The following is an 86,257-nucleotide window of genomic DNA, read 5'->3' as shown; positions in this document are numbered from 1 at the left end:
GGTGACTCACCCCCCGCCCCCGCCGATTCATGCTTGTGCCGGAAAACCGGGCTGTTAGACGTCAGCGCCTTCAGCAGGTTCCGTGGTGTGGGCGCGCTCGGTCTCAGCCGCGCCTTCTTCCTCGGCTACCACCGGGGCGAGCGAGAGCTTTCCGCGGTCGTCGATCTTGGTGATTTCCACCTGGACCTTCTGGCCGACGGAGACCACGTCGTCCACGTTGTCCACGCGCTTGCCGTTGGCCAGCTTGCGCAGTTCGGAGATGTGCAGGAGGCCGTCCTTGCCCGGGGTCAGCGACACGAAGGCACCGAAGGTGGTGGTCTTGACGACCGTACCCAGGTAGCGCTCGCCGATTTCCGGGACCTGCGGGTTCGCGATGGCGTTGATGGCGGAGCGTGCTGCGTCTGCAGACGGGCCGTCGGTGGCGCCAATGTAGACCGTGCCGTCGTCCTCGATGGAGATGTCGGCGCCGGTGTCTTCCTGGATCTGGTTGATCATCTTGCCCTTGGGGCCAATGACCTCGCCGATCTTGTCCACGGGGATCTTCACGGCGATGACGCGCGGTGCGAACTCGGAGAGCTCATCCGGGGTGTCGATGGCCGAGTCCATGACCTCGAGGATGTGCAGGCGTGCTTCGCGGGCCTGCTTCAGGGCTGCTGCCAGCACCGAAGCGGGGATGCCGTCGAGCTTGGTGTCCAGCTGGATGGCCGTGACGAACTCGGAGGTGCCGGCAACCTTGAAGTCCATGTCGCCGAAGGCGTCTTCGGCGCCAAGGATGTCAGTCAGTGCTGCGTAGCGGGTCTGGCCGTCCACCTGGTCGGAGACCAGGCCCATGGCAATACCGGCGACGGCGGCCTTCAGGGGCACACCGGCGTTCAGCATGGACAGGGTGGAGGCGCAGACAGAACCCATCGACGTCGAACCGTTGGAGCTGAGCGCCTCGGATACCTGGCGGATGGCGTACGGGAACTCCTCGCGGGACGGCAGGACCGGCACGAGGGCCCGCTCTGCCAGGGCACCGTGGCCGATTTCGCGGCGCTTGGGCGAGCCCACGCGGCCGGTCTCACCGGTGGAGTACGGCGGGAAGTTGTAGTTGTGCATGTAGCGCTTGGTCTTGACCGGCGACAGCGAGTCAATCTGCTGTTCCATCTTCAGCATGTTCAGCGTGGTGACACCCATGATCTGGGTTTCGCCGCGCTCGAAGATGGCGGAGCCGTGGACGCGGGGCAGGACCTCAACCTCGGCGGTGAGCTGGCGGATGTCCGTCAGGCCGCGGCCGTCGATGCGGACCTGGTCCTTGAGGATGCGCTGGCGCACTACGTGCTTGGTGACCGAGCGGAATGCTGCGGACACTTCCTTGTCACGGCCTTCGAACTGCTCGGCCAGGGCGGCGGAAACCTCGTCCTTCAGCGCGTCTGAAGCGTCATTGCGCTCCTGCTTGTCCGCGATCTGGAAGACAGCAGCCAGCTTTTCAGCGGCAGCTGACTCAACAGCGGCGTAGACGTCGTCCTCGTAGTCGAGGAAGACGGGGAACTCAACGGTGGGCTTGGCTGCACGGGCGGCCAGGTCGGCCTGCGCCTCGCACAGAGCCTTGATGAACGGCTTGGCAGCCTCGAGGCCCTCGGAGACAACCTCTTCGGTGGGGGCGGTGGCGCCCTGTTCCTTGATCAGGTTCCAGGAGTTGTCCGTCGCTTCAGCTTCGACCATCATGATGGCGACGTCGTCACCGGCGATGCGGCCGGCCACAACCATGTTGAAGACGGAGTTTTCCAGCTGGGAGTGCTTGGGGAAAGCAACCCACTGGGAGCCGTTTTCGTCAGCGACCAGGGCAACGCGGACGCCGCCGATGGGGCCGGAGAACGGCAGGCCGGACAGCTGGGTGGACATCGAGGAGGCGTTGATGGCCACCACGTCGTACAGCTCGTCCGGGTTGATCGCCAGGACGGTGACCACGATCTGGACCTCGTTGCGCAGGCCCTTGATGAAGGCAGGGCGCAGGGGGCGGTCCATGAGGCGGCAGGCCAGGATGGCTTCGGTGGACGGACGTCCTTCACGGCGGAAGAACGAGCCCGGGATGCGGCCGGCAGCGTACATGCGCTCTTCGACGTCGACCGTCAGCGGGAAGAAGTCGAAGCCTTCACGCGGGTGCTTGCCGGCGGTGGTGGCGGACAGCAGTGCGGTGTCTTCGTCGATGTACACCATGGCTGCGCCGGCTGCCTGCTTGGCGAGGCGGCCGGTTTCGAAGCGGATTACACGCTTGCCAAAGCGGCCATTGTCAATGACTGCTTCTGAGAACTGGATTTCGGGACCCTCCAAGAGAGTCACCTCCGTTTCTTTCTTACGGAGCCCAGCCGCATCAACCCAGCCAGCATCTGTCTACTGGCCCTGCACCCGGTCATCGATCGAGACCCACGGGCCGGGGCTTCAGTCAACGAAGCCTTCCCGGGGATCACTACCGAGGACCGCGAATGCGTGATGCGGTTGATCCTCCTGTTTAGTTTTTATTTGAAGAAGGCGGCCCGTTCCATGCCGGAAAGGGCCGCCCCCGAAGTGCGACTAGCGGCGCAGGCCGAGGCGCTCGATGAGCGAACGGTAGCGGGCGATGTCGGTCTTCTTGAGGTAGCTCAGCATGCGCTTGCGGCGACCAACCATGGCCAGCAGACCGCGCTGGGTGTGGTAGTCGTGCTTGTGCTCCTTCATGTGCTCAGTCAGATCCTTGATCCGCTGGGTCAGGACAGCAACCTGGACCTCGGGTGAACCCGTGTCGCCTTCGCCGGTTGCGTATTCCTTGATGATGGACTGCTTTACAGCGGCGTCAAGTGCCACAATAACTCCTAGTAAATGTGCCGTGAGGGCCCAGGTCAGAAAATCACTGCCGGGTCTGCCGCCGCGGCATAACCCCGGGAGAACAGGGATGCCGTACGCAACAGGAACCAGCCGCCACGGACTGCAGCCGGATCCATCGTCCAGTTTACCGGCCGCGGCCTAATGTTGTCGAAACAGGGCGCCGCCGGAGAGCCGCTGCGGGAAGACGGTGCCCCGGTCAGCCCTGGAGCCGGTCCCGGATGGCGGCCATCCCGTGCAGCACTTCCTGGAAACTGGTGCTGAGGGGCGACAGGCCAATTCGGATGCCGCGCGGAGACCGGAAATCGGGGATGACGTCGTCGTCCCACAGCGCTGCAACCGTTGCCTTCGTGAACCCGGGGTGGTCCACGGTGATGTGGCTGCCCCGCTCCCCCGGATCACGGGGCGTCGCCAGTTCAGCCCCCAGGGGTGCCAGCCATTCATCGAACACCTCGACGGCGAACCCCGTCAGTTGAACCGACTTCTTCCGGATGGCCGCCATGGACGCTTCCTCGATGAGGTCCAGGGTGCCGCGCATGGCCAGCATCCCGAAGATTGCGGGAGTGCCGCTCAGGAATCCCCTGATGCCCGCCGCAGGCTCATACCCGGCCGCCATCTCGAAGGCATCCTTCCGGCCCATCCAGCCCCAGATGGGCTGGTTGAGCGAGGTCAGGTGCCGCCGGTTGACGTAGGCGAACGCGGGCGAGCCCGGACCGCCGTTGAGGTACTTGTACGTGCAGCCGGCAGCAAAGTCCACGCCCGCGCCGTCCAGGTCGATCTCCACGGACCCCGCGGAATGGCAAAGGTCCCACACCACCAGCGCGCCGGCGTCATGCACGGCGGCAGTGATACCCGGAAGGTCCGCCAGGTGGCCGGAGCGGTAGGCGATCTGGCTCAGGAGTACGACGGCGGTGCGCGGCCCCGTTGCGTCGCGCACCTGGTCAACGGTCACCCCTGCGGCGGGATCTGTTTCGATCCAGCGGAGCGTCAGGCCCTCCTCCAGGGCTATGCCTTCGACAAGGTAGCGGTCCGTGGGAAAGTTCTCGGTGTCCAGGACCAGTTCGTTGCGGTCCGGGTCAGCCACCGCCGCCAGTGCCGCGCGGATCATCTTGTACAGGACCACGGTGGTGGAGTCGGCAATGATGGTCTGCCCCGGGGCGGCCCCCAGGACCGCCCGGCCCAGCTGGTCGCCGATGGCCTGCGGCAGCTCCAGCCACTCCTCGTCCCAGCCGCGGATCAGGCGCCCGCCCCAGCCGTCGCGGATAAACGCCCCGATGTCCTCGGGAGTCCGTTTCAGCGGACGTCCCAGGGAGTTGCCGTCCAGGTAGGACAGCGGCGTGTCCGTGCCGATGAAGTGGGCACGGAACCGGGCCAGCGGATCCTGCCGGTCGAGCTTTGCGGCACGCTGCTGCAGTGCAGTGCCTGTTGCCGGGGAGGGATGTGCCTGCTCAATGCTCATTGTCCGATTTCCGTCCTGACAGCGAATAATTCCGGGAAAAACGTAAGTTCCAGGGCCTTTTGCAGGAAGGCTGCGCCGCTGGAGCCGCCGGTTCCGGATTTCATGCCGATGGTCCGCTGGACCGTCCGCAGGTGGCGGAAGCGCCACAGCTGGAAGTTGTCCTCAAGGTCAACGAGCTCCTCACAGGCTTCGTAGGCGCCCCAGTTGTCCACGGCGTGCTCGTAGATGTGTTTGAAGAGCGGCACCAGTTCCGGGGTGAACTCGTGGGCCTTGGTGACGTCGCGTTCCAGGACGGCGGCGGGGACATCGAATCCCTGGCGTGCAAGGTAGGCGAGGACTTCGTCGTAGATGCTGGGCGCGGCGAGCAACTCCTCCAGCATGGCGTGCGCCTCGGGATCTGATTCGAAGACCGGCAGCATTTTGCGGTTCTTGTTGCCCAGCACGAATTCCACGGCACGGTACTGGCTGGACTGGAAACCGGACGAGTTGCCCAGGAAGCCGCGGAACTGTGAATACTCCGTGGGCGTCAGGGTAGCCAGCACGGACCACTGTTCCGTCAGTGTCTTCTGGATGTGCTTGACCCGAGCGATGCCCTTCAGCGCGGAGCCGAGATCGTCCGCGCGAAGCCAGGCGGCGGCGCTCCGCAGCTCATGCAGCACGAGCTTCAGCCACAGTTCGGTGGTCTGGTGCTGGATGATGAACAGGAGCTCGTCATGGTGTTCGGGCTTGCTGACGGGCTGTTGCGCGCTCAACAGGGTGGGCAGCTGAAGGTAGGAGGCGTAACTCATCCTCGAGCTGAAGTCACGGACGATGCCCTTGTCCAGCTTGCGGGTGTTCTTCTCGACGGACACGTACTGCCTTTCCTTGCTGACACCCCGGCAGGCCTGCCAAGGTGGCGTGGGTCTGAACCGGCGCCGTCCAGGTGGCAGGTCAGCGGCTCATCAGCGCCTGGTCAGCAGATCATGCGCCTGGACAACGTCCAGCTTCATCTGGTCAACCAGGGCCTCAGGCCCACGGTAGGCCACCATGCCGCGGAGCCGCTCCACAAATTCAACAATTACTGTCTGGCCGTACAGATCGAAGTCCTCAACGGCTTCCCTGGGCCGGTCGATGACGTGTGCTTCCACCTGCCGGCTGACGCCGTCGAACGTGGGGTTTGAGCCCACGGAAATGGCGGCGGGCCAGCGTTTGCCGGCCTGGTCAACAAGCCAGCCGGCGTAAATCCCGTCGGCGGGGATCAGCCCGCTCGAATCGGACGCGAGGTTGGCCGTGGGAAACCCCAGGGCGCGTCCCCGCGCGGCGCCGTGGACAACCTCGCCGCGCATCCGGTGCGGGCGGCCCAGCACGGCCGCGGCCGTGGTGACGTCGCCTTCCTGCAGGGCTTCCCTGACCCAGGTTGACGAACAGCGGCGGTCCTTGCCGTCGTCGTCATGCAGAGGGTAGCCCTCGGAGCCAAACTCGCTGATGACCTGCACCTCGAACCCGAACTTCTGGCCGAGCATCTTCATGGTGTCCAGGTCGCCGGAATTGCCGCGGCCGAAGCGGGCGTCGTGGCCGATCACCACATGGCTGGCGTGCAGGCAGTCCACCAGGTACTGCTCCACGAATTCCTCGGCCGTCAGGCTGGCCAGGTCCAGCGAATACTTCACCACGAGGACGGCGTCCAGGCCGAGTTCACCCAGGGCCTCGAGTTTGTCGTCCAGGCCCATGATCAGCTGCGGCGCGGCTTCGGGGCGGTGGACCAGCGCGGGATGCGGGTCAAAGGTGACGGCAACCGCCCTGGCATGGGTGAGCCGGGCTGAGCGGATCAGCTGGGACAGCACCTGCTGGTGCCCGCGGTGAACGCCGTCGAAGTTCCCAAAGGTGACAACAGATGGGCCGAAGTCCGCCGGGACTTCGGACGGATCGTTCCAGATGTAGACCATCACCCTCGCCTTTAACTGCCTGCAAGCATCAACAATCCGCAGCCATGCCGGCCGCGGAACTCTTCAAGGTTACCTGCATTCACAACGCGGTTTTCCCCTGCGATGGCCTGCGCCGGTAGAGCCACACCAATCCGAGAATCGGGAGCAGCAGGGGGATGAAGCCGTAGCCGCGGCCAAAGAGGGACCACACGGTTTCGTGCGGGAACGCCACGGAGTCGAACACGCTCAGGGCACCCACCACCAGTACGCCCACGAGTTCCACCAGCACTGCGGCGAGGGACACCTTGAACCAGGTGCTGCCTGCCTTGGCAAGGGACACCGTGGCCACGACGTAGACCAGGGCGGCGAAGGCGGAGAGCAGGTATGCCAGCGGAGCCTCGGAGAACTTGGTGAGGATCTGGTAGCCGGCGCGTGCCGAGGCCGAGATGGCGAAGACGGCGTACACCGCGATCAGCAGGCGCCCGGGACCGGTGTTGCGGGTATTCCGGGCGGGGGCGTCACCGATAGCGGCGCGGGGGTGCTGCTCTTTCACGTTGTGTGCTTCTTCCACTTCAGTACCAGATCTGGTTCATGCGGGCGGCCATCACCAGGGCGGTAACGCCGACGGCGGCCAGGACGAAATTGCTCCACCGCGTCCGTTCCAGGATGGACCAGTAGACGGCGGCCGGGGGCAGGAGCATGGCGGTGGCAAGGTAGCCCCAGAATTCCCAGGCTTCACCGGCGATGGGTTCACCGGCGATGACGCGGATGATGGAACCCACAAGGTAGACCACCAGGGCGACTTCGACGGCCGCCACCGACAGGATGGTGATGTCGTTGGGCGCCTTCTTAAGGATGCCCGCCGCCAGGCAGATCCCGGTGGACACCAGACCCACCACCAGGATGATGTAGAAATAGGCGTCCATCTAAGCTTCCCCGGCGTTGGTGACCGCTGGGCTGCCGTTGCCGGGTGCGAAGACCAGGACGGGTTTGGCGTAGCTTCCGGCGTCCGCCAGGAGGGCCACCAGGCTTCCGTCGGGCGCAAAGGCGGCGGCCGGATGGTCGGCGGTGGCTGCCGCTGGACTTCCCGGGGCTGCGCCGGCGGCAATGCGCCGGCCAAAGGAAATCTCCGTTGTTTCCTCGGGGGTGAGCTCGCGGTTGGGCATCAGCGCCCGGGCCGCCTGAGACATGTCCAGAACGTTGAGTTCCTCGGCAAGCTGTTCGAGGGTGCGGGCCTGCTCCAGCGAGTACGGGCCGACATGCGTACGGCGGAGCGCGGTGAGGTGGCCGCCCACGCCCAGGGCGTTGCCCAGGTCCCGGGCCAGGGCACGGATGTAGGTTCCGGAGGAGCATTCCACCGTGACATCAACGTCGACGAACCCGGCTGCTTCCTCCCGGCGGATGCCGTGCACCTCAAACCGGTGGATGATGACGGGACGGGCGGCGAGCTTAACATCCTCTCCGGACCGGACCCGCGCATAGGCGCGCTCGCCGTTGACCTTGATGGCGCTGACGCTGCTGGGCACCTGCTGGATGTCGCCTGTAAGGGCAGCGACGCCGTCGTGGATCGCCTGCTCTCCCACGGCGGCGGTGGGGGCCGTGGCAATCACTTCACCCTCGGCGTCGTCCGTCACCGTGGACTGGCCCAGGCGGATGGTGGCGGTGTAGGTCTTGGAGGTACCCACGATGTAGGTGAGCAGGCGGGTGGCCTTGTTGATGCCGACCACCAGCACTCCGGTCGCCATCGGATCCAGGGTCCCAGCGTGCCCCACTTTCCGGGTACCTGCGAGGCGCCGCATCCGGCCAACCACATCATGGCTGGTCCATCCCTGCGGCTTGTCCACTATCACCAGTCCAGAAAGCACGCCTCCCAGTATATCGGCTCTGGTGGGGCCGCCCGCGCACCCGCCGGTTAGGATGGCAGGCATGCCTGAGCTTGCCGCCCATGTCCGCGACGTGCCCGTCAACCAGATCCGCGAGATCACCGAGGCTGCGTGGCGGACCCCCGGTGCACTGGTCCTCAGCATCGGGGAGCCGGGGTTCCCGCTCCCCCGCCATGTCCTGGAGGCCGGCATGGCCTGCCTGGACAGGGACGAGACCAACTACACCCCCAACGCCGGCATCCCTGCCCTGCGCGAAGCCTTTGCCGCCAGGTTCCGCGAGGAGCAGGGATGCGATGTCGGCGCGGACCGGGTGTACGTGGTGGCCGGCGCGCAGCAGGGCCTGCACCTGGCCATGAGCCTGCTGCTCTCCCCCGGCGACGAGATCCTGATCCCCAACCCGGGCTATCCCACGTTCGCCATGACCGGCAGGCTCCTGAACGCCGTCCCCGTGGGCTACCCGCTGTACCCGGACAACGGCTTCCAGCCCAGGCCGGATGACCTTGAGGCACTCATCACGGACCGGACCAGGGTCCTGGTCCTGAACTCGCCGTCCAACCCGCTGGGCGCGGTCCTGGGCGGGGACCTGACCCGGGAGCTGATGGACCTGGCCCGGCGGCACGATCTGTGGGTGATTTCAGATGAATGCTACGAGGCCTTTACCTACGATGTGCCTCACATCAGCCCTGCAAGGTTCGACGGCGGGACGCCGGGTGCAGCGCGCGTCTTCACCTCCCTGACGCTGTCCAAGACCTACGGCCTCACCGGCCTGCGGATCGGCGCGCTGGTCTGCCCGCCCGGGCTGAAGCAGAAGATGGACAACGTGATGGAGTCGATCGTTTCCTGCGTGGCGGCGCCGTCGCAGTATGCCGCGCTCGCGGCCCTCACCGGCCCCCAGGACTATGTGCAGCACGCCTCCGGGCACTACAGGGAGAACCGGGACGCTGCCTCTGCCGTCCTCGATTCCCTGGGGATTCCGTACCTGCAGGCCCAGGGTGCGTTCTACCTGTGGGCTGACGTCTCCCACGTCAGCGGCGGCGATGTGCGGAGCTGGGTGCGCCGCTTCCTGGCGGACTCGGGTGTTGCGCTGGCGCCCGGTACCGCATTCGGATCCATCGGTGAAGGTTGGGTCCGGATTGCGCTGTGCGGCCGGAAAGAGGACCTGCTGGAGGGCCTGTCCCGGGTGCCGGTGCGGAAGCCCAACTAAAACCGGATCAGCGGGCGGCGCCGGAGAGTGCCCCGTCCAGCCAGGACCGCAGGACGTCGGCGGGCGCGGCTCCGGCCTGCCTCGCAGCGACCCTGCCTTCCACCAGCACCATCAGCGTGGGGATGGCCTGCACGTCGAAGCGGCGGGACAGGCCAGGTGCCTTGTCCACGTCCACCTTGACCAGCTTGATCCGGCCCGGCCGTTCGCGCGCCAGCTTGTCCAGGACGGGGCTCACCATGCGGCACGGACCGCACCAGTCAGCCCAAAAGTCCACAAGCACCGGAACTGGCGACCGTTCCGCCACCGCCCCGAAGTCCGCATCCCCGGCGTTCACGATCCACGGCAGCCCTGCCTTGCAGTTGCCGCAGCGCGGCTGGCCGGCCGCCTGCGCGGGAATCCTGTTGGTCTTTCCGCAGGCCGGGCAGGCGATGAGCGTTGGTTCCATTCCTAGTACTCCTTCCGGTGCTTGTGCTCACCCCACGCTTGGAAGGGAGCGTCCGACGCCGGAACATCACCCCGCGTGACCGGCATCAGTTCCGGGCGGGATCCGCTGAAGTACTCGTAGAAGAGGGCATCGTCGAAACCGGCTGCAGCGGCGCCGTGGCGGTCCGCGGCGAAGTAGACCCGGTCGATGCGCGCCCATAGGGCGGAGGCAAGGCACAGCGGGCAGGGCTCACAGCTCGTGTAAAGAACGGCGCCACGGAGATCGAACGTGCCGCGTGCCGCAGCGGCGGTGCGGATGGCCACCACCTCGGCGTGGGCCGTTGGATCGTTGTCGCGGGTCACCCTGTTGACGCCCTCATACACGCGGCCGTCCGGGGTGACCACCACTGCGCCGAAAGGTCCGCCGCCATCCCCCACGTTTCCGGTGGCCAGTTCCACGGCCTGCTTCAAGTAGCGGGCGGCGTCGTCGAAGTCTCTTGCCATGGTCATAGCTAGATCCTAGCCATGGGCTGGCTGTTAGGGGGTGAAATTAGGGGGCGCATTAGGGGGAAAGTCCCCACGACATTCTTGACCGGCAGGCATATTCTGGCGCCCGGGGGTTTCCGAATTTTTGCCTCTCGCGAGGCTCCTTATCCGGCCCGCCAGGGCGTCAACCCGGAGTACCCAATGAAGAGAAAGCTCACCCTGATCGCGTGTTTGGCAACCGCGGCTGTCATAGCCCCGGCAAGCGCCTCCGTGGCGTCCGACCGGGACCACCGCCACGAGCCGGAGGCCACGGAGCTCGCCGGCGGGCTCGTTTCACCGCTGCACCTCGCCGTAGGAACCAATAAGTCCGTGCTGGTGACCCAGGATTTTGCGGGGAAGCTCAGCCGCGTCAACAGGGACAAGACCGTTACCAATATCTACCAGGCTGCTGCCGGCTTTGGCGTGGCGGGGGTGGAAACCCGCGGCGCCACCACATTCTTCCTCGAAACTGCCGGTGCCGGCTCACCGAATCCTGCCGAGCTGAAGGGCTTTCTGAAAGCGATCAACCCCCGCGGAGACGTCCGGCAGATAGCTGACCTGGCCGAACATGAGAGGAAGAACAATCCGGATGCAGGCCAGGAGTATGGGTTCGGACGGGACGCCAGCACTAAGTGCCTCGACCAGGCGGCAGCGATTGCGGATGCTCCGCCGGCACGGTACAACGGCGCCCTGGACTCGAATGCCTACGCCACGGCTGTCCAAGGCAACACGGCTTATGTCGCCGACGCCGGAGCAAACGCTGTCCTGAAGGTCAACATCCACTCCGGCGCCGTCAGCACAGTGGCAGTCCTGCCTCCCCGACCGTCAGTCCTCACTGCAGAGGCCGCCGCCGCCTTAAAGGCACCGGATTGTGCAAACTTTAAGTATGCTTTCGAACCCGTTCCGACTGACGTGGAAATCGGCCCGGACGGCTGGCTGTACGTGACATCGCTTCCAGGTGGACCTGAAGTCCCTGGCCTGGGCGCACGCGGCGCGGTCTTCAAGATCAACCCGTGGACCGGGCATACGAGGCTCTGGGTGGATGGCATCCTCAGCCCCACAGGCCTGGCAGTGGCAAACACAGGTGACGTTTACGTGGCCTCGCTGTTCGGCAACGAGATCCTGAAGTTCAGCGCATGGAAGGGCCACCGGTCAGTGTTCCTGCCCGTCCCCGCGCCGGCCGATGTGGAGATCCACGGCCGAACTTTGTATGCGACCGTGGACGCATTCAACCCGACCGCCCCACCGCCTCCCCCTGCCGAAGGCCGGGTGATCAAGGCCGACACCCGGTAGCAGCGCACCACGTTTTCTGGGAAGCAGAAGGCCCGGACCAGTACTGCGGTCCGGGCCTTCTGCTGACGTTTTGGGTTACTTGTTGCCGTCTTCGTCGAATTCATCCTCGTTGGTGAGGTCAAGGTCCTCTTCGTCGAAGTCGTCCTCGTCGATGTCCACGTCGGCTGACGCGTCACTCTTGTAGGGATCGGCTTCGCCGGCGTGCTTGGCCTTGGCAGCCAGGGCGGCCACCTCGGCGTCGCGCTTCTTGGCTTCCCGAAGCAGTTCCTCCAGGTTCGAGGCGTTGACGGGAATCTGGTCCGCAACGAATTCAAGGGTGGGAGTCAGTCGGACGGTGACGTTCCGGCCAACCTCCTGCCGAAGCACCCCCTTGGCCTTCTCAAGTCCCTTGGCAGCATCAGCCTGGACAGCCTGGTCCCCGAAGACGGTGTAGTAAACGGTGGCATGCTGAAGATCATTGGTCACCCGCGCATCGGTAACAGTAATCCCCTCGAGCCGGGGATCCTTAACCTTCCGGCTCAGGGCCTCAGCAACAACAACCTTAATCCGCTGCGCCAACTTGGCAGCACGTGCCGGATCAGCCATGAACAACTCCTAAAAAATTTGGAACGTACGACGGCGTGTTGCAGCTGACGTACCCACGTTCGATTACTGCCACGCACTGGGCGCGAGTCGACGACGGACCCGCGTTGGATTTTTCCGGCGGCCTGGGAGTGGCATCGGGCCTGCCGAAGCTGGGTGGCCAACGTCGTAAGACGTTGGCCACCCAGCGAAGGGGCGGGGCCGCCGGAAAAATCCAACGACCCCGCACCGTTTTTAAGGCTGGAACAACCTAGACGCGCGGCTTCTCGCGCATCTCGAAGGTCTCGATGATGTCGCCTTCGGAGATGTCGTTGTACGAGCCAAGACCGATACCACACTCGAAGTCCGTGCGGACCTCGGTTGCGTCATCCTTGAAGCGCTTGAGCGTCTCAACGGTGAGGTTGTCACCGATGATCTTGCCGTCGCGGCTGATGCGGGCCTTGGTGTTACGGCGGATGATGCCGGAGCGGACGATCGAGCCTGCGATGTTTCCGAACTTGGAGGAGCGGAAGACTTCGCGGACCTCGGCGGTGCCCAGCTGGAATTCTTCGTATTCCGGCTTGAGCATGCCCTTGAGCGCCATCTCGATGTCATCGATTGCGGAGTAGATGACGGAGTAGAAGCGCATGTCCACGCCTTCGCGGTCTGCCAGTTCGGCAACCCGCTCGGCGGGCTTGACGTTGAAGCCGATGATGACGGCGCTGTCCACTGTTGCCAGGTTGACGTCGTTCTGCGTGATGGCACCAACACCGCGGTGGATGACGCGCAGCTGCACGCCTTCGCCGACGTCGATCTTGAGCAGGGCGTCTTCGAGGGCTTCCACGGCACCGGACACGTCACCCTTGAGGATGAGGTTGAGGGTGTCGATCTTGCCTTCGGCCACTGCCTGGTCGAAGTCTTCGAGGCTGATGCGCTTGCGGCGCTTGGCCAGGGCGGCGTTGCGGTCCGCTGCTTCACGCTTCTCGGCGATCTGGCGGGCGGTGCGCTCGTCAGCGGTCACGAAGAAGGTGTCGCCTGCACGCGGGACGTTGGACAGACCCAGCACCTGCACGGGGCGGGACGGGCCGGCCTCGGTCAGGGCGCTGCCGTCGTCGTCGAACATCGCACGGACGCGGCCGTGGGCCGTGCCTGCCACGATGGTGTCGCCGACGCGCAGCGTACCGGACTGCACCAGGACGGTGGCCACGGAACCGCGGCCCTTGTCCAGGTTGGCTTCGATCGCGATACCGCGGGCGTCCTTGTTCGGGTTGGCGCGCATGTCCAGGGCGGCGTCTGCGGTCAGCAGGACGGCCTCGAGCAGCTCGTCGATGTTGAGGTTCTGGCGGGCAGAGACCTCCACGAACATGGTGTCGCCACCGTATTCTTCCGGAACCAGGCCGTACTCGGTCAGCTGGCCGCGGACCTTGTCCGGGTTGGCGCCTTCCTTGTCGATCTTGTTCACAGCCACGACGATGGGCACGTTGGCCGCCTGTGCGTGGTTGAGGGCTTCAACGGTCTGGGGCATAACGCCGTCGTCCGCTGCGACCACCAGGATGGCGATGTCGGTGACCTTCGCACCACGGGCACGCATGGCGGTAAACGCCTCGTGGCCCGGGGTATCGATGAAGGTGATCTTCCGGTCGTCGCCTTCGTGGTTGTGCGTGACCTGGTAGGCACCGATGTGCTGCGTGATGCCGCCGTGCTCGCCCGCCATAACGTCGGACTTGCGGATGGCATCGAGCAGGCGGGTCTTACCGTGGTCCACGTGGCCCATGACGGTGACTACCGGAGGACGTGCCTCGAGGTCTTCGTCGCCTTCGGCTTCCAGTTCGGCTTCGAAGTCGATGTCGAAGCCGGAGAGCAGCTCGCGCTCTTCGTCCTCCGGCGAGACGACCTGGAGCTTGTAGCCAAGCTCCTCGCCGAGCAGCGCGAAGGTTTCCTCGTCCAGCGACTGGGTGGCAGTTGCCATTTCACCGAGGTGGAACAGCACGGTCACCAGCGCGGCGGGGTTCGCCTCGATCTTGTCGGCGAAGTCCGTGATGGATGATCCACGGCGCAGGCGGATGACGGTGTTGCCGTCGCCGCGGGGCACGCTCACGCCACCCAGCGACGGTGCGCTCATCTGCTCAAGTTCCTGGCGCTTTGCGCGCTTCGACTTGCGCTGCTTGCCACGACCGGCGCCGCCCTTGCCGAACGCACCCTGGGTGCCACCGCGGCCGCGGCCACCCTTGCCGAAGCCACCGCCTGCGGGAGCACCGCCGCCGGCACCGGGACCACCGGTGCCCGGGGCGCCACCGGGGCGTCCGGGGCCACGGCCGCCGCCACCGGGACGGCCTGCACCAGCGGGTGCGGGACGCTCAGTGCGGTTGGGCATCATGCCGGGCGTAGGACGGTTTCCGCCTGCACCACCGGGACGCGGTGCACCCGGGCGGGGTCCACCGGCACCGGCTGCGGGACGGGGTCCGCCTGCACCGGCAGCGGGACGGGGACCGCCCGGACGGGGGCCACCGGCACCGGCTGCGGGACGCGGACCACCGGGACGGTCGCCGTCGGTACGGCTGCCGCCCGGACGGGGCATGCCCTGGGAGGTGGCAAACGGGTTGTTGCCCGGACGCGGCGGACGTTCTCCGTCGCCGCCACGGCCACGGGGCATGCCCTGTGACGTGGCGAAGGGGTTGTTGCCCGGACGGGGGCCGCCGGGACGGGGTGCGGATGCACCGGATGCGGAACCACCCTGGCGGGCAGCGGGTGCAGCCGGGGTGTCAGCCTTGGGAGCCGGACGGGCGCCGGGCTTGGCGCCGGTGGACGGCGCAGCGGGTGCAGCCGGAGCGGCAGGTGCGCTGGCGGCAGGCGTGCTGGCAGCAGGTGCTGCCGGAGCAGCGGCCGGTGCCGGGGCTGCCGGAGCAGCGGCCGGTGCCGGGGCTGCCGGAGCGGCGGGGGCGGCGGGGGCGGGTGCCTGCACCTTGGGGGCCGGAGCCTTGGGTGCAGCCGGGCCGGGAGCCGGGGTTGAAGGACGTGATTCCGCCGCCGGGGCGGGCGCTTTGGGCGCGGCTGCCGGTGCTGTTGCCTTGGCAGCAGCGTCGGGGAAGGCGTTGCGCAGCTTGCGCACAACGGGGGCCTCAATGGTGGAAGAGGCGGAGCGAACGAATTCGCCCAGTTCCTGCAGTTTTGTCACTGCATCTTTGGAAGTAATACCGAGCTCTTTCGCAAGCTCGTGTACGCGGACCTTGGCCACATTTCTCCTGTCTCGGTCCGCACCGAGCCAGGCACGAACCGTCTACTTCTTACTGCGGGCCCCAGCCGCACATGCAGAAGGGCCCATTGCAGAGCGCAACAAAGTTGTCATCGTTACGCACTCATCGCTGGGAACTCATCGGGTTTCCATCAGATTTCTGACCCGCTTTCAGGTTGGACGGTTGGTGTCGCAGCCACCGGGGCGCCTGCGACGCTCGGGCCTGACTTGATCCGGTGTTCGACGGCGGCTGTTCCGGTTGCGCCCCGAAGGGCACGTCCGAACGCTCGCCGTTTTATCGCCAGAGCCAGGCACGATTCGCTGGGGTGCAGCCATGCACCCCGGCCAGCCATCCGGCGTCGTTCATCAACCAGGACAGCGGATGATCCGCTGCCTTCGGCGACGAGCCGGAGTAACTCAGACCGCGGCCCCTTCTTCCGGCATCCGATGCAGGTCCGTTCGGGTTGACTCCCGCTGGTAAGTACTTCTGCCACGGTCATCGTCCTGACGTTCATCTCTGCTGGCCGCAGGCAACCCTCCCATTGGCACGGAAAGGGCTCACCCATGGCGCACGACTGCCGGCCGTTAGGCGCGGTCCTATCTATTCTAGCCCCTTTGGGCCGTTCTGCCCGAAACCAGTTGCGGTTCCGGCGTGGCAGGGTCCGGCGGAAAGGCTGTCAGTTTTCCTTGGCCGTGGCGGCGTCGGAAACGATGTCGATCCGCCAGCCGGTGAGCTTTGCGGCCAGGCGGGCGTTCTGGCCCTCCTTGCCGATGGCCAGTGACAGCTGGTAGTCGGGAACCACAACACGCGCCGACCGGGTGGCCTCATCGGTAATGGTGACCGAATTCACGCGCGACGGCGAGAGGGCGCTGGCGATAAAGGTTGCCGGGTTCTCGCTGAAGTCGACGATGTCGATCTTCTCGTCATTGAGTTCCGTCATCACGGCGCGGACGCGGGACCCCATCTCACCGATGCAGGCACCCTTGGCGTTGATGCCGGGGGTGTTGGCCTTGACGGCGATCTTGGTGCGGTGGCCTGCTTCACGGGCGAGGGCAACGATTTCCACGGACCGGTCGGCAATCTCAGGCACTTCCAGTTCGAAAAGCTTCCGGACGAGCCCCGGGTGGGACCGTGACAGGGTGACGGACGGGCCCTTGGAGCCGCGGTGGACGTCGATGACCAGGGCACGGAGCCGGTTGCCGTGGATGTACTTCTCGCCGGGTACCTGCTCGGGCGGCGGAAGCAGTGCCTCCACGGAGCCCAGGTTGACTTGGATCATGTGGGGGTTGTTGCCCTGCTGGATGGTGCCGGACACCAGCTCGCCTTCGCGGCCCTTGAACTCGCCCAGGACGTTGTCGTCTTCAACATCGCGGAGCCGCTGCAGGATGATCTGGCGCGCGGTGCTGGCGGCGATGCGGCCAAACCCTTCCGGGGTGTGCTCGAACTCGCCGATGGGGGCGCCGTCGTCGTCAATCTCCACAGCCCAGATGGTCACGTGGCCGCTCTTGCGGTCCAGCTCGGCCCGGGCCTTTTCAAAGGCACCGGGGGACTTGTGGTAGGCCACCAGGAGCGCCTGCTCGATGGTGGGGATCAGGAGGTCCAGCGGGATTTCACGCTCACGCTCCAGAAGTCTCAGTGCGCTCATGTCAATATCCATCAGGCCTCCTCAGAAGGTCCATTGTGTTCAGGTTCCAGACCGCCCCCATTGAGGTGGCTGAATTCGATCTCGACTTTTCCGCTGCGGATCCTGTCGAAAGGAAGTTTTACGGGCTCGCCCTGCTTGGGCTTCATGCCCTTCTTGACCGCGATCTCCGGGACGAGGGTCACTCCCCCGTCATCCACGGACTGGATGCGGCCCGTGATGTTGTCGCCCTGGACGACGTTCACTTTGACCATCCGGCCCTTGGCCCGGTGCCAGTGGCGGGGTTCCGTCAGGGGACGTCCCACGCCGGGTGAGGAGACTTCGAGATCGTACGGGCGGCCGTCGTCGCCCGGATCGTTGTCCAGAACGTCGGACAGGACCTTGGAGATGTCCGCGATGACGTCCAGGTTGACGCCGCCGGTTTCCTCCTGGGGAAGGTCCACCACAACGTGGACTACCCGGTGCGAACCCGCTACGTTGATGGCGACGTCCTCAAGGTACAGGCGGTTGGCCAGGACCGAGGGTTCAAGGAGGGCCCGGAGCCGGGCTGCTTCCGGATTGTGTGCCGCTGCGGAGTCAGGCCGACCCGTTCCGGTGTGGTCTGATGAAGCCGTGGCTTCTGCATTGCTCACGATGCCGGCCGCCTCCCTATAGATGATGTGGTGTGTACTAGCGTAGCTATTTTACCGGCTCAGTGGTGCACGGCGATCCCCTTCCGGCGTGACACCATGGTCTGTTGTGAACGACGACCAGCAGGAAAACCGGCCCCGGATGCGCTACTTCCGGTACGCGGCTGTGTCGCTCGCAGCCCTCCTTGTCCTTAGCCTGGGATTCGCCCTCACGCCCGCCGAACCGCCGGACCCGCCCGCTCCGCCATTCTCCGAGCAGGCGCGCGCGGCAGCCTTTGAGGACGCCCTCGGGCTCCGCGCCGCGGGGCTGGAACTAGCAGCCGGAGCCGCCGACGGCGGTGCTGCCGCCGCCACCGGCCGCATTGTGACTTTGCTGACCATCCAAGCCCGCGCACTGCTCCTGCCGGAGGCCGCGCCGGTGTCACCCTCGGCCACAGCTGCCCCGCCATCCGCTGCCCCGGAGATGACTATGCCGGAACTTGCTGCGGCGTTGGCCGCCAGCGGTTCCGCACGGCTTGAGGACGCGAAGAGTGCCGACGGCGGCATGGCACGCCTGCTGGCCGGTGCCGGGACGGCGCAGCTTCTGGCAGCCCGGGATCTTGCAGCCGCCGCCGGCGTTCCGGACCCTGTGGCACCCGCTGCTGCAGCCGGACCGGCATCTTCACCCTCCGCCACCGCGCCTGATCCGGCGGCTGCGCCGTCCTCCTGCCCCACCGCCCCGCCTGCCGGGCCGGGCGCCGGTACTGCCCTGGCCGCCGCTTCCACCGCCGAACAGGAGGCGGTCTACGGATACCAGGCCGCACTGACGCGCCTGCCTCCGGCGGAGGCCGGACCGGCGTCGGAATTCCTTGCACGGCACCAGGACCTCGCGGCAGACGCTGAAGCCTGGGGCCGCCTCCACTGCGGCACAGTCCCTCCCCAGCAGCCAGGCTACGTCCTGGACGCCGGCTTCCTGGCCGCGCCGGCACCCGGCCTGGCGCAGCTGGAGGCCGCAACCCTGCCGGCATACGGGGACGTGGTGGCCCTGGCAGAGGGGCCTGCCCGCACTTGGGCGCTGCAGGCGCTCCAATCGGCCGCCGCCCGCACCCTGCACTGGGGCGGCGATCCTGGTCCGGTTCCGGGACTGGCGCTGGACGAGGCCCAACTCCCCCTCCTCCCGGGGTGAACGCACGGGCGTCAAACCCTTCCGGATTCCGCAGACCCTGCCACCCCTGTCCCTACCTGCGCCTAGGCTGGTGCTGATGAGCCAGCAAGCAGCAGTCCCCATTCCTCCCGACCTCACTGCACGGTACGGCCGAAGCAGTTCAGGACGGGCGTGGCTCGCGTCGCTTCCCGGCCTGATCCAGGGGCGTCTTGAGCACTGGCGCCTGAAGCCAGACCTGGCCGATGGCAGCATGCCGTGGAACGGCCATGGCGCTGTGGTGATTCCGGTGCTGCAGGCTGACGGCTCCCCTGCAGTCCTCAAGGTCGCCTTTCCGCACGATGAAGCAAGGGTTGAACGGCATGCCCTGGCACTGTGGCGCGGCCGCGGTGCGGTAGCCCTGCTCGAATCGGACGCGGGCACCTGCGCCATGCTCCTGGAGCGGCTGGAGGCAACACAGTCGCTCAACGGGGTGCCGTTGCGGGACGCGGTGGACGTGTGGGGCGGGCTGGTCCGGCAGCTGAGCCTAAGCCCGGATCAGCGGCCCCAGTGGCAGGAGTTCGAGCACATTGCGGCGCGCGCCGAACAGTGGAGCGATGACCTTCCGGCCGATTGGGAACAGCTGGGGCGGCCGTTCCCCCGCTGGCTGCTCGAAGCGGCACTCGAGGTTTGCCAAACCCGCGGGGCGGTGGGCCGACGCTCTGGCCGCGATGTGCTGGTCCACACAGACCTGCATTTCCTCAATGTCTTGGCCCGGCCCGGCGCGGCCGTGACGGATGGACGGCCGACGGCGGCAGGATACGCCGCGATCGACCCCCAGCCGATGATCGGCGAACCGGAGTTCGCGGTGGCGCCGCTGCTGTGGAACCGGATCAGGGACCTGCCGGCCAACCAGCCTGGGGAAGGCCTGCGGCGGCGGTGCGCCGAGTTCAGCGCAGCGGCCGGCCTTGATTCTGAAACCGCCCGACAGTGGGGTGTCGCCCGGGAAGTTGCCAATGCGCTGTGGTACGCCGGAAAGCCGGACCACCAGGGCGATATGGCACGCTCACTCTGGGTGGCCAGCACCCTGGCCGGACGGACGCTTGAAGGGCTGCCGCCTGCTCACGCCCTGCCCGAGCCGGGCCAGGCGCCCCGCTAGCGCACCGGCACCGGCAACGGTTAAGTTCAGCTGCCGCGCACGGCAGCCAGGGCGGACCGGACGGCGTCCACGGCCATGCCCACATCCTTTTCGGCCGTATGCCAGTTGCTGACCGACACGCGCAGGATGTCCCGGTCCCGCCAGCGCGATCCGGACATCCAGACCCTGCCGTCCTCGATGATGCGGGCTGTTACAGCACGGGTGGTGGCATCGTCACCGAAAGCCACGCACACCTGGGTGTAGTCGACGTCGTTCAGCACCTCCACGCCGTCCAGCCCGGCGAGTCCCGCGGCGATGTCCGAGGCAGCCGCGGCGAGTCCGCTGACTTGCGCTGCCACCCCATCACGGCCAAGGTTCTTGAGCGCGGCCCACACCGGCACGCCGCGTGCGCGCCTTGACAGTTCCGGTACTTTTTCGAACGGGTCCCCCGGCCCTTCCGCATCGTGCACTAAATAGCTCGTGTGCAAGCCCATCGCCGAGCGGAGCGCAGAGGCGTCACGGACAATGGCGATGCCGCAGTCGTAGGGCACGTTCAACGTTTTGTGGGCGTCGGTGGCCCATGAGTCCGCGTCTCCGCAGCCCCTTGTCAGGTGGCGCAGCTCCGGCGCCGCGGCGGCCCACAGGCCGAAGGCGCCGTCGATGTGGACCCACGCACCGTGGTTCCGGGCGACGGCTATCGCTTCGGAGAACGGATCGAAGGCGCCGGAGTGCAGGTTGCCGGCCTGCAGGCACACCAGGGCCGGCCCCGAACCTTCCTGCAGCGCGGCATCCAGTGCCGCCGGAATCAAGCGTCCCTGGCCATCCGCTTCCACCACCCGGGGTCCCCCCAGCCCGAGATACCGCAGGCCGAGATCGATGGTGTCGTGCCGCTCCCGGCCGACAAAACACTGGATCCGCGGTGCACCGGACAGCCCGTCGCGGTCCAGGTCCCACCCTGCGTCCGTGAGGAGCCGCCACCGCCCGGCGGCCATCCCGGTGAAATTGGCCATGGTGGCTCCGGTGACGAATCCCACGTCGGAACCGGCCGGAAGCGCGAGCAGTTCCAGGAGCCAGGTTCCGGCAGCTTCCTCGATGGCTGCCATTGCGGGGGTGGCATAGCGCAGACCGGCATTCTGGTCCCAGGCGCTCACCAGCCAGTCGGAGGCAAGTGCTGCCGGAAGGGTTCCGCCGATGACCCAGCCGAAAAAACGGCCGGAGGGCATCGCCATCAGACCGGGATCAGCGGTCCGGGCGAGGAAATCGACCACGTCCTCGGCCGGGATGCCCTGCGCAGGAAGTGGTCCGCCGAAGGCATCAGTCAGGTCATGGGCAGCGAGCCTGGGCCCCACTGGCCTGTCAGGAAGGCTGTGCAGCCAGTCCGTCGCATGGCGCAGTGCAGCTGACAGAGCCGGGGAATAGTCATCATCGCCCTGTGACATACCTGCATGCTACGCCTCGCCATGGACGGCAACGAGGCCGCGATGGTTCCGGCGTCAGGCGAAGTTTTCCTGCCAGATGTCATAGCCGAGTTTGATGATGAGGGCCGCGACCACCACCAGGAATACCACGCGGACGAAGCTGCTTCCCTGCTTCACTGCCGTCCTTGCTCCGAGGTAGCCGCCGGCCATGTTGGCGGCGCCCAGCAGCAGGCCCAGTCCCCACAGAATGGAGCCGTGCGGCAGGAAGAACATCAGTGCGCCCGCGTTGGTGGCCATGTTCACGATCTTTGCCTTGGCGCTGGCCTCCAGGAAGGCGTACCCCATGGCCGAGACCAGGGCAATGACCAGGAACGAGCCCGTGCCCGGGCCGATCAGCCCGTCGTAGAAACCGATAACGGCGCCAATGAGGCACGCCATCACGTAGTGCTTGTGGCCGTCGTGCCGCAGCGCCGTGATGTCCCCGACGTCGGGCTTGAGCGCCGTGAAAAGCGCGACGGCGACCAGCGCCGCGACGATGATGGGTTTGAAGACGTTGGCCGGCAGGGTGGCCGCCAGCACGGCACCGCCAAAACTGCCCGCCAACGCGATCACGGCCATGGGCAGCGCCGTTTTCAGGTCCGGTCCCACGCGCCGGTAATAGGTGGTGGCGCTGGTGGCAGTTCCGAAGATGGAGCCCAGCTTGTTGGTGGCCAGGGCCTGCACCGGAGTGATGCCGGGGACCAGCAGCAGGGCGGGGAGCTGGATCAGCCCGCCCCCGCCCACCACCGCGTCCACCCAGCCGGCAGCGAAGCCTGCCAGCACCAGCAGGAGGATTGTTGTCAGCTGGAGGGACTCAAGTCCTAAATCCACCGCTGGGGGTCAGCTGTTGCGGACGGCGTTGACCACGTAGTCAACCGCCTTATCAACCGCTACGTTCTCAGCTTCCCCCGTGCGGCGGTCCTTGATTTCCACGACGCCGTCCACCAGGCCGCGTCCGACGGCCAGGATGGTGGGGACGCCCACCAGTTCTGCGTCGCCGAACTTCACGCCGGGCGACACCTTGGGGCGGTCGTCGTAGATGACCTGCAGGCCGGCTGCCTCCAGGTCCAGGGACAGCTGCTCCGCGGCGGCGAAAATGTCCTCGCCCTTGCCCACGGCAACCACGTGGACGTCAGCCGGCGCCACGGCGCGTGGCCAGACGAGGCCGCGGTCATCGTGGTTGGCCTCGGCAAGGGCAGCGACGGCGCGGGTGACGCCCACACCGTAGGAGCCCATGGTGACCACTACCTGCTTGCCGTTCTGGTCCAGCACCTTCAGGTCCAGGGCTTCGGCGTACTTCCTGCCGAGCTGGAAGATGTGGCCCATCTCGATGCCGCGGGCAATTTCCAACGGACCGGAGCCGTCCGGGGACGGGTCGCCTTCGCGGACGTCGGTGCACTCGATGACGCCGTCCCAGGTGAAGTCGCGTCCGGCCACCAGGCCATAGACGTGCTTGCCGGCCTCGTTGGCGCCGGTGATCCAGGCGGTGCCGCGGACCACGCGGGGATCCACGAGGTAGAGGAGCTTGGTGGAGCTTTCGCTGCCCAGCAGGGGTTCGTCCAGGGTCAGGCCGGGGCCGAGGTAGCCCTTAACGATGAGGGGCTGCTTCTTGAGGTCGTCGTCGTTGGCTGCTTCCAGTCCGATTTCCCCTGCAATGGGCAGGAAGGAACCGATGTTGGCTTCCACGCGCTTGAGGTCAACGCCGCGGTCGCCCGGCAGGCCGATGACCACAAGCTGGCGTTCACCGGTGGGCAGGGTGACGGCGAGGACAACGTTCTTGAGGGTGTCCGCGGCAGTCCAGGCGCCGCCGTCGGCCTCGCTGCGGGGGGCCAGTTCGTTGGATGCCGCCACCAGCGTTTCGATGGTGGGGGTGTTCGGGGTGTCCAGTACCTGGGCGGCAGGCGCGTTGCTGAAGTCGATCTCCGCGGGGACCACGGTGGTGACGGCTTCCACGTTGGCGGCATAGCCTGCGGCCGACCGGACAAAGGTGTCCTCGCCGATCTCCGTGGGGAACAGGAATTCCTCGCTCTTGGACCCGCCCATGGCGCCGGCGGTGGCGGCAACCGGGACGACCTCCAGGCCCAGCCGGGCAAAGATCTTGAGGTAGGCGGAACGGTGCGCTGCGTAGCTGGCGTCCAGGCCGGCGTCGTCCACGTCGAAGGAGTAGGAGTCCTTCATGATGAATTCGCGGCCGCGGAGCAGGCCTGCCCGGGGACGGGCTTCATCGCGGTACTTGTTCTGGATCTGGTAGAGGCTCAGGGGCAGGTCCTTGTACGACGAGTACAGGTCCTTCACCAGCAACGTGAACATTTCCTCGTGCGTCGGGGCCAGGAGGTAATCCGCGCCCTTGCGGTCCTGGAGCCGGAATAGGCCCTCACCGTACTCGGTCCAGCGGTTAGTGGCCTCGTACGGTTCGCGCGGCAGCAGTGCCGGGAAGTGGACTTCCTGGGCGCCGATGGCGGCCATTTCCTCGCGGATGACCTCCTCGACTTTGCGGAGCACGCTCAGCCCCAGCGGAAGCCACGTGTAGATGCCGGGGGCTGCGCGGCGGATGTATCCGGCGCGGACCAGGAGCTTGTGGCTGGCGACCTCGGCGTCGACGGGATCTTCGCGCAAGGTGCGCAGGAAAAGCTGGGACAGTCTTAGAACCACGGGTGGTATCCGTTTCTGGGGAAGTGCTGGATCAGCAGGGGCCGGACAAATTCGTCTGGGTACTAATCTACCGGCACCCGGCGCCAGGCTTGGACTGCGGGCTGGACTGGTCCCTGGCTAAAAGTGGCGGACACAGTAGAGCCACGCCCGGAATTACAAAGCCCCTGGCCCCCCAGTGAGGCTGGTCATCGCATCCGGGCGTGGCTCGACGCCGTTATCGCCCAAGTACTGGTGAGGACTGGTGAGACCGCCCACGCCACTCCAGCGCAGCTAGACCGAACCTATGTGATCGCGCACACGTTTGGCAAGTAGCCTTCGTTTTTGGACCGTTGACCCCCCGCTGTGCGCGTCCTAGCTTTAATTCATCAGGTGATGAATTATCGGCGCACCACGTGCCGGAAACCCTCCTGTCCAGGGCGGAGGCGGCCATGTCCCATTCGGCAACAGCAGGAATCCAGGCCACCGGGACCGGCGGCGCGGTGGTGGCGCGTGGCCTGAATGTGGTGCGCGGGAAGGTTCCCGTCCTGAGCAGCCTGGACTTCGCCATCCCGGCCGGCCATATCACCGGCCTCCTGGGACCCTCCGGAAGCGGTAAAACCACCCTCATGCGGGCCATCGTCGGGGTCCAGCTCGTGTCGTCCGGAACGGTGGATGTCCTGGGCCTTGCCCCGGGGAGCCCGGCGCTGCGCCACCAGGTGGGTTACGTGACCCAGTCGCCCAGCGTCTACCCTGACCTCACGGTGGAGGCGAACGTACGGTACTTCGGCGCCATGCACCGCAAAAGGAAAACGGATGTGGATGAGGCGATTGCCGCCGTCGGGCTTGAACAGCAGGCACGCCGGAAAACCGCGGACCTGTCCGGCGGCCAGCTCAGCCGGGTTTCGCTGGCCTGCGCCCTGGTGGCCCGCCCCAGGCTGCTGGTGCTGGACGAGCCCACCGTTGGCCTGGATCCGGTGCTGCGGGCGGACCTTTGGAGCCGTTTCCGGTCCATGGCCGAGGACGGCATAACCCTGCTCATATCGAGCCACGTGATGGAGGAAGCCAGCCACTGCCAATCGCTGCTGCTCCTGCGGGAAGGCAGGCTGCTGGCCCAGCTGACCCCTGAAGAGCTCAGCAGGCGGGGGCACAGCAACGACCTCGAGAAAGCTTTCCTCACCATCATCCGGGAGTCGGAAAACAACGACGGCGGGAGCCCGGGAGGCCGCGACGCGGCCGCCGGTGCCGCCACGGACAGGAGCGGACGGTAATGGACATCTGGATGCTTCTTGCCACCACGCGCAGGGTCCTTGACCAGCTGCGCCATGACCACCGCAGCATCGCCCTGATCCTGGTGGTTCCGGCGCTCCTCCTCACCGCGGTCTACTTCCTCTACGAAAATGAGGTTCTTCCGCCGGGAACTCCACGTACCTTCGACCGGGTGGGGCTGATGATGCTGGCCATCTTCCCGTTCGTGGTCATGTTCCTGGTCACTTCCATCACCATGCTCCGCGAACGTACGTCCGGAACACTGGAACGGCTGCTCACCACCCCTGTGCATAAGGCGGACCTGCTCTTTGGCTACGGTCTGGCCTTTTCCATCATGGCCGCACTCCAGTCGCTGGTGGCAACGGCGGTGGCCTACTGGGTCTTTGGCCTTGATATTGAAGGTTCCCCGGGCCTTGTGGTGATGATTGCGGTCATCAACGCCGTCCTGGGTGTGGCGTTGGGCCTGCTGTGTTCGGCCTTTGCCAGGACGGAGTTCCAGGCAGTCCAGTTCATGCCCGTGGTGGTGGTTCCGCAGATTCTGTTGTGCGGCCTGTTCGTGGCACGCGACCGGATGAACGATGTCCTGGAATCGGTGTCCAACGTCCTTCCGCTGACGTTTTCCGTGGATGCGCTGCAGGAAATCGCGGCCAACTCCGAGGCCACCGAACAGCTCTGGCAGGACGCAGGCATCATGGCAGCCATCGTCCTGGGCGTGCTGGTGCTGGCATCGCTCACCCTCCGCAGGCGCAGCGCATGACCGCAGGCGGGCACGGTGCTGCAGGTGTCAGGCGGGGACGCCGGGGCGGCAGTGCCGCGTCGCGGGACCATATCCTCGAAACCGCGAGGCGCCAGTTTGCCGAACATGGCTTTGAGGGTACGAGCCTGCGTCAGGTGGCCCGGGTGGCGGGCGTTGACCCGGCCATGATCCACCACTTTTTCAAGGGCAAGGACGAGCTCTTCGCCCTCAGCGTGGAGCTTCCGGCGGACCCCGAGCAAGTGCTTTCCGGGGTAGCCGGCTCCGACCCCGGCCAGCGTGCGGAGCTGATTATCCGCGCCGTGCTGCGCCTGTGGGAAAGCCCCGCACAGCCAAGCCTGGTGGCGTTCCTCCGGGGAACACTGGGGTCAAAGGCGAAAACTGCTTTGCTCCGGGAAATGGTGAACCGGACCATTATCAGCCGCATCATGGCGGGCGTTCCGGGGACACCGGATGAGGTGGCCCTGCGCGGCGACCTCGTGGCAACGCAGATGGTCGGCCTGATGATGGTCCGCTACGTGGTCCGCCTGGAGCCGCTGGCATCGGCAGAACCGGAGGATATTGTCCGGCTCATCTCCCCCAACGTGCAGCGGTACCTGACCGGGAACCTCACTTAACCAGGCCACCGGGCGGAATTGGGACTTTCGCAGGCAGCTGCCGGCTAGAAGAGAACTGTAGCGAAGGTTCCCACCTGCCGGAAACCGACGCGTTCATAGGTGGAACGCGCCCTCACGTTGAAGCCGTTGACGTAAAGGCTGGTGACCGGCGCCACCTTTTGCGCCTGCTCCACGACGGCGGACATGTAGCCGGGGCTGAGCCCCTGGCCGCGGAAGAGCGGGTTCATCCATACGCCCTGGATCTGGGTGACCTCGGACGTGACAGCGCCCAGCTCCGCTTTGAACACCACTTCCCGGGCATCGTTGAGGTGGACAAGGGAGTGGCCCTGCCGGATGAGGCCTTCCACCCGGCGGCTGTAGAACTCCCGCCCGCCAAGGAAAGGCGAGTATCCGACTTCCTCCTCGAACATCGCGGCGCAGGCAGGGAGGATGCGGTCAAAATCCGCCAGGTTTCCAAGTTCGAGGCCGGGGTTGGGCTCGACGCAGGACGGCCCGTCGATAATCATCAGGGGCTGTTCGGCGCGCACTTCATGCGCACGGTGGCCCAGCTCCACGAGTTCAGCATGAAGGGCCAGCACAGCCTGCGCGGGCCCAAAGGCCGAGGCGTAACGCCGGCCGGACCTGTTGGCGGCCTCGGCCACCACTCCGGCAAGGGCGGGATCCAACTGGACCGGAACCAGGTTCGCGCCTGCCCAGCAGGCACCCACCAGGATGCCGTCGTCGAACACTCCAATGATGCCGGCGCCGCCGCTGGTAGGCGCGGCGGTGCCGGCAGCACGCAGGTGGGCGAGAATGAACACATTGGTGACCGGATCCTGCCGGGCAAGGAGCCTCAGCGCCTCGGTGTCCTGGCCGTCCAGCGTGCGGACCGAAATCCCCGCCAGATCGGTAACGTCCTTACGAGACGCTAACCACGGGGCTACCCTTGACAGCATCTTCGCCATCGGCCTCCCCCATCTCTTCCGCGATACGCATGGCCTCTTCGATCAGTGTCTCAACAATTTCGCTTTCGGGAACAGTCTTGATGACTTCGCCCTTCACAAAAATCTGGCCCTTGCCGTTACCGGAAGCAACGCCGAGGTCGGCTTCACGTGCCTCACCCGGTCCGTTCACCACGCAGCCCATGACGGCCACGCGCAGGGGAATCTCCATTCCCTCCAGCCCGGCGGTCACCTGCTCCGCCAGCGTGTACACGTCCACCTGGGCGCGGCCACAGGACGGGCAGGAGACAATTTCCAGCTTGCGGGGACGCAGGTTGAGGGACTGCAGGATCTGGTTTCCCACCTTGATCTCCTCCACCGGCGGGGCCGAGAGGGAAACGCGGATGGTGTCGCCGATACCCCTGGACAGGAGGGCGCCGAAGGCAGTGGCGGACTTGATGGTGCCCTGGAACGCGGGGCCGGCTTCGGTCACGCCGAGGTGGAGGGGCCAGTCACCCTTTTCGGCCAGCATTTCGTAGGCCGCCACCATGATGACGGGATCGTTGTGCTTGACCGAGATCTTGAAGTCGTGGAATCCGTGCTCTTCGAAGAGCGAAGCTTCCCACACTGCAGACTCCACCAGCGCCTCAGGGGTTGCCTTGCCGTACTTCTTGAGGATGCCCGGCTCCAGCGATCCGGCGTTGACGCCGATGCGGATGGAGGTGCCGTGGTCCCGCGCGGCAGCGGCGATTTCCTTGACCTGGTCGTCGAACTTGCGGATGTTTCCCGGGTTGACGCGCACGGCGGCGCATCCGGCCTCGATGGCGGCGAAGACGTACTTGGGCTGGAAGTGGATGTCCGCGATGACCGGGATCTGGGACTTCCGGGCAATGATGGGCAGCGCCTCGGCGTCGTCCGCGGAGGGGCAGGCAACACGCACGATGTCGCAGCCGGACGCCGTCAGCTCCGCGATCTGCTGCAGCGTGGCGTTGATGTCAGTGGTGGGCGTGGTGGTCATCGACTGCACGCTGATGGGGAAGTCTGAGCCCACCCCAACGGAACCGACTTTGATCTGGCGGGTCTTGCGGCGCGGGGCAAGGACGGGTGGCGGTGCTGACGGCATTCCCAGGCTGACCGAGGTCACGTGGACTCCTAGAGTTGAAAGGGTAAAGAAGAAGCGGCTACGCCGTGAGTCCGGCGAGGACGCCGATGATGGGTGACCATTCCGTGATGCGGGTCCCGGCGATGACTCCGGCGGCGGCGAAGGGGTCCTGCTTGAGGATCGAGTTGAGGGCGGCCTCGTCTGCTGTCTTGAAGATCAGGAGCGCTCCGGCGCCGTCACCGTACGGACCGCTGGCGAGGAGGACGCCGTCCTGCGCAAGGCCCGCAAGCCATTCGCGGTGCGCTGGCCGGGCCTCGTTGCGGGCTTCGGTGGAATCGGCGGCATAAACGTACTCAACGGCAAAAACTGTCATACCGCTACCCTATCGCCATGCCCGCCCTGCCACCCATCCGGGTGCTATCTCCGGCCGGGCAGACAACCGGTTTCAGCTGAGGAAGAGGACCTTGACGGCGGCTGCGGTACCGGCGGCCCAGAGCATGGACGTCAACGTTCCGATGATGAAACGCTCAGCCGCCACCGGCGTCTCCTTCAGCTCCGCGAAACGGCCCAGGCCTTTGATGGCCACGATGTAGGCGATGGCCACCGGCTGGCCGGTCAGGATGGCCAGGCACACGCCCAGCCGCTCCAGGATGCCGATGATGGCTCCGCCGCGCAGGATCCGCTGTGCCGATGCGGCCGGCTCCGCAGGTGCAGCGCCCGACGCCGGGTGCTCCGGTTCAGCCGTCAGCTCGCCGTCCACCTTTTGGCCGGTTTCGTCCGGATGGCTTCCGCGCACAGGGTCAACAGTGACGTCCGCGGACGGGTCCTCCGCAGCCCGCCGCGCCTGCTCCGCCGCCTTGGCGGCGTCCGCCCTGTCGTCAATGGTTCTGGCGAGTTTGAAAACGAGCGCCGTCACAGGCCAGCCCGCAAAACCAGCCGTGAGCAGTGCAACCGTGATCCACAGTGCGTTCATTGAGCTCCTTCACCATGGGAACGGGCAGTCGTTGAATGGGCAATCGTTGAATGTGCATGCTCCAGAAGCATTGCTGCCGCCGGCCTGGCTGCCCATTCTTCCTGCCAGCCGGACCGGAGTACGGTACGGCTCACCGATTGTTCGCTGATTCCAAGCTCCAGAGCCACCTGCTTTTGGCGTCCATGCCTGGTGGATTCCTGGCGGCGGAGGGCGTCCACCACCCGCCATTGGGCATCGGTGCGCTCCTGCACAACGCGGCCCAGCAGGCGCAGCACCGCTTCAGCGTTGGCACAGGCCCGCACCCCCTCAGCGTCCACGGCGCGGCTTTCCGCGTCTTTGCCCATAGTGCCCGGCACCACCGACAACGGAACCTGCGAGCCTGCTGCCTTGGCCCGGTCCACGGCATGGCGTGCGGCAACGAACGCTGCCCCTGTCCCCTCCCGCGGGCTGGCACCGCCAGGGAGCGATACCGCTCCGATGCCTATTCCCACATACCAGCGGCCGGCCCGCAGCGCATGCAGGGCAATGTCCACAACATCGGCGGGGTCGCCGACCACGCCCTGGAGCTCGTCGCCCACCGAGCGCTCAAAGGCAGCAGGTGTCAGTTCGGCAAGCTGGGAGATCAGGTCCGGAACCCGGTCCGTATCTCCTGTGCTGCCCCGCTGGTCAATCGTCATCACGAACATGGATCAACCATATGCGGCTGACTATCCGATCTCAATCAAAATTGACTGATTTCCGGGAATCAACCGGAGCTGTATTAGGAGTCAGCCGAAGAGATTCACCGGCTTGACGATGTCCGCGTAGATCAGCAGGGCGCTCATCCCCATCAGCAAGGCCGCCACCACGTACGTCACGGGGAGCAGTTTGGCGATGTCGAAGGCCCCCGGGTCCGGTTTGCCGAACAGCTTTGCCACCCTTCGCCGGGCGCCTTCGTACAGCGCACCGGCAACGTGGCCGCCGTCCAGGGGCAAAAGCGGAATCAGGTTGAAGACGGCCAAGGCGAAGTTCAGCCCTGCCAGCAGCCCGATCAGGGTGGCCACCCGGGACTGGACCGGGATTTCCTCCATGGCGGCGACTTCGCCGGCCACCCGGCCGACGCCCACCACGCTGATGGGACCGTTGGGATCGCGGGGCTCTTCACTGAAGGCGGCCTTCGCCACGCCCACCACGCGTGCGGGCAGGTTGAAGATGACGCCGGCAACCTGGCGGATGTTTTCCCCCGCCATGGGGAGGACGGTCGACGCCGGCTGGGGCACCAGTTCCGTGTGCGCACCGATTCCCAGGAAGCCGACGTCCTGGTACCGGAGGTTGCCGGCGTCGTCCGTCTCCTGCCGGCCGTCCACGCCGATGATGGGCCGGGCGGACAAAACGGGGGTCACCGTTGTGGAGAGGGGGGCGCCGTCGCGCTCCACGGTGATGGCTACCTCGCGGCCGGCGGAGGCGCGGATCCACTCGGTCAGCTGGTCCCAGCTGGTCACGTCCTTGCCGTCGAAGGACGTCACGGTGTCATTGGGCTGCAGTCCCGCGGCGGCTGCAGGCGTCAGCCGGCAGTCCGCGGAGTCGGGGTCCACCGTTTCGCCCGCCGCCACCTGGCACTTGGAAACGTCCGAGATGGTGGTGGTGGCCGTTGCCATTCCGAAGCCCATCAGCAGGACGGCCGTCAGGATGAGGCCGAGGACCATGTTCATGGCCGGTCCGCCGAGCATCACGATGATCTTTTTCCAGACCGGAAGCCGGTAGAAGACGCGGTTTTCGTCGCCCGGGCCAACTTCCTCATGCGCCATGGACCGGGCTTCGGTGGCCAGGGTCTGGAACATGCCCGTGCTGGAAGGGCGGACCGATCCGTCGTCCTTGTTGGGCGGGTACATGCCGATCATGGACACGTAGCCGCCCAACGGTATGGCCTTCACGCCGTACTCGGTTTCGCCCCTCCGCTTCGACCACAGGGTGGGGCCGAAACCGATCATGTACTTGGTCACACGCACCTTGAAGAGCTTGGCGGGCACCAGGTGGCCCACTTCGTGGAGCGCGATGGAGGCGGCGATGCCGATTGCCACAAAGACGACGCCGAGGATAAAAAGGAGAACGGGGGTCATGGAGGTGCTTGCTGCTTCCTAGAGACTGCTGACTGCTAAACGTTCGTGGGCGCGGGCGCGTGCCCAGCTCTCAGCATCAAGCACGGATTCCACCGTGAGCCGGGAAGAACCTGAATGTTCGCTGAGCACGGCGTCCACCGTGTCCACGATGTCGGTGAACCGGATGCGGCCGGCATGGAAGGCCGTCACGGCTTCCTCGTTGGCTGCGTTGAAGACTGCCGGGAAGGTGCTGCCCTGCCTTGCGGCATCCTTGGCGAGATCCACGGCGGGGAAAGCTGTCACGTCCAGCGGCTCGAAGGTCCAGGTGGCCGCCTTGGTCCAGTCGCAGGCTGCCGCGGCCTTGGGCACCCTGTCCGGCCAGCCCAGCCCCAGCGCAATGGGCAGGCGCATGTCCGGGGGTGAGGCCTGGGCAATGACGGAGCCGTCGATGAACTGGACCATGGAGTGCACCACGGACTGGGGGTGGACCACAACGTCTATCCGGTCCAGCGGAACATCGAAGAGCAGGTGCGCCTCGATCACTTCGAGGCCTTTGTTGACGAGCGTGGCTGAGTTGGTGGTGACCATAACGCCCATGTCCCAGGTGGGATGGGCCAGCGCTTCCTCCGGGGTGACACCGTGCAGTTCCTCGCGGCTCCTGCCCCGGAACGGGCCTCCGGACGCGGTGAGGATGAGTTTTTCCACTTCACCGGCCGTGCCGGACCGCAGGCATTGGGCAATCGCGGAGTGCTCGGAGTCCACGGGGACAATCAGGCCGTCCCGGGCCGCTGCCTTGACCAGCTCCCCGCCCACGATGAGGGATTCCTTGTTGGCCAGGGCCAGTGTGGCGCCGGACTTGAGCGCCGCCAGGGTGGGGGCCAGGCCAATTGATCCGGTGATGCCGTTGAGCACCACGTCCGCCTCGATTTCCGCGATGCGGGTGGAGGCGTCGGGGCCGGACACGATCTGGGGCCGGTAGCCGGACTTTCCCGCAGCGGCGGCCGCCTGGTCGATCAGGGTGGCCAGGCGGGCCGGATCGCCGCCGGCGATTCCGACGGCTGCAGCTCCCGTATGCACCGCCTGCCGGGCGAGGAGTTCCAGGTTGCCGCCGCCTGCGCTGAGTGCCACGACCTCGAAAAGGTGCGGGGCGCCGTCGACGACGTCAATCGCCTGGGTGCCGATGGAACCGGTGGATCCGAGGAGGACGACTCTGCGTGGCTGCATTGGTTAAGTATCCCGCACCTCCTTGACCGGCTGCGCCTTGACCTCGGCACGGCCCGGCGTAACGTGGATGCCGTGGACTGGCTGTCTTGGTTCGATGCGCCGGAATACGAGTTCGCCCGGCAAGTGCTGCAGCGGGGCATCGCTGCGCTCTACTTCGTCGCGTTCCTGTCCTCGCTGAATCAGTTCCCCGCGCTGCTGGGTGAGCGCGGACTTCTCCCGGCACCGGAATACCTGGGCGGCTTCAGCAGGCTGCGCCGGCCCACCCTCTTCCGATGGCGCTACTCCGACGGCCTGCTGCGGGCAGTCTGCGCGGCGGGGCTTGTGATATCGGCGCTGCTGGTGGCCGGACTCCCGCAAATGGGACCACCCTGGGTGCCGCTGATCGCGTTCCTGTCCCTCTGGCTGCTGTACATGTCCATCGTGAACGTGGGCCAGACGTTCTACGGGTTCGGCTGGGAGATGCTCCTCCTTGAAGCGGGCTTCACCGTGGCGTTCCTCGGTTCTGACCAGACGGACCCGCCCCGGACCATCCTGATCCTGATCGTGTGGCTGGTGTTCCGGCTGGAATTCGGCGCCGGGATGATCAAGATCCGCGGCGGCCGGGAGTGGCGCGACCTGACCGCGCTGTACTACCACCATGAGACGCAGCCAATGCCCGGTCCGCTCAGCCGGCAGGCGCATTTGCTGCCCAAGCCCCTCCACAAGGTGGAAGTGCTGGGCAACCATTTCGCCCAGCTGGTGGTCCCCTTCCTGCTGTTCGCTCCCCAGCCGGTGGCCAGCGTCGCGGCGGCGATCGTCATCGTGACACAGCTGTGGCTGGTGGCCACCGGCAACTTCGCCTGGCTGAACTGGATCGCCATCGTGCTGGCGTTCGCCGCCGTCAGCGATTCGGCGGCCCACGCCGTCCTGCCGGCCATCCCCGTGGACTGGCACGGGGCGGGCGTGGAGCGGGAGACTCCGCTCTGGTGGCTGGTCATCACGCTCGCTGCCACCCTGTTGCTGGTGGTGCTCAGTTACTGGCCGCTCCGGAACCTGTTCTCCCGCCGGCAGCTGATGAATGCGAGCTTCAACCGCTGGCAGCTGGTGAACACCTACGGGGCGTTCGGGAGTGTCACCAAGCAGCGCATCGAGATTGTGGTGGAGGGCACCCTGGACGACGACCCCGATGAGTCCTCCGACTGGCGTGAGTACGGCTTCAAGGGTAAGCCCGGGGATGTGCGCCGGATTCCCCGCCAGTATGCCCCCTATCACCTGCGGCTGGACTGGCTCATGTGGTTCCTGCCGCTGCGGACGGTGCACGAAGAGTGGTTTTACGCCTTCCTCGGCAAGCTGCTGGAGGCGGACCGGAAGACCCTGCGGCTTCTGCGCCATGACCCGTTCGACGGCGGGGCGCCCCGCTGGGTGCGCGTCCTCAGCTACCACTACCGTTTCGCCACCCGCGAGGAGTTCCGGGAGACGGGGAACCGGTGGGTGCGTACACGGCTCTACGAGGCCATCCCGCCGACTTCCCTCCGGCGGTCGCAAGGCCGGCGAAGGTGAGCGGCCGGCCAACGCGGAAACCGGTGCCGGACTCCAGGGCAGCCTTATCCCTGCAAGCTTTTAGGCGTGCTCCCCCGCCCGGCGGATGATGGCCTCGGCGTGCTTCAGGATGGGCCCGTCGATCATCTTTCCCTCGTGCTGGAAAACACCGGAACCGGCGGTCCGGGCAGCCTGCAGCAGGGCTGAGGCCGCGGCCACGTCCGCCTCGGAAGGAGCGTAGGCGCCCCGCACCACGGCGGCCTGGCTGGGGTGGATGCAGGCTTTGGAACTGAAGCCCGACGCAACGGCATCGGCCGCTTCCGCCGCCAAACCTGTGAGATCCGGGATGTTGACATACACGGCGTCCACCGCTTCCTTGCCGAAAGCGCGGGCAGCCAGAAGGACCGATGACCGGGCATGCAGCGCCACGGCCCGGTAGCCGCCGTCGTCCCCGCGGCTGGACGTACCGCCCAGGGTTGCCAACAGGTCCTCGGCTCCCCACATGAGCGCAACCACGTTGGGGGCGGCGGCTATGGCCGGCGCATTCAGGATGCCGAGGGCAGTCTCGCAGAGTGCGATGACCTGGTAGGCCTCAAGCGCTTTCAACTGCTCGGCACTTTCCGCCTTTGCCAGCATGACCGTGCGGTAGGGCGTGTGTGCCAGGGAGTGCAGATCCTTTTCGAATTCCTCCGTCCCGGCCGGGTTCACCCTGATGATGGTCCGGCTGGGATCCAGTTCCGGCACGTCGCCGGTGGCCCCCACCTGGGCAAGGATGGCACCCCGGGCGCGCTGCTTGTCGGCAGGGGCAACGGCGTCTTCGAGGTCCAGGATGACGGCATCGGCGCGGGTGGCGGCCTTCTGGTAGCGTTCCGGCCGGTCAGCAGGGCAAAAGAGCAGGGCAGGGCCCATCACAAAGGTCATACCGGCATTGTCTCCTGTTCGTTGCCGGGCTGCCGGGTATGTGCGTCCCGGGTCCACATCAGGCAGCTTCGGGTTGCGAGCGCCACCACGGCGCCGTCCTGGTTCCGGCCGGTGTGCTGCATGGTCACGACCCCCTGGCCCGGCCGTGATTGCGAGAGCCGCTTCCCGGCGATCACGGTCTCCGTATAGAGGGTGTCCCCGTGGTACAGCGGGTGCGGGAAGGACACGTCGGTCAGGCCCAGCTGGGCGATGATGGTCCCCTGCGTTAACTGGGTGACGGACTGGCCCACCACCGTGGAAAGCGTGAACATGGAATTGACCAGCCGCTGGCCAAACGGCTGGCCGGCGCTCCAGGCCGCGTCGAGGTGCAGGGCCTGCGTGTTCATGGTGAGGGTGGTGAACAGGACGTTGTCCGCCTCCGTGACCGTCCGGCCGGGACGGTGCGCGTAAACCACCCCTTCTTCCAGTTCATCGAAGTACAGCCCGCGCTGCTCGATGACGCGCGGGGCGCCGGAGGCAGAGCCCGTGGCAGGGCTCGTTGAAGCCTCGTTCCCGGTCATACCGTGAGTTCCTGGTCTTCTTCGAACAGCTCGGCGCCGGTGGCTGCGGCGACGTCCTCCGCGGAGACGTTGGGTGCCAGTTCGCGCAGCACCAGGCGCGATCCCGAGGTGTCCTTGACGACGTCGATGACGGCGAGGTCCGTGATGATCCGGTCCACGCACCCCTTGCCGGTCAGCGGGAGCGAGCACTCCTGGACGATTTTGGGCCTGCCGCTGCGGTCCACGTGCTCCATCATCACGATGACTTTCTTGGCGCCAAACACCAGGTCCATGGCCCCGCCCATGCCCTTGACCATCTTGCCCGGGATCATCCAGTTGGCCAGGTCTCCGTTTGCGGCCACCTCCATGGCTCCCAGGACGGCAACGTCCACGTGGCCGCCCCGGATCATCCCGAAGGACGATGCAGAGTCAAAGAATGCTGCGCCCTTGTTGACGGTGACGGTTTCCTTGCCGGCATTGATCAGGTCGGGGTCAACGGCATCCTCCGCCGGATAAGGGCCGACCCCGAGGATTCCGTTTTCGGAGTGCAGCACCACTTCCACACCGGCGGGAATGTAGTTGGGGATCAGCGTGGGCATCCCGATTCCGAGGTTCACGTACTGGCCGTTGCTGAGCTCCATGGCCACCCGGGCGGCCAGTTCGTTGCGCGTCCAGCCTTTGGTTTCGGCTTCGCCTGCCGCATCGCCGGTGGCGGCGTGCTGCTGGGAGGGTGCGCGGCGGTACTCGGGGCGGACGCCTTCGGGCCGCGGAGCGTAGGGGCTGTTCGGATCCATGGCTAAGCTCCTGCCTGCTGGTTGCTGCCGGCTCCTGGGACGGCACCTCCGCCGGACGGGGCTGCCAGCGCCACGGTCCGCTTCTCAATGCGTTTCTCGGCGTTGGAAGCCAGGACTACGCGCTGCACGAAAATGCCGGGGGTGTGGACGTGTTCCGGGTCCAGTTCTCCCGGCTCCACGAGTTCCTCCACCTCCGCGATGGTGATGCGGCCGGCCATGGCGCAGAGCGGGTTGAAGTTCATGGCCGTGGCGTGGAAGACGAGGTTGCCGTGCCGGTCGCCCTTCCAGGCGTGGACGAGCCCGAAGTCCGGCGTCAAGGCCTCCTCCAGCACGTAGTCAACCCCGGCGAAGGAGCGCACCTCCTTCGGTTCCGATGCCACCGCGATCCCGCCGTCGGCGTCGTACTTTTGCGGCAGGCCGCCGTCGGAAACCTGCGTGCCCACCCCCGCCTTGGTGAAGAAGGCAGGAATCCCGGCGCCGCCGGCGCGCAGCTTCTCCGCGAGGGTGCCCTGAGGCGTGAGGACCACTTCCAGCTCCCCGGCCAGGTATTGCCGGGCGAACTCTTTGTTCTCGCCCACGTAGGAGCTGATGGTGCGGCGGATGCGCCCGTCCCGGAGCAGGATGCCCAACCCCCAGTCGTCCACACCGCAGTTGTTGCTGACCGTTTCCAGTCCGGAGGTGCCGGCACGGTGCAGGGCGTCGATGAGGGTGACCGGAATTCCGCAGAGTCCGAACCCGCCCACGGCCAGGGAGGCGCCGTCAGGGATGTCCGCCACTGCTTCGTCGGCGCTGGCAACAACCTTGTTGATCATCGTTGGTCCTTTCAAGGGTCTCGACAGGCTCGACCACCGGGACAGGCTGGACCACCGGACGGCTCTACCGCCCAGCGGACCCGCTAAAGTCCCAGTTCGCGGGCGATCAGCATCAGCTGGACCTCCGTGGTGCCCTCCCCCACTTCAAGGATCTTGGAGTCGCGGTAGTGGCGTGCCACGGTGAACTCGTTGATGAAGCCATAGCCGCCGAATACCTGGGTGGCATCCCGCGCGTTGTCCATGGCCGCCTCGCCTGCGACCATCTTAGCGATGGCCGCCTGCGTCTTGAACGGCTTTCCGGCGAGCATCCGGGCGGCTGCATCGTAGTAGGCCAGGCGGGCGGTGTGGGCCCTGGCTTCCATGCGGGCGATCTTGAAGGAGATGGCCTGGTACTTGCCGATTTCCTGGCCGAAGGCCCTGCGCTCCTTGGCGTATTTGACGGACAGGTCCGCGCATCCCTGGGCGGCGCCGGTGGCGAGGGCTGCGATGGCGATGCGGCCCTCGTCCAAAATGGAAAGGAAGTTGGCGTAGCCGCGGCCCTCGGCACCCAGCAGGTTTGCTTCCGGGACGCGGACATCCTTCAGCGTCAGCGGGTGGGTGTCCGAGGCGTTCCAGCCCACTTTGTTGTAGGGCTTTTCCGCCTTGAAGCCGGGCGTGTCGGTGGGCACCAGGATGGTGGAGATCTCTTTCTGCAGGCTGCCGTCCGGACGCTCCTTCTGTCCCGTGACTGCGGTCACCGTGACCAGCCGGGTGATGTCCGTCCCGGAGTTGGTGATGAACTCCTTGTTGCCGTTGATCACCCATTGGCCACCCTCGCGCCGGGCGTGGGTCTTGGTGCCGCCGGCGTCTGACCCGGCTTCGGGTTCCGTCAGCCCGAAGCCCGCGAGCGCCTGGCCGGACGCCAGCATGGGGAGCCATTCCTCCTTCTGGGCGTCCGTGCCGAAGCGGTACACGGGCATGGCGCCCAGGGAGACGCCGGCTTCCAGGGTGATGGCGACGGACTGGTCCACCCGGCCCAACTGTTCCAGTACCAGGGCGAGGGCGAAGTAGTCCCCGCCCATTCCGCCGAACTCCTCCGGGAAGGGCAGGCCGAACAGGCCCATCTCCGCCATCTGCTTCACGACTTCGTAGGGGAAGCTGTGCTCCTCGTCGTGCTTGGCCGATACCGGGGCCACCACGGTGTCCGCGAAGTCGCGGACGGTGTCGCTGAGGTCCTGGTATTCCTCGCTGAGTTCAAAACCTGCCATGTCTAGGCTCCTTTGCCATTCGTCAAACTGTCTTGTGGCTGTTCCGGGGCGGCGGCTGGATGGATGGTGGCCAGGATCTGGTCCGCCTTCACCAGGTCGCCGGGCCGTGCGGTAAGGTGCACCGTCCCGGCCAGCGGCGCCAGCAGCTGGTGTTCCATCTTCATGGCCTCCACCGAAGCCAGGACCTGGCCGGCTTCCACGGGGTCGCCGTCGGCCACCGGGACGGACACGACGGTGCCGGGCATCGGTGAACGCACGGCCGGGTCCGCCGATCCTTCCTCCCGCTGGATCGCCGCCAGGACCCGTTCGAGCCGCGCCTCACGGCTCAGCACCTCCAGCCGGCAGGACCAGCCTTCGTTGCCGAGGAACAGCTCCAAGGGGGCGTCCGACGGCGGCGTCCCCGGCTCCCTTTCGCGGGGTTCCGCAGTGCCGTGTTCGGGAAAGGATGGCCCTGGGTGGACTGGCCCCGGGTAGACCGGAGCCAGCGCATACTCGTGGACGTCGCCGTCGAGGGCCAGCTCCGCGTGGCCTCGCCGTGAAAAGCGAAGAGAGGCAGTGCGGCCGGCCCCGCCGTCGACCGCCACGATGCTGTCTCCCGCGGCGGGACCGCCGCTGACCGCAACCGTGGCCACGCCGCCGTCGGGCGTTCCCAAGCTCACCCGCCGAGGAGCGGGAGCTCCCAGCCGCCAGCCATTACCCGCGTGCCAGGGACCGGCCGCCTGTGGTGCCCGGTCACCGGCTTGGACAACGAAGAGGGCCGCGGCCACCAGCTCGGCCTCATCGACGCGGCGGAAAGCAAAGCCAGGCAGCTTCCGCTCAATGAGGCCGGTGTCCAGGTGGCCGCTCTGGACATCGGGATCGTTGATCAGGAGCCGGAGGTACTCCACATTGGTGTCCAGGCCCAGCGCGGTGTAGCCGGCGAGCGCCCCGTCCAGGATGTCCAGTGCGGCTGCCCGGTCCGCACCCCAGGCGATGACCTTGCCCATCATCGGGTCGTAGCTCGATGACAGCTGCAGCCCTTCGACCAGTGACGAATCCACCCGGATCCGTCCCTCCCCTCCGTCCGGCACCTCGTCAAGCAGGTAAACCCGCCCGGTGGACGGCAGGAAGTTCTTTTCCGGTACTTCGGCGTACACACGCGCCTCCACGGCGTGGCCTTCCAATACGACGTCGGCCTGCCGGACGGTCAGTTCCTCCCCCGCGGCAATCCGAACCTGCCACTCAACGAGGTCCACGCCCGTGACCATCTCCGTAACGGGGTGCTCAACCTGCAGGCGGGTGTTCATTTCCATAAAGAAGAACTCGTCCGGGGCGTCATCGGAGACCAGGAACTCCACAGTTCCGGCGCCGCTGTAGTTCACGCTGCGGGCGGCGTTGCAGGCTGCCTCGCCGATGCGGGCCCGGACTTCCGGCCCGTTGGGCAGGCTTTCCAGCAAGGGCGACGGGGCTTCTTCGATCACTTTCTGGTGCCGCCGCTGCAGGGAGCATTCGCGCTCGCCAAGGTGGATGACGTTGCCGTGGTTGTCCGCCAATACCTGGACCTCAATATGCCGCGGGGTGGTCACCAGCCGTTCCAGGAACAGGGTGTCGTCACCGAACGCGCTGGCCGCCACCCGCCGGGCAGTCGCAAGGACTCCGGGAAGGTCCTCCGGGGTTTCCACCGCGTGCATGCCCTTGCCGCCGCCTCCCGCGGAGGGCTTGATCAGGAGCGGAAATCCGACGGCGGCGGCAGCCTCCACCAGGTCAGCGTCCGTCATGCCCGGGCGTGCCACGCCGGGAACCACCGGGACGCCGTAGCCCGCCACGTGGTTTTTGGAGCGGATCTTGTCCCCCATGATGTTCAGGGCTTCCACGCCAGGCCCGATGAACGTGATGCCGGCCTTTTCCAGGGCGCGGGCAAACTCCACGTTCTCGCTCAGGAAGCCGTAGCCCGGGTGCACAGCCTCGGCGCCGGTCTGCCGGCAGGCCCCGATGACCGCCTCGATGTTCAGGTAGCTCTCGGCGGCGGCCGCCGGGCCGATCCGCACGGCCGAGTCAGCTTCGCGGACGTGCCGGGCGCCGGCGTCGGCATCGCTGTACACGGCCACCGAGCGGATACCCAGGGCGCGGAGGGTCCTGATGACGCGGCACGCGATTTCGCCGCGGTTTGCCACCAGGACCGTGCCGAACAACGGTTGGCGGGCGGCGGCCGTGCCGGGTGCGGTGATGCTCGTCGTTGAGTGCAGGGTCATGGCAGGCTCACATCCGGAAGAGGCCGAAAGAGGTTTCCGGCAAGGGGGTGCGGGAGACGACGTCCAGTGCCAGGCCCAGGACGGTGCGGGTATCCGCGGGGTCGATGACGCCGTCGTCCCAGAGCCGGGCCGTGGAGTAGTACGGGCTGCCCTGGTCCTCGTATTGCCGGCGGATGGGGGCCTTGAACTCTTCCTCATCCCGGGCTGGCCATTCCTCGCCGGCCGCTTCGTACTGGTCCCGCTTCACAGTTGCCAGCACGCTTGCCGCCTGGTTGCCGCCCATCACCGAGATCCGTGCTGCCGGCCACATCCAGAGGAACCGCGGCGAATAGGCGCGGCCGCACATGGAGTAGTTGCCGGCGCCGAAGGAACCACCGATCACCACCGTCAACTTGGGGACCCTGGCGGTGGCCACGGCCGTGACCATTTTTGCCCCGTTCTTGGCGATGCCGCCCTGCTCCGCGTCCCTGCCCACCATGAAGCCCGAGATGTTCTGCAGGAACACCAGGGGGATGCCGCGCTGGTCGCAAAGCTCGATGAAGTGTGCGCCTTTGAGGGACGACTCGCTGAACAGCACGCCATTGTTGGCCACGATGCCCACCGGATGGCCGTGGAGGCGGGCGAAACCGGTGACCAGGGTGGTGCCGTAGTCCTTCTTGAACTCGTGGAACCTGCTGCCGTCAACCAGCCTGGCGATGACCTCATGGACGTCATAGGGGGCGTTGACGTCCGTGGGGACTGCCCCGTACAGCTCCTCCGTGTGTGCGGCAGGCCCGACGGCGGGTTCCACGTCCCACGCGGGGGCAGCCGGTCTGGGCAGCGTGGCCACGATGTCGCGGATGATCTGCAGGGCGTGGTGGTCGTTTTCCGCCAAATGGTCGGTCACCCCCGAGATCCGCGAATGCACGTCCCCGCCGCCGAGCTCCTCGGCCGTGACAATTTCGCCGATGGCGGCCTTCACCAGCGGCGGGCCGCCCAGGAAGATGGTGCCCTGGTTGCGCACGATGACGGTTTCATCGCTCATGGCCGGGACGTAGGCGCCGCCGGCAGTGCAGGAGCCCATCACCGCGGCGATCTGCGGGATTTTTGCCGCTGAGAGGCGCGCCTGGTTGTAGAAGATGCGGCCGAAGTGGTCTTTGTCCGGAAAAACCTCGTCCTGCTTGGGCAGGAATGCCCCGCCCGAATCAACCAGGTAGATGCACGGCAGCCGGTTCTCGAGTGCGACTTCCTGGGCCCGCAGGTGCTTCTTGACGGTCATCGGATAGTAGGTGCCGCCTTTGACCGTGGCGTCGTTGGAGATGACCAGGACATGGCGTCCGTGCACCAGGCCAATGCCGGCGATGACCCCCGCGCCGGGAGCTTCGTCGTTGTACATCCCGGTGGCGGCGAGGGGTGCAATTTCGAGGAAGGGGCTGCCGTCATCCAGCAGCTGGTCGATGCGCTCGCGGGGCAGGAGTTTTCCCCGCGCCACGTGGCGTTCCCGGGACTTCTGGGGACCCCCCAGGGCGGCGTCTGCCAACCGTTTCCGCAGGTCCTCCGCCAGCTGGAGCTGCGCTTCGCGGTTGGCACCGAACGCCTGGCTGCTGGTGTCCAGCAGGCTCACAAGGGTCTCCATCGACGGGTCCATTCCTGTGCAAACCAGGCCGGCAGGAGCCAACTCGGTTAGTGGCGAATAACTGAGATTCAGGTTAGTCTCTATTAACTGTGATGTCCAACACAGAGGCGTCTTGCTAGAATCTGCAGGTCCGAGGAGGAAATGTGCGCAGCACCGACGCAACGCAGACCAGCGAACGCACGCCGGCCCAGCAGAGCAGTACGACCCAGCACGGCAGTGAAACACAGCAGGGCAGTGAAACACAGCACGGCGGTGAAACACAGCACGGCGGTGCAACCCAACAGGGCAATGCAGCCCGGCGCAACAGTTCAACCCAGCGCAGCAAGGCGAAGGAGAACCGCCGCCAGGCGCTGCTGACGGCCGCCGCCTCCCTGTTTGCCGTGAACGGCTTCAACCGGGTGTCGCTGGAGGACCTTGGAGCAGCAGCAGGCGTCAGCGGCCCTGCCGTTTACCGTCACTTTCCCGGCAAGCAGGCGGTCCTGGCGGATCTGCTGGTGACGGTCAGCGAGGAGCTGCTGGACGGCGGCCGCAAAGTGGTGGAGGACAGCCCGGACCCCCTGACCGCCCTGCGGCAGCTGGTGGAGTTCCAGGTTGACTTTGCCTTGGGCAAGCCGGACGTGATCCGGGTCCAGGACCGGGATTTCAGCAACCTCTCCCAGCAGGACCAGGCCGCGGTGCGGGCCCTCCAGCGCAGCTATGTGGAGGTGTGGGTGGACGTGCTCGCCAGGCTGCACCCCGGGACCGATACCTCGGAGCTCCGGATGCGTGCGCATGCCACCTTTGGCCTCATCAATTCCACGCCGCATTCCGTGCGCAGCCACGGCCGCAGGATCGCGGCCGCGGCTGCCCGGCCGCTGCTTGAGGGGATGGCGCTGGCGGCCCTCACGGTAGATAACCCGGCGGCCGTGTAGCTGCTGGCCGGCGTCCCGTATTTAGACCATGGCCAGGACCATGCCGGGTTCGGCCAGGATGGCCCCGACGTCGGCCAGGAACCTCGATCCCTGTTCGCCGTCCACCAGCCGGTGGTCGAAGGACAGGCTGAGTGTCATGATCTGCCGCAGGGCCACCTCGCCACGGTATTCCCACGGCATGGTCCGCACGGTGCCGATGGCAAGGATGGCCGCTTCCCCCGGGTTGAGGATGGGTGTGCCGGCGTCGATGCCGAAGACGCCGATATTCGTGATCGAAACAGTTCCCCCGGAGAGGTCCGCCGGAGTGGTCTTTCCCGCACGGGCAGTTTCGGTGAGGGCCGTCAAAGCTTCAGCCAGCTGCGCAAGGGACATTGCATCGGCATCCTTGATGTTCGGCACCGTCAGTCCGCGCGGCGTGGCTGCCGCAATGCCCAGGTTCACGTAGTTGAAGGTGACGATCTCCTGGTTCGCTTCATCCCAGCGGGCATTCAGGGCGGGATTGCGCCGCAGGGCGATGAGCACTGCCTTCGCCGCGAGGGTCAGGGGCGTCAGCTTCAAGGCCGAGAATTCCCGGCTGCCCTTCAGCCTGGCAAGGAGCTCCATGCTCGGCGTGACGTCAACGGTGAGGAACTCCGTGACGTGCGGGGCGGTGAAGGCACTTTCCACCATCGCTGCGGCCGTAAATTTCCGGACACCCTTGATGGGGGTCCGGGTTTCGCGCTCCCCCGCTCCGGTTTCCCGGCTGTCCGGAACCGGCTGGTCGGCGCCCGGCGCTTCTGTCGGCGTGCCCTCAAGGTAGGACTGCACGTCCTCCCGGGTGATGAGACCGGACGGGCCAGTGCCGGTGACTGCCGCCAGGTCCACGCCGAGATCCTTGGCCAGCTTGCGCACCGGCGGCGTGGAGCGGGGCCGCTCACCCGGCGTCGTTTCGGCAAACTGGGTTTCGACAGGCTGGGTCTCGACAGGCTCAACCACCGGCCTGGTTTGGACAGGCTCAACCACCGGGGCGGCGAAGTTTCGGGGCCGGCGGGTGGGGCGTCCGGAGCTTTCGATGACGGCGCCGTACCCCACCAGGTTCGGTTGCCTCTTAGGCGCCTCCCCTTCCTCCGCCTCCCGCACCCCGGCGGCAGTGTCACCTGACGCGGAAGGTGGCGTGCCGGCGTCGTCCGCCACTTCAAACGACACGATCGGTTTGCCCACCTCGACGATGGTTCCGGGCTGTTCGTGGAGCTCCCTGATAACCCCGGCGAACGGTGACGGCAGTTCCACCACTGCCTTGGCGGTTTCGACCTCGGCGATCACCTGGTTAAGGGTGACAGTGTCGCCCACTCCCACCTTCCAGCTGAGGATCTCGGACTCGGTGAGTCCTTCGCCCAGGTCCGGGAGCCGGAATTCCTTGATCATGGTGACGCTCATCCTTCCAGCCCGCTGAGGGAGTTGGGCCTGCCGAGGGCCCGGTCCACTCCGTCGAGGATGCGGTCCAGGCCGGGCAGGTGGTGCATCTCCAGCTTCGAATAGGGGTACGGAATGTCGAAGCCGGTGACCCGGACCGGTGCAGCTTCCAGGTGGTAGAAGCAGCGCTCCGTGATGCTTGCCGCCACCTCTGCCCCGAGTCCGCCTGATTGACCGGCTTCGTGGGTGATGACCAGGCGGCCGGTGCGCCGGACCGAGCCGACAACCGTGTCGTAATCGACGGGAGCCAGCGAGCGCAGGTCGATGACCTGGATGGAGATTCCCTCGTCGGCGGCGGCGGCAGCGGCGTCGAGGGCAGTTTTGACCAGGGGCCCATAGGCGACAAGGGTGACGTCGGTGCCTTCGGTGAGGACCCGCGCCTGATCCATGGGTGCCGCGCTGCGGAAGTCAACGGCATCATCCACGTCCGCTTTGTCGTGGTAGCGGCGCTTGGGTTCGAAGTAGATGACGGGGTCATCGCAGGAGATGGCCTGCTGGATCACGGTGCAGGCGTCCTGCGGGTTGGACACGGTCACCACGCGCAGACCGGAGGTGTGCGTGAAGTACGCTTCCGGTGATTCGGAATGGTGCTCGGGTGAGCCGATGCCCCCGCCGAACGGGACCCTGATGGTGATGGGCATCTTCACCGCTCCCCGCGTACGGTAGTGCAGCTTGGCCACCTGGCTGACGATCTGGTCGAACGCCGGGTAGATAAAGCCGTCAAACTGGATTTCCACCACGGGCCGGTAACCCCGGTATGCGAGGCCGACGGCGGTCCCCACGATGGCGGATTCGGCGAGCGGGGTGTCCACCACGCGGTGTTTCCCGAAGTCTTTCTGCAGCCCGTCCGTCACCCGGAAGACACCCCCGAGGGTACCGATGTCCTCGCCGAGGAGGACCACCTTGGGATCGTTTTCAAGGGATTTGCGCAAGCCCGCGTTGATGGCACGGGCAAAGGTCATCTGGGTCATCAGCGTGCACCTTCTTCAGAAGTGGCCCCGGCGGGATCACCGAAGGAGGCCAGGTAACGGGCATAGTGCTCCTGCTGCCGGTCCAGCCAGGAGTTGGGTGTGCTGTACACGTGCTTGAAGACGTCCAGCGGCTGCGGGTCCGGCATGGTGATGCAGCCGTTGCGCATCTCGCGGGCCACGGTGTCGGCCTTGTCCTTAACCTGCTGCTGCAGCTCGTCGGTCAGCAGCCCCTTCCGGTCCAGCAGGGCCGCCACGCGGCTGATCGGATCCTTTGCCGCCCAGTCCTCAAGCTCGTTGGGGTCACGGTACCGGGTTGGGTCATCGGCCGTGGTGTGCGGTCCCATCCGGTAGCTGACAGCTTCAATGAACGTGGGACCGCCCCCGCGGCGTGCCCGGTCAAGGGCAACGCGGGTTGCGGCCATCACGGCCAGGACATCGTTGCCGTCCACGCGCATGCTGGGGATTCCGAAGCCGGTGGCCCTGTCCGCGAGCTGGATGTGTGACTGGAGCCGCACGGGCTCGGAAATGGCCCAATGGTTGTTCGTGCAGAAGAACACGACCGGAACCTGGAAGCTGGCGGCAAACACCATGGCCTCGTTGACGTCGCCCTCGCTGGTTGCGCCATCCCCGAAATAGGTGACGGCTACGGAGTCGGCGCCGTCGTTCTGGATGCCCATGGCATAGCCGGTGGCGTGCAGGGTCTGGGCGCCGATGATGATCTGCGGAGTGGCCATGTTGACCGCGTAGGGATCCCACCCGGCTGATGCGTTGCCGCGCCAGACGCGGACCAGGTCCGTCAGATCCACGCCCCGGCAGTACGCCACCCCGTTTTCCCGGTAGCTGGAGAACACGAAGTCGTCGGGGCGCAAGGACCGGCCCGAACCGATCTGCGCCGCCTCCTGGCCAAGCAGCGGGGGCCAGAGCGCGAGTTCACCCTGGCGCTGCAGGGCCGTGGCCTCGACGTCGATGCGCCGGATGACACTCATATCCTCGTACAGCGAGCACAGCTGTTCGTCCGTGATGTCCCTGACCCAGAAATCGAATTCCGGATGGCTGACCCGTTCCCCGGAAGGAGTGATCAGCTGGACCAGCCCATGGGCAGGTCCGTGGGTACCTTGGGCGCTGTTGTCGGCCTCTGTACTGCCCTGGCCCGTTCCGTCTGTAGACACGATAGCCCGCAACCTTCTCACGTCGTTGACCTGCGGCGTTGGAACTTGTGGTCCCCGGATCCGCTGGCCTCCCGGGCGCCGTTGCCCCGGATATTGTGACCCTACTCACAATGCTCAGGAGGTACAACCACTGCGGCGCCGACTGAGCACAATGCTCTGTTTGGCAGCGCAGTACCGTGCTAGCGTTGCGCATTATGCAAGCTCTGGATGGCACCGACACCCGCCTCCTTTCGGCCCTGGCACAGGACCCCCGCAGAACGGTGGTGGCACTCGCCCAGAAGCTTGGCCTTTCCCGGAACACGGTGCAGGCCCGGATGTCCCAGTTGGAGAAAAAGCACGTCTTCCTGTCCTTCGAACGGCGCATCAATCCAGCCTCCCTGGGTTATCCGCTGATGGCGTTCATCTCCGTGCACGTCCAGCAGCAGAAGCTCACCCGGCTGGCCACGGAACTGGCCGATATCCCGGAAATCCTGGAAGGCTACGGCCTCACCGGATCCGCCGACCTGCTGCTGCGGGTGGTGGCACTGGACGCCGAAGACCTGTTCCGTATCAACGGGAAAATCCTCGCGTGCAACGGCGTGGACCGGACAGACACCGCGCTGGCCATGGGTGAACTCATCCCCTTCCGGGTGCAGCCCCTCCTGGACCGGGGTTCAGAGCGCAGCTAGCGGTGGCATGAATTACGACGGCGGGCGGCTGGTTTGGAGTACGGCGCCGGCGGCCCGGGTTATAGGCTGGTCCAAGATATCCGCCGGGACCGGAACGAAGGCTCCGCAACCAGGCGGTGCATGCACCACTTCGGAAAGGCCCCACCTTGAGCAGTCCCCAGGAACCGTACCAGCCGGGCAGCACCGGCTCCGGGCCCCAGCCGCTGCCCCAACAGCCGCAGCAGCCCCCGGCCGGAAACCAGCCGGCGTACGGACAAGCACCGTACGGGCAGCCGCAGTATGGGCAACCGCAGTACGGGCAGCCGCAACCGGAGCAGCCGGGATCCGGCCCGTTCGGCCTCCCCGGGGAGCCCCCGGCGAAAAGCCGCCGGAAGCTGTGGATCATCCTGGCAAGCATTGGCGGCGTCCTGCTGCTGGTGATCCTCGGCGTCATCATCCTTGTGAATGTGGCAGGCAGTGCCACCAACCAGGCCAAAGGCCTGGCCGACGGCTTCACCAAGCTGGTGATCGCGGGCGACAGCTCCAAAGCCTACGACGACTACCTGGACCCGGCGCTGCAGGAGCAGCTGTCCAAGGAGTCCTTTATTGCCGGCGTCGAAAGCCTGGGAATGGACGATACCTGCGAACCGGCCTACAACGATCTCCAGGTGGCCACGGAAAACGGCGTTAAATCCGCGGACGTTGCCGGCCTCATCACCTGCGACGGCAAGAACGTGGACCTCGCGTACCGGTTCGAGGGCACCGATGAGCTGAAGATGACCAACATCAAGCTGAGGCCCGCCGCGTAACCGGCCGCGTGAGGAAGGGCGCTGATTTTTTACCCATCCACGCCCCTGCATGGTCCGAATTGCTTCCGAGGGTCCCGGCCAGGGACCTGCAGTCCGGCGGGGAACAAGCCACCCGCCTTACCGGAAGGATTCGGGCCATGCGCACATCACCCAACCGTCTCGTCGCCACCGTCTTCGGAGCCGTCTACCTGCTGGTCGGCCTCCTGGGCTTCGCCGTCACATCCGGCGTTGGCTTCGCCGCCACCGAGGGCGCCAACCTCATCATTTTTGAAGTCAATCCGCTGCACAACATCATCCACCTCGCCATCGGCGCCGCACTGCTTTTCGCCGGGGTGAAGGGCACCGCGAGCGCCCGTACCGTGAACACCGCCGTTGGCGCGGTGTACCTGCTGGTCGGCGTGCTGGGCCTCTTCCTGCTGGCCTCCCCGCTGAACATCATCGCGCTGAACGGTGCGGACAACGTGCTGCACCTTGCCAGCGCCGTGCTCCTGCTGGGCGTCGGCCTGTCGCTCGACAAGTCCCCGGCAACCGTACGGGCATAGGGACCATGTCCCAGCGGACCGCAACCAGTATCCCGTCCCTTCCGGCGTCCCCGCCGGAAGGGGAGGGGTCCAAGCCAGCGGCAGTCCGGCTCTTCGCCGGTTTCGCCGGTTTCGGGGCCGGGACGGTCAATCTTGCCATCTCCTCGAGCTTCTTCGCGTTGGGGGCGGAAGGTCCTGGAGCGGTTGGATACGCGGCGGGCGGACTTGCCGGGCTTTGGGGAGCCGGACTCCTCGCCGCTGCCGTTGTGTTCCTGGCCAGGGGAAGTGTCCCGGGCGGCGGGGCGGCTGGATGGACCCTCGTCGCAGCGGCCGGGATCCATGTGGCTGCCATCCTCCTCAGCACCCCGGGGACGTCCGGGCTTAACCTGAGCCAGGCGGCCGCCCTGCTGCTGACCCTGATGATCATTGCAGCGCTCGCCTGGCTGCGCCGGACCTCCGTGCAGCTACGGGTACCTCCGGCGGGCGCTGTCCCCACCGGCCAACCCGGCCGGCTGCTGCTGGCCGCCTTCGCAGGTGCAGTTGTAGTGGCAGGAATTACGACGCCGGGACTCGCCGCTTCAACGGCAGGACAGTTCGCTGTCCCGCACGGCGAACACGGGGGCGCTCCCGCCACCGGCGGGCACCACCAACGATAGGAGCGTTCCATAAAAGGATCCTCGACAAAACAGAGCCTCCGTCCCGCTTGGCGCGGCACGGAGGCTCTGTTTGTGGTGGCCTGTGGAGGCCGCCGGGGTTGGGTCGTCAGTGGTTGACGGCCTTTTCGGCGCCCACTCCGGTGAGGGAACGGACTTCCATCTCGGCCTGCTTCGCGGTGTCTTCGCGCTTCTTGTCGAGGACGGTTCCGAGCCAGCCCAGGAAGAAGGCCAGCGGGATGGACACAATGCCGGGGTTGCTCAGCGGGAAGAGCGCGAAGTTGGCGTCCTTGATCATGGACGTTGCTCCGCCGGACACCACCGGGGAGAAGATGATCAGCACGATGGCTGCACCGAGCCCGCCGTACATGCTCCATACCGCGCCCTGGGTGGTGAACTTCCGCCAGAACAGGGAGTAGATGATGGTGGGCAGGTTGGCCGACGCCGCGACGGCGAAGGCGAGTGCCACGAGGAACGCCACGTTCTGGCCGTTGGCGAGGATGCCGCCCAGGATGGCCAGGACGCCGATGACCACCACGGTGCGGCGGGCCACCTTAACTTCGGTGTCGGCGTCGGCCTTTCCCTTGGAGATGACGCTGGCGTAGATGTCATGGGCGAAGGACGCGGCTGCGGTAATGGTCAGGCCGGCCACCACGGCAAGGATGGTGGCGAAGGCCACGGCCGAGATGAAGCCCAGCAGGAGCGGGCCGCCCAGGTAGAAGGCCAGCAGCGGAGCTGCCGAGTTGACGCCGCCCGGGGCGGTCCTGATGGTTTCGGGACCCACCAGGGCTGCGGCGCCGTAGCCGAGGACCAGGGTGAACAGGTAGAAGAGGCCGATCAGCCAGATGGACCACACCACGGACTTGCGTGCTTCCTTGGCCGTGGGGACCGTGTAGAAGCGCATCAGGACGTGGGGCAGGGCGGCAGTTCCCAGAACCAGGGCCAGGCCCAGGGACATGAAGTCGAGCTTGGAGGTTTCGGTCTTGCCGTACTGCAGGCCGGGGTTCAGGACGGCCGGATTGTTGGCGGTCTCAACGGCCGCGCCCAGCAGGCTGGAAAGGTTGAAGCCGTAGATGGCCAGCACCCAGAGCGTCATGACCGCCGCGCCGGCGATCAGCAGGATGGCCTTGATGATCTGGACCCAGGTGGTGCCCTTCATGCCGCCGATCAGGACGTACATGATCATGAGGGCGCCGACGACGATGATCACCAGTGCCTGTCCGCCCCAGTCGCTGATGCCCAGCAGCAGGGAGATCAGGCTGCCGGCACCCGCCATCTGGGCCAGGAGGTAGAAGAAGCACACGGCAAGGGTGGAGATGGCCGCGGCGATCCGGACGGGCCGCTGCTTCAGCCGGAAGGAGAGCACGTCGGCCATGGTGAACTTGCCGGTGTTGCGCAGCAGTTCAGCCACCAGGAGCAGCGCCACCAGCCAGGCCACCAGGAAGCCGATGGAGTACATGAAGCCGTCATAGCCGTTGATGGCGATGGCGCCCGTGATGCCCAGGAAGGAGGCTGCCGAGAGGTAGTCGCCGGCGATGGCGGTTCCATTCTGCGAGCCCGTGAAGGAACGTCCGGCAGCGTAGTAGTCAGCGGCCGTCTTGTTGTTCCGGCTGGCCCGGAACACAATCACCATGGTGACGGCCACGAAGATGCCGAAGATGCCCATGTTCAGCAGGGTGGTGTCCTTAAGTGCGGCGACGTCCACCGCGGCAGCTATGTTGATCATTTGTTGACTCCACCTACCCGGTTGCCCTGCTTATCGAATTCGTGGCCCTCAATCTCGTCCCGGATCTCCTTGGCGATGGGGTCCAGCCGCTTGTTGGAGTAGTGGACGTACCAGCCCGTGATGGCGAACGTGGAGACGAACTGCAGCAGTCCGAAGATCAGGCCGATGTTGATGTTGCCCCAGACCTTGGTGGACATGAAGCCCACGGCATAGTCGGCGAGCAGGACGTAGGCGAAGTACCACAGCAGGAAGGCGATTGCCATGGGGAAAACAAAGCTGCGGTGTCGTTTGCGCAGTTCCTGGAACTGCCCGGTCGACTGGACCTGTTCAAAGTCCACGGACGCCGCTGCGTCCGGAGTATGGGCATCGTTACCCATCGTTCCTCCTCATTGAGACTTGCCGGGACACACCGGGCGGTTGGCCCTGGGCAGGGACACCGGAAGTGTGACTGCAATCACTGTGCTGCGCGCGGGCTGCTACTTTCCAGACCTGGCCCCGGTGCGGTCGCCCAGCGGTCGGAATGCTGCGGCAAACGGCACCCGCCGCTACGCTGGGCAGCATGCCGGACTCCCCCCTCCTGACCGCCGCGGCCGTGGCCGTCATCGCCATGGCCATCGCCGTCGTCGTCGGCGTGGGACTCAAGGTGCTCCGTTCCTTCCGGGACCTTGGCACTGACGCCGAACGTGCGACGTACCACACCCTCCACGCCGCATCCCAGGCTGGCCAGCACCTGCGCCGCGGCCTCAACCCCGCGGGCGCGGCGAAGGCCGGCCGGCAGCTACGCACCCTCCTCGGTTGTGACGCCCTGGCCATTACGGACACCTCCGGTGTGCTGGCGTGGGACGGTGCAGGCGAGGAGCTGAAGCCCCGGCTGATGGACCTTGCTGCCGGAGTCCTGGCGGGTGGCCGGACAGCCGTCCTCCCCGCCGGAGAGGCCAGCGCAGCCATGGACGCCACCGGTGGCCCCCTCGCCACTGTTATCGCACCCGTCCGTGCCGGCACCCGGGTGGTGGGCGCCGTCGCCGCCTTCGCGCCGTCCGTGGGTGCAGGACTGGTCCGGGCCACCAGCGAGGTGGCGGACTGGGTGGCCGTGCAGGTGGAGCTCGCGGAGCTGGACGCCTCCCGCACGCAGCTGATGGAAGCCGAGGTGCGTGCGCTGCGCGCCCAGATCAGCCCCCACTTCATCTACAACTCGCTTAACGCCATCGCATCCTTCATCAACACGGATCCGGCACGGGCGCGGGAACTGGTGGTGGAATTTGCCGACTTCACGCGCTATTCCTTCCGCCGGCACGGGGACTTCACCACGCTCGCCGAGGAACTGCGGTGCATTGACCGCTATCTGCTCCTGGAGCGGGCGAGGTTCGGTGAGCGGGTCCAGGTCAGCCTGCGCGTGGCGCCCGAGGTGCTTGGCACCGTCATCCCGTTCCTGAGCCTGCAGCCGCTGGTGGAAAACGCCGTCCGGCACGGGCTGGAGGCCAAGGAAGGGCCGGGCCACATCAGCATCACCGCGGACGACGCCGGCGCGTTCGCCCAGGTCACCATCGAGGACGACGGCGTGGGCATGGACCCCGAACAGCTGCAGTCGATGCTCGCGGGGCACAGCGACGGGGAGCACGTGGGGCTGCGGAACGTGGACGCCCGGCTGCGCCAGGTCTACGGCAACGGCCACGGCCTGGTCATCGAAACCGCTCCCGGCGAAGGGACACTGATCACCATGCGGGTGCCCAAGTCCCAGCCCGGCCACGACGCGTGACCTGGCCACTGCCGACGGAAAGCTAACCTAGGAGCATGATTAACGTCCTCGTCGTTGATGATGAGCTGCCCGCGGTGGAAGAGCTCGCATTCCTGCTGGGCAGGGACTCACGGATCGGCACGGTCCTCCGGGCGACGTCCGGCAGCGAAGCCCTCCGGGCCCTGTCCGCCGGGTCCGTGGATGCGGTGTTCCTGGACATCCATATGCCGGCCGTGTCCGGCCTGGACATTGCCCGGGCGATTTCCGCGAGCAGCAACCCGCCGGCGGTGGTGTTTGTCACGGCTGACGAGGATCACGCCCTGGCCGCCTTCGAACTCGCAGCCGTCGACTACCTCCTCAAACCCGTCCGGGCCGAACGCCTGGCCCGCTCGGTGGGCCGCATCAGTGAACTGCGCGACGGCGGCAGCGCCCCGGAGATGATCACTGTGGACCAGGGCGGCACCACCAGGATGATCAGGCGCGACGACGTCACGTACGTCCAGGCGCAGGGAGACTACGCGCGGCTGCACACAGCCGATGCCAGCTACCTGATCAGGGTGCCGCTGGCCGAACTCGAGCAGCAGTGGGCGGAGGCAGGCTTCATCCGCACGCACCGGTCCTACCTGGTGGCGCTCAAGCACGTCAGCTCCATGAAGCTGGCTGCCGACGGGCCCAGCGTCACGGTGGCAGGCGCCGGCCTGCCCATCAGCAGGCGGCACCTGCCCACCGTCCGGGAGAAGCTCGAGGCCACCCGGATCAGGCCGCAGTCATGACAAGGGTGCGGGTGACGGCTCCAACCACGGCGGCCCGCCCGGCCCAGGAGACGCGGGAAGCCGCGCAGGAGTCGGATGTGGGCCAGGTCTTTGTCCGTTCCCTGATCAGGTCCCAGCTGCGGCTGGCCCTGGTGGTGGCCGGCGGGTTCCTGCTGATCCTTGGCGCGTTTCCGCTGCTGCTCGCCATGGTTCCGGGCCTGGCCGAAACCCGGATCGCCGGTATTCCGTTTGGCTGGCTGCTGCTCGGGGGCGGCATCTACCCGGTGATCGGGCTGAGCGCCTGGCTGTACATCCGGACGGCGGCCCGCAATGAGGCCCGCTACCGCGACCTGGCCGGTGACCAGTGAGGGCGGCGTGAACCCGGGCATCGCGATTGCTGCCGTGGCCGTGGTTTCCGTGGTGACGGCCGTCATCGGGTTCTACGGCCTGCGGATTTCGCGCACCACAGGCGATTTCTACGTTGCGTCCCGTACCGTCCGGCCATGGTGGAATGCCTCGGCCATCGGCGGCGAGTACTTGTCCGCCGCCAGCTTCCTGGGTGTGGCCGGACTCATCCTGCTGTCCGGAACCGACGCGCTGTGGTTTCCGGTGGGATACACCGCCGGGTACCTGATGCTGCTGCTGTTCGTCGCGGCCCCGCTGCGGCGTTCCGGCGCGTACACCATTCCTGACTTCACCGAGGCGAGGCTGGATTCGCGCGCCGTCCGCAAGGTCACCAGCCTGGTGGTGGTGCTGGTGGGATGGCTCTACATCGTGCCGCAGTTGCACGGCGCCGCCCTGACCATTCGCATCACCACCGGCCTCCCGTCCTGGGCGGGGTCCGTGGCGGTGGTGATCGTCGTCTGCCTCACGGTAGCTGCCGGCGGGATGCGGTCCATCACGTTCGTCCAGGCGTTCCAGTACTGGCTCAAGCTCACCGCCCTGGCCGTCCCCATCCTGTTCATCATCTTCATGCTTGCCGGGAACGGGACCCCGGAGTTGTCCCCGCCTGCCGCCAACCCCACCAATACTCCCCCGGCCGGGCTGTACCAAAACATGTCCCTGCTGGTGGCGCTCCTGTTCGGAACGCTCGGGCTGCCCCACGTCCTCGTCCGCTTCTACACCAACCCGGACGGGCAGTCGGCACGGCGGACCACGCTGATCGTCCTGGGGCTGCTGTCCGTCTTCTACCTGTTTCCCACCGCGTACGGCTTGGTGGGAAGGATGTTTGCGCCGGGCCTGGCGCGCGCCGGCCAAGCCGACGCCATGGTGCTGCTGCTCCCCGGGGAACTCGTGGGCGGTACGGCCGGTGACCTGCTCTCGGCCCTGGTGGTGGCAGGCGCCTTCGCCGCGTTCCTGTCCACCACGTCGGGGCTGGTGGTCTCCCTGGCCGGCGTCATCAGCCAGGACGTCCTGGGCGGCGGCGTCGGCGGGTTCCGCCTCGCAGCCGTAATATCCGCCGTCGTACCTCTTGGCTTTGCGTTCATGACCGATTCCTTCGCGCTGGCGGGCAGCGTGGGCCTGGTGTTCGCCTTCACCGCCTCGACCGTCTGCCCGGTGCTGCTGCTGGGCATCTGGTGGCGGGGACTGACCGACGCCGGCGCGATCGCGGGCATGGTGACCGGAGGTCTGCTGTGCGGCGGCGCCATGATCATCGGAGCCATGGCGGGCGCTGCGAGCATTCCCGCCTGGCTCGCCCAGCCTGCGGCATGGACCGTTCCCACGGCGTTTGCCGTGATGGTGCTGGTCTCACGGGCCACGGCAGGACGGGTGCCGAAGACCATGGCACGGGTCATGACCCGCCTGCATACGCCGGAAAGGCCGCTGGCTACGGAACGCTGAATGGGTGGACAATTACGCCATGTCCACCGACGGCGGGAGCCCGGAAGGCCAGCAGGACGCGGTGCCGCCGTCCGTGCGGGCGCAGTTGCTCGCCACCGAGCACTGGGGCCTGCTGGCATCACGCAGCACCGCCCAAAGCGAGGTGCTGACACGGATCAGCATGTTCCTGACCTTCACGTCGGCCAGCGTGGTGAGTGCGGCGCTGGTGGGCCAGGCCACGAAATTTTCGGACGCCTTCGTCCTGCTCGCGGTAATCGTGCTGTGCATCGACGTGGCCATGGGGCTGCTCACGCAGGTGCGGGTCCTGAACGTGGCCCAGGAAGACCTCATGTATGTGACCGCCATGAACAGGCTGCGGGCGGCGTACGTGGACCTGGACCCCGGTGTGGCGCCGTACCTGATGGCGGCCTACCACGACGATGAGTCCGGTTCGGAGAGGACCTACTTCTTCTTCGGAAACCGGAGCGCGTTCAGCCATGTGGCCGGCAGCAGCATGGTTTTTATGAACTGCGCGAATGCTGCGCTGATCGCCATTCTCTCTGGACTGCTGCTGACTCTTGTGGGGGCAGGGACGACGGCGGCGGTCATCGTGGGAGCGGCCTGCGGCTTCGCTTTCCTGGCGGCTTCCGCCTACTACGGATACCGCGCCTATGCCGGGATCTGGAGCAGGTACACGCCCCTGTCCCCCACCCCGCGGGACGGACCCTAGCCGTCAGTCGATGGCGGCCATGAGCTCGACAACGCGGTCAAGGAACGCGTCCACCTGGGCTTCCTCGTAGCCGTCGCGGCCTGTGGCAGGGCGGAAAACGGCCCGGCGGACGCTGTCCACGCTCAGCGGCTTGTCCTGTTCCAGGTACGCCACGAGCTCATGGCACAGCCTGTCCACATCCGTTGTGTTGTAGCTGCGGACCTTCTTCTTTGCGGGCCGGCGGAAACGCTCCCCGTCGGGGCGGTGGAGCCGGCCGCGGAGGATCCCCGAGAGGTTTCCGATCTCCCGCAGCCAGGCTTCCTCGCCATGGGCTGCGATCAGCTCGTCCCGTTCCCTGCGGGCGAAGGCGTCTTCCAGGCGGTCAAGGGCGGCGTCCACAACGGATGCTGAGTATCCGCCTTTGACGGGGTCGAAGGACACGGCCCGGACGTCTGCGCTGTTGATCGGCTGGGCTGCAGATTCGGGGGTTTCCAGGGACACGCGTGCCCGCTGCAGGAACTGGTCCACCTGCTTGGCGTTGTAGCCGTATTCACTGCGCTGCACGCGCTCAAAGGACGCAGGGATCTGCTGCCGATGAATGTCCAATGCCACTTTGATTCCTTCGATGCTTTTCAGCCGTAGCGCCGCTGCACCAGTTTATGGGTGCCGGGGCCCGGCCAGGGTTTGTGTCAGGCTCCGGCGAGCAGTCCGTAAAGGACGAAAACCACCGGTGATGCGAACACGATGGAGTCGAGCCTGTCCATGACTCCGCCGTGCCCGGGCAGGATGCTGCTCATGTCCTTGACGCCCAGTTCGCGCTTCACCATGGATTCGGCGAGGTCGCCGGCGGTGGAGGCGGCCACGGTGCCGACGGCCAGCACGACCCCCACCCACCAGGGCTTGTCCAGCACGAAGAGGCAGGCGAGGATGCCGATGAGCACGGCACCGGCCACGGAACCGGCGAATCCCTCCCAGGATTTTTTGGGACTGATTTTCGGCGCCATGGGGTGCTTCCCGAGGGACGCACCCACCAGGTACCCGAACGTGTCGTTGGAGACCACCAGCAGGAGCATGACCGCCACCTGCCAGGCGCCTTCGGGGATGGTCCCGCCGGGCCAGAGTCCCAGCGGGGACGCCCCGCCGGTGGCGTGCAGCGGCAGGGCGGCGAAACTGATGAAGAACGGCACCCAGCCCAGGGTGAAGACACCCGCGAAGATGCTGTTGGCGGATCCTGCAGCACTTTCGACGGACCGCCAGAGCAGCACGGCCACGGAGCTGAGCAGCATGGCAAACAGCAGGCCCTCGATGCCGCCGAGGTATGCCACGAATGGCATGGCCACCGTTCCGGTCATGACCGGAACGATGGGCATCCTGGTGCCGTTGGCTTCGAGGGCCCGGTAGATTTCCCAGACGCCGAATACTGCGAAGGCGGTGGTGACGGCTACGAATCCGAGCGGGAGGAACAGCAGCCCGCCCAGGACTGCGAACAGCATGGCCAGGCCCACCACGACGGCGGCGGGCAGGTTCCGCCCGGCCTTTGGCGTCGGGTTGCTCCTGGGCTGCTTCCCCCGTGTGCGCGCCCGTGGGGCGGGGGCCTGATCTGCCTGGCCCATCAGACTTCGAGCAGCTCTGCTTCCTTGCGCTTCAGCAGCTCATCGATGCCGTCGACGTGTGCCTTGGTGAGGCCGTCCAGTTCCTTTTCGGCCCGGCTGCCCTCATCTTCGCCGGCTTCGCCGTCCTTGACCAGGCGGTCCAGGGTTTCCTTGGCCTTGCGGCGGATGTTGCGGATGGAAACCTTGGCGTCCTCGCCCTTGGTCTTGACGATCTTGACGTATTCCTTGCGGCGTTCCTTGGTCAGTTCCGGAATGGTGATCCGGATGACGTTGCCGTCGTTGGACGGGTTCGCGCCGACCTCCGAGTCGCTGAGTGCACGCTCAATGTCACGCAGGGCCGTCTTGTCGAACGGGGTGATGAGGATGGTGCGGGCGTCCGGAATGGCGAACGAGGCCAGCTGCTGGAGCGGGGTGGGTGAGCCGTAGTAGTCCACCAGGACCTTGTTGTACAGGCCTGGGTTGGCCCGGCCGGTGCGGACGGCAGCGAAGTCTTCCTTGGCTACCTCTACGGCCTTGTCCATCTTTTCTTCGGCTTCGAGCAAGGTTTCTTCGATCACGGTCTCTCCTCAGATTCTGGTGCAGTCCGGGGCACCGGTTCCCTGCACACACGTGGTTCTCTGTTGCTGCTTCCGTCCCCGCCGGCCGGGCGGGGACGGAACTGTCCTGAAAACATCCTAGCCGGAGCTAGGCGGTGACCAGGGTGCCCAGCTTTTCGCCCAGGATGGCGCGGGTGACGTTGCCTTCACCCTCCATGCCAAAGACCACCATGGAGAGGTTGTTGTCCTTGCACATGGTCATCGCCGTCTGGTCCATGACCCGGATGTCGCGGCGGAGGGCGTCGTCGTAGCTGAGGGTCTCGAGCCGCTCAGCGGTGGGATCCTTTTTGGGGTCGGCCGTGTAGACGGCGTCCACACCGCTCTTGGCCATCAGGACGACGTCGGCGTGGACCTCAAGGGCCCGCTGCGCGGCTACCGTGTCCGTGGAGAAGTAGGGCAGGCCGGCGCCGGCACCGAAGATGACCACGCGGCCCTTTTCCATGTGCCGGATGGCGCGGCGCGGAATGTAGGCTTCCGCCACCTGGCCCATGGTGATGGCGCTCTGGACGCGGGTTTCCACGCCGGCCTGCTCCAGGAAGTCCTGCAGGGCCAGGCAGTTCATGACGGTTCCCAGCATGCCCATGTAGTCGGCGCGGGAACGGTCCATGCCGCTTTGGGAGAGTTCGGCGCCGCGGAAGAAGTTGCCGCCGCCCACAACGATGGCCACTTCCACCTCGGGCACGGCTGCGGCGATCTGCTTGGCGACGTCGCGGACGGTCTCGGGGTCGACACCCAGCTTCCCGCCGCCGAAGACCTCGCCGGAGAGCTTCAGGAGGACCCGCCGCCTGCTTTTCTCTGGCTGGATTACAGTGTTGACGGCTTCCATGATGCCTTCCCGTTGATGAGTCTGAAAAAAGGTTATCCTGCCGGGCCCGGTGGTCGGTACCGGTCCCGTTGCATGCAAAAGGGGCGGCCACCGAAGTGGCCACCCCCTCACAGATTCGACTAGGAGCCGACGCGGAAACGCGTGAACGCGGTTCCGTTGACACCGGCCTCTTTGAGGACCTGTGCCACGGACTTCTTGGCGTCCTTTGCGAATGCCTGGTCAACCAGGACCTCACCCTTGTAGAAGCCCGTCACGCGGCCTTCCACAATCTTGGTGAGGGCGGCTTCGGGCTTGCCCTCGGCCTTGGCGGTCTCTTCGGCGATGCGGCGCTCGGACTCAACCAGGTCGGACGGAACGTCCTCGCGGGTCAGGTAGTTCGGAGCCATGGCAGCGATGTGGACTGCGACGTCATGCGCGGCGGTGGCAGCAGCTTCGCCTTCACCGTCAACAGCGAACAGCACGCCAACCTGGGCCGGCAGGTCCTTGGAGGTCTTGTGCAGGTAAGCGTCAACCGTGGCACCCTCAACGCGGGAGATGCGGCGGACAACAACCTTTTCGCCCAGGACAGCGCCTTCTTCGACGACGACCTCGGAGAGCGGCTTGCCGTCAACTTCGGTGGCGAGCAGGGTTTCGAGGTCGGCGGCGCCGGACTCAACGGCAACGGCCAGGACCTTGTCGGCCAGCTGGATGAACTTGTCAGCCTTGGCAACGAAGTCGGTCTCGCAGTTGACCTCGATCATGACGCCGACGCCGTTGCTGACCTTGGCGGCCACGAGGCCTTCAGCGGTGGAGCGGCCTTCACGCTTGGTAGCGCCCTTGAGGCCCTTGATGCGGATGATCTCGATGGCCTTCTCGGCGTCGCCGTTGGCCTCGTCAAGAGCCTTCTTGACGTCCATCATGCCGGCGCCGGTGCGCTCGCGCAGGGCCTTGATGTCCGCGGCAGTGTAGTTCGCCATGTGAACCCCTCTGTCTAGAAATTTGTTGTGGTGTACGGACCGACAGGACGGCAGCCCGCGAAAGCGGGCGGCCATCCTGTCAGCAGCTCCGGCTGGTAAGCGCGGAGAATCCGGATTTAGTTGTGTTACTTGGCGTCGTCGGCGGGAGCCTCGGCGGCAGCCGGGGCTTCAGCTTCTTCTGCCGGAGCAGCAGGGGCTGCCGCAGCTTCCTCGGCCTTGCTGCCTTCGAGGAGCTCGCGCTCCCACTCAGCCAGCGGCTCTTCCGGAGCTTCGGTGGCGCCCGTGCCACGGTTGTTGCGGGCGATGAGGCCCTCAGCAACGGCGTCGGCAACAACGCGGGTCAGCAGGTTCACGGAGCGGATGGCGTCGTCGTTGCCCGGGATCGGGAAGTCGACTTCGTCCGGATCGCAGTTGGTGTCCAGGATGGCAACAACCGGGATGTTCAGCTTCTTGGCCTCGTCAACGGCGAGGTGTTCCTTCTTGGTGTCCACGATCCAGAGCACGGAGGGTGCCTTGGTCAAGTTGCGGATACCGCCGAGGTTGGACTCGAGCTTGGTGAGTTCGCGCTTGAGGAGCAGCAGCTCCTTCTTGGTGTATGCGGAACCGGCGACGTCGTCGAAGTCGATCTCTTCGAGTTCCTTCATGCGCTGGATGCGCTTGGCGACAGTCTGGAAGTTGGTCAGCATACCGCCGAGCCAGCGCTGGTTCACGTAGGGCTGGCCAACGCGGGTTGCCTGCTCGGCAATTGCTTCCTGGGCCTGCTTCTTGGTGCCGACGAAGAGCACGGTGCCGCCGTGGGCAACGGTGGCCTTGACGAACTCGTAGGCGCGGTCGATGTAGGACAGCGACTGCTGAAGGTCGATGATGTAGATGCCGTTGCGCTCGGTGAAGATGAAGCGCTTCATCTTCGGGTTCCAACGGCGGGTCTGGTGTCCAAAGTGGACGCCGCTGTCAAGCAGCTGGCGCATAGTTACGACGGGCATGCCGACGCTCCTTCCGGCAGGTCATTCATGAGAGAGCCCGGAGGCTTCTTACCCTGCCAATAGTTGACGGTTGATTAGCGTGGCCCAGGCCGGGCCGTGCTCCTGGCATCCATCACGCTTCCCATCCGTGCCATAAGCACGGACCGCAGGAGGCGCGATCCTTCACAGGCGTTGCCGGGGCTTCACCATGTGGAGGGCTGGATGCGCGTAGTCAGCTGCTGCTCCCCCACACTCCTGAATGAGATGTGCCGACGCAATCCGGACAAGGGGATGCACCGCGGGGGTGAACCACTGGGACGGGAAGCGTTGAGGGCGCAGCAAACTGCTCCACCAAGTGTACTACAGGCGCCTGCGTCCGGCGGACAGCAGGTACCCTGCCCGGGGCCTTATCCACATAGGCCTGATCCGCCCTGCCGGCCCTGTTTCGGGCGGCGCATGCTGGACGCATGAAACCTCCGCTCCTCCTCGCAGCCCTCCTGCTCCTTCCCGCGTCGGTGGCCTCCACCACGCAGCCGCTGCCGTCCAGCTTCTCCCCTGCCGTTCACGCGGCCGGCACGACGGCGGCAGGGGACGCGGGCGCGGCCGTGCCCGCGCCCTCGTGGCAGTGGCCGCTAGCACCCCGCCCGAAGGTTCTGCGCAATTTCGATCCCCCGCCAAAGCCCTGGCTGAGCGGGCACCGGGGCGTGGACCTTGGGGCAGGATACGACGGCGCCCCGGTCACCTCACCTGCGGCCGGAACGGTCAGCTTCGTGGGCGTGGTGGTGGATCGGCCGGTCATCACCATTGATCACGGCAACGGGCTGCGCAGCAGTTTTGAACCGGTGGAGAGTACCCTGGCGGCGGGCAACCCGGTAGCCGCCGGACAGGTCATCGGTACCGCCCTTCCCGGGCACTGCGGGGTATCCGCCTGCATCCATTGGGGCGTCCGGCGGGGCGAGGACTATGTCAATCCCCTGCAGTTCGTGATGGACCTGCGGCCCTCCATCCTGCTGCCGCTCGGCGGTCCGCCGTAGTCCCGATGGGGGTACGGCGGCAACGGCTGCGGTCAGACGATGGCCGATATGCCGGTGATGGCCCGGCCGGTCACCAGGGTGTTGATCTCGGCGGTTCCTTCATAGGAGTAGATGGCTTCCGCATCGGCGAAGATCTTGGCCATCTCGAAGTCCGTCACGATCCCGTTGCCGCCCAGGATGCTTCGGCCGAGGGCCACGCTGTCCCGCATCCGCTCCGTGGTGAAGGCCTTGGCCAGCGCCGACTGTTCGTCCTTGGCCAGGCCGGCGTCCTCCAGCTGCGAAAGCCTGGCCATCATGCCCATGGAGCTGACGGTGTTGCCAAGGATGCGGACCAGCTGGTTCTGCACGAGCTGGAAGGAGGCCAGGGGCCTGCCGAACTGGTGGCGCTCCACGGCGTAGCGCCGGGCAACGTCGAAGGCGGCCATCTGCAGGCCAACGGCCTGCCAGGCGACGCCGAGCCGGGTGACCTTGAGGACCTTGTTGACGTCGCGGAAGCTGTTGGCGTGGGCAAGCTTGAAGAAGTCCGGCACAGTGACGTTGGTCAGGGTGATGTCGGCGTTCTGGACGGTCCGGAGCGAGATCTTGTTCTCGATCTTTGTGGCACTGAATCCTGCAAGGGTGGTGTCCACCAGGAATCCCTTGACCTGGTTGTCCTCAACATCGCGGGCGTAGATGACCACCCAGTCCGAGAAGGTGGCGTTGCCGATCCAGCGTTTGGCGCCGTTCAGGATCCAGTTGCCGCCGTCCCGCCGGGCCGTGGTGCGGGTTCCCCCGGCTACATCGCTTCCGCCCAGCGGCTCGGTGAGCCCGAAGGCGCCGATCTTCTTCAGGGCGTAGATCTCGGGAAGCCACGCGTCCTTTTGCTCCTGGGAGGCCAGGGCTTCTATGGAGCCCGTGAACAATCCGTCGTGGACGCCCATGAAGGTCGCAATGGATGCGTCAGCGCGCGTTACTTCGGCATGGAGCAGTCCCGCAAACAGGTTTGAGTAACCCTGCCGCCGGACGGGGCTCACCAGGTCGATGTCGGCGAGCTTGGGGATGAGGTCCATGGGAAATTCGCCGCGGTTCCAGCAGTCCACGGCGATGGGCCGGACCTCCCGGGCCAGGAAGTCCCTGACTTCAGCGAGCCGGTCCTGCTCCTTGGCACTGAGCAGCTGCTCAAAGGCGTAGAAGTCGCCGTCAGCATAGGGAAGGTCATTCACACTTGGCATGGACGTGGACATGGGTACCTCACAGGTGATCGGCGGTGACCGGCGCCCCCAGGGACGGGGCGCGGTAAGTTACTGGTCAGTAACATACCCCAGATCGGCCTTCCAGCAAAGAACCGGGGAGCAAAGGAACGGCTGTGGGCACAGAAAAACCGCGGCCGAAGAGGTCGGCCGCGGTTTGGGAGGAATGTAGGGCTACTCGGACTTGAACCGAGGACCTTAGGATTAGCAATTCCTGCCTTTCGTCCGTTTCCGGTGGATTCCATCACCCCGCGGATCCCAAGCAATAGCGCCCCTCGAGCGATTCCAGCTGATCATTGCCTTCCGATCCTGCTCGTTGTTTCCGGTGGGTTAGCGGTGGGCGAAAGCCACCGTATGTGTCTACCCCACCCCATTCGATGGAGGGCTGTCGGCAAGGATCTCGGTGGGCGGCGTTAGACCTTCACGGGCTCCTAGATCCGCAATGCTGTCACGCTGATCGAGGACGGGGAGCCTGGCACCCAGGTCGCCCGTGACCTCGGCCGGTCCAGGGCGACCCTGTACCGGCGATCCGAGAGTTGCCGCAAGCGACGACCATCTGAGTTCGCCTTGTGCGGTGGATGGGTGGCGATCTACGGGCATCTGCTGCGTCCCTCCGGGCCCGCCTACAAGCAAGACAGCTCAGGCTGTCATCTATCGGTGCATCAGTCGCCAGCGCACCAACGTCGCGACACCCTCCAACGACGTTGAGCAGCGGTTTTGTCGGAGGTGCCGTGCATCCTGATCTTACGAGACCGGACGCACGTAACTAGGAGAAGACAGATGACTGAAGGCCGGATTACCCAGCAGGACCTGGATTGGTGGCTGGAGTTTGCAACCTCCCTGGAGTGGACGTTCGCTAAGACCTATGCCGAGACGGCACCCCACCACTACATCGTCGAAGGGCGCACCTCGGGCGTGACCCACGAGGATATGGTTCGCGCCGCGCGCGTGATCCACACCTTCGGGCAGCCGGGCAAGTACTACTCGTTGACCAAGGTCTATCTCCTCAGCCCCGACGGGAAGTACCGCTGGTGGACCGAGGACAAGCACTTCACCGACACCACACTCGTCAACCGCGCAACCACTGGGCTGTTCTACGGAATCCAGAACGCGCCATCCACGGTCAGCGGTATCGAGTCGTCGTACGACGCGGTCGCCACTATGTGGGACGTCCTGCACCCCACCGGTTCCGGGGAGTCGAACCGTGTCAAGCGGCTCCTCGATGGTGCTCGGGGAAAGTACCCGCCCCACGTTCTCGACATCGGCTGCGGCACCGGTCGAGTGCTCGACCTTGGGCTCACCAGTGCGGACCACTACGCGGGCGTTGACTCTAGTCAGGCGATGCTCAATCTCCTGATCCGCAAGCATCCGAGGGCCGCAGCAATCTACCCGGTCGATTTCCGCGATGCACTCACCGTTAATACTTTCTCCCCGGGCCAGTTCGACTGGGTCTTCCTCGACACTGCGGTCGAGATGACGGCCGAGCAGCGCGCCAAGGTAGAGCACATCGCCCGACTCGCGATGATCATGGTCGACGGGCTCGAGTGGACTCTTCGTGATGTGCGAGAGAACTCCGTAGAGCGCATCCGCGCGGAGTCCGACTTGATGAGGGCGGCGTCATGAACAGGGACAGCGGAGCCCTCATCGCTCTAGACCCCGGGGATCACGGGGCGGGTGACTCCTGCCGCCGACAATTTTCGTTAAGGTGCGCCACTCTGGAGCGAAGGACGCAAACGCTTCGGTTGCGGCGTCCTGCGATGACCGTCAGAGGCCCTCATCTGCCAACGCGCGCACCAGTCGCACGCAGAGCTGTATCCGGTCCTCGCTATCCACTAGCCTGCCGTCTTGGGGATTCTGCTGGACCAAAACCCGCAACTGGTCGTCAGAATCGAACGCCGTCAAGGCGTTGGCGACCTTGGTCTCGACGGTCTCACGGCCGTCTGGAAGGACGAGTTCGAAGGAGTCGTCATCACAGCGGATCTCGATGCGGGACTTCTTGAGCGTAAGGCCTGGGTCGTCGCGGTGCCACCAACTTGGTTTCTCGGCATCAGAACCAAGCGAGCCGTTGACCCAGGCCGCGTGTAGCAGCGCGTCGCTGAAATAGGCGTTGTAGTTGCTACCGTGAAGCATCCGGAGGCGCTGATAAGCGAATCCGCCGATTGTGCTGTCGTAGGTGCCGTCGTAGTAGCCATCGCCCTTCGAGCTGCGGGCGCCGGAGTAGCGGACGAGGTAGTATCGCCAGTCGTAGAAGTTGCGGGACTCGCGTTCAGCGAGCCATTGGGCGCGGATCGCATCGAGGGCGTCGCTCGGCTGATTCGTACCGGTCGCCGCCCGTGTGGCGATGTCGTCCAGCAGAGCCATCAGCGGCTCGCGCATGTTCGCGAGATTCGCCCGAGACCCCGTGGTGAGCATGTCGCTCCAGGAGTCGTCCTTTTGGGAACTTCCGAGCTGGCGACGCCTTCCCGCCCAGCCAACATCGCGTGAGTAGTCCCCTTTCGTGAGCAGCGCGGCGCCGAGCAGGTCGCGCAGTTCCTGCCGGCTCACGTCTGCGAATGCTTCAGCGCGTGCTTCCAGCGTGGCTGCATCGAGCTCGAACGCCATGATGCGTCCGCGAACCAGTGGGTGGTCTTCGAGTTGATGCACGGCGTCAATGGCTTCCGGGTGCTCGTCCAGAAACGACCATTTGAGGACCTCATCGGCAACCCAATCGCTTCGGAAGGCCCCTGAATCCTCCAGCTCGCCGTGAACGATCAGCTTCTCGGTCTGTGCCACGTAGGCAGGCATGCGATTGAAGTCGAGGAATGCGGCAGTGACATTGCGTAGAGAACGCAGGCGCTTGGCTATCTCGGCCTGACTTATCGTGTCGTCGGCCTGTCGCGCGAGCAGGACTCCGAAGAGGAGCAGCGTCTCTTGTGCCGTGAAGTCGGACGCGTACCGGAGGAGGCAGCCACCGAACAGGTCAGGAGTTGTGGAGAAGAGCGGAATCGGTCCTTCCCCGACGCCGCCGGCGGTGAACAGCTTGCTGAACTCGGCGCTCGGGTCGGGAGGAACTCTGATGTGGGTGCCGGGACCGGCGTCGATCCACGTGTCGAACGCGTGGAAGAAGAAGTCTCGATTCCGAGCGGCATGTTCGTTGTCGGGGTCGGCGAAGGCGAGTCGGGCTCGTTCCTCGATCGGCCATAGCCTTCGTGCCTGCTTGTCGTGCCACTTTCGGTCAGGTTTCCCGTCGCGCCACTCACAGATTTCGATGATGAACGTGAGGTACCGCTCAAACTCGTCGTCGATCTTGTAGTCGCTCGCCGCTCGCTTCTCGTACTCCCAGAGCAGGTCAGCCCAGGCTCCGTCGATGCTCTCGACGAGGTGCTTGTGCCAGTCAGGGTCGGCTGACTTGATGATGCTTTCGAAGTCCGCCTTGAAGACCTCAAACGTCGTCAGTGGCTTCCCGCGCGAGTTCATCTTGATATAGAGGTCTTCGCCGTGGGCGATATCGACGACGGGGAGGAACAGGAACCATATGGCGCTGTTTTGGACGTCGGCGGGGCGAGCTGCGAGCCGGTTCCAGATGGCGTCGATTTCGTCGGTGTGCGGGTCGAGCCGTCGATGGATCGCGTCGAGGATGACGAGCATCGATGAGATGGTCGGGTCGTGGCGCCACGGGTAGACGTACCACGGCTGGTCGCTGATCCAAGCCGATGGAGAGGCCAGCCCGCCGGGATACGCGTTGTTGGCGATGGTCTGGGTGAAGTCTCTAGCTGTCGGCCGGGTCGAGTAGGAGAAGCGCAGCCAAGGGGCGTCCGGGTCGAGCTTGTCTGCGCGCGAAGCGACGTACCAGTGCAGTAGGAACAGCGTAGTGAGGCGTTGTTGGCCATCGAGTGGCTGCAGGATTCCGGCTTGAACGTCGCCGTACACGAAGTCGAGGCCCATGTGTCTGTCAGTCGTGGCGGCTTCGATGACCTTGTCCAGGAAGCGGTCCCGGAGGGCGCTGACCTCCTCGTCAGCTCGGCCCTGCGCGAAGTCACGTTGGATGATCGGGATCTCGATCTCAGTGATACGGGGACAGTCTCCGACGGGTTCGTCGAATAGGCCGAGGAACGTGACTGGGTAGCCTTTCATGCGTGGACCTCGTTAGCGGGAGAGCTCTCGACAATCAGGAAGCGCTTCACCTTGTCGATCAACGCAGTGAGGTAGTGGGCCTGATCCTGTGGACCCCACAAGGAGAGTTGCTGGTCGGCCGCGGCCGTGTAGTACTTCAAGAAGACGTTGCGGGTGCAGGGCAGGATGTAGGCCCCATCCTGGTCGAGCCCGATCACTTGTTCGCGTTTGAGGGCGAAGACCGCGTTGTTCAGTTTGCTGTTGAGGTCGCGTTGGAGCAGCGCGAGATTGCCGAGTCCGTGCGTGTCCTCATCGGCGGCGTCAGCGTCAGGAGCGCTGAACAACGCCAGGACCTGCCTGAAGATCCAGTCGAAACTCCGCTCATCGGTCTTACCGTCGGCCATGGCCAGATGAGCGTTGATCTTATCGATGATCCCGTCCACACCGGGACGCTGATCTCGCGGCCAGTGAGACTCTTCGATCTTCTTCCTGTGCGTCCGTAGCCAGTCTCGACGCTCGGGCTCCTTCTCGAAGGCCTCGGAGTTCTGTGCGTGGATGTGCTCCAGCGACCAGTTATCGACATAGGCGTGGAACGAGAAGCGGCTCCCGATGTCGCTGCTGCCGAGCACGGTCTCAACATTCATGAGGAGCAGCACCTCGGTGCACTTACCGTTATCCTTCCCGTAGCGCAGGAGGGAAACCTTGTCAGTACTTAGACCAAGGCGCTTGCGCGTTCGCTCAACGAGCACCTCTCGGAAGACCGACTGCGTCCGGGATCGGGATAGGTCGATAAGTTCTTGGATCGAGTCACCGACCTGGATGAGGTAGCCGATCCGATGGTAGAGATCGCGGTCTTGGAACCACCCCGTCAGCAGTCCGTGACGCTCGACGACGTCCCGCCAGAAGGCGGCCGTTCCCCGCTCGGCGATATCCTCCTGGACTTTGCCGAAGGTCCAGTAGCGGGGCCGTTCTCTTAGACCCGCCTTCGGCGTCATGGACTCGAAGAGGAAGTCGATATGCGTCGCTCTTTCGGTCGATGAACGCGTGAGGAATGCCCAGAACTGCGGCTCACGAAGATCCCTCTCGAACCCGTCCCATTGGGCAGCGATCTCCTGTTGCCGCCCCGACTTGCCGCCGGTTCCGCCGCTGTTTGACAGCACCAGCGCCTTAATCAACTCGGAGTCCGTCAGCGGGATGCGATCACGATTCAGGCGCGTAAAAAGTGCGGTGGCGTCGGTGCCCGGCGGCGCCTCGTACCAGATGACGTAAACCCAGTTAGCAAGCGCCGTGTGGAAATTGATAGCGGCCTGCGTGACGTTCGGCTGTTCGTCGAACCACTCTCCGATAACCTCGTACGCCTGGGCGATGTGGTAGTAGTCGATGTTCTCATCACGGCGCGAGAAGTCGAGAGTCTCCAGGAAGTCGCGGCTACCTAATCGGGTTTCGTAGGTAAGCAGATAGTCCAACTTCGAGCCGGCGATCTTCGTGGCGACGTACTTCGTGATCAGGAACAGGGTTGTTAGGCGCTGCTGGCCGTCGACGAGCTCCCAGCTCACACCATCGCGCTTCAACACGACGACCGGCTGGAGGTAATAAGCGGTGGGCGCGCCCCCGCCAGCTTCACCCTTGTGGGTCTTGATGTCCTCCAAAAGTTGGCGTACTTCGTCGCGTCCCCAGCGGTAGCCGCGCTGGTACGCGGCGACGAAGAACTCGCCTTGGATGAACGGCTTGTCGTCATCGCCCTTCATCACGAGCCGGGGCTCAATCGTCGCCTCCGATCGAGCTGGTTGGTCAGCATCTTCTCCCATAAGAAAACACTCTAGTGGGATGCCCCGACAGATTGGGTGGATTGCGATGACGTGGGTCCCGACGGCGGGGCGCAGCGCACGCCTGACTCCTGAGAGAAACCGGCGGCTTCCAGATCCCGGACCTGCAGTGCCTTGTCCCGCTCGGCCGAGCTCACCCGCGCGGAACGCAGGCGCCCCACCGGTTCCGCTCCCCGGTGTCCCATCAAAGGTCCCATTGCAGAAATTCCGAGAACGCTGATGCGCCATGACTGAACCCCGGGCACATCTGTTGCATAAGATCGGCAACCGACCCCAATGCAACGCAGTATCAGCAGTCCCTAGCGATTCGTTGTGTATTGGTGTACTCCAATGCAACATCGGTTGGAGAGAGATGGGTTGTATTCCGGGACGTGGCTGGCGGACGCGCTGGGTCTCGCAGATTCTTGGCTAAGAACTTCGATGTCACCACAGTCTGCCCCCTGATATCTCGTTCCCTAGTGGTGATCGGACGGTAGGAACCCTGCTGGAGGCCTCCTCAGGCATGGCCGTGGCGTCCGCCCAGCTGGGGCACTCCAGCGAGAACGTCACGCGGAAGCACTACGTCCAGAAGACCCACGAGGCCCCAGACAACACGACTCTGCTGGAGGCATTCGGCCAGCGCATGGAATGATTCCGGTGGGTTTCCGGTGGATGCCTACCTTAGAACTTCAAAAGAGAAGAGCCCCTGATCTGCGTTTCCGCAGGTCAGGGGCTCGTTCCGTGTAGGGCTACTCGGACTTGAACCGAGGACCTTAGGATTATGAGTCCCGCGCTCTAACCAGCTGAGCTATAGCCCCGTGCGCCCTGCAGATCCCGATCCGTTCGGATGTCGGCTCCAGCAGGGCAAAAACACTCTAGCAAACCCCGGAAGGGGTTTAGACCACCTTGTCTTCGAAGCCCGCGCCGCGGTACAGGTCCTCGAAGGTCTGCAGAGTGCCCTGGATGCTGTGCGGCTCCACCATTTGCCGGCTGGCCTGGCCCATGGCCTCGCGCTGGTCCTTTGGAAGCTCCAGGATCTGGGTGATCTTCTTGGCGAGGTCATCGCTGTCATTCGGTGTGAAGAGGTAGCCGTTTTCACCGTCGCGCACCAGGTGCGGCAGCGCCATGGCGTCCGCCAGCACCACCGGGGTGGAGGCAGACATGGCCTCCAGGGTCACCAGCGACTGCAGCTCAGCGGTGCCGGGCATGCAGAAGAGATCAGCCTGGATGTAGGCCTTCCGCAGGTCTTCGTCGCTCGCGAGGCCAAGGAACTTCACCCGGCTGCCCAGGCCGAGCCGCTGCACCAGCTCCTCAAGGGAGGCGCGCACCTCGCCGCCGCCCACGATTTCCAAATGCACGTTCAGTTCCGGGGGCGTTTTGCCGATTGCCCTGATGAGCACGTCCACATGCTTTTCTTCCGCGAGCCGGCCCGCGAACATGACGGTGGGGTGCGGGTGCGGCTCAATCTGCTCGCCGGGCTGGAGCTCGTAGGCGGCAGAATCGATACCGTTGGAGAGCGGCAGGACCTTCCGGAGGAATGCGTGCTCGTGCATGGCTTTGGCCGCCAGTGGTGTTGGTGTGGTGACCACGTCCGCCTTGCCCATCACCTTGCCCATGTCCTTCCAGGAGATGCGCCCGATGATGTCCTTGAACCACTGGGGAAACGGCAGGAACGGGTTGAGGTTTTCCGGCATGAAGTGATTGGTGGCCACGATCCTGACGCCGCGCTTCACGGCTTCATACAGGACGTGCTCGCCGATCATGTAGTGGCTTTGGATGTGGACAACATCCGGCTTGACGCGGTCGAACAGCAGGCTGATTTCCTTTTTGATCTCCCAGGGAAAACAGATCCGGAAGGTTTCGTGGGTGGGCACGCTGTGAGAGCGGAGCCGGTGCACGGTGGCTTCGTCGCGGAATTCGCTAAAGCTCTTGCCCTTGCCGTTGCGGCAGGCCAGGACGTGGACGTTGTGCCCGCGGCCGGTCATTCCCTTGGCCAGGCGGTAGCCGAACTGGGCTGCGCCGTTGATGTCGGGCGGATAGGTGTCAGCAGCGATCAGGATGGTCAGCGGCGTCTGGTCGGCGGGCGTGGTCACGTGGAGAACTCCTGATGGTCACGGTGCGGACAGCGTCGACTGACTGCACGTCTGGCCTGGCATGTGGCGCCGGGGCTTCGTGGAACTGCTGGATCTGGTAGGCGGGAATGGGGGCTAGTGGGACGGCCTGCCCGCGGCCTTCCGCGCGTCCTTCTTGCGCTTGGTGACCTCGGGATGGTGCCTGGAAAGGGCGATAACCCCAACGATAGCAAGGGAAGCGGCGGTTCCCATGGCAATCGCCATGACGGCGTGCACATCCGGCCGCAGTTCCCCCAGGATGACGATTCCGATGGCGATCCCCACGATGGGGTCGATCACCGTCAGTCCGGCGATCACCAGGTCCGGCGGACCCGAGGAGTATGCGCTTTGGACGAACCAGGACCCCAGCCCGCCGGCGGCAACGAGTGCCACCACGGAGTACCACTGCACGTTCAGCAGGAAGAGGCCGTTGGGATCCAGCATGTGCTTGCCGATGATCCGGGTGAGGACGGCCACGAAGCCAAAGAGGACTCCGGCGCCCAGGATATAGACGAAAGCGTTGATCCGGTGCTTGAACATAACGGCCAAAGTGCCGAAGAGCCCGACGGCAAGCGCCAGCAGCAGCACGATGGTGAGCTCCGCGTCCAGGCTCACATGATGGTTCTCCTGCGTCACGTTAACGGCAAGGAGGACAAAGAGCGCGGAGCCCGTCACGCAGGCCGCGATCGCCACCACCGTGGCCCGGTTGATGGTGAGGTCCTGGTCCTTGGCGTTGATGACGGTGGTGATGACCAGCGCAATGGCACCGATTGGCTGGACAACTGTGAGCGGGGCGGACACGAGCGCCACCGCGTTCATGGCCATCCCGGCACCAAGCAGCAGGAGTCCGAAGACCCAGCGGGGATTGCGGAGCAGGCGGAGGAAACCGTTGGAGCTCAGGGCCAGGCCGCCGGTGTCAGCCTTGACGGCGCTTCCCTGGCGCTGGGCACCAAGGGCGAGGCAGAAGGCCCCAAGCAGCGCAAGCACGACGGCGACCCACACCATCAGGTGGTCCCGCCGTCGTGCCCGGTGCGCATCCTGCCCTTGCGCAGGATCGCCCAGAAGTAGTTGTACGCAGCGATCCAATGGCCCAGCAGGCCCAGCCCGAGCACAATCCAGGCGGCCACGAACAATCCGTCCGAGAACCCGGTGTCCAGCCGGGAGAGGAGCAGCATCGGCGTGCCCAGGAGCAGCAGCCCGGTCCGCACCTTGCCAACAGCGCTGACAGGAAGGTCGGGATGGCCGCCGAACAGCGAGAGTGTCAGCACCAGGAGTACCGCGTCCGGGATGACCAGCGCCGCCAGGTACAGCCAGTGCACGACGCCGGCAATCACCAGGGTGATGGCGACGGCGATCAGCGCCAGGCGGTCGGCGATGGGGTCCAGGACCCGCCCGAGCTTGGAGGCCTGGTCAAAGCGGCGGGCAACGTACCCGTCAATCCAGTCGGTACTGGCCATCACCGCAAGGACAACCACACCGGCGCCGTACTCCTTCCGCGCCAGGACGAGCCAGATGAAGAGTGGGACCCCCATGAACCGGACCACGGTGAGCAGGTTTGGGATGGTGAAAACCCGGTCATGGTCCACTTGGGGGCGGCCGGGACGGGCGCCGGCACCAATAAACTTCACCCGTCCCCCTTTCCTTCCTGCTGCCTGGTCGGCGCGGTCCTGCAGTTGTTGGCTTGCTGCATCAGTCCTGCGGTTGTGCCCGGGCGTGCTGGCGGCCGGCAGCCCTGGCAAACCCGTGCTAGTAGGTTCGAAGAAGCTTACGGAGCAGGACCACCAGAACGGTGCCTGCGGCAGCCAAAGCTGCCAGCGGCCTCCAGCGTTTCTGCAGCCCCTCGGTGGATGCGGCCAGGGTGGCCAGCCGTTCGCTGGCCGCGTCCATGCCGCGCCCTGCGATGGCCTGGCCCTGGCGCAGTTTGCCCTGGGCGGCCGCGAGCAGGTACTGCGCCTGGGTCTTGACGTCCAGTTCGGTGCCGAGTTCGTCGCGGACGTCGGTGAGGTGGTGGCGCCGCTGGTTGAGGCGGCGTGCGAGCTCGGGTTCGGAGGCGTGCGGGTATTCCTTGTCGTGCTCGGCTGTCTTGGCCGCCTTCTCCGCCTTGGCCTTGGCCGCGGCCTCTTCCCTGGCGGCCTTGGCAGCTTTCGCTTCGGGGGTGTTCGGGTCAAGGACCGCAGGGTTGAAGGCCGAACCTTCCTTGGCAATACCGATATCGTGCCTGATGCCCCGGATGGTTTCCTCCGGCATCAGTGGCATGGCCTTCTTGAATTTGCGGAAGCCGATCAGGCCGCCGATGAGGGCGATCAGCAGGAAGGCCGCTGACACCAGGAGGGCGGCCAGCCAGGCGGGCATGATGGTGGCCAGTCCCATGATGGCCGCGACGATGAGTCCGACCACCAGGAAGACGAGGAAGACCAGGGCGACGGCGAAGAAGGCGGCCGCTACTCCGAGCTGGATGCCTTTGCGCTTGAGCTCAATCTTGGCGAAGGCGATCTCATCGTTCAGCTGGCGCGGGGCCAGCCGGAAAAGGAGTTTAAGCGTCCTGGGCAGCGCGGTGATGCGCAATCCCGGGCTGGTCCGCCCGCTGTGACGTCCGCTCATCGGTTCCGCCTTACTGGTTATGGTCGATCCGGCTTCCATATGCTGCGGGAAAAGTGCCTCGGCACAGTCCCCGCCCCAAAACTACCATTCAGGTTCAGGCCGAACTTCGGGGCTTGCCGGACGGCACGGCCTACAACGCTGAAAAAATAGATGGTGCCGGGCCTAGGATGGTAATCCGTGACCACTCCCTCCAATCCAGGCGACTTGCTGACCCGACGCCGGAAACTTCTGTACATTCTCCTTCTCGGCGCGCTGACCGCCCTGGGGCCGTTCACGATCGACCTGTACCTGCCGGCGTTCCCGGCGCTGGAGGCGAGCCTTGGCGTGACCGAGGCCCAGGTCCAGCTCACCCTCGCCGGGACCACCCTGGGGTTCGCGTTCGGCCAGCTGGTGGTGGGCCCCTTCAGCGACAAATTCGGCAGGCGCAACCCGCTGATCCTGGCGACGGCACTGCACATCGCGGCGTCGCTGGGAGCGGCGCTGTCCACTGACATCACCACCCTGGGCATCTTCCGCGTCCTGATGGGTATCGGCGCGGCCGGAGGCGGCGTGGTGGCAATGGCCATGGTCCGGGACCTGTTCTCCGGCTACGCCATGGTGCGGATGTTCTCCCGCATGAGCCTGGTCAACGGCCTGGCACCCATCCTGGCGCCCGTGATCGGATCCCAGCTGCTGCTGGTGATGGCCTGGCCCGGGATCTTTGTCTTCCTGGCCTCCTACGGCACCCTGGTCATCATTGCCGCGCTGTTCCTGGTCCGCGAGACCCTCCCGCCGGAAAAGCGTGGGCAAAGCGGCATGACGGCCCGGCAGCGCTACAAGGTCCTTTTCAGCGACCGGATCTTTGTGGGTCTCCTTTTGGTGGCAGGGCTGAACTTCGGCGGCCTCTTCACCTATCTGTCCGCCTCTCCTTTCCTCTTCCAGGACGTGTTCGGATTCTCGGCGCAGGAGTACGGGCTGCTGTTCGGGATCAACTCCCTGGGCATCGTGGCGGGCGTACAAACCAGTTCGCGGCTGATCAGGAGGGTGCCGCCGCAGTGGATCCTGGCCGGCGCCACGGCCTGGATGTTCCTGATGGCAATGCTGATCGTGCTGTTCGACCAGCTGGGCCTGGGCCTGTGGGGCGTGATGGTTCCACTGTGGTTCTACATCATGGGCACCGGTTTTATGTTCCCCTGCGTCCAGGTGCTGGCCCTCGCCAGCCACGCCTCCCAGGCCGGAACCGCCGCCTCCCTGCTGGGTGCCGCCACCTTCATGATGGCCGGCCTGATCTCGCCGGTGGTGGGCTGGCTGGGCATCACCAGCGCCACGCCCATGGGAGCGGTGCAGGCAGCCTGTATCCTGCTGGCCATCGCAGCCCTCTGGCTCGTGGTCCGCCCGCGCACCGTGCCGTCCATCCACTGAACAGGGCATCAAGGAACACGGCCATCAAGGAGCAGGGTTCTCAAGGAACAGGGCCATTAAGGAGCGGGCAACCCAATGACCGGCGATTCATTGCATGGAAGGAAGAAGCGCAAGCCGCACCGGAACGGAAGGGGACTCTTCCTCGGCGCGGTGCTTGGCGCCGTCGTCGGCTACTTTGCGGGGCGGGCACTGGGAAACCCTGCCCTGGGCATCGCGCTGGGAGCGGTGGCCGGCGCGGCATTGCTGTACCGGGTCAACCCGGGCCCCTGGAAGCGCCGCTGACGCCTGCACCAGCCGCGGCGCCGCGCCGCTCCATCTGCCGCGCAAAGCCCTTGCCGCGATAAAATAATGTCTGTGCCCAGCTGGCAGGATCCACAGCCGCTTCCGGCCACATGGCAACGGTGCGATGCCGGAATTCTGCCACTGTGGTGGGACCGGCTGTGCGCCCAGACCGGCGAGCAGTCTGCCGCGCTCTACGCCGCCGGGCTCTTCACCGAGGACCGCCGACGGCCCATCGCCCAATGGTTCAATCCCGCCTTCAACGCCGCCCTGCTCGTGGCCCCGGAGACCTCCCCGGAATGGCCGGTGCAGCGCTTTGGAATCTTCTACGCGCCCCCGGACACCGGGTTCGTCCGGATCCACTCGGCACCGCACGAATGGAACCCGCGCCAGCCCCGGAAGTCCCCCACCGAAAAGGAAGCTTTCCAGGCCGCCATTGTGGAAGCCGAGAGGTTCCTGCAGGTGGAAATGGACTTCGTCTGAAGCCCGTCAGGAAACCGGAGCCAGCCCGTCAGGAAACCGGCACCGGGCCCCCGCACCTCACTGCGGCGGCCGGGGACGAACCGCCACAGCCGGGTGGTCCCAGCGCATCACGAAATCTGCCTGGCGGAGCGCAGCGGAGCTGCCGAACAGTCCCATGGCCCGCAGCACTCCATTCCGGAGCACTTGCCCGGCCGGGTTCCGCATCGTGGCGAACCGGGCAACCTGCGAGGACCGGCGGACAATGAGTGAGGTCCTCGGCATCCGGGCTGCGGTGTAGTCCGCCAGTCCTTGCGCGATGCTGCCGGACCTGTCGAGGACGTACGCGAGGGTGACGGCATCCTCAATGGCCTGGCAAGCCCCCTGCCCCAGGTTCGGAGCCATGGCGTGCGCTGCATCGCCCAGAATTGCTGCCCTGCCACGGTGGAAGGCCGGCAGCGGTACCTGCATTGAGTGGATGTCGGCGCGCAGGACCGCCTCTTCATCGATCCGCCTGATGACTTCCGGAACAGGGGGACGCAGGCCGCCAAACCGGCGCACCAGTTCGGCCTTCTCCTCGGCCCCGGTCCGCCGCGGCATCGGTTCATCCGCCGCCGCCTCGGCAAAGACGTACAGCCGCCCGTCCTTCATCGGCAGCATGCCGAACTCTCCGCCGCGGCTCCACGTGGTGCCCACCTGGTAGTCGATGCCGGCCGAAGGCACCAGCGCCTGCCAGGCCGTTAATCCGGCAAACACCGGTCCGGGACACCCGGGAAAGAGCGCTGCCCTGGCTGCCGAGTGGATGCCATCCGCCGCGACCAGCACGTCGCCGCACAGCACTTCCCCTGTTTCAAGGGTGACCTCACCTGTGTCTGCATCCAGGCCGGCAACCGGTGTCCCGAGCCGCAGCGAGCCAGGCGGAAGGTTGGCGGCCAGCATCTCCACGAGCTCGGCGCGGCGCAGCACCACTGCCGGATGGCCGTACCGCTCCTCGGCCAGGGAGGCGTCGTTGCGGGACAACCAGCCGCCCCGCGCGGTCCGGATGCCGCTCTCGCCCTGCAAGGTGGCAAGGGAATGGATCTGTTCCACGATGCCGCCGGGGATGGCGTCAAGGGCCCGCTGCGCGTTCGGGGCCATGATCAGGGCGTACCCCACGGGCCGGAGGGCCGCCGTCCGCTCCAGGACCTGGACGTCCCAGCCCTTGCCGGCCAGCGCCAGCCCGGCAGTGAGCCCGCCAATGCCCGCGCCGATAACTATCGCCCGGCGCTTCGCTGTACCTGTCATCATCCGCCCCTGTCCGCGGCACGGCACCAGCACCCGCCCTCCCCCATCATGCTCCCGGGCACAGCTCATGAGAAGAGTCACTGCCGGGAGGATGGGCGGCAAGAAAAAATCCCCGTTCCTCATGGCTGAGGAACGGGGATTTTCCGGCTGGCTCCTCCTGCTGGACTTGAACCAGCAACCCTTCGATTAACAGTCGAATGCTCTGCCAATTGAGCTAAGGAGGAATGAAGCAGGTATGACATTAGCAAAGGATTCCGGCGAATGTGAAATCGGCGGATTTGCGGACCGGATTGCCGTTCGCGGGGATAAAAAAATCCCCGTTCCGGAGGCCGGAACGGGGATTGTGCGCTCCTCCTGCTGGACTTGAACCAGCAACCCTTCGATTAACAGTCGAATGCTCTGCCAATTGAGCTAAGGAGGAATGAAGCGGGTATTAGCCTAGCAAACACCTGCCCGGGAAATGAAATCGGCGCTTTGCGGAGGGGCCGGACACGGGGGCTAGGCCTCCGCCCGCAGTGCCCGGCGTTCCATCTCCAGCATCATCAGCTCACGGTTGAGCCGCTGGTAGGTTTCCGGGTCCGCCGCAGGGTCCAGCCGCTGCAGCTGCCCCATCTTGTCCGCCTTGACCCTGGTGATCTGCAACTCGAAGAGCCGGGAGAGGATGTCCCGGCAGTACTTCTGCACCGCCTCCTCCGTGCTTGCCGGCAGCGGCACCACCGCGAGCTCGGACACCAGCGGCCGCAGGGGCTCGGGAACCTCGTGCATCACGTGCTCCACCCACCGCACCGGATCGTTCACCAGGCCCGCGCCGGTGGCGCGCATGGCATCGTGGACGGCCTGGAACGCCGGCGTGGCGAACCGGGCAGCGGCAAACCGCTCCCAGACCCCGCCGCCCAGCAGTGCGGGCTCCTGGAGGGCCACTTCGAGCGCCTGGCGCTCCATGGAGGCGACAGGGTCCCGCGGGTCGGGCCGGTGGAAGGAAGGAACAGCGCCCGACGCCGGCCCTGTGGCAACGCCTGGCCCGCCGGCTTGGGCGGTCGGAGCGGACGTCCGGGGAGCGGCGGCAGGAGCCCCTCCCTGGTCACCGCGTTTCACGGCGGCGTTGACGAGCCTCAGCACCTCGTTGGGATCCGGCATCCCCAGCCAGCCTGTGAGCTCCTGGCAGTAGCCCGTCCGGGTGGAAGCGTCACGGATGCCCGCCACCACCGGCACAGAGGCTTTCAGGCCCTGCACCCGCCCCTCCACGGTGTCCAGGTTGAACTGTTTCAGGGTGGTGCGGATGGCGAATTCGAACAGGGGCCGGCGGGACTGCACCAGGGCATGAACGGCTTCGTCGCCCCTGCTTTGGCGCAGGTCGCAGGGATCGGCACCTGTGGGTTCCACCGCCACGTACGTCTGCGCGGTGAAGCGCTGGTCTTCCTCGAAGGCCCGCAGCGCGGCCTTCTGGCCGGCGGCGTCGCCGTCGAAAGTGAACACCACCTCTCCCCCGGTGCCGTCGTCGGAGAGCAGCCGCCGGGCAATCTTGATGTGCTCGGTGCCGAACGCGGTGCCGCAGGTGGCCACCGCCGTCGTGATTCCTGCCAGGTGGCACGCCATCACGTCGGTGTAGCCCTCCACCACCACCAGCTGGCGGTCCTTGGCGATGCTGCGCTTGGCGAGGTCAATGCCGTAGAGGACCTGGGATTTTTTGTACAGGGCGGTCTCGGGGGTGTTGAGGTACTTGGGCCCCTGGTCGTCCTCGTAGAGCTTGCGGGCACCAAAGCCGATGGTGTCCCCGGCGATGTCCTTGATGGGCCAGATGAGGCGGCCGCGGAAGCGGTCGTAGATGCCGCGGTTGCCCTCGGAGAACATGCCCGTGAGCTTCAGTTCGGCGTCGGTGAAGCCGCGGCCGCGGAGGTGCTTGAGGAGGGCGTCCCAGCCCTGGGGGGCGTAGCCGCAGCCGAAGTGTTCCGCTGCGGCCCGGTCGAAGCCGCGGCCGTGCAGGAAGGTCCGTGCCTCCGCCGCGCCCGGCGTCAGCAGCTGGGCGCGGAAGAATTCGTCCGCGATTTTGTGGGCGTCCAGCAGCCGCTGCCGGCGCCCCACCTCCTCGCGGTTGGGGCCGGTGCCGCCGTCCTCGTACCGGAGCTCGTAACCGATGCGTGCGGCAAGTTTCTCCACGGCCTCCTGGAAGGAGCTGTGGTCCTGCTTCTGGACGAAGGCAATGACATCGCCGTCCTCACCACAGCCAAAGCAGTGGTAACGGCCCACCTGGGGACGGACGGTGAACGACGGCGAGCGCTCGTCGTGGAACGGGCACAGGCCCTTGAAGGTCCCCAGCCCGGCACCCTTGAGCGTGACATAGCCGTCAACCACTTCCTTGATGTCCGTGCGCTGGCGTACTTCGTCAATATCTTCGCGTTTGATCAGCCCAGCCACAGAGCAATCCTAATGCGGGGGTACGACGGCGGAAGCCGCCTTATGGCGTTCCTCACCACAGTGCGCATCACCACAGCGACGGCAGGCTCCCCACCAGGCGCTCGTACAAGGCCAGGGCGGAACCGTCCGTGAGGGAGGCCACCTGGTCGATCACCACACGCAGCCGGGCGCCGTCGTCGGGGGCGTCCCGCCAGTCGGCAGCGAACATGGGCTCCAGGTGCCGGTCACCGGTGGCGCTCAGGGCGGTCACCAGGGCGTGGAGCACCTCGCGCTGGCGTTCGTAAATGGGCTGCCGGTGCTCCGTGGTCATCACGAACGTGGTGGCCAGACCCTTCATGACGGCGATTTCCATCACCGTTTCATCCGGGACCATGAGCTCGGCGTTGTAGCGCGTGAGCCGGCCGGGGCCGTACACAGCACGGGTAGTTTCGAGGGCGCTCTGGCAGAACCGGCCGATCAGCTGGCTGGTCATGTTCTTCAGGGCGGCCATGGATTTGCGGCTGCCGTCCGCCTCCCGCACCCACACATCGGTGGCTTCCAGACGGGCCAACGCGGCGTCAATGGCGGCGGGGTCGTTGTGCGGCAGGTACCACTGCTTGGCGTAGCCCACAACACGGGCGCGGTGGTCAGGGTTGTCCATCCAGCGGAGCTGGAAGTGGCCGGCGACGATCGCGTCCTCCACGTCGTGGACCGAGTACGAAATGTCGTCCGCGAGGTCCATCACCTGTGCTTCCAGGCAGGACCGGCGCTCGGGGGCGCCCTGCCGGATCCAGGTGAAGATGGGCAGGTCATCCTCGTAGGCGCCGAACTTGCTGGTCCGCTGGCCGTGGATGACCGGGGCTTCCAGTGCGGACCAGGGGTATTTGGCGGCCGCGTCCAGGCTCGCCCGGGTGAGGTTCAGCCCGGCGGGCAGGCCATCCGCCGTCAGCACCTTGGGCTCCAGTCGGGTCAGCAGCCGCAGGGTCTGGGCGTTGCCCTCGAACCCGCCGATGGCATGCGCCACCTCGTTCAGCGCCGACTCCCCGTTGTGGCCGAAGGGCGGGTGCCCGAGGTCGTGGCTCAGGCAGGCGGTATCCACCACGTCGGGGTCGCAGCCCAGGGCGCGGCCGAGTTCGCGGCCCACCTGCGCCACCTCCAGGCTGTGGGTCAGCCGGGTCCGGACGAAGTCGTCGGTATCCGGGGCCACCACCTGGGTTTTGGCACCCAGCCGGCGCAGGGCGGAAGAATGCAGGACGCGGGCGCGGTCCCGCTCAAAATCGGAGCGGTACGTGCTTTTCGGCGGCTCCTCCACCCAGCGGGCGGAATCGTCGGCATCGTAACCGGGCAGCACCGGCGCGGCCGTGCGCGCCTCAGCCACCGGAGACGTCCAGCTCTGCTGCCGAAATGTCCCTGGACTGGTCGTCGTTCAGGGCACGGGACTCCAGCCAGTCCTTGGGCAGGGCGGGCTTCTTGGGTGATCCGGCACGGCCGCGCGGGCCCTCCGCGTCACCGCCCGGATACGGCGAGTCAAGGTCCAGTTCGGCCAGGGTATCGCGCAGCACTTCGAGGCTGGTCACCAGCGCCAGCCGGGTGCGCAGCTCTCCGCCCACCACGTAGCCCTTGAAGTACCAGGCGATGTGCTTGCGGATCTCGCGCAGCGCCTTGCCTTCGTCGCCGAAGGTCTCCACCATCAGCTCGGCATGGCGGTAGACGCCCTCGGCCACCTGGCGCAGGTTGGGCCGGAAGCGGGTGTCGCTGCCTTCGAACGCCGCCTGCAGATCGCCGAACAGCCACGGCCGGCCCTGGCAGCCTCGGCCCACCACCACGCCGTCCACCCCGGTTTCGCGGACCATCCGGACGGCGTCCTCCGCCGACCAGATGTCGCCGTTGCCCAGCACCGGGATATCCGGGAGGGCTTCGCGGAGCCGCGCGATGGCGGACCAGTCCGCTTGGCCCGAGTAGAACTGGGCGGCGGTGCGGCCGTGAAGCGCGACGGCGGCGACGCCGGAATCGCGGGCGATGCGGCCGGCGTCGAGGTACGTCAGGTGGTCCTCGTCAATGCCCTTGCGCATCTTGATGGTCAGCGGGATGTTGCCCCTGGAGGCTTCCTTCACGGCAGTCTGGACGATGGACGTGAAGAGGTCGATCTTCCAGGGCAGGGCGGATCCGCCGCCGCGCCGGGTGACCTTGGGGACGGGGCAGCCGAAGTTCAGGTCGATGTGGTCCGCCCTGTCCTCCTCCACAAGCATCCGCACTGCCTGGCCCACCGTCACCGGATCCACGCCGTACAGCTGGACGGACCGGACCTTCTCGTCGTCGTCGTGGGAAATGATGCGAAGGGACTCGGGGGTCCGCTCCACCAACGCGCGGGAGGTAACCATCTCCGCCACGTACATGCCGCCGCCGTATTCACGGCAGAGCCTGCGGAAGGCAGAGTTGGTGATCCCGGCCATGGGTGCCAGGATCACCGGCGTGTCCACGGTGATGGGACCCAGCTTCAGGGGCGGGAGTTCCAGCTTGGGAGCGGGAGTAGTTGCTGCAACAGTCACCATTCCATTGTTGCAAAGCCGGACAAATCGGGTGGCCCGACCCGGATGGCCTCCACCGGCCTGGGTTAGCGGTGCTCGGTCAGGGGGCTGGAGAGCGCCCGTCCGGTCAGTGGCATTCGCGGTCAGCGGCGTTCGCGGTCAGGGGCGTTCCCGGTCAGCAGCGGCCCGGCGGCCGCGGCGGGTAAGCGGCGCGCCCTCCTGACCATCAGCCGAGTCCAGACGTTGAGCGGCACCCGGACCTTCACCGGCGCCGGCACCTGCAGCGGCGCCTGGTTGTGCGGCAACGCGCCGGGCCCGTCCTTCCAACGCCGCGGCTGCGAGCACACCGGTGTCCGCGACATCGTCCAGGCTGTGGCCGGTGCCGGCATGCAGTGCACTGGCATCTTGTGCACTGGCACCGCGTGGCTGGGATCCGCCGCCCGAGGCCGGGGCAGGGGCTTCGGCGGCGGCTGCACCGGCGTTGATGCCGGTCGCCTTGACCACCAGCACCGCGATGAGGGTGGTTACCGGGATGGCCAGGACCAGCCCGATGGAGCCGACGAGCGTCCTGATGACTTCTTCGGAGAGCTCTGCGCTGGTCAGCGTCTCCCCCAGCGGCCGGTCGTAGAGCATCACGATGATGAGGATGGGCAGCGCCGCACCGGCGTACGCGAAGGCAATGGTGTAGACCGTGGAGGCGATGTGGTCGCGGCCAATCCGCATGGCGGAGGTGAACAGCTTCCGCGCGCTGCTGCCCGGGGCCAGTTCGTACAGTTCCCACACGGCGGAGGACTGGGTGATGGTGACGTCGTTCAGGACGCCCAGGCCGGAGATAATGAGCCCGCACAGGATCACGCCGGAGATGGAGATGTTGGCTGAGGTGTTGACCAGGGTGGTGGCGTCGTGGTTGCCCACGCCCGCGAGGTTGGCGGCATTCGTGGCCCAGGCGGCCAGGAGCGCCGTAATGCCCAGGCCGAAGATGGTGCCCAGCAGCGCGGTGGAGGTCCGGGCCGAGAATCCGTGGGCGAAGTACAGGACCCCGATCATGATCACGGTGGACCCCACCAGCGCCAGCAGCAGGGGCGGCTTCCCTTCCACGAGGCCCGGAAGCATGAAGCTGGCCAGCACGAAGTAGGCGCCGACCAGCCCGACGAGCGCGCGGAAGCCCCGCCACCGCGCCACGGCGATGACCACGGCTGCGTACAGCAGGGCCAGCAGCACGATGGGCAGGGTCCGCACAAAGTCCACGAAGATGTAGGCGGGCGAACCCTGCGAGGCCGAGGCGCCCTGGGCATTGGACAGGTTCAGGTAGCGGATCTGGTCCCCGGGCTTGACGCCGTGGGACTTGGCGACGTCCGGGTTGATGACCACTTTGACGGGGCTGCCGCCCTTGTCCGGTTCGGTGAAGGCGAAGGTGCAGTCCGATCCCTGCTGGCCCGGGCTTTGGGTGGGCGCCTGCCCGTCCTGGGCCTGGGGCGTTTGGTTCTGCTGGCTGGCGCCTTGCATGCAGTTTTCCGTCACCACGCTTTGGATGGTGCCCGTATCGAAGGTCACTCCAGGGGCAGCCGAGTACGGGTTGGCCAGCGAGATGCCTTCCTTGCTTCCGGAGGGCCAGAGCATGGCCATCCCGGCCAGGGTCAGCAGGGTGATGGGAATGAGCACCGCTGCCAGGATCCGGTTGGCCTTCCTCCGGGCAGCCATCGCCTGCGGCGTCGGCTCCGAATGACCTGTAGAAGCGTGGGAATGGCCGGCGCCCATCAGCAGTGAAACCTCATACGTTGAACTCTACGTCCGGCACCGTAGGGTTGATAAATGGATCATTGGGAGGTACCAGGCGTGACCAACCGAAGCGCTGAAGACAGCAGCAAACTGCCCTCCGGCGGCGTCCCCCCGGCACCCGGCCACCAGGCCGTGCTGAGTGTGCTTGAGGCCTCCGGTCCCACCAGGGGCGTGGCCCTGGTGCTCCACGGCGGCAAGTCCCATAGCCGCGAACCGGTGGAAGCCCTGCACCTGAGCCCGGCCCGTATGGTGCCCTTCGCGAGGCACCTGCACCGCGTCGGGCGGAAACATGGGCTGGCGGTCTGGTCGCTGCGCAACAGCGTCCGCGGGTGGAACGGGCCGGACATGTCCCCGGTGCAGGACGCCCGGTGGGCGCTGCGGCAGATCGAAGAGCAGCATCCCGGCGTGCCCGTATTCCTGGTGGGCCATTCCATGGGCGGGCTGACGGCTGTTTGCGCCGCCGGCCATCCCCAGGTGGAAGCGGTGGTGGCGCTGGCTCCCTGGCTCAGCCCGCAAACGCCGACCTCAGGGGTCGCCGGCAGGAAGGTCCTGATCGTGCACGGGACCCTGGACCGGTGGACCAGCCCGTCCCAGTCGCTGGCGTTCGCGCGGCGGGGCTCAGAGGCAGCGGCCAGCATGCAGTACGTGGCGTTGAAAGGGGCTGGCCACTTCATGCTCCGCAAGGTCCGTTTGTGGCAGATCCTGGCCACCGGGTTCGTCATCAAGGCGTTCAGCGAAAGCACCGGCGCCACTGTCCGGCCGCCCCGCGCCTTCGGGCAACTCCTGCCTGAATCGTCCGTCCAGGTGACCCTGTGAGCCGTTTACCCGGAACGCCTTCCTGGCGACTCTTCATTGGCCCCAGACGGGCCTGAAACCCGGATTCCCCGAACAGCTGGAGACATGCATGCCATGGCATCCGCCGCCCAGTGACCGTTTCTACCGGCTGATTGTCCGCCTGGGCCAGGTCCTCCGGTGGGCGTTCCGGATCACCATCCTTCCCACCGGGCTGGAACATGTGCCGGCACCCGGCCTGCGCCATGGCATCGCGCGGACTGTGGTGCCCGGCTCCGGCGCCGTCTTTGCCATCACGCACTTTGGCTACCTGGACTTCGCGGCGTCCGAACTGGTCCTGTGGAAGCATTCCCGCGCCCACATGCGCTTCATGATCCATCAGGGGGCGGCCGACCACTGGCTGGCAGGCCCGGCTATCAGTGCTACAAACAGCGTGGTGGTGGGGTACACCGAACGCGCCGGCGCTTTTGACGAGGCGGTGGCCAGGCTCAGGAACGGCGAATACCTGGCCGTGTTTCCGGAAGCGGGAGTGAGCAGGAGCTTCATGGTCCGGGAGTGCAAAACAGGTGCCGTACGAATGGCAGCCGAAGCAGGCGTCCCCGTCCTCCCGGTCTCGGTGTGGGGCGCGCACCGGCTCTTGACACGGGGGCAGCGGTTTTCCCCGCGGAGGGCATGGCGTGCACCGGTCCGGGTGCATTACGGCGAACCGCTCCGGTTCCCGACTGGTGTGGACGCGGACCGCGAAACCGAACTCCTGCGCCGCACGCTGCAGGCGGGCGTCGATGCCTGCATCGCGGACTTCCCGCTGAAACCGGAGCCCGGTGCCTGGTGGATGCCGCGTCACCTGGGCGGCGGCGCGCCGTCCGAAGCCGAGCGGCAGGCGCTGGACGCCCAGGACGCCGCCAGGGGCCGCCGTCGGACCCCCCGAAAGTAGGGAGCGCCAAGTGTCCTTGTGGAGGTCCACAACGACACTTGGCGCTACCTGGTTGGGCGGGGCCCGGACGAAGCGTCAGTCCGAAACCACGAGGGTTTCGGCGCCGGCGAGCCTGGCTTTCCCGCTGTCGAGGAGGGGTTCGACGGCGGCGC

Annotated in this window: 82 protein-coding genes and 3 tRNA genes; 27 read left to right on the top strand and 58 right to left on the bottom strand. The window is 66.1% G+C overall.

The window, feature by feature from the left end; translation table 11 throughout:
* Positions 1 to 54: 54 nt before the first annotated feature.
* From DXK94_RS05485 to truB, 8 genes are all read right to left on the bottom strand, one after another.
* Positions 55 to 2,313 carry a polyribonucleotide nucleotidyltransferase gene (locus DXK94_RS05485; protein WP_079595496.1) on the bottom strand — a complete coding sequence of 753 codons (2,259 nt, stop codon included), beginning with the start codon at positions 2,311 to 2,313 and terminating at the stop codon, positions 55 to 57.
* Between the two features lie 240 nt (positions 2,314 to 2,553).
* Positions 2,554 to 2,823: a 30S ribosomal protein S15 gene (gene rpsO, locus DXK94_RS05480; protein WP_013600532.1), complete on the bottom strand. Its 270-nt coding sequence runs from the start codon at positions 2,821 to 2,823 to the stop codon at positions 2,554 to 2,556.
* Positions 2,824 to 3,040: 217 nt separating this feature from the next.
* Complete coding sequence (locus DXK94_RS05475; protein WP_115524169.1) at positions 3,041 to 4,300, bottom strand: kynureninase; 1,260 nt, start codon at positions 4,298 to 4,300, stop codon at positions 3,041 to 3,043.
* Complete coding sequence (gene kynA / locus DXK94_RS05470) at positions 4,297 to 5,151, bottom strand: tryptophan 2,3-dioxygenase (RefSeq protein WP_115524168.1); 855 nt, start codon at positions 5,149 to 5,151, stop codon at positions 4,297 to 4,299. Before kynA ends, DXK94_RS05475 begins: the two co-directional genes overlap by 4 nt.
* A gap of 90 nt (positions 5,152 to 5,241) precedes the next feature.
* Positions 5,242 to 6,225, bottom strand: coding sequence for a bifunctional riboflavin kinase/FAD synthetase (locus tag DXK94_RS05465; RefSeq protein ID WP_079595499.1), 984 nt, complete (start codon positions 6,223 to 6,225; stop codon positions 5,242 to 5,244).
* A 79-nt stretch (positions 6,226 to 6,304) separates the two neighbouring features.
* The gene (locus DXK94_RS05460; protein WP_115524177.1) at positions 6,305 to 6,757 is read right to left on the bottom strand and encodes a hypothetical protein; all 453 of its coding nucleotides are present in this window, start codon (positions 6,755 to 6,757) and stop codon (positions 6,305 to 6,307) included.
* A gap of 19 nt (positions 6,758 to 6,776) precedes the next feature.
* Positions 6,777 to 7,130 (bottom strand): hypothetical protein, encoded by a 354-nt coding sequence (locus DXK94_RS05455; protein ID WP_079595500.1) that lies wholly within the window; start codon positions 7,128 to 7,130, stop codon positions 6,777 to 6,779.
* Positions 7,131 to 8,069 carry a tRNA pseudouridine(55) synthase TruB gene (truB, locus tag DXK94_RS05450; RefSeq protein WP_115524167.1) on the bottom strand — a complete coding sequence of 313 codons (939 nt, stop codon included), beginning with the start codon at positions 8,067 to 8,069 and terminating at the stop codon, positions 7,131 to 7,133.
* Between the two features lie 61 nt (positions 8,070 to 8,130).
* Here truB and DXK94_RS05445 point away from each other — a divergent pair, with 61 nt between their 5' ends.
* Entirely contained in the window at positions 8,131 to 9,291 is a 1,161-nt protein-coding gene (locus tag DXK94_RS05445) for a pyridoxal phosphate-dependent aminotransferase (RefSeq protein WP_181884744.1), read from the top strand.
* 7 nt (positions 9,292 to 9,298) lie between these two features.
* Here DXK94_RS05445 and trxA read toward each other — a convergent pair whose 3' ends face one another.
* Entirely contained in the window at positions 9,299 to 9,736 is a 438-nt protein-coding gene (trxA, locus tag DXK94_RS05440; protein WP_115524165.1) for a thioredoxin, read from the bottom strand.
* Between the two features lie 2 nt (positions 9,737 to 9,738).
* Positions 9,739 to 10,224 carry a nucleoside deaminase gene (locus tag DXK94_RS05435; RefSeq protein ID WP_115524164.1) on the bottom strand — a complete coding sequence of 162 codons (486 nt, stop codon included), beginning with the start codon at positions 10,222 to 10,224 and terminating at the stop codon, positions 9,739 to 9,741.
* Between the two features lie 177 nt (positions 10,225 to 10,401).
* Here DXK94_RS05435 and DXK94_RS05430 point away from each other — a divergent pair, with 177 nt between their 5' ends.
* Positions 10,402 to 11,532 (top strand): ScyD/ScyE family protein, encoded by a 1,131-nt coding sequence (locus tag DXK94_RS05430; RefSeq protein ID WP_115524163.1) that lies wholly within the window; start codon positions 10,402 to 10,404, stop codon positions 11,530 to 11,532.
* Between the two features lie 75 nt (positions 11,533 to 11,607).
* On the opposite strand, the gene rbfA is transcribed toward DXK94_RS05430, so the two are convergent.
* From rbfA to rimP, 5 genes are all read right to left on the bottom strand, one after another.
* Entirely contained in the window at positions 11,608 to 12,117 is a 510-nt protein-coding gene (gene rbfA / locus DXK94_RS05425; RefSeq protein ID WP_115524162.1) for a 30S ribosome-binding factor RbfA, read from the bottom strand.
* Positions 12,118 to 12,364: 247 nt separating this feature from the next.
* Entirely contained in the window at positions 12,365 to 15,328 is a 2,964-nt protein-coding gene (gene infB, locus DXK94_RS05420) for a translation initiation factor IF-2 (protein ID WP_115524161.1), read from the bottom strand.
* A gap of 149 nt (positions 15,329 to 15,477) precedes the next feature.
* Positions 15,478 to 15,840, bottom strand: a complete 363-nt coding sequence (locus DXK94_RS05415; RefSeq protein ID WP_079595507.1) for a YlxR family protein — start codon at positions 15,838 to 15,840, stop codon at positions 15,478 to 15,480.
* A gap of 162 nt (positions 15,841 to 16,002) precedes the next feature.
* The gene (gene nusA / locus DXK94_RS05410) at positions 16,003 to 16,983 is read right to left on the bottom strand and encodes a transcription termination factor NusA (RefSeq protein ID WP_079595508.1); all 981 of its coding nucleotides are present in this window, start codon (positions 16,981 to 16,983) and stop codon (positions 16,003 to 16,005) included.
* Complete coding sequence (gene rimP / locus DXK94_RS05405) at positions 16,983 to 17,600, bottom strand: ribosome maturation factor RimP (RefSeq protein ID WP_115524160.1); 618 nt, start codon at positions 17,598 to 17,600, stop codon at positions 16,983 to 16,985. The genes nusA and rimP overlap by 1 nt, the downstream gene beginning before the upstream one ends.
* Positions 17,601 to 17,688: 88 nt before the next feature.
* Between rimP and DXK94_RS05400 the strand changes: the two genes are divergently transcribed.
* Entirely contained in the window at positions 17,689 to 18,762 is a 1,074-nt protein-coding gene (locus DXK94_RS05400; RefSeq protein WP_258868444.1) for a ferritin-like domain-containing protein, read from the top strand.
* A 76-nt stretch (positions 18,763 to 18,838) separates the two neighbouring features.
* Complete coding sequence (locus DXK94_RS05395; protein ID WP_115524158.1) at positions 18,839 to 19,876, top strand: aminoglycoside phosphotransferase family protein; 1,038 nt, start codon at positions 18,839 to 18,841, stop codon at positions 19,874 to 19,876.
* Between the two features lie 26 nt (positions 19,877 to 19,902).
* On the opposite strand, the gene DXK94_RS05390 is transcribed toward DXK94_RS05395, so the two are convergent.
* Genes DXK94_RS05390 through DXK94_RS05380 form a run of 3 tightly spaced genes read right to left on the bottom strand, consistent with a single transcriptional unit; the run spans position 19,903 to position 23,964 of the window.
* Positions 19,903 to 21,294 (bottom strand): pyridoxal-dependent decarboxylase, encoded by a 1,392-nt coding sequence (locus tag DXK94_RS05390; RefSeq protein ID WP_115524157.1) that lies wholly within the window; start codon positions 21,292 to 21,294, stop codon positions 19,903 to 19,905.
* A gap of 54 nt (positions 21,295 to 21,348) precedes the next feature.
* Complete coding sequence (locus tag DXK94_RS05385; RefSeq protein WP_115524156.1) at positions 21,349 to 22,143, bottom strand: TSUP family transporter; 795 nt, start codon at positions 22,141 to 22,143, stop codon at positions 21,349 to 21,351.
* A gap of 9 nt (positions 22,144 to 22,152) precedes the next feature.
* Complete coding sequence (locus DXK94_RS05380) at positions 22,153 to 23,964, bottom strand: proline--tRNA ligase (RefSeq protein WP_079595514.1); 1,812 nt, start codon at positions 23,962 to 23,964, stop codon at positions 22,153 to 22,155.
* Between the two features lie 428 nt (positions 23,965 to 24,392).
* Here DXK94_RS05380 and DXK94_RS05375 point away from each other — a divergent pair, with 428 nt between their 5' ends.
* The 3 genes from DXK94_RS05375 to DXK94_RS05365 are packed head-to-tail and all read left to right on the top strand — an operon-like array spanning position 24,393 to position 26,580.
* Entirely contained in the window at positions 24,393 to 25,211 is an 819-nt protein-coding gene (locus DXK94_RS05375) for an ABC transporter ATP-binding protein (RefSeq protein ID WP_115524176.1), read from the top strand.
* Between the two features lie 11 nt (positions 25,212 to 25,222).
* Positions 25,223 to 25,966: an ABC transporter permease gene (locus tag DXK94_RS05370; protein ID WP_115524175.1), complete on the top strand. Its 744-nt coding sequence runs from the start codon at positions 25,223 to 25,225 to the stop codon at positions 25,964 to 25,966.
* Positions 25,963 to 26,580, top strand: coding sequence for a TetR/AcrR family transcriptional regulator (locus DXK94_RS05365; protein ID WP_115524155.1), 618 nt, complete (start codon positions 25,963 to 25,965; stop codon positions 26,578 to 26,580). Before DXK94_RS05370 ends, DXK94_RS05365 begins: the two co-directional genes overlap by 4 nt.
* A gap of 44 nt (positions 26,581 to 26,624) precedes the next feature.
* Here DXK94_RS05365 and DXK94_RS05360 read toward each other — a convergent pair whose 3' ends face one another.
* The 7 genes from DXK94_RS05360 to dxr form a co-directional block, all read right to left on the bottom strand.
* Positions 26,625 to 27,515 (bottom strand): GNAT family N-acetyltransferase, encoded by an 891-nt coding sequence (locus tag DXK94_RS05360; protein WP_115524154.1) that lies wholly within the window; start codon positions 27,513 to 27,515, stop codon positions 26,625 to 26,627.
* The gene (ispG, locus tag DXK94_RS05355) at positions 27,478 to 28,644 is read right to left on the bottom strand and encodes a flavodoxin-dependent (E)-4-hydroxy-3-methylbut-2-enyl-diphosphate synthase (RefSeq protein ID WP_079595518.1); all 1,167 of its coding nucleotides are present in this window, start codon (positions 28,642 to 28,644) and stop codon (positions 27,478 to 27,480) included. The genes DXK94_RS05360 and ispG overlap by 38 nt, the downstream gene beginning before the upstream one ends.
* A gap of 37 nt (positions 28,645 to 28,681) precedes the next feature.
* Positions 28,682 to 28,975, bottom strand: coding sequence for a YciI family protein (locus DXK94_RS05350; RefSeq protein ID WP_115524153.1), 294 nt, complete (start codon positions 28,973 to 28,975; stop codon positions 28,682 to 28,684).
* A 72-nt stretch (positions 28,976 to 29,047) separates the two neighbouring features.
* On the bottom strand, positions 29,048 to 29,575 hold the full coding sequence (locus tag DXK94_RS05345; protein WP_115524152.1) for a hypothetical protein: 528 nt from the start codon (positions 29,573 to 29,575) through the stop codon (positions 29,048 to 29,050).
* Positions 29,572 to 30,261, bottom strand: a complete 690-nt coding sequence (locus tag DXK94_RS05340) for a MarR family transcriptional regulator (RefSeq protein ID WP_115524151.1) — start codon at positions 30,259 to 30,261, stop codon at positions 29,572 to 29,574. The genes DXK94_RS05345 and DXK94_RS05340 overlap by 4 nt, the downstream gene beginning before the upstream one ends.
* Before the next feature lie 81 nt (positions 30,262 to 30,342).
* A complete protein-coding gene (locus DXK94_RS05335; RefSeq protein ID WP_115524150.1) occupies positions 30,343 to 31,674 on the bottom strand; it encodes an RIP metalloprotease in 1,332 nt (443 codons plus the stop codon).
* 18 nt (positions 31,675 to 31,692) lie between these two features.
* Positions 31,693 to 32,877: a 1-deoxy-D-xylulose-5-phosphate reductoisomerase gene (gene dxr / locus DXK94_RS05330; RefSeq protein ID WP_115524149.1), complete on the bottom strand. Its 1,185-nt coding sequence runs from the start codon at positions 32,875 to 32,877 to the stop codon at positions 31,693 to 31,695.
* 72 nt (positions 32,878 to 32,949) lie between these two features.
* Between dxr and DXK94_RS05325 the strand changes: the two genes are divergently transcribed.
* The gene (locus tag DXK94_RS05325) at positions 32,950 to 34,416 is read left to right on the top strand and encodes a lipase maturation factor family protein (protein ID WP_115524174.1); all 1,467 of its coding nucleotides are present in this window, start codon (positions 32,950 to 32,952) and stop codon (positions 34,414 to 34,416) included.
* 60 nt (positions 34,417 to 34,476) lie between these two features.
* On the opposite strand, the gene DXK94_RS05320 is transcribed toward DXK94_RS05325, so the two are convergent.
* From DXK94_RS05320 to DXK94_RS05290, 7 genes are all read right to left on the bottom strand, one after another.
* Entirely contained in the window at positions 34,477 to 35,316 is an 840-nt protein-coding gene (locus DXK94_RS05320; RefSeq protein ID WP_115524148.1) for a CoA ester lyase, read from the bottom strand.
* Positions 35,313 to 35,876: a MaoC family dehydratase gene (locus tag DXK94_RS05315; protein ID WP_079595527.1), complete on the bottom strand. Its 564-nt coding sequence runs from the start codon at positions 35,874 to 35,876 to the stop codon at positions 35,313 to 35,315. Before DXK94_RS05315 ends, DXK94_RS05320 begins: the two co-directional genes overlap by 4 nt.
* Positions 35,873 to 36,649 (bottom strand): CoA transferase subunit B, encoded by a 777-nt coding sequence (locus DXK94_RS05310; RefSeq protein ID WP_079595528.1) that lies wholly within the window; start codon positions 36,647 to 36,649, stop codon positions 35,873 to 35,875. The genes DXK94_RS05315 and DXK94_RS05310 overlap by 4 nt, the downstream gene beginning before the upstream one ends.
* Before the next feature lie 2 nt (positions 36,650 to 36,651).
* Positions 36,652 to 37,461 carry a CoA transferase subunit A gene (locus DXK94_RS05305; RefSeq protein ID WP_115524147.1) on the bottom strand — a complete coding sequence of 270 codons (810 nt, stop codon included), beginning with the start codon at positions 37,459 to 37,461 and terminating at the stop codon, positions 36,652 to 36,654.
* A gap of 83 nt (positions 37,462 to 37,544) precedes the next feature.
* Positions 37,545 to 38,708 (bottom strand): acyl-CoA dehydrogenase family protein, encoded by a 1,164-nt coding sequence (locus DXK94_RS05300; protein WP_115524146.1) that lies wholly within the window; start codon positions 38,706 to 38,708, stop codon positions 37,545 to 37,547.
* Between the two features lie 2 nt (positions 38,709 to 38,710).
* Positions 38,711 to 40,939, bottom strand: coding sequence for a biotin carboxylase N-terminal domain-containing protein (locus DXK94_RS05295; protein ID WP_115524145.1), 2,229 nt, complete (start codon positions 40,937 to 40,939; stop codon positions 38,711 to 38,713).
* A gap of 7 nt (positions 40,940 to 40,946) precedes the next feature.
* Complete coding sequence (locus tag DXK94_RS05290; protein WP_115524144.1) at positions 40,947 to 42,554, bottom strand: carboxyl transferase domain-containing protein; 1,608 nt, start codon at positions 42,552 to 42,554, stop codon at positions 40,947 to 40,949.
* Positions 42,555 to 42,697: 143 nt separating this feature from the next.
* Between DXK94_RS05290 and DXK94_RS05285 the strand changes: the two genes are divergently transcribed.
* Positions 42,698 to 43,465, top strand: a complete 768-nt coding sequence (locus tag DXK94_RS05285; RefSeq protein WP_309544310.1) for a TetR/AcrR family transcriptional regulator — start codon at positions 42,698 to 42,700, stop codon at positions 43,463 to 43,465.
* A gap of 21 nt (positions 43,466 to 43,486) precedes the next feature.
* Here DXK94_RS05285 and DXK94_RS05280 read toward each other — a convergent pair whose 3' ends face one another.
* The 3 genes from DXK94_RS05280 to pdhA are packed head-to-tail and all read right to left on the bottom strand — an operon-like array spanning position 43,487 to position 47,057.
* A complete protein-coding gene (locus tag DXK94_RS05280) occupies positions 43,487 to 44,869 on the bottom strand; it encodes a dihydrolipoamide acetyltransferase family protein (RefSeq protein WP_258868443.1) in 1,383 nt (460 codons plus the stop codon).
* An 8-nt stretch (positions 44,870 to 44,877) separates the two neighbouring features.
* Entirely contained in the window at positions 44,878 to 45,888 is a 1,011-nt protein-coding gene (locus DXK94_RS05275; RefSeq protein WP_079595536.1) for an alpha-ketoacid dehydrogenase subunit beta, read from the bottom strand.
* Positions 45,888 to 47,057: a pyruvate dehydrogenase (acetyl-transferring) E1 component subunit alpha gene (gene pdhA, locus DXK94_RS05270; protein ID WP_115524142.1), complete on the bottom strand. Its 1,170-nt coding sequence runs from the start codon at positions 47,055 to 47,057 to the stop codon at positions 45,888 to 45,890. Before pdhA ends, DXK94_RS05275 begins: the two co-directional genes overlap by 1 nt.
* 194 nt (positions 47,058 to 47,251) lie before the next feature.
* Here pdhA and DXK94_RS05265 point away from each other — a divergent pair, with 194 nt between their 5' ends.
* The 4 genes from DXK94_RS05265 (at position 47,252) to DXK94_RS05250 (ending at position 49,690) form a co-directional block, all read left to right on the top strand.
* Entirely contained in the window at positions 47,252 to 47,725 is a 474-nt protein-coding gene (locus DXK94_RS05265) for an Lrp/AsnC family transcriptional regulator (protein ID WP_115524141.1), read from the top strand.
* Between the two features lie 146 nt (positions 47,726 to 47,871).
* Positions 47,872 to 48,513, top strand: coding sequence for a hypothetical protein (locus DXK94_RS05260; RefSeq protein WP_115524140.1), 642 nt, complete (start codon positions 47,872 to 47,874; stop codon positions 48,511 to 48,513).
* A gap of 137 nt (positions 48,514 to 48,650) precedes the next feature.
* Positions 48,651 to 49,055 carry a DUF4383 domain-containing protein gene (locus DXK94_RS05255; protein WP_115524139.1) on the top strand — a complete coding sequence of 135 codons (405 nt, stop codon included), beginning with the start codon at positions 48,651 to 48,653 and terminating at the stop codon, positions 49,053 to 49,055.
* 5 nt (positions 49,056 to 49,060) lie between these two features.
* A complete protein-coding gene (locus tag DXK94_RS05250) occupies positions 49,061 to 49,690 on the top strand; it encodes a hypothetical protein (protein WP_115524138.1) in 630 nt (209 codons plus the stop codon).
* A 106-nt stretch (positions 49,691 to 49,796) separates the two neighbouring features.
* Here the strand turns inward: DXK94_RS05250 and DXK94_RS05245 are convergent, their stop codons facing one another.
* Both DXK94_RS05245 and DXK94_RS05240 read right to left on the bottom strand, forming a co-directional pair.
* A complete protein-coding gene (locus tag DXK94_RS05245; protein WP_079595542.1) occupies positions 49,797 to 51,413 on the bottom strand; it encodes a cation acetate symporter in 1,617 nt (538 codons plus the stop codon).
* Positions 51,410 to 51,790 (bottom strand): DUF485 domain-containing protein, encoded by a 381-nt coding sequence (locus DXK94_RS05240; protein ID WP_079595543.1) that lies wholly within the window; start codon positions 51,788 to 51,790, stop codon positions 51,410 to 51,412. The genes DXK94_RS05245 and DXK94_RS05240 overlap by 4 nt, the downstream gene beginning before the upstream one ends.
* A gap of 182 nt (positions 51,791 to 51,972) precedes the next feature.
* Between DXK94_RS05240 and DXK94_RS05235 the strand changes: the two genes are divergently transcribed.
* From DXK94_RS05235 to DXK94_RS05215, 5 genes are read left to right on the top strand one after another with little or no spacing between them, the layout of a single operon-like run.
* Positions 51,973 to 53,169, top strand: coding sequence for a sensor histidine kinase (locus tag DXK94_RS05235; RefSeq protein WP_115524172.1), 1,197 nt, complete (start codon positions 51,973 to 51,975; stop codon positions 53,167 to 53,169).
* 35 nt (positions 53,170 to 53,204) lie between these two features.
* Positions 53,205 to 53,921 (top strand): LytTR family DNA-binding domain-containing protein, encoded by a 717-nt coding sequence (locus DXK94_RS05230; RefSeq protein WP_115524137.1) that lies wholly within the window; start codon positions 53,205 to 53,207, stop codon positions 53,919 to 53,921.
* Positions 53,918 to 54,268: a hypothetical protein gene (locus DXK94_RS05225; RefSeq protein ID WP_115524136.1), complete on the top strand. Its 351-nt coding sequence runs from the start codon at positions 53,918 to 53,920 to the stop codon at positions 54,266 to 54,268. Before DXK94_RS05230 ends, DXK94_RS05225 begins: the two co-directional genes overlap by 4 nt.
* Positions 54,269 to 54,275: 7 nt before the next feature.
* Entirely contained in the window at positions 54,276 to 55,742 is a 1,467-nt protein-coding gene (locus tag DXK94_RS05220) for a cation acetate symporter (protein ID WP_115524171.1), read from the top strand.
* Between the two features lie 19 nt (positions 55,743 to 55,761).
* On the top strand, positions 55,762 to 56,451 hold the full coding sequence (locus tag DXK94_RS05215; protein WP_079595886.1) for a hypothetical protein: 690 nt from the start codon (positions 55,762 to 55,764) through the stop codon (positions 56,449 to 56,451).
* Between the two features lie 3 nt (positions 56,452 to 56,454).
* Here DXK94_RS05215 and DXK94_RS05210 read toward each other — a convergent pair whose 3' ends face one another.
* The 6 genes from DXK94_RS05210 to rpsB all read right to left on the bottom strand — a co-directional run bounded on the left by DXK94_RS05210 (position 56,455) and on the right by rpsB (position 61,404).
* Positions 56,455 to 57,042, bottom strand: coding sequence for a DivIVA domain-containing protein (locus DXK94_RS05210; protein WP_079595546.1), 588 nt, complete (start codon positions 57,040 to 57,042; stop codon positions 56,455 to 56,457).
* 77 nt (positions 57,043 to 57,119) lie between these two features.
* Positions 57,120 to 58,043: a phosphatidate cytidylyltransferase gene (locus tag DXK94_RS05205; protein WP_115524135.1), complete on the bottom strand. Its 924-nt coding sequence runs from the start codon at positions 58,041 to 58,043 to the stop codon at positions 57,120 to 57,122.
* Positions 58,043 to 58,600: a ribosome recycling factor gene (gene frr / locus DXK94_RS05200; RefSeq protein WP_079595548.1), complete on the bottom strand. Its 558-nt coding sequence runs from the start codon at positions 58,598 to 58,600 to the stop codon at positions 58,043 to 58,045. Before frr ends, DXK94_RS05205 begins: the two co-directional genes overlap by 1 nt.
* A gap of 127 nt (positions 58,601 to 58,727) precedes the next feature.
* The gene (pyrH, locus tag DXK94_RS05195; RefSeq protein ID WP_079595549.1) at positions 58,728 to 59,465 is read right to left on the bottom strand and encodes a UMP kinase; all 738 of its coding nucleotides are present in this window, start codon (positions 59,463 to 59,465) and stop codon (positions 58,728 to 58,730) included.
* Positions 59,466 to 59,584: 119 nt separating this feature from the next.
* A complete protein-coding gene (gene tsf, locus DXK94_RS05190; protein WP_079595550.1) occupies positions 59,585 to 60,421 on the bottom strand; it encodes a translation elongation factor Ts in 837 nt (278 codons plus the stop codon).
* A 125-nt stretch (positions 60,422 to 60,546) separates the two neighbouring features.
* Complete coding sequence (rpsB, locus tag DXK94_RS05185; protein ID WP_079595551.1) at positions 60,547 to 61,404, bottom strand: 30S ribosomal protein S2; 858 nt, start codon at positions 61,402 to 61,404, stop codon at positions 60,547 to 60,549.
* Between the two features lie 446 nt (positions 61,405 to 61,850).
* Between rpsB and DXK94_RS05180 the strand changes: the two genes are divergently transcribed.
* On the top strand, positions 61,851 to 62,417 hold the full coding sequence (locus DXK94_RS05180; protein WP_115524134.1) for a M23 family metallopeptidase: 567 nt from the start codon (positions 61,851 to 61,853) through the stop codon (positions 62,415 to 62,417).
* A gap of 32 nt (positions 62,418 to 62,449) precedes the next feature.
* Here DXK94_RS05180 and DXK94_RS05175 read toward each other — a convergent pair whose 3' ends face one another.
* Positions 62,450 to 63,640 carry an acyl-CoA dehydrogenase family protein gene (locus tag DXK94_RS05175; protein WP_115524133.1) on the bottom strand — a complete coding sequence of 397 codons (1,191 nt, stop codon included), beginning with the start codon at positions 63,638 to 63,640 and terminating at the stop codon, positions 62,450 to 62,452.
* A gap of 441 nt (positions 63,641 to 64,081) precedes the next feature.
* Here DXK94_RS05175 and DXK94_RS21885 point away from each other — a divergent pair, with 441 nt between their 5' ends.
* A complete protein-coding gene (locus DXK94_RS21885; protein ID WP_395928297.1) occupies positions 64,082 to 64,354 on the top strand; it encodes a helix-turn-helix domain-containing protein in 273 nt (90 codons plus the stop codon).
* 72 nt (positions 64,355 to 64,426) lie between these two features.
* Positions 64,427 to 65,269 carry a class I SAM-dependent methyltransferase gene (locus DXK94_RS05165; RefSeq protein WP_115524132.1) on the top strand — a complete coding sequence of 281 codons (843 nt, stop codon included), beginning with the start codon at positions 64,427 to 64,429 and terminating at the stop codon, positions 65,267 to 65,269.
* A gap of 141 nt (positions 65,270 to 65,410) precedes the next feature.
* Here DXK94_RS05165 and DXK94_RS05160 read toward each other — a convergent pair whose 3' ends face one another.
* Positions 65,411 to 67,759, bottom strand: coding sequence for a DUF262 domain-containing protein (locus tag DXK94_RS05160; protein ID WP_115524131.1), 2,349 nt, complete (start codon positions 67,757 to 67,759; stop codon positions 65,411 to 65,413).
* Entirely contained in the window at positions 67,756 to 69,546 is a 1,791-nt protein-coding gene (locus DXK94_RS05155) for a DUF262 domain-containing protein (protein WP_181884742.1), read from the bottom strand. Before DXK94_RS05155 ends, DXK94_RS05160 begins: the two co-directional genes overlap by 4 nt.
* Positions 69,547 to 70,066: 520 nt before the next feature.
* On the opposite strand from DXK94_RS05155, the gene DXK94_RS21600 reads away from it, so the two are divergent.
* On the top strand, positions 70,067 to 70,195 hold the full coding sequence (locus DXK94_RS21600; protein WP_258868441.1) for a hypothetical protein: 129 nt from the start codon (positions 70,067 to 70,069) through the stop codon (positions 70,193 to 70,195).
* Positions 70,196 to 70,287: 92 nt separating this feature from the next.
* Here DXK94_RS21600 and DXK94_RS05150 read toward each other — a convergent pair.
* The 5 genes from DXK94_RS05150 to DXK94_RS05130 all read right to left on the bottom strand — a co-directional run bounded on the left by DXK94_RS05150 (position 70,288) and on the right by DXK94_RS05130 (position 74,255).
* Positions 70,288 to 70,361: transfer RNA gene (locus tag DXK94_RS05150), tRNA-Ile, on the bottom strand.
* Positions 70,362 to 70,439: 78 nt separating this feature from the next.
* Complete coding sequence (locus tag DXK94_RS05145; RefSeq protein WP_079595554.1) at positions 70,440 to 71,636, bottom strand: glycosyltransferase; 1,197 nt, start codon at positions 71,634 to 71,636, stop codon at positions 70,440 to 70,442.
* 114 nt (positions 71,637 to 71,750) lie between these two features.
* Positions 71,751 to 72,659 (bottom strand): DMT family transporter, encoded by a 909-nt coding sequence (locus DXK94_RS05140; RefSeq protein ID WP_079595555.1) that lies wholly within the window; start codon positions 72,657 to 72,659, stop codon positions 71,751 to 71,753.
* On the bottom strand, positions 72,659 to 73,282 hold the full coding sequence (locus tag DXK94_RS05135; protein ID WP_079595556.1) for a CDP-alcohol phosphatidyltransferase family protein: 624 nt from the start codon (positions 73,280 to 73,282) through the stop codon (positions 72,659 to 72,661). The genes DXK94_RS05140 and DXK94_RS05135 overlap by 1 nt, the downstream gene beginning before the upstream one ends.
* A gap of 118 nt (positions 73,283 to 73,400) precedes the next feature.
* Positions 73,401 to 74,255, bottom strand: coding sequence for a phage holin family protein (locus DXK94_RS05130; RefSeq protein ID WP_115524129.1), 855 nt, complete (start codon positions 74,253 to 74,255; stop codon positions 73,401 to 73,403).
* Positions 74,256 to 74,432: 177 nt separating this feature from the next.
* Here DXK94_RS05130 and DXK94_RS05125 point away from each other — a divergent pair, with 177 nt between their 5' ends.
* The 3 genes from DXK94_RS05125 (at position 74,433) to DXK94_RS05115 (ending at position 76,418) form a co-directional block, all read left to right on the top strand.
* The gene (locus tag DXK94_RS05125; RefSeq protein WP_115524128.1) at positions 74,433 to 75,656 is read left to right on the top strand and encodes a multidrug effflux MFS transporter; all 1,224 of its coding nucleotides are present in this window, start codon (positions 74,433 to 74,435) and stop codon (positions 75,654 to 75,656) included.
* A gap of 75 nt (positions 75,657 to 75,731) precedes the next feature.
* Positions 75,732 to 75,938, top strand: coding sequence for a hypothetical protein (locus tag DXK94_RS05120; RefSeq protein ID WP_115524127.1), 207 nt, complete (start codon positions 75,732 to 75,734; stop codon positions 75,936 to 75,938).
* A 72-nt stretch (positions 75,939 to 76,010) separates the two neighbouring features.
* The gene (locus DXK94_RS05115; protein WP_115524126.1) at positions 76,011 to 76,418 is read left to right on the top strand and encodes a hypothetical protein; all 408 of its coding nucleotides are present in this window, start codon (positions 76,011 to 76,013) and stop codon (positions 76,416 to 76,418) included.
* 57 nt (positions 76,419 to 76,475) lie between these two features.
* On the opposite strand, the gene DXK94_RS05110 is transcribed toward DXK94_RS05115, so the two are convergent.
* The 7 genes from DXK94_RS05110 to DXK94_RS05080 all read right to left on the bottom strand — a co-directional run bounded on the left by DXK94_RS05110 (position 76,476) and on the right by DXK94_RS05080 (position 84,301).
* A complete protein-coding gene (locus DXK94_RS05110) occupies positions 76,476 to 77,681 on the bottom strand; it encodes an FAD-dependent monooxygenase (protein WP_220272956.1) in 1,206 nt (401 codons plus the stop codon).
* 145 nt (positions 77,682 to 77,826) lie between these two features.
* Positions 77,827 to 77,902, bottom strand: a tRNA-Asn gene (locus DXK94_RS05105).
* A 124-nt stretch (positions 77,903 to 78,026) separates the two neighbouring features.
* Positions 78,027 to 78,099 (bottom strand) — tRNA-Asn (locus DXK94_RS05100).
* Between the two features lie 77 nt (positions 78,100 to 78,176).
* Entirely contained in the window at positions 78,177 to 80,093 is a 1,917-nt protein-coding gene (dnaG, locus tag DXK94_RS05095; protein WP_115524125.1) for a DNA primase, read from the bottom strand.
* A gap of 67 nt (positions 80,094 to 80,160) precedes the next feature.
* A complete protein-coding gene (locus DXK94_RS05090; protein ID WP_079595561.1) occupies positions 80,161 to 81,450 on the bottom strand; it encodes a deoxyguanosinetriphosphate triphosphohydrolase in 1,290 nt (429 codons plus the stop codon).
* Complete coding sequence (dusB, locus tag DXK94_RS05085; RefSeq protein WP_079595562.1) at positions 81,443 to 82,621, bottom strand: tRNA dihydrouridine synthase DusB; 1,179 nt, start codon at positions 82,619 to 82,621, stop codon at positions 81,443 to 81,445. The genes DXK94_RS05090 and dusB overlap by 8 nt, the downstream gene beginning before the upstream one ends.
* Before the next feature lie 138 nt (positions 82,622 to 82,759).
* Complete coding sequence (locus tag DXK94_RS05080) at positions 82,760 to 84,301, bottom strand: YibE/F family protein (RefSeq protein WP_115524124.1); 1,542 nt, start codon at positions 84,299 to 84,301, stop codon at positions 82,760 to 82,762.
* A gap of 168 nt (positions 84,302 to 84,469) precedes the next feature.
* Between DXK94_RS05080 and DXK94_RS05075 the strand changes: the two genes are divergently transcribed.
* On the top strand, positions 84,470 to 85,195 hold the full coding sequence (locus DXK94_RS05075; RefSeq protein WP_395928294.1) for an alpha/beta hydrolase: 726 nt from the start codon (positions 84,470 to 84,472) through the stop codon (positions 85,193 to 85,195).
* 88 nt (positions 85,196 to 85,283) lie between these two features.
* Positions 85,284 to 86,105 carry a 1-acyl-sn-glycerol-3-phosphate acyltransferase gene (locus DXK94_RS05070; protein ID WP_115524122.1) on the top strand — a complete coding sequence of 274 codons (822 nt, stop codon included), beginning with the start codon at positions 85,284 to 85,286 and terminating at the stop codon, positions 86,103 to 86,105.
* The last annotated feature ends 152 nt before the right edge of the window (positions 86,106 to 86,257 follow it).

The organism is Arthrobacter sp. RT-1, assembly GCF_003367205.1.
GTDB lineage: Bacteria > Actinomycetota > Actinomycetes > Actinomycetales > Micrococcaceae > Arthrobacter.
This window is presented reverse-complemented; position numbering and strand designations above follow the sequence as displayed.

Excerpts from the sequence above, each read along its gene's own strand:
- DXK94_RS05275 (WP_079595536.1), bottom strand. The coding sequence starts at position 45,888 with ATGACCCAGATGACCTTTGCCCGTGCCATCAACGCGGGCTTGCGCAAA.
- DXK94_RS05295 (WP_115524145.1), bottom strand. The coding sequence starts at position 40,939 with ATGACCCTGCACTCAACGACGAGCATCACCGCACCCGGCACGGCCGCC.
- DXK94_RS05250 (WP_115524138.1), top strand. The coding sequence starts at position 49,061 with ATGTCCCAGCGGACCGCAACCAGTATCCCGTCCCTTCCGGCGTCCCCG.
- DXK94_RS05455 (WP_079595500.1), bottom strand. The coding sequence starts at position 7,130 with ATGGACGCCTATTTCTACATCATCCTGGTGGTGGGTCTGGTGTCCACC.
- DXK94_RS05340 (WP_115524151.1), bottom strand. The coding sequence starts at position 30,261 with ATGTTCGTGATGACGATTGACCAGCGGGGCAGCACAGGAGATACGGAC.
- tsf (WP_079595550.1), bottom strand. The coding sequence starts at position 60,421 with ATGGCGAACTACACTGCCGCGGACATCAAGGCCCTGCGCGAGCGCACC.
- DXK94_RS05160 (WP_115524131.1), bottom strand. The coding sequence starts at position 67,759 with ATGAAAGGCTACCCAGTCACGTTCCTCGGCCTATTCGACGAACCCGTC.
- DXK94_RS05305 (WP_115524147.1), bottom strand. The coding sequence starts at position 37,461 with ATGATCAACAAGGTTGTTGCCAGCGCCGACGAAGCAGTGGCGGACATC.
- DXK94_RS05415 (WP_079595507.1), bottom strand. The coding sequence starts at position 15,840 with ATGAACGTCAGGACGATGACCGTGGCAGAAGTACTTACCAGCGGGAGT.
- DXK94_RS05375 (WP_115524176.1), top strand. The coding sequence starts at position 24,393 with ATGTCCCATTCGGCAACAGCAGGAATCCAGGCCACCGGGACCGGCGGC.
- DXK94_RS05130 (WP_115524129.1), bottom strand. The coding sequence starts at position 74,255 with ATGAGCGGACGTCACAGCGGGCGGACCAGCCCGGGATTGCGCATCACC.
- DXK94_RS05255 (WP_115524139.1), top strand. The coding sequence starts at position 48,651 with ATGCGCACATCACCCAACCGTCTCGTCGCCACCGTCTTCGGAGCCGTC.
- DXK94_RS05230 (WP_115524137.1), top strand. The coding sequence starts at position 53,205 with ATGATTAACGTCCTCGTCGTTGATGATGAGCTGCCCGCGGTGGAAGAG.
- DXK94_RS05265 (WP_115524141.1), top strand. The coding sequence starts at position 47,252 with ATGCAAGCTCTGGATGGCACCGACACCCGCCTCCTTTCGGCCCTGGCA.
- DXK94_RS05175 (WP_115524133.1), bottom strand. The coding sequence starts at position 63,640 with ATGTCCACGTCCATGCCAAGTGTGAATGACCTTCCCTATGCTGACGGC.
- DXK94_RS05465 (WP_079595499.1), bottom strand. The coding sequence starts at position 6,225 with ATGGTCTACATCTGGAACGATCCGTCCGAAGTCCCGGCGGACTTCGGC.
- nusA (WP_079595508.1), bottom strand. The coding sequence starts at position 16,983 with ATGGATATTGACATGAGCGCACTGAGACTTCTGGAGCGTGAGCGTGAA.
- DXK94_RS05370 (WP_115524175.1), top strand. The coding sequence starts at position 25,223 with ATGCTTCTTGCCACCACGCGCAGGGTCCTTGACCAGCTGCGCCATGAC.
- DXK94_RS05280 (WP_258868443.1), bottom strand. The coding sequence starts at position 44,869 with ATGATCAAGGAATTCCGGCTCCCGGACCTGGGCGAAGGACTCACCGAG.
- DXK94_RS05320 (WP_115524148.1), bottom strand. The coding sequence starts at position 35,316 with ATGACCTTTGTGATGGGCCCTGCCCTGCTCTTTTGCCCTGCTGACCGG.
- DXK94_RS05215 (WP_079595886.1), top strand. The coding sequence starts at position 55,762 with ATGTCCACCGACGGCGGGAGCCCGGAAGGCCAGCAGGACGCGGTGCCG.
- DXK94_RS05245 (WP_079595542.1), bottom strand. The coding sequence starts at position 51,413 with ATGATCAACATAGCTGCCGCGGTGGACGTCGCCGCACTTAAGGACACC.
- DXK94_RS05235 (WP_115524172.1), top strand. The coding sequence starts at position 51,973 with ATGCCGGACTCCCCCCTCCTGACCGCCGCGGCCGTGGCCGTCATCGCC.
- DXK94_RS05475 (WP_115524169.1), bottom strand. The coding sequence starts at position 4,300 with ATGAGCATTGAGCAGGCACATCCCTCCCCGGCAACAGGCACTGCACTG.
- trxA (WP_115524165.1), bottom strand. The coding sequence starts at position 9,736 with ATGGAACCAACGCTCATCGCCTGCCCGGCCTGCGGAAAGACCAACAGG.
- DXK94_RS05345 (WP_115524152.1), bottom strand. The coding sequence starts at position 29,575 with ATGAACGCACTGTGGATCACGGTTGCACTGCTCACGGCTGGTTTTGCG.
- DXK94_RS05155 (WP_181884742.1), bottom strand. The coding sequence starts at position 69,546 with ATGGGAGAAGATGCTGACCAACCAGCTCGATCGGAGGCGACGATTGAG.
- DXK94_RS05395 (WP_115524158.1), top strand. The coding sequence starts at position 18,839 with ATGAGCCAGCAAGCAGCAGTCCCCATTCCTCCCGACCTCACTGCACGG.
- DXK94_RS05205 (WP_115524135.1), bottom strand. The coding sequence starts at position 58,043 with ATGGGCCAGGCAGATCAGGCCCCCGCCCCACGGGCGCGCACACGGGGG.
- DXK94_RS05225 (WP_115524136.1), top strand. The coding sequence starts at position 53,918 with ATGACAAGGGTGCGGGTGACGGCTCCAACCACGGCGGCCCGCCCGGCC.
- DXK94_RS05240 (WP_079595543.1), bottom strand. The coding sequence starts at position 51,790 with ATGGGTAACGATGCCCATACTCCGGACGCAGCGGCGTCCGTGGACTTT.
- DXK94_RS05300 (WP_115524146.1), bottom strand. The coding sequence starts at position 38,708 with ATGGCAGGTTTTGAACTCAGCGAGGAATACCAGGACCTCAGCGACACC.
- DXK94_RS05290 (WP_115524144.1), bottom strand. The coding sequence starts at position 42,554 with ATGGAGACCCTTGTGAGCCTGCTGGACACCAGCAGCCAGGCGTTCGGT.
- DXK94_RS05365 (WP_115524155.1), top strand. The coding sequence starts at position 25,963 with ATGACCGCAGGCGGGCACGGTGCTGCAGGTGTCAGGCGGGGACGCCGG.
- DXK94_RS05310 (WP_079595528.1), bottom strand. The coding sequence starts at position 36,649 with ATGGATCCGAACAGCCCCTACGCTCCGCGGCCCGAAGGCGTCCGCCCC.
- DXK94_RS05430 (WP_115524163.1), top strand. The coding sequence starts at position 10,402 with ATGAAGAGAAAGCTCACCCTGATCGCGTGTTTGGCAACCGCGGCTGTC.
- DXK94_RS05070 (WP_115524122.1), top strand. The coding sequence starts at position 85,284 with ATGCCATGGCATCCGCCGCCCAGTGACCGTTTCTACCGGCTGATTGTC.
- DXK94_RS05350 (WP_115524153.1), bottom strand. The coding sequence starts at position 28,975 with ATGACAGTTTTTGCCGTTGAGTACGTTTATGCCGCCGATTCCACCGAA.
- DXK94_RS05360 (WP_115524154.1), bottom strand. The coding sequence starts at position 27,515 with ATGCTGTCAAGGGTAGCCCCGTGGTTAGCGTCTCGTAAGGACGTTACC.
- dxr (WP_115524149.1), bottom strand. The coding sequence starts at position 32,877 with ATGCAGCCACGCAGAGTCGTCCTCCTCGGATCCACCGGTTCCATCGGC.
- DXK94_RS05120 (WP_115524127.1), top strand. The coding sequence starts at position 75,732 with ATGACCGGCGATTCATTGCATGGAAGGAAGAAGCGCAAGCCGCACCGG.
- DXK94_RS05335 (WP_115524150.1), bottom strand. The coding sequence starts at position 31,674 with ATGACCCCCGTTCTCCTTTTTATCCTCGGCGTCGTCTTTGTGGCAATC.
- DXK94_RS05110 (WP_220272956.1), bottom strand. The coding sequence starts at position 77,681 with ATGATGACAGGTACAGCGAAGCGCCGGGCGATAGTTATCGGCGCGGGC.
- DXK94_RS05180 (WP_115524134.1), top strand. The coding sequence starts at position 61,851 with ATGAAACCTCCGCTCCTCCTCGCAGCCCTCCTGCTCCTTCCCGCGTCG.
- DXK94_RS05445 (WP_181884744.1), top strand. The coding sequence starts at position 8,131 with ATGCCTGAGCTTGCCGCCCATGTCCGCGACGTGCCCGTCAACCAGATC.
- DXK94_RS05390 (WP_115524157.1), bottom strand. The coding sequence starts at position 21,294 with ATGTCACAGGGCGATGATGACTATTCCCCGGCTCTGTCAGCTGCACTG.
- DXK94_RS05435 (WP_115524164.1), bottom strand. The coding sequence starts at position 10,224 with ATGACCATGGCAAGAGACTTCGACGACGCCGCCCGCTACTTGAAGCAG.
- DXK94_RS05315 (WP_079595527.1), bottom strand. The coding sequence starts at position 35,876 with ATGACCGGGAACGAGGCTTCAACGAGCCCTGCCACGGGCTCTGCCTCC.
- DXK94_RS05165 (WP_115524132.1), top strand. The coding sequence starts at position 64,427 with ATGACTGAAGGCCGGATTACCCAGCAGGACCTGGATTGGTGGCTGGAG.
- rpsB (WP_079595551.1), bottom strand. The coding sequence starts at position 61,404 with ATGCCCGTCGTAACTATGCGCCAGCTGCTTGACAGCGGCGTCCACTTT.
- rbfA (WP_115524162.1), bottom strand. The coding sequence starts at position 12,117 with ATGGCTGATCCGGCACGTGCTGCCAAGTTGGCGCAGCGGATTAAGGTT.
- DXK94_RS21600 (WP_258868441.1), top strand. The coding sequence starts at position 70,067 with ATGGCCGTGGCGTCCGCCCAGCTGGGGCACTCCAGCGAGAACGTCACG.
- DXK94_RS05080 (WP_115524124.1), bottom strand. The coding sequence starts at position 84,301 with ATGGCTGCCCGGAGGAAGGCCAACCGGATCCTGGCAGCGGTGCTCATT.
- DXK94_RS05140 (WP_079595555.1), bottom strand. The coding sequence starts at position 72,659 with ATGGTGTGGGTCGCCGTCGTGCTTGCGCTGCTTGGGGCCTTCTGCCTC.
- pyrH (WP_079595549.1), bottom strand. The coding sequence starts at position 59,465 with ATGGAAGCCGTCAACACTGTAATCCAGCCAGAGAAAAGCAGGCGGCGG.